We start from the raw sequence: 110,626 nt of genomic DNA on the forward strand, positions 1-110,626 counted from the left end.
CGTGCGCGTCCCCCGCGCCCTCGTCCGCGGCGGGGGCTGGGGGTGGGGGCCCCCGCCGGTGCCCCCCCCACCCCGCCGCACCCGACGTGAGGTCTGCCGATCGCATGCCCCGAAGTGCCACCGGCACCTGCACGGCCCCCGGTGCGGCCCACCGAGCCGCCGACCCGAACGGCGGCACGGGAGTCGTGGTGGGACGGGAGGAGACCCGGCGCCGGTAGGGCGGCGCCGGGCCCTCATCCGATCAACGGCGGAGCGAGAACCGCCTCGTGAGGAGCAGTCCCGCGCCGGCGATGAGCACCAGCACGGCGACGCCCGCGAGGTCGACGTTCGCACCCGTGGAGGCGAGCGTCGCGGCGGCCGGGATCACCCTCGTCCCGTGCGTCGACGCCACCGTCGACCCGTCCGAGCCGTCCGAGCCGTGTGAACCGGCTGGGCCCGTCGGGTTCGAGGGGTCGGTCGGATCCGTCGGGTTTACCGGGTCGACCGGGTCGACCGGGTCGACGGGGTCGACGGGCGGGTCGACGATGGTCGTCGCCCCGCCGGTCGTGCTGTCGCCGATGACCGAGATCGCGTTGCCGCCGATCGTGATGGGCAGGGACAGGTCCGGGATGAGCTGTGTTCCCCCGAGCAGCCCATCGGATCCGTCCGTCGTGGCGGAACCGCCCCCGGTTCCCGTCGTGACCACCGTCGTCGCATCGCGCGACGTGGAGTCGCCGATGACGGAGATGGCGTTGCCGGCGACCGTGATCGGGAGGTCGAGGTCCGCGAGCAGCTGGGTGCCGCCGAGGATCGAGTCCTCGCCGGACGTCCAGGCGCCGCCGTCGCCGTCGCCGTGGCCGGTGCCGCCGGTGGCGACCCAGGTCTCGGCGTCCTTCGACGTGGAGTCGCCGATGACGGAGATGGCGTTGCCGCTGACGGTGATCGGAGCCGACAGGTCGATGAGCGCCTGCGTGCCGCCGAGGATGGAGTCCTCGCCGCTCGTCGTCGCCGACCAGCCGTCGGATGCCGGCTCCGACGTCACGACCGCCGTCGAGGCATCGCTCGACGAGCTGTCGCCGATCACCGAGATCGCGTTGCCCGCGATCGTGACCGGCGCCGAGACGTCGATCAGGGCCTGCGTGCCCGAGCCGATGCCGTCGTCACCCGAGGTGACGGCGACGGGATCGGATCCGCCACCCGTGGCGACCGCGGTCGTGGCATCCGACGACTGCGAGTCGCCGATGACCGAGATCGCGTTGCCGCTCACGGTGACCGGGGCCTCGATCGAGATGCCGAGTTGGGTCCCCGAGAGGATGCCGTCGTCGCCGCCCGTTTCGGACGCGTGCGCCACGCCGGCTCCGAGGAGCGTGAGCCCCCCGGCGAAGAGGGTCGCGTACAGCGCCCTCAATGCCAATCGCTTCATTGTTCAGTCCTCCTGACTGGATTCGGATGTCGCTCCCGGGCAGGGAGCGATGTCGTTTCCACCCGCCGAACGGCAGGCGGAGCGGACCCCGATCAGTCAGGGGTGGTGTCGGTGTCGAACACCGGCGACGACGGGAGTTCGTCGTCGACCGAGTTCAGCACCAGCGACGCGAGCGCGTCGAGGCCGAACGCGGCGAAGGCCGCGTCGGAGGTTCCGGATGCCCCGCCGGCACCGCCGGCGCCGGCTGCGCCCGAACCTGCGCCGCTGCCTGCGGGCGCGGCGGGCGAGGCGGGGAGGTCGCGACCGCCGAGCGGGAGGCCACCAGAGGGCAGGGTGGTGCTGAGCTGTACGGCAGCAGCCTCGGAGGCGAGCGACGACCGCGCGGTGCGCGGCGGAAGGTCGGTTCCCGGCGGGCCGCCGACGGCGACGACCGCGCTGGACGACCCGTCACCTGGAAGCCCGGGAAGCCCCGGAGTGTTGGTCCCCGGCCCCGAAGCCTCGCCCGGGAACAGCGGGATCGCGGGAAGTTGCGGGAGGATGCCCGTGCCGTCGGTGGGCAGTTCGCCCGTCGAGCCGACGACGGCGCCGAGCGTGCCGTCGACGAGTCCGGCGACCGGAGCGACCACACGGCCGATCGCGTTGTCGCCGACCAGGCCGCCGACGACCGGGACGGAGCCGACCACGCCGTCGAGCAGCCCGGTGACGGGCGCCGTGACGGCGCCGACCGTGCCGCCGCCCGCCACGTCGGAGAGCGTGCCGGTGAGTCCGTTGACGACGGTGCCGACCGTCGTGTTCGCACCGGAGGCCGCGGAGTCCGCGGCATCCGTCGCTGTCTCGACGACCACGGGAGCCGTCTGCGCGACAGGTGCGGGAGCCTGCTCGACGACGGGCTGGAGCACCGGGGCCGCGACCGTGTCGACGACCCCGCCGAGTGTGTCGCCGGCCGCGCCGGTGACGTCGGTCACCCCGCCCACGACGGAGCCCATGGCGCCGAGGAGCCCGTTCGGCTCCTGCTCGTCGGCCGTGGCGCTCGTCGAGGACGCGAAGAGGCTGAGCGCGAGCCAGAGCCCGGCGCCGGCGACTGCGAGGAGGGCGTAGCGGACCCACGGCATCCGCCGCGCGGCATCCGCTGTCGTCATGGCCTCCCCCTCGCCTGTTCCCGACCGTACTTGCCCGGGCATGCGCAGGTCCAGCCATTCCCGCGGAAGGATTCCTCGTGTATCGTTCGCGGAATGCCACGCGCGGGCCGGCGCGGGCGGACGGGCGCGACTAGCCCCGCAGCGCCTCCGAGAACGGCACCCGGGAGCCCGTGCGCAGCAGCGAGTAGCGGTAGATGCGCTCGCCGACGAGCACCGCGACGACCGTCGTGGCGATGAGGATCACGAGCGACAGCAGGGGCTCCCACCACTCCGCCTGGCCGAGGAAGATCCGCACCGGCATCGCCACCGGGGCCGAGAACGGCACGTAGCTCATGATCGTGAGCACCGTCTCGTTGTCGTTGAAGAACACGACGAGGAAGTACGGGATCATCACGAGCATCGTCACGGGCGTGGTCACCGACCCGATGTCCTCGGCGCGCGAGACGGTCGCAGCCGTCGCGGCGAAGAGGGCCGCGAGCATCACGAAGCCGACGACGAAGAACACGACGAACCAGACGACGGATGCCCCGAGCCCCCCGAGCAGCACCCGCTGGCCGGTCACGGCGAGGCCGACGATCGCGAGCGCCCCGATCGCGATGATCTGCCCGAACGCCATGACGCTGTTGCCGAGCACCTTGCCGGTCAGCAGCGCGCGGGCCGACACGGTCGACAGCAGGATCTCGATGATGCGGGTCTGCTTCTCCTCGACGACCGACTGCGCGATCGTCTGCCCGAACGTGAGCGCCGAGAAGAAGAACACGATGCCGAAGCCGAAGGCGACGAGGTAGGCGAGGAGCGGATCCGCCGGGGCCGGGTCGAGCACCACCATCGGCGGGATGACGGCGAGCGTGCGGGCCACGTCGTCGGGGACCTGGTCGAGGCCGATGACGGTGACGTCGAGGCCGGCGGCCGCGGCATCCGTCGACGACGCCCCCGAGGTCGCCTCGAGGCCGGATGCCGCGACGAGCTCGGTCGGCGCCACGATGGCCGAGACCTCGTCGTCGCGGAGCATGGCCTCGGCGGCGTCGAGGTCGTCGGCCGGCACCGCCTCGAGCGCAGGTGCGTCGGCGACGGCGCCGGATGCCGCGCCGACGACGGCGACCTTGGTGGGCTCGCTGTTCGACGCGAACACCGACCCCAGGATCACCGAGGCGAGCACGGCGGCCATGAGCACGATCGTCGAGATCACGAACGCCTTGCTGCGCAGCCGCGACGAGACCTCTCGTGCGGCGATGAGCCACGCGGCCTCGGTGAAGCGCGGCTCGTGGCGCTCGTCCGCGGCATCCGTGGATCGACGCGGCGGCGCCGCCGTCAGGTTCCGGCTCATCGCACGACCTCCTTGAAGATCTGGGCGAGCGTGGTCTGCTCGCGACCGAAGCTCACGACATCGCCGCGCGAGACGGCCTCGGCGAGCACCGCATGGCGGGCCGACTCGGTCGACGCCTCGAACAGCGCCCAGCCGCCGTCGAAGCTCACGACCTCGACGCCGGGGATGCCGCGCACCCAGCCGGCGTCGCCCGTCGTGAGCAGCTCCCAGCGCTCGGAGCCGTGCTCCGCCCGCAGCGCCTCGCGCGAGCCGGCGGCCCGGATGCGTCCGTCGGCGATGATCACGAGGTCGTCGCAGAGGCGTTCGACCACGTCGAGCTGGTGCGACGAGAAGAGCACGGGCGCGCCCTGCGCGGCGGCATCCGCCAGCACCGACTGCACGGTCTCGACGGCCATCGGGTCGAGGCCGGAGAAGGGCTCGTCGAGCACGAGCACCTCTGGGCGGTGCACGAGGGCCGCCGCGATCTGCGCACGCTGCTGGTTGCCGAGCGAGAGGGACTCGACGGTGTCGTCGAGGCGCTCGCCGAGGCCCAGCCGCTCGAGCAGCTCGGTCGCGTTGCGCCGCGCGGCGGCCGGCGTCCAGCCGTGCAGTCGCGCGAGGTAGACCGTCTGCTCGAGCACGCGCATCTTCGGGTAGAGGCCGCGCTCCTCGGGCATGTAGCCGAAGCGACGGCGGTCGGTCGGAGTGACCGGCGCGCCGTCGACCGTCACCGTGCCGGAGTCGGCGGCGAGCACGCCGAGCACGATCCGCATGGCGGTGGTCTTGCCGGCGCCGTTGCCGCCGACGAATCCGGTGAGGCGGCCGTCGCCGACGGCGAAGCTCACGTCGTCGAGCGCGAGGCGGTCGCCGTAGCGCTTCGTGAGGTCGTGGAGTTCGAGCATGGCCTCACGCTACGGATGCCGCGACGGCGCGGCATCCGTCGGCCGGATGGTTCGGGGGCTCCGCCGCGCGGGGGAGGCGCCGCGATCGGGGCAAGGGGTTTCCGATGTCGGCGGGGCTGGTTACCCTCGCATGGTGACCGAGGGAACGGACGTGCCCGAGGCGGGGGCGACAGCAGCGACGGATGCGGCGGCGGAACCGGAGGCCGGAACGGCGACCGGGCGAGCGGCGGGTCCGCAGCCGCCGCCGAACGGCATGCGCACGTTCCTGCAGGTGCTGGTCAACACCGCGATCGCGAACGTCACCACCAGCTTCCTGTGGTTCGCGCTGACGTTCTGGGTCTACCTCGAGACGCGATCGGTGCTCGCCACCGGCATCATCGGCGGTGCCTACATGCTGCTCATCGCGTTCTTCGCGATGCTGTTCGGCACGATCGTCGACCGGCACCGCAAGCTCCAGGTCATGGTCTTCTCGAGCCTCGTGACGCTCGGGTCGTTCGTCATCGCGGGCGTGCTCTACCTGCTGCAGCCCGAGTCGGCGCTGCTCGATCTCGGCGGGCCGTGGTTCTGGGCCTTCTCGGGCATCATCCTGTTCGGCTCGGTGGTCGAGCACATGCGCAACATCGCGCTGTCGACGACCGTCACGCTGCTCGTTCCGGAGGACCGGCACGCCAACGCCAACGGCCTGGTCGGCACCGTGCAGGGCGTCGCGTTCATCGTGACGAGCGTGTTCAGCGGCCTCGCGATCGGGCTCCTCGGCATGGGGTGGACGCTGCTGATCGCGATCGCCCTCACGCTCGTGGCCCTCGTGCACCTGCTCTTCCTGAAGGTGCCCGAGGCGCGGCCCGAGCCGGCCGAGGGGGAGCGCGCGCCGACGATCGACTTCCGCGGGAGCGTCGCGGCGGTGCGGCGCGCGCCCGGCCTCTTCGCGCTCATCCTCTTCTCGACGTTGAACAACCTCATCGGCGGCGTCTACATGGCGCTCATGGATCCGTACGGGCTGACGATCTTCACCGTCGAGGTCTGGGGGATCGTGCTCGGCGTGACCGCGACCGGCTTCATCATCGGCGGGCTCGTGATCGCGAAGTTCGGACTGGGCAGGAATCCGATCCGCACGATGCTCCTCGTCGTGATCGGCATGGGGGTGCTCGGCGCGCTCTTCACGATCCGCGAGTGGTGGCTGCTCTACGCCCTCGGCATCTGGGCCTACATGTCGATCATCCCCGTGGTGGAGGCGTCCGAGCAGACCGTGATCCAGAAGGTCGTGCCGTTCCAGCGCCAGGGCCGGGTCTTCGGGTTCGCCGCGGCCGTCGAATCGGCGGCGGCGCCCGTCACGGCGTTCCTCATCGCGCCGATCGCGCAGTTCTGGATCATCCCGTACATGGAGTCCGACCAGGGGCAGGCGACCTGGGGCTGGCTGCTCGGCGACGGCGACGCCCGCGGGATCGCGCTCGTGTTCCTCTTCTCCGGCCTCGTCATGGTCGTGCTGGCGCTGCTCGCCTTCACGACGAAGTCGTATCGGATCCTGTCCGCGGAGTACGCGGGTACCGCCGAGTCGGTGCCCGCTGCAGAGGCCGGCGCCGAGGAGCAGGCGGCCGCCGACCCGCGGCGCTGAGCCGCTCTCCCGTGCTCGCCCGCCGTGTTGCGGGCGCATGAAATTGTGCAACATTCCTAGCGCCGGGCTCGGGGTCCCCTGTAAACATGTGACATGTCACCGCTTACTACGGTTCCTCCGCCCCCCGCGCGTCGCCGCGGGGCCGCCGGCCTCGTCGCCGGCCTCACCGCCGCGCTCGTCGGCGGACTCCTGTTCCCGGCTAGCGCCGCCGTCGCCGACGAGGCTCCGGCGCTCAGCATCGTCGACGGCGTCACCGCGCCCGTCTTCGACTACTCCCAGGCGATCCGCGAGCGGGTGTTCATCCCGGTCGCGGGCGTCGACCAGGATCGCGACGGTGTCGACGACATCACCGCGATCGAGATCATGCGCCCGGCCGAGAGCGACGCCGGCCTCAAGGTTCCCGCGATCATCGACACGAGCCCGTACTACACGACCCTCGGGCGCGGCAACGAGTCGCAGCTCATCCTGGACATCGACGGCGACGGCCTCAACGACAAGTGGCCGCTGTTCTACGACAACTACTTCGTCCCGCGCGGGTACGCGATGATCCTCGCCCAGATGGACGGCACCGCGAACTCCACCGGCTGCCCGATGCACGGTGGACCCGGCGACATCCAGAGCATGAAGGTCGTCATCGACTGGCTGAACGGCCGCGTCGCCGGCCACTACGCCGACGGCACCGCCGCCGTCGCGGGCTGGCACAACGGCAAGGCCGCGATGATGGGCAAGTCGTACGACGGCACCCTCGCCAACGGCGTCGCGGCGACGGGCGTCGAGGGCCTCAGCACGATCGTGCCGATCTCGGCGATCTCGGACTGGTACGGCTACTCGCGCACGGGCGGCATCCGGCACAACACCAACTACCCGTCGAGCCTGTCGAACACCGTCACCAACCCGGCCCGACGCGCCCTGTGCGCGCCCGTTCGCGCCACGCTGGACGCGATCGACGGCGACGAGACCGGTGACATCAACCAGTTCTGGTCGGACCGCGACTACCGCCTCACGATCGACGACGTGAAGGCCTCCGTGTTCCTCGTGCACGGCCTCAACGACGACAACGTGCGCATGGGTCAGGTCGGCGAGTACTGGAAGGCGCTCGGCGAGCGCGACGTGCCGCGCAAGATCTGGCTTGCGAAGGTCGGCCACACCGACCCGTTCGAGTTCGACCGCGCGGAGTGGGTCGACACCATCCACCGCTGGTACGACTACTGGCTGCAGGGCATCGACAACGGCATCATGGACGAGCAGATGGCCAAGGTCGAGACCGACCCGGGCGTCTTCGAGGACGTCGCGAGCTGGCCGGTCCCCGGCACGTCCGACGTCGACGTGCTGCTCGCCGGCACGACGGCCGGCGCCGCGGGCGACCTCCTCCTCCAGCCGGGCGACGGCGTCGCCTCGGCGACCTTCACCGGCCCGTCGGGCTCGATCACGGAGGCGACCGCGATGAACAGCCCGGAGGGCTCGCAGGCGAACCGCCTCGTGTTCCTCTCCGAGCCGCTCACCGCACCGCTGCGCATCTCGGGCACCACGCGCGTCGAGCTGACCGCCTCCCTCGGACAGGCGCAGGCGAACCTCAGCACGGTGCTCGTGGACTACGGTCCTTCGACCCGCACGTCGCGCACGGGTGAGGGCGTCATCAACACGACGACCCGCACCTGCTGGGGCGCCGAGAGCGTGAACGACAACGCGTGCTACCTCGAGGTCGCGCTCCGTTCGCAGACGACCGACGTCTGGCGGGCCTCGCGCGGCGCGCTCGACTCGTCGAACCGCTTCTCCCTCGCCGACGGCACGGCCGTGCCGGTGACCCCGGGCGAGGCGAACGCGTTCGACTTCCCGCTCGAGCCGTACGACACCACCTTCGCCGCCGGTCACCGCATCGGCATCGTCGTCACGACGAACCTCTCGGGCTACAACACCGGCGGCACGGCCAACGCGAACGTCACGGTTGACACGACCCTGAGCCGCGTGGTGCTGCCGGTCGTCGGCGGTCCCGCCGCCGCGGCCGCGTCGGGCGCGTTCGGCGTGGTCGACCCGGTGTCGCTCGCGTTCGACCTCGGCGGGCACGGCGACGCGATCGCGCCGCAGTCGGTCGCGTACGGTGCGGCGCCCACGGCGCCGACCGCTCCGAGCGAGCATGGCTGGGTGTTCCAGGGCTGGTACGCGGATGCCGCGCTCACGACGCCGTACGACTTCGGCACCGTGCTCGTGAACGACGCGACCGCGTACGCCAAGTGGGCGGACGTGGCATCCGTCGCGACCTCGCTCACGGTCACGCCGAGCGCGTCGACCGTGGACAAGGGCGGATCGGTCGACCTCACCGTCGCCGCGTTCGGTGCCGACGGCGCCGCCCTCGGCGACGTCACCGACCTCGTCACGGTGACGAGCTCGCGCGCGACCGACGTGGTCGACGGGGCATCCGTCACGCTCCCGGCCTACGCCGGCGAGCACGTGCTGACGGCGAAGCTCGGCGCGGCGACCGGGACCACGACGATCACGGTGCGCCCTGGCGCGCCGGTCGCCGTCGTGGCACCGACGATCGTCGGCACGCCGGTTCCCGGCGTCACGCTCGTGGCCGACCCCGGCGTCTGGGACGTCGACGGCGTCCGGTTCACCTACCAGTGGACCGCCGACGGCTGGGTCGTGCCGTGGGCGAAGGACGGCACGCTGAAGGTGAACCCGTCGATCTCGGGCACGGAGCTCGTGCTCACGGTCACCGCGCGCGCGACCGGCCTGCCGGCCGGCTCGGCGTCGACGGACGGCGTGACGGTGCTGCCCAACCCCCGCGGCTTCCAGCCGTGATCAACCCGGAGGCCGGGGAGCTGCTCGCTCCCCGGCCTCCGGCCTGCCCGGCTCCGCGGAGGCGGGCCGCACGACGCCGTGCTCGTACGCGTAGACCACCGCGTGCACGCGGTCGCGGAGGCCGAGCTTCTGCAGCACCTTCGAGACGTGCGTCTTCACGGTCGCCTCGCCGACCCACAGCCGGGACGCGATCTCCGCGTTCGAGCGTCCTTCGGCGAGGAGCTCGAGCACCTCGCGCTCCCGCTCGGTGAGCGACGCCAGCTCGGGCGGCACGGGCGGGGCGACCGCGGATGCCGCGGCGGGCCGCGGTGCGGACGACGCCGGGCTCGCAGCATCCGTCGGCTGCGGCTGCGTCTGCGGCTGCGGCTGCGGCGCCCGGCCGGCGTCGGCGCTCGCCCTCTGGCGCGCGGCGGCCGCCTCGATGACCTTGCGCGTGACGTCAGGGGAGAGCAGCGCGTCGCCGCGCGCGACGACCTGCACGGCGTCGATGAGCTGCTCGGGGCTGGAGTTCTTGAGCAGGAACCCGCTCGCACCCGCGTCGAGCGCCTGGAACAGGTAGTCCTCGCGGTTGAACGTCGTGAGCACGAGCACCGCGGGGCGGTCGCCGTGCTCGGCGACGATGCCGCGGGTCGCGGTGAGCCCGTCGACGCCGGGCATCTGCACGTCCATGCAGACCACGTCGGGGTCGAGCTCGGCGACGGCCGTGATCGCGGCCGCGCCGTCGGCGGCCTCGCCGACGACCTCGATGCCGGGCTCCGAGTCGAGGATCGTGCGGAAGCCGCCGCGCACGAGCGCCTGGTCGTCGACCACGAGCACGCGGATCGTCACGAGACCGCCCCGGCGCGACGCAGCGGCAGGGTCGCGCGCACGAGGTAGCCGCCGCGGTGGCGCGCACCGAGCTCGAGCTCGCCGCCGACCGCGGAGACCCGCTCGCGCATGCCGTCGTGGCCCAGTCCGCCGGGTCGCGTCGCCGCCGTCCGCGCGGTGCCGGTGTCGCTGACCTCGAGCTCGAGCGCGTCGTCGGCCCAGCGCACGCGCACGTCGGCCGTGGCGCCGGCGCCGGCGTGCTTGCGCACGTTCGTGAGCGCCTCCTGCACGAGCCGGTACGCCGTGATGCCGACGAGCCCGCTCGTCTCGCGGGGCGTCCCGATCACGCCCAGCGTCGTGGGCACGCCGCTCGCCGACGACTCGGCGACGAGCTCGGGGAGGTCGTCGAGTCCGTGCGGGGCCGCCTCGGCCGGGGCATCCGTGCCGCCGTCGACGGTGTCGCCATCGCCCTGTCGCAGGGTGCCGAGCAGGCCGTGGAGTTCGGCGACGGCCTCGCGCGCGCTGTGCTCGATCGCCGTGAGGGAGGCGGTGGCCGCCTCGGGGTCGCGTGCGAGGACGCGCCGGGCCGCACCCGCCTGCACGCCGATCACCGACACGTGGTGGGCGACCACGTCGTGCAGCTCGCGGGCGATGCGCAGCCGCTCGATCGCGACGGCCTGCTCGCGGGTGCGCTCGCGCTCGGCGGCGAGCTCCTCGGTGCGCTGCTCGAGCGCGACCCGCTCGCGCGCCGACCGGTGGGCGTTGTCGCCGAAGTACCAGGCACCGCCGAAGTAGAGGAGGTTCGTGACCACGTTGATGAGCGCGTACGCGACGTACGGCGAGACGAGGCCGCCCTCGCGGGACATCTCGGGCAGGTGATCAGGGGCGTTGGCCGCCACGACGAGCCCCCAGATGAGCCACACGAACATGCCGAGCACGATGCCGGCGCGCACGAGCAGCGCGACGCGGCGGTTGCGCCCCCACGCGCCGAGCGTGTAGATCGCGATGAACAGGGTGATGTTCGAGAACAGCAGCTCGCCGATCTCGGCCATCGCGCCGACGAAGAACGCGACCGAGGCCGTGATCGCGACGATCTCGGGGGCGACGCGGCGCCACGCGAGCGGCAGCGACATCGTCGCGGCCCAGATCGCCGAGTGCCAGTACGGCGCCCCGTCGGCGACGCCGGCGGCGCGGTACAGCGCGGTGCTCCCGAGCGTGCCGCCGAAGAGCACGAGCGCGAGCAGCACGTCGTTGCGCCGCTGCGCCGGTGTGGGTCCCGGCCGCCTCCACTCTGCGCCGTCGACGACGTCGACTGAGTCGACGGGCGAGGCTCCGGATGCTGCGGCGGTCACCCGTTCACGCTAGCCGCGGCGGCGGGGCGAGGCATCCGTCACGCGACGGATGTCTCGCGCGCCCGGTCGCTCCTGACCCCGCCGTCACCGCACCGCGTACTGCATCGTGACCAGGCCGCCCGGGTAGGCGACCACGTCGTCGAGCCGGAGCCGGCGTTCGCCCAGGCCGGCGGGCGTGAACGAGCGGCCCGTCCCGATGACCGCGGGGACCACGCGGAGCCGCAGCTCGTCGACGAGGCCGGCCGCGAACAGCGCATCGGTCAGCGTGAGGCTGCCCCAGACGATGATCGATCCCGCACGGTCCTTGAGCGCCGCCACCGACTCCGCCGCCTCACCGCGCAGCACCTCGATGGCGCCCTCACCCCACGGCGCGGTGTCGAGCGTGTTCGACGCCACGTACTTCGGCAGCCGGGCGATCGGCTCGGCCACGGGCTCGACGACCGGATCCGCCTTCGGCCAGTAGTCCGCGAACATCCCGTAGGTGCGCCGGCCGAGCAGGATGGCGTCGACGCGCTCGAGCAGCTCGACCTGTCCGGGCTCGTTCGGCGTGAGGTCGTCGCCCATCGCGCCGAAGAACGAGATCCCGCCGTCGGCGTCCTCGGCGTAGCCGTCGACCGTCACGACCTGCTCGACGATGAGGTGACCCATCAGCGCGCCCGCGCGGTGAGCTGCTCGGCCAGGAGGTCGAACGCCGAGTCCCAGCCGTCGTAGACGTCCTCGTCGCCCGGCTCGGCGTGGATCCCCTTCAGGTGGAAGAGCATCTCGGTGCGGTCGCCCTCGAGCTCGCGCAGGTCGACGGTGATGAGCGGCGCGGTGTCGTCGGGGTCGCCGGGCGACGCCCACGTGAAGACGAGCCGCCTCGGCGGGTCGACCTCGCGGTACACGCCCACGGTCGGGTACTCCTCCCCGTCGGCCGGGTTCACCATCGTGTAGGCGTACCGTCCGCCGGGGCGGACGTCGATCGCGACGCTCCCCTCCTTGATCTCGATGCCGCGCGGATGCCACCACTCCGCGGCATCCGCTGACTCGGTCCATGCGCGCCAGACGAGCTCGCGGGGCGCGTCGAAGACGCGGGTGATGGTGAACTGCGCTTCCTGCGTGCGCTCGGTCATGAGGTCTCCCCTTTCATGCGGCGGAGCTGCTGGTCGAGCAGGTCGAACCGTTCGTTCCACTCGCCGCGGTGACGTTCGACCCACTCGGATGCCTCGTCGAGCGGCTCGGTGCGCAGGGTGCAGGTGCGCCACTGCGCGTGCGCGGTGCGCTCGATGAGCCCGGCCCGCTCGAGCACGTTGAGGTGCTGCGAGATCGCGGGCCGGCTCATCGCGAACGGCTCGGCCAGTTCCCCGACGGTCGTCGGCCCGACGTGCAGGCGCGAGAGGATCGCGCGTCGCGTCGGATCGGCGAGCGCCTGGAACACGAGGCTGAGCTCGTCGTCCGCGGCTGCCATGTAAGCAACTCCTTATGTAATGATTTGCTTAACCATAGGTCGGCACGGATGCCGCGTCAACCCCGCTGGTGGGAATGCAGGAACTTGCGGCCGGCACGCCGTGTGGACGCGTGGGACTCATCGGCGGGTCGTCGATTCGTCCTGCACTCGGATGCCGCCGCCTCGCGGCATCCGCCATGATCGGGTCATGACCCAGCCCGTGCGCAACCTGCAGACCGCCCTCGACTCGTTCTCGGAGCCGTGGTCGCCCCGGCGTCTCGTGAGCGTCAATGACTACGACGTCAAGGTGTTCAAGGCGCAGGGCGAGTTCACCTGGCACTCGCACCCCGACACCGACGAGCTGTTCCTGGTGGTGTCGGGGCGCCTCGTGATCCAGCAGCGCGACGCCGACGGCGGCGACGTCGAGCTCGGCCCGGGCGACGTCTACGTCGTGCCCCGCGGCGTGGAGCACTGCCCTCGCGCCGACGGCGAGGTGTCGGCGCTGCTCATCGAGCCGCAGGGCACCGTGAACACGGGCGACACCCCGAGCGCCCGCACCGCGACGTTGCGCGAACTCGACGACTGAACGCGGTTCGGCGATCCGACGCGTCGGATCTCAGGGGAGCCAGACGCGGATCGCGAGGTAGACGAAGACCGCCTGCACGCCGAGCAGGAACACCATCGCGACCGGGTCGGACGCGACTCCCGTCGTGATGAGGGTCGCGATGACGACCGCGGCCAGGACTGCATTGAAGATCGAGCCTCTGGGAGTGAGCGGACCGTATCGCTCACGGAGCGCCTCCCGGGTCCACCACGGGTGCCCGTCCTCGCCCGCCGGCCGGATGTCGTCATCATCCCAGGCCTCGCCGTCCCACCAGCGCATGACTCCGGGCACCTCGGGATCCGGGTACCACCCTTCCTCGGCGGGGTTCCCGTCGAAATCGGTCGGCGTCGTGGGGTCGGGCATGCGAGGAGTCTGCCAGACGCGGCATCGGTCCCCTCACGGCACAGGTCGAATCCGCCTCACATGAGGCGGAACTGGAACGTGGCTGACGGAGACACCGGAGCGACGACGTGCGCGAAGGCCGCGTGGCGCCCGTGGCATCCGATCTCGCCGGACCATGTGGGCGAGCACTGTCCCGCGGGCGGATGACCCGCTACGCTCCATGCGCATGACCGCGCCGTCGACCGACGCCCACGCTCCGAACGTCACCCACGAACCGGGCGCGGGCGCCGACCCGTGCCGGCCGCCGAACCTGCCGCTGCGGCAGCGGCCGTTCGACTGGTTCTTCATCGTCGTGTTCACACTGTTCACGGTCACGAGCATGATCAGCGACATGCTGCCGACGCTCGGCATGGACTTCTCGCAGCCGTCGCCGAACTTCCTCGTGAACTCGAACTGGTGGTACGCGCACGACACCGATCCGCTGTTCATGGATCCGCCCGTGTGGATGCGCATCGTCACCGGGCTGTCGGCGTTCGTGTACCCGGTGTTCTACGTGCTGCTCGTGGTCTCGCTGTTCCGCGGCTGGAACTGGATCCAGTTGCCGAGCGTCATCTACGCGACCATGATCGCGACGATCACGGGCGTCATCGTGTTCGGCGTCGAGTTCTTCGGCGAGCCCGAGTGGATCACGCCGAACCCGGTGAAGTTCCTCGCGTTCAACCTGCCCTACGTGCTCATCCCGATCCTGCTGCTCGTGCGCATGCGCACGCCGCTGCCGTTCGCACGGCGGTTCTGACGCGAGCGGCCCGCGCCCGGAAACCGGGAGCGGGCCGCTCGGCGCAGGCGCGGCGTCAGCTCATCGCCTTCGCCTTCAGCGCCTGGAACTCGGTCTGGTCGATCGTCCCGGCGTCGAGCAGCGCCTTCGCCTTCGCGATCTCGTCGGTGGGGCTGGCGCTCGCGCCCGCGACGGAGCGGATGTAGTCGTCCTGCGCCGTCCGGACCTGCGCCGCCTCACGTCCCGAGCGCTCGGCCATGCCGCGCCCGCGAGCGATGAGGTAGACCAGCGCGGTGATGAACGGGAAGAAGAGCATGAAGATGATCCACACGGCCTTCCACCACCCGTTCAGGGTGTGATCGCGGAACAGGTCGGCGATGATGTAGAAGAGCACCATGAGGTAGGCGACGAACACCCACACCCACAGGAACCACCAGAACAGGTTCCAGAAGTTGTCCACGCTGCAGACCTCCGTCTCGTCGGTCCCGGCTCCGTTGGGCGGCGCACCGGCGGAGGCGGGACCTCGACCGGGCGACCCCCTCCTTCCCAGGGTGAGCGGCAGGCTAGCACCGGCGCGAGCGCTGGGGAAGAGCCATCGATGCGAGTTCACGGAGGCGCCCACCGGCGTGCCCTGCGCGGGGCTAGCCTGCTGCCATGACCGACGAGACGCCGGCGATCGACCCCGACGTGCCGCCCACGGGCGACGGGTGCGTCGAGTGCCTCGCGGACGACACGTGGTGGCTGCACCTGCGCCGCTGCGCCCAGTGCGGCCACGTCGGATGCTGCGACAGCTCGCCCGAGCAGCACGCCTCTCGGCATGCGCGCGAGCAGGGGCATCCGATCGCGCAGTCGTTCGAGCCGGGCGAGGACTGGTTCTGGGACTACGCCTCGTCGCAGGAGGTGCCCGGCCCGGTGCTCGCGCCGCCGACCAGTCGCCCGCTCGAGCAGGGCTCGCCCGCGCCGCGCGACCGCGTGCCGTCCGACTGGAAGACCCACCTGCACGACGTGCAGGTGCTGCCGCCCCACCGACGACGACACGCGCATCCGTAGTCGGCGGATGCCGGTTCCCGCAGAATGGGCTCACGGCCGTCGCCGGCCGCCGACGCGAGGAGCATCCGCATGAGCATCGACAGCGCCGTCGACCCGGGAGCCGCCGACCCCGAGGCCGTCCGCGACGACCTGCGGCGGATGCTGCGCGCCGACCAGGTGCTGACGGATGCTGCGTCCCTCGACGCCTACGCGCACGACGACGCCGAGTGGGCGCCGTTCGAGCCGCCCGTCGCCGTGGTGCTCGCCGAGCGCGAGGAGGACGTCTCCGCCGTCGTGCGGCTCGCCGCGGCATCCGGCCTGCGGATCGTGCCGCGCGGCGCAGGCACCGGGCTCTCGGGCGGAGCCAACGCGATGGCGCGCTCGATCGTGCTGTCGCTCGAGCGGATGACGCGCATCGTCGAGGTGAACGCCGCCGAGCGGTACGCCGTGGTCGAGGCCGGGGTGATCAACGACACGCTCAGGGACGCGGTCGCCGAGCAGGGACTCTGGTACCCGCCCGACCCGGCGAGCTACCGGATCTCGACGATCGGCGGCAACGTCGCGACGAACGCGGGCGGCATCTGCTGCGTGAAGTACGGCGTGACCCGCGACTACGTGCTCGGCCTGCGAATCGTGCTCGCCGACGGCGACGTCGTGTCGCTCGGCCGGCGCACGGCGAAGGGCGTGACCGGCTACGACCTCACCGCGCTCATGGTCGGGTCGGAGGGCACCCTCGGCATCGTGACGGAGGTCACGCTGCGGCTGCTGCCACTCGGCGGACGCGAGGACCGCGCGATCGTCGGCTCGTTCGGCTCGCTGACGGCGGCCGGCGTCGCCGTGGCCAAGATCACCGCGGCCGGCATCGTGCCGTCGGCGCTCGAGATCATCGACCGCACCTGCATCGAGGCCGTCGACGCGTGGCAGGGCCTCGGCCTCCCGCACGGCGCCGACACCATGCTGCTCGCCCGCGTCGACGAGGTCGGTGCGGCGGGCGATGCGCTCGCGGCATCCGTCGCCCGCATCATGACGGATGCCGGGGCGATGTCGGTCGAGCAGGCCGCGGATGCCGCGGAGGCCGACCGTCTCTTCCTCGCCCGGCGCCTCGCGTACCCGGCGCTCGAGCGGCTGGGGCCCGTGCTCACCGAGGACATCTGCGTGCCGCGCGGCCGCGTGCCGGAGATGCTCGCCCGCATCCAGGAAACCGCCGCCGCGAACGACGTCGTCATCGCCAACATCGCGCACGCCGGCGACGGCAACCTGCACCCGCTGATCATCGCGCCCGAGGGCGACGACGACGCGAAGGCGCGGGCGAAGCGCGCGTTCGACCGCATCGTCGACGACTGCCGCGAGCTCGGCGGCACGGTCACGGGCGAGCACGGCGTCGGCCTGCTGAAGCTGCCCGGCGCGCGTGCGGAGCTCGGCGAGCGCGTCATCGGGCTGCACGTCGCGATCAAGCAGGCGTTGGATCCGCTCGGGACGCTCAACCCGGGCAAGGCCTACCCGGCGTAGCCTCGGGGTCGGAGGGGAGCGCGATGGTGGGGGCGCCGGACGAGCCGGAGGGGGCGGCTGCCGAGCCGTCGTCGCCGTCGCCGCCCTCGACGCCTTCGCGCGAGTCGTGGGTCGCCGTCCGTTGGCGGGCGATCCGCAGCGTGTTCCGGCGCGAGACGCTCGGCAAGGACGCCGTGGCGGGCACCATCCTCGGCGTCGAGAGCGTGCCCGACGGGCTCGCGATCGGGCTGCTCGCGGGCGTCAACCCGGTGGCGGGCCTGTACGCGTTCCTGTTCGGCATGGCCGGGGCGGCGCTGTTCACGAGCAGCACGTTCATGGCCGTGAACGCGACGAGCGCGATGGCGCTCATCGTCGCCGACAGCGACGTCGCGGCGTCGCCCGACCCCGACCGCGCGCTGTACACGCTCGCCATGCTCACGGGCGCGATCATGATCCTCGCGGGGGTCCTCGGCGGCGGCCGGCTCCTGCGCTTCGTCCCCACCGCCGTGATGGTCGGCTTCGTAACGGCCGTGGGGATCAACATCGTGTTCGGACAGCTGGCGAACCTCACCGGCTACACCGGACGCGGGGCGAACCGCCTCGTGCGGGCGATGGACACGTTCCTGCACCTCGGGCAGTTCCACGTGCCGACGCTCGTCGTCGGCCTCGTCACGATCGCCCTCATCGTCGTGCTCACGCGCACCCCCCTCCGCGCGCTCGGGCTCGTCGTCGCGATCGCCCTCGGATCGGGGCTGGCGGCCCTCTTCACGTACGCGTTCGGCTGGGAGGTGCTCACCGTCGGCGACATCGCCGACGTGCCGAGCGCCCTCCCCGCTCCCGTCCTCCCGAGCCTGGCCGACGTGCCCGACCTGCTGCTGCCCGCGTTCGCACTCGCCTTCGTCGGCCTCGTGCAGGGCGCGGGCGTCGCGGGCAGCGTGCCGAACCCCGACGGCAGGCCGGCCGACGCCTCGCGCAACTTCGTCGGCCAGGGCGTGGGCGGCATCGTGTCCGGGGTGTTCCGCGGCATGCCGGTCGGCGGGTCGACGTCGGCCTCCGGCATCCTCGTCGCCGCCGGAGCGCGGACTCGCCTCGCACTGTTCATCGCGTCGACGGTCATGGCGATCGTCATCCTGGTGGCCTCGGGCGTGGTCGCGCTCGTCGCGATGCCCGCGCTCGCCGGCCTCCTCATCGTGGTCGGGATCCAGGCGATCAAGCCGCTGCGCATCCAGTCGGTCGTGAAGACGGGCGCGCTGCAGACGACGATCATGGCGGTCACGTTCGGCCTCACCCTCGTGGTGCCGCTGCAGTTCGCGGTCCTCATCGGCGTGGGCCTCGCGATCATCCTCTTCGTGGCGCAGCAGTCGAACCGGCTTCGGGTGCGACAGCTCGAGTTCCACGGGGAGGGGCGCATGCGCGAGACCGACCCGGTGGCCGTCGTCCCGCCGCACGACGTCGTGGTGCTGCAGCCCTACGGCAACCTCGCCTACGCGACGGCGCCGGTCTTCGACGAGCAGCTGCCGAAGGTCGTCGACGCGTCCCGCGGCTCGGTGGTCATCTTCCGGCTCCGCGGGATCGACGAGCTCGGGCTCTCGCTGGTCGCGGTGCTGGGACGCTACCTCGACGACCTCGAGCAGCGCGGCTCGACGTTGTGGCTCGTGGTGGCGGGCGACCGGATCCGGAACCAGCTCGCCGCCGGCGGCCTGCTCGATCGCCTCGGTCCCGATCGCGTCTACACGAGCTCGGAGTGGATCGGCGAGGCGGTGCACCTCGCGCACGCCGACGCCGAGGCGTGGGTGCGCGAGCACGGGTGACGAGTGGCCGTCAGGCCGCGCGTCCTCGCGACGTTCCGAGCACCCGGGCGAATACCGCCTGCACCGGTCCGGCCAGCAGCATGATGAAGAGGGCCCAATAGCCGATCGCGGGGACGGTCAACGCGACCACGAGGGCGATCGTGAACAGCGCGGCCGTCGAGACATCCGCGGCGATGCCCGCCGTGATGGTGGAGGCGGGAATGCGATGCAGGGTCGGGTGCCGCCGCAGGTACAGCCGGATCGCCAGCGACGTGAGGCAGGTGGCGATCATGCTGCCGATGTAGGCCGTCTTCGCAAGGGGGTCCTCACCGGGCATCTGTCCCGAGATGGCGGTCGCGACGGGGAGCCACACGATCGTGAGCAGCCACGCCATGAGCGTCCACAGGAGGCCCTGCGTCGCATGGTCGACCCGTACGAAGAGGCGATGATGGATCATCCAGAACATCGCGATGATGACGAAGCTGATGACGAAGCTGATGAGCTGTCCGTCGTGCCCCGCGAACCACTGCGCGGTGTCCTCGTCGGCGGCCGCGACCTCGCTGACGCTCTCCATGAGCGGGAGGATGAGGAGCGTCATCGCGATCGCGACGACCGCGTCGACGAACGCGACGACGCGCGCCACCTCGTAGGGCGCGCGCATCTCGCGGGCGTGATCGCTTCCGGTCACGCCCTCATGCTAGGACAGCCCGGTCATCGGTCGGGGGAGGCGGCCGGCTGCAGGAACCCGAGCAGCTCGGTGTTGAACCGCCCGGGCTGCTCGATGTTCGCGGCGTGTCCGTCGCGCTCGATCACGGTCGACGACGCGCGGGGGTTCAGGGCTGCGGATGCCGCGGCGTGCTCGGACGGCCAGAACTCGCTCTCGGCGCCGGCGATGAAGAGCACGGGCACGTCCGCCTCCGCGACCGTGCTGCGCCAGTCGCGCTTGGCGTGGTCGTCGAGCAGCTCGAGCTCGGCGGCCGTGAACGTGGGCTTGCCGCCCTTCGGCACGTCCATCGCCTTCAGCACGCGGGCGATGCGCACGAGCCCCTTCGACTTCGCCGGGTGCCGGCCGGGGTCGGGGATGCCGGACGAGAACAGGGTGTCGACGTTCGAGGCGTCGTAGTCGTAGAACCCGAACGGCCAGTCGGCCGTGTTGAGCATCTTCGGCGTCTGGTCGACGATGACGATGTCACGGATGCCGCCGGTGCCGAACTGTCGCACGCACGACCAGATCGCGTTGCCGCCCATCGACTGCCCGACGAGCGTGACGTCGTCGAGCTCGAGTTCACGCAGGAGGTCGTGGATGTCCGCGCCGTGCCGGTCCATGGTGTGGTCGTCGGGGCCGATCTCGGAGGCGCCGTGACCGCGCCGGTCGAACGCGATCACGCGGAGGCCGGCCCGGGCGAGCGGCTTCACCTGGTAGGACCAGGTCGTCGCGGCCGCCTTGAACCCGGCGATGAGTACCACCGGACGGGCCGCCGGGTCGCCCGTCTCGACGTAGTTCAGCCGGGTTCCGTCGGAGCTCGTGATGGTGGGCATCGTCGCCTCGTTCCTCGGGTGGGCGATCGGAGTGATCCGGGCTGCCCTCAGTCTGGGACCGCGCGGGTGGCCGGGCAAGCGCCAGCGGCTCGGGTCAGGCCTTCCGCTCGCTCCGGCGGCGATCGATGAGGAACTTCGCCGCGAGCCACCCGAGCAGCGCGGTCGTGAGCCAGACCACTACGGCGGCGAGGATCCACGCCGCGACCCCGTCGAAGCTGAGGCCGTCGGAGAGCAGCGTCGCGAGCCACAGCGCGAGGAACGTCGACGCCAGCCCGGCGATGCCGGCGACGGTGGGCGCCGACCGGTGGAAGATGCGCTCGATGAGCCACTCGATCAGGGCCTGCGCGGCGGCGAACACGAGGATCGCGACGATGAAGCCCGCCGCGTGCACGTGGAAGCCGGGGATGAGGAGGGCCGCGAGCAGCAGCCCGAGCGCGGCCGAGCCGAGGAAGACGGCAATGCGGATGAGGAAGCGCACCATGTGCGGAGGCTATCGAACGCGGCATCCGACCCCTTGGCGTGGCGCGCCGCCGCGGTGGAAGATGAACGGATGACGCCACGACGGGGAGCGGCATGACCCAGGCGGCCGGGACGAACCGGGCCGCCCGCCGCGTCCAGGGCGTGTACTACACGCTGATGCTCGGCAACACGCTTGCGGCCTCGTTCATCTGGGGCATCAACACGCTGTTCCTGCTCGACGCCGGACTGTCGAACCTCGAGGCGTTCGCCGCCAACGCGTTCTTCAGCGCGGGCATGTTCCTCTTCGAGATCCCGACCGGCGTGGTGGCCGACACGGTCGGGCGGCGTGCGTCGTACCTGCTCGGCACGCTGACCCTCGCGGTGACGACCGTGCTGTACTGGCTGCTCTGGGTCTGGCAGTCGCCGTTCTGGGCATGGGCGATCGTGTCGGTGCTGCTCGGCCTCGGGTTCACGTTCTTCTCCGGCGCGGTCGACGCGTGGCTCGTCGACGCCCTGCATGCGACCGACTACCGCGGCAGCCTGGAAACGGTGTTCGGGCGTGCCATCGTCGTCGGCAACGTCGCGATGCTCGGCGGTTCGGTGCTCGGCGGCATCGTGGCGCAGCTCACCAACCTCGGCGTCCCGTTCCTGCTGCGAGCCGGCATCCTCGTCGTCATGCTCGTCGTGGCTGCGTTGCTCATGCACGACCTCGGGTTCACGCCCGAGCGCGGCGCGGGGCCGATCAAGGCCACCAGGAACGTGTTCCGCGCCTCGGTGAAGTACGGCCTCGGCAACCCGCCCGTGCGCTGGCTCATGCTCGCGACGCCGTTCACGGCCGGCGTCGGCATCTACGCGTTCTACGCGCTGCAGCCCTACCTGCTCGAGTTGTGGGGCGACGAGAGCGCGTACACGATCGCCGGTCTCGCCGCCGCCCTCCTCTCGGGTGCCGGCATCGTCGGCGGCCTCCTCGCGCCCCGCGTTCGCCGGCTGTTCCGCAAGCGGACCTCGACGATCCTGCTCGCGACGCTCTCGAGCACCGCGGTGCTCATCGCGCTGGCGTTCACGACGAACTTCTGGGTCGCGGTCGTGCTCATCGCCCTCTGGGGTGTCGCCTCGTCGATCGACGATCCCGTGCACCGCGCCTACCTCAACGACATGATCCCGTCGAAGCAGCGTGCGACGGTGCTCTCGTTCGACTCGCTCCTCGGCAGCGCGGGCGGCGTGGTCTTCCAGCCGATCCTCGGGCGATCGGCCGACCTCGGCGGCTACGGTGCGTCGATGCTCTGGAGCGGTGTCATCACCGTGTTCGCCGCGCCGTTCGTGCTGCTGAGCCGTCGCCAGCACGCGCCGGCCGACACGGCACGAGACGTGACGTCGGATGCCGCGTCGGGCGACGAGCCGACGGCGGATGCCTCGGCGCCGCCCGCCGTGTGACGATCCGGTCTCGAAACGCCGTACCTCTTTCGGGGGTCAGTGGTCGCGGCTAGCATGTCCGGACACGGGCGCCGCCGCCGGCGCCTCGATGGCGGACGACGGCTGGGGGTGCGGCATGCGCAAGGCGTGGCTCGCGAGCCTCGGGGTCGCCGCAGCCGTCGGAGCCGCCCTCTTCGTCGGCGCCGCCGCGGCCACCACGGGCGCACCCGTCTTCTACGACGCGCGCTACCCGGCGCCCGCCTCGACCGACGCCGGCGAGTACGACGTGTCGGCGGGCGCCGACCCGGGCTCGCCGACGAACGGCGCCCTCGACGAGGCGGAGGCCGGTGGTGCGCCGGTCCCCTCGACCGGCCCGACCCCGCCCGACCGCGCACCGGCCACAGCGCCCGCCTCACCGGCCCCGTCGCCCACTCCCGCGCCGGTGCCGTCGCCGACGCCCGGCGCCGACGACCCCGGCCGGGGCAACGGGGTGCCCGACGTCGCCGTGCCGCCGACGCAGGCCGAGCGCGAGTCGTGGCTCGCGTTCCAGCAGGTGCTGCGCGAGTGCATGGCCGCCGCCGGCGAGGAGTACCTCTACTGGGAGTGGTGGAACCCGGGTCCCGACACGTCGAACCGGTTCCCGGCGATGCCGCTCGACCTCTCGCACGGCCAGGTCGGCCGGTGGCAGGCGGCGCTCGAGCACTGCAGCGACCAGACCTCGATGCGCTCGGGCACCGAGCCGCCGCCCGCCGACGGCATCGGCATCACGCCGGAGTCCTGAACCCGGGCTGCTCGCCCGGGCCCGATCCTCAGCCGCCCAGCGTGATGACGGCCCCATTGAGCTCGCTCGCCGAGCCGTCCCAAAGCTCGACGACGGATGCCGCGAGCTCCTCCTCGAGCCCCGAGAGCGAGCGCACGCGGTAGATGACCGCGGCCCCGCCGCCGGGCTCCACGGGCTGTCGCGCTCCGGCGGAGTCGACCGGCCGAGGGGCGAAGCCCTTCGCGAGCGAGCGCATCCACGACTCGCTGGCGGCCTTGACGGCCGCGTAGTTCGCGTTGCCGGTGGTCGGGTTCTCGACCGTCGTCGAGGAGACGATCGCGATCCTGCCGGCGGTCGAGGTGATCATGTCCTGCCAGAACGCACGGCTCACGTAGCGCAGCGCCGTGAACGACCGTTCGAGGACGCGATAGTCCTCCTCGGTCTGGCCCATGATGCCGCCCCCGCCGCGCCAACCGCCGATGAGGTGGATCACGCCGTCGATGTCGCCGGTGCGCGCGCGCACCCGCATCGACAGCTCGAGCACGTCGTCGCCGTCGGTCAGGTCGGCGTGCTCGCCGAGCACGCCGGGGAGCTCCTGCTCGAGCGCCCGGATGCGCTCCTCGTCGCTGCCGACGGCGACCACGCGGGCGCCCGCGTCGAGCAGGGCCCGCGCGACGGCCCGGCCGGACGTGCTCGTCGCCCCCGCGATGAGCACGGTCCGGCCGGCGACCGCCACGTCAGGCCTCCGAGGCGCCGGTGATGCCGACCGTCGACTCGATGACCGGCTTCATCTTCTTGTCGAGCGCCTCGTAGAACATCGAGAGCGGGAACTCGTCGTCCATCACGAGGTCGGTGTAGCCCTTGGGGGCGCCGGCGAGCACGTCGCGTGGCAGTCCCTCGGCCCACACCGACGCCGGGTTCGGCGTGAGCACGCCGCGCACCAGCTCGTAGGCGGCGAGCCAGTGCGCCGTCTTCGGACGGTCGATCGACTTCCAGTAGAGCTCGTCGATGGCGTCGCCGAGCTCCACGACCGCATCGGGCACGGCCGACCAGTCGAAGCTCAGCGAGACGTCGGTCCACTCGAGCACGTGCTTCTGGTGGAGCCAGGCGAACAGGAGCTGGCCGCCGAGCCCGTCGTAGTTGCGCACGCGCGAGCCGGTGATCGCGAACCGGAAGATCCGGTCGAAGATCACGGCGTACTGCACGAGCTTGGCGTGCTCGAGCAGCTGCTGCTCGACGTCGGAGAGCGGGGCCGCCCCTTCGACGAGCTCAGGGACCGCCGTGGTGCGCGCCTGCAGCTGCCGCTCGATCTTCACCGACTCGCGGAACGCGGTGAGGTCGCAGCGCAGCTCCTCGAGCGAGTACAGGAAGAACGGCATGCGCTGCTTGATCATGAACGGGTCGAACGGCAGGTCGCCGCGCATGTGCGTTCGGTCGTGGATGATGTCCCACATCACGAACGTGCGCTCGGCGAGCTTCTGGTCGTCGAGCAGCGACGCGGCGTCGGCGGGCAGCTCGAGCTTCGTGATCTCCGCGGCAGCGCGCACGACCCGACGGTACCGGGCGGCCTCGCGGTCCTGGAAGATCGCGCCCCACGTGAACGGCGGGATCTCCCGCATCGCCACGGTCTCGGGGAACAGCACCGCCGAGTTCGTGTCGTAACCGGGCGTGAAGTCCACCAGCCGGAGCGAGACGAACAGCTTGTTCGAGTAGTCGCCCGCCTCGAGGGCGGCGATGAACTCGGGCCAGATCGTCTCGACGACGAGCGCCTCGACGTGCCGGTCGGCCGAGCCGTTCTGCGTGTACATGGGGAACACCACGAGGTGGCGGATGCCGTCGATGCGGTGCCGCTGCGGCTGGAACTCGACGAGCGAGTCGAGGAAGTCGGGCACGCCGAAGCCCTCGCCCTGCCAGCGCCGGAAGTCCGCGACGGATGCCGCGAGGTACGCGCGCTCGTGCGGGAACCGCGGCGCGAGCGCCTCGATCGACTCCACGATGGCGTCGACGAGCACGGAAGCCTCGGCGACCGCATCGGTCCGCGAGCCCGTCGAATCGGTCCCTGAGCCCGTCGAATCGGTCCCCGAGCCCGTCGACGGGGGCACGGACCCGTCCTTCACCTGCAGAGCCTGCAGCTTCGTGGCCGACTCCTTGAGTCGGAGCCACGCCGGGTCGGACTCGACGCCGTGCGCGAGCGCGATGTCGGCGGCGGTGACCTCGTCCTCGAGGACCTCGGGTTCGCCGATGATGGCGTCGATCGTGATGTTCGACATGTGACCTCCGTTCCCCGTGGGTGCGTGGATGCGGTCGCGAGTGCGATCCCGTTGCGGCCGGATCGGCCGCTGTTCCAAGGCTAGACGCAGGCTTCCCGCGATGTGTTGCGGGCGGCTGCGGCTTTCTTGCGTGCACGTGCGATCCCGCGACGGACTCCGCCACCGCGCGCACGCCTCCGCCGCGAGGCTCTCAGGGCGTCCGCCCCCTCCGCTCGGAGCATACGCCCGTGGTCAGCACTGAGAAAAGCTCAGGATATTCGGTGGCGGTTCCGGGTGGCATCCCGGATCCGGCGTCGCCGCGGCATCCGTAACTTCACGACTACCCCACACCCCCGTGGAGCCCCAACCAGGAAGGAACGGAACCATGAATGCAAGGACGGCGGCACCGGTCATCGCGATCGCGTCGCTGGTGGTTCTGATGAGCGGCTGCGCCGGCGTGGCCGCACAGGGCGGACAGGTCCGCGACGACCTGCGCCCGGCGGCGAACGCCGCAAGCGTGATCGGCCTCGCCGAGGGCGCAGTCATCGTGCGCGACGACCTCTCACCCACGCAGGTGCACGACCGCGTCACCGAACGCCTGGCCGAACTGGCCGCCCAGGAGCCCCGTGGGTTCAGCGCGGACGTCCTCCGCGAGCTGCACGCGCAGGGCGCGGCCCCCCAGTCCGCCCGCAGCGTCAGCGCCGACGCTCGGCGCGAGCTGCACTCGCAGCCCGTCGCGGTCGAGCAGACGGCGTTCAGCGCCGACGCCATGCGCGAGCTGAAGGGCAGCACCGAGGTGCAGCGCAGCGCGCCGGTCGACGTGCGCGACGACCTGTCCCCCAGCCGTGGCGGTGACACCGCTCCGAGCAGCGACACCGTCGACGACGACCCGTCGCCGATCGGAGGCTCGTTCTGAAGCGCGCTTCCGAGCGATCCCTTCACGGGCGCGGCGAGTCGGTGACGACCGCCGCGCCCGTTCGCGATGCCTGCGGTCACGGCCGGTAGGGTGCCGCACATGGGTCGCATGAGCGGGGCTTCGGCGCGGGATGCCGCTGCCACCGCCGAGGACGTGCAGGCGGCGCTCGGCGAGCTCGCCTCCCCCGAGCGGGCCGCCGGCTCGGCTCGGTTCTTCAAGACGGGACCCGGGGAGTACGGCGAGGGCGACGTGTTCATCGGCGTGACCGTGCCCGCCACGCGCACCGTGGTCGCGCGCTTCGCCGACCTCCCGCAGCCGGAGGTGGAACGGCTCCTCGCGAGCGGCGTGCACGAGCACCGGCTCGCGGGCCTGCTCATCATGGTCCGCCGGTTCCAGGTCGCCGGCCGTGCCCGCACCCGCGACGACGCCGTGCGGCACGACCTGCACGTCGCGTACCTCGACGCGGTGCGGTCCGGTCACGTCGACAACTGGGACCTCGTGGACTGCTCGGCCGAGTGGCTCGTCGGGGAGGTGCTGGTGGACGCCGGGCGCGGTGACGATCCGCTGCTCGACCGGCTCGCGGCATCCGCTTCGCTCTGGGAACGCCGGGTGGCCGTGCTCGCGACGTTCGCGTTCATCAAGGCCGGCGACGCGGCCCCGACGCTGCGGCTCGCGGCCCGGCTCCTCGACGACCGCGAGGACCTCATGCACAAGGCGGTCGGCTGGATGCTGCGGGAGGTCGGCAAGCGCGTCGGCCGGGCCGAGCTCATCGCCTTCCTCGACGAGTACGCCCCGCGGATGCCCCGGACGATGCTGTCGTACGCGACCGAGCACCTGTCCCCCGAGGAGCGGCTGGCCTATCGCGCCATGCGGCGTGTCCGATGACGCCGGATCACGGTTGCGTCACCCGATGACGACTCGCCCGTCGTGGGTCGTTGACAGCCGTTCGGCACGCTGCCAGTATGCGGAACGGCCATTCGTCCACCAAGATCGCGAGGAACGCTCACATGACTGATTCAGTACCTCCCCCGGCAGCGCAGCCCGAGCCCACTCCGGCCGCGACGCCTGCGCCGGCTCCGGCCCCTCCCGCTCCTGCTCCCGCCGCCGCCGCGGCTCCCGCGCCGGCGACCGGTGAGAAGTGGAACATCCTGTCGATCGTCGCCTTCGTGATCGTGTTCTTCGGGTTCAGCCTGATCTCGATCATCCTGGGCTTCATCGCCCTCAACCAGATCAAGAAGACCGGCGAGCGCGGCCGGGGCCTGGCCATCTGGGCGATCGTCCTGGGCTTCGTCTCGATCATCATCGGCATCATCTTCTGGATCGTCTTCGCCACGGCCCTCATGGCGAACTCGACGGTGACCGTCAACTAAGTCGCTTCGCGTACGACGCGGGAGTCCCCGTCGCCGGCTCTGCTGAGTCGGTGGCGGGGACTCCGTCGTGTCGGCCCGGTGCCCCGATCTGGGCCGTTGACACCCCGGCGGCGCTGCTGCCACGATGCAGGCAGCGACCGTCATCCATCCGTAGTGGAGGGCCACATGTCCGACTCCGATCTGCCTGCCGAGTACGACCTTCCGCCGGCACCCGCCGCGACCGGGAAATGGAACGTGCTCTCGATCGTCGCGTTCGTGATCTCGCTCCTCGGCTTCAACATCATCGCGGTCATCCTCGGCTTCATCGCGCTCAACCAGGTGGGCAAGAGCGGCGATCGCGGCAAGGGCTTCGCCAACGCGGCGATCATCATCGGCCTGGTGACGATCATCCTCGGCATCATCTGGGGCTTCTTCGGGCTCGCCGGACTCATGGCCAACGCCTAGCGCGACACCGCCCGCGACGACCGAGACCCCGCCCGGCGCGATCGCGCGGACGGGGCCTCGAATGCGATGATCCTGCTCAGCCGACGGTGACGCCCGCGCCGACGGGTTCGCCCGCGGCCGACGGCTCGGCCGTCTCGGCCGTCTCGGTCGCACTCTCGTCCGTCGCCGCGGTCTTCACGGCCCGCCCTGCCGGCAGCAGCGTGGCGACGAGCGCGGATGCCACGAGCACGGCCGCTCCCACCAGCACGGCCGGCTGGGCGCCCACCGCGTAGTCGGCCGGCGTGAGCTGGCCGCCCGCGCCCGTGAACACGGCGGTGGACACGGCGATGCCGAGCGCGACGCCGACCTCGCGCAGCATCGAGTTCGTGCCGCTCGCCTTGGCGTGGTCGTCGGGCACCATGGTGGCCAGCACCGCGGTCGACGAGGGCGCGAACACCAGGCCCATGCCGACGCCGGCGATCACGAACGGCGCGATGTAGGCGGGGTACTCGACCGAGGCGTCGAGCAGGCCCGACAGCCAGAACAGGGCGCCGCCGAGCAGCAGCAGGCCCGACACGATCAGTGCGCGGGTGCCGACGCGCGGCGCGATGAAGCCCGCGAGCGGCGCGACCACCATCGGCGCGAGCGTCCACGGCGAGGTCTGCAGCGCCGCCTCGAGCGGCGTCGCGCCCTGCACCACCTGCAGGAACTGGATCAGGATGAAGATCGACCCGAACGCGCCGAAGCTGAACCCGAAGCCGGCGAGGTTCGCCACCGAGAAGCTGCGGTCGCGGAACAGCCGCAGCGGCAGGAGCGGTGCCGAAGCGCGGGACTCCCAGACGACGAACGCGACGAGCAGCAGGCCGCCTGCGATCATGCTGCCGAGCACCTCGGGGCTGTCCCAGCCGGCCTCGTTGCCACGGACGATGCCGTAGACGAGGGCGAGCAGGCCTGCGCCCGAGAGCACGAGCCCGAGCACGTCGGCCCGAAGGCGTGCGCCGAAGCTGTTCGGCAGGGCGAGCAGGGCCAGCGCGACCGAGACGACGCCGACGGGGACGTTGATCCAGAAGATCGCCTGCCAGGCCCAGCCCTCGAGCACCGCGCCGCCGATGAGCGGACCGGTCGCGACGCCGAGGCCGGCGACGCCGCCCCAGATGCCGATCGCGAGCGGGCGCTTGGCGACCGGCACGTTCCCGGCGAGGAGCGTGAGCGAGAGCGGCATGATGGCCGCAGCGCCGAAGCCCTGCAACGCGCGGGCGGCGATGAGCTGGCCCGGGTCGGCGGCGAGGGCGGCGAACGCCGAGCTCAGCGTGAAGACGACGATGCCGATGAGGAACAGTGTGCGGCGCCCGTAGCGGTCGCCGAGCGCCACGGCCATGAGGATCGAGCTCGCGAACGCGAGCGTGTAGGCGTTCATGAACCACTGCAGTTCCTCGACGGATGCCCCGAACTCCGCGTGCAGCACGGGCAGCGCGTTCGTCATCACGAGGTTGTCGAGGGTGGCCATGAACATCGGCAGCGCGGTCGCGACGAGCACGAGCCAGAGCGGGCTCGGCCGGCGGCCGGCGGTGGACCGCGAACGCGGCCCGGGTGCGGCATCGAGGACGGTGGACACGTCGGCTCCTTGAAGTTGTTATCGGATGATTACTTGAGACTGTAGTAATCGACTGATAACATGTCAAGCATGACGATCGAAGACGTCGCGCCGGCCGCTCGCATGAAGGCCGCCGACCGCCGCGAGCTGATCCTCGAGGCGGCCACGGCCGTGTTCGGCGCCAAGACCTACGTGGGCACCACTACCGACGAGGTCGCGCGCGCCGCGGGCGTGAGCCAGCCCTACGTCGTGCGGCTGTTCGGCACCAAGGAGAAGCTGTTCATCGCGGTCATCCAGCGGGCGTACGCACGACTCATCGACGAGTTCCGCGCGGCGCTCCCGGGCGACGCCGACGGCCGGGCCGAGCGCATGGGCACCGCCTACACGGGCCTGCTGGCCGAGCGCGGCATGCTGCCCGTCATCGCGAACTCCACCGCACTCGGCGGCGAGCCCGAGATCGGGCGGGTCGCCCGCGCCGGCTTCAGCGACATCTGGCGCTTCCTCCGCGACGAGGCGGGCTTCTCGGCCGACGAGACGCGCGAGTTCATGGCGACCGGCATGCTCATCAACGCCATCGTGGGCCTGCGGCTCACCGGCGACTACGGCAACGAGATCTCGGCCACCGAGGTGCTCGAGGCGTGCTTCCCCGATGCGGTCGGCAAGGTCCGCGCGTTCCTGCCCGAGGTCGGTGAGCCCTGGTGAGGCGTTCCGCTGGTTGAGGAGCGCCCGGCGGAGCCGGACGCGTCTCGAAACCGCATCCGCGAGCGGGTTTCGACACGCCTGCGGCGCGGGCTCCTCAACCCATGGCGTTGCGGGTTCGCAGGAGCGACACCCCGTAGGCGGTGATCCACGCGAACCCGAGCGCGACGCCCACGAACAGCCGCAAGCTCATCGCAGGCCCGAACGGCAGGCAGAGCAACAGGCACGCCACGCCGATCACGCGCGACCAGGCGGCCGCCGCGCGGTGCCCCTCCCACGCGAGTCGTCGCGCGACCACCCAGGTCACGGCGACGAGCGCGAGGAAGGCGAGCGGTGCGGCGAACGCGTGCACGGTGCCGTGGAACGTCCACTCGGTCGGGTAGCCGTCGGGCGTGCCGACCGGGAACCCGAGCGCCGGGTCGGCGGTGAAGGCGCCGCCGAGCACCAGTCCGACGCCGTAGAGCGCGAACAGCACGGGCGCCCAGGTCCGGCCGGGTCCGTCGCCGAGGCTCTGCCGGGTGCCGACGGCGAACGCGAGCATGAGCGCGCCCGCGACGATGAAGTTCGCGATCTGGATCCAGCCGAGGTCGCCGAGCGAGAGCAGGCTGAGCGGATGCCGCGTGAGGTCGAAGCCCTCGCGCGTGAGCACCTGCACGACGCCCACGGCGACGAAGAGCGGCCCCGCGATGACGCCCGCCGTGACGAGGGCGCGGGTCGTCGGATCGCCGGCGTGCGCCGGGCGTCGGCTCGCCGAGGTCGGTGCGACTCGAGTGGTCGCGGTGTCGGTGCGGATGTCCATGGCGTCGTTCCTTCCGGTCCTGACTCGGTCGGTCGATCGGGTCGTTCACCATGGCGTCGCCGCGCGGCATCCGTTCTCGACATCGAGTCGGAACTCTTCTCGGACGCATGTCGAGAACGGCGACGAGCCGCCGACGCTATCGTGAGGGCGAGCCGACGGAGCACGCCGCACCGAGGAGGGATCCCATGCGTTACATGTGCCTGATGAAGTCCAGCGAGTCGAACGGCGAGACGCCGCCGGCCGTCTACGAGGCGATGGCGGAGTACGACCGCTGGGGCCGCGCGAACGGCGTGCTGATCGACAGCCAAGGGCTGCTGCCGAGCGAGGCGGGGGCGATCGTCTCGCTCGTCGACGGGAACATCAAGGCCGTCGACGGCCCGTTCACCGAGGCGAAGGAGCTCGTCGGCGGCTACGCCGTCATCGAGGTGCGCTCGTACGACGAGGCGCTCGAGCTCGGCCGGCGGCTGATGCAGATCCACAAGGACAACTGGCCCGGCTTCGAGGGCAGCGTCGAGATCCGGCAGATCGCCGAGTTCTGACCGGCCCGGTGGTCGAGGAGCGCCCGGCGCAGCCGGACGCGTCGGCTCCGGTGGTTGAGGAGCGCCCGGCGCAGCCGGACGCGTCGGCTCCGGTGGTTGAGGAGCGCCCGGCGCAGCCGGACGCGTCTCGAAACCCCGCCCGCGAGCAGCGGGTCTCGAGACGCCCGCTGCGCGGGCTCCTCAACCCGGGGGAGCTTGCACGACCGCGGCGCGCGTGGTCTCATGCTCGCGTGGGCGACGAGACGACGCGCGCCGCGATCGAGGCCGTCTGGCGGCTCGAGTCGACGCGGCTCATCGCCGCGCTCGTGCGCATCGTGCGCGACGTCGGCCTCGCCGAGGATCTCGCCCAGGACGCGATCGTCGCGGCGCTCGCGCAGTGGCCGGCCTCCGGCATCCCCGACAACCCGGGAGCGTGGCTCATGACCACGGCGAAGCGTCGCGCGGTCGACGCGTTCCGCGCCCGCGCCAAGCACGACGCGGCCGCCGCAGCGCTCGCGCGCGAGCTCTCGGAGGCAGTCGACGAGGACCCCGGCGCCGGGATCGACCACGTCGAGGACGACGTGCTGCGCCTCATGTTCATCTGCTGCCACCCCGCGCTCACGCCGGAGGCGCAGACGACGCTGACGCTGAAGCTCGTCGCGGGCCTCTCGACGCGCGAGATCGCCCGGGCCTACCTCGCGCCCGAGGCGACCATCGCGCAGCGCGTCTCGCGGGCGAAGCGCACGCTCGCCGACGCCGGCGCGGCGATCGAGGAGCCGAGCGGGCCCGAGCGCGCCGCACGTCTCGAGACCGTGCTCGGCGTGGTCTACCTCCTCTTCAACGAGGGATACTCGGCAACCGAGGGCGACGACTGGATGCGCCCCGCGCTCTGCGACGAGGCCGTGCGCCTCGGCCGCATCCTGACGGCGCTCGTGCCCGACGACCCCGAGGTGCACGGGTTGGCTGCGCTCATGGAACTGCAGTCGTCGCGGCTCGCCGCGCGGGCCGGTCCCGACGGCGAGCCGATCCTGCTCGACGCCCAGGACCGCAGGCGGTGGGATGCCGCGCGCATCCGCCGGGGGCTCGACGCCCTCGCCCGCGCCGACGCACTGCTGGCGGCGGACGGCCCCGGCGCCGAAGCCGGCCCGTACGTGCTGCAGGCGGCGATCGCCGCGGAGCATGCGCGCGCGGCATCCGTCGACGACACCGACTGGGACCGCGTCGCCGAGCTCTACGAACGACTCGGGCGCCGCACCGGGTCGCCCGTGGCGGAGCTCAACCGGGCCGTCGCGCTCGGACGCGCGCACGGCCCTGCCGCCGGGCTCGCGCTGCTCGACCAGCTCGACGACGTGCCCGCGCTGCGCGGGTACCACCTCGTGCCGAGCGTGCGCGGCGACCTCTACGAGCGCCAGGGACGCCGTGCCGAGGCGGCCGCCGAGTTCGAGCGCGCGGCGGCGATGACCGCGAACGAGCGCGAGCGGCAGCTGCTGCTGCGCCGGGCGGATGCCGCGCGCGGGACCGCCTCCGGTGGTTGAGGAGCGCCCGGCGCAGCAGTCCGGGGGTTGAGGAGCGCCCGGCGCAGCCGGACGCGTCTCGAAACCCCGTGCGCAAGCGGGTTTCGAGACGCCCGCTGCGCGGGCTCCTCAACCCGCGGAGCTCGAGACGCCCGCAGCGCGGGCTCCTCAACCAGCGGAGCTCGAGACGCCCGCTGCGCGGGCTCCTCGACCCGCGGGCTCTAGAGCAGCTTCTGCTTGTGCATCGACGCGGTCTCGTAGCCGAGCTCGTCGTAGAGCCGGATCGCCGGCGTGTTGTAGGCGAACACGTTGAGCCGCATCGACGCGGCGCCCTGGGAGCGGGCGACGTCCTCGGCGAGCAGCATCGTCGCGCGTCCGATCCCGCGCCCGCGGAACGACTCGTGCACGGCGACGTCCCACACCCACCAGCTCGCCGCGTCGCCCGACGGCCCGATCCACAGCCACCCGGCGTCCTCGCCGTCGGCCTCGACCGTGAACACGAAGTGCCCGGCGACGAGACGTCCGCCCGGGAAGAACTGCTCCTCCGAGAGCTTCCGCGCTGCGGCCGCCTGCTCGGCCGTGTCGCCCGCGCGCATGCGCGCCGCCTCGTAGGCGGCCATCGCGATCGGGAGCCACTCGGCGGTCGCGTCGTCGGACTTCGGCACGAGGCGGATGTCGGGAGTCGTCATCCGCCCATGCTCGCACGTGTCGAGGCACCGCAACGGTGAACCGATCGGTTCGGTGTTGTACGCTGCTGGCATGGCGGCCGGACCGCAGACGGTGGACGAGTACCTCGCGACCTTCCCCGACGACGTGCGCGACGTACTCGAACGCGTGCGCGCGGCGATCCACGCGGCGGTGCCCGACGGCGAGGAGAAGATGCGCTACGGCATCGCCGCGGTCATGCTCGGCGGGCGCTACGCCATCCACTTCGCTGGGTGGAAGCACCACGTCGGCCTCTACCCCGTGCCCCGGTTCGACGGCGGGCTCGAGGCCGAGATCGCACCGTTCCGCGCCAAGACCGACTCTGTGAACTTCCCCTACGCGAAGCCCGTGCCATACGACCTCATCACGCGGGTGTCGGCCGAGATCGTGCGGCAGCGCCGCGAGGCCGGGGCATCCGCCGACTGACGACGGCGCGGAACTCGTCGGCATCCGCGTGCGCGAAGATGGAGCGATGACGAGAACGGTGCAGGGCGCGAAGGTGCTCATCACGGGTGCGGCCGGCGGCATGGGGCGCATGTACGCCGAGCGCGCCGTGGCCGAGCACGCGGCATCCGTCACCCTCTGGGACCGCGATGCGGCCGCGCTCGCCAGGGCCGCCGACGAGCTCGGCGCGATCTCGCGCGGACGCACCGCCGTGCGGTCGTACGTCGTCGACGTCGGCGATCTCGGCGCGATCGCCAAGACCGCCCAGCGCGTGCGCCGCGAGGTCGGCAACCCCGACGTGCTCATCAACAACGCCGGCATCGTGCGCGGCAACCGGTACTTCTGGGAGACCGACAATGGCGAGGACACCCGTCCGACCATGCAGGTCAACGCGCTCGCGCCCATGTACATCACGCGCGAGTTCATCCCTGGCATGATCGCGGACGCCTACCGTCCCTCGCGCATCGTCAACATCGCGTCGGCGGCCGGCACGCTCGCCAACCCGCGCATGGCCGTGTACGCCGCGTCGAAGGCGGCGCTCATCGGCTGGAGCGACTCGCTGCGGCTCGAGCTCGAGCAAACCGACCACGGGAACGTGAAGGTCACGACCGTGACGCCGAGCTACATCTCCACGGGCATGTTCGCGGGAGCGAAGGGGCCGCTGCTCGCGCCGGTCCTCGAGCCCGAGGTCGTGGTCGACCGGGTCTGGCGTGCGATGCTCGCGGGGTCGCCGCTCGTCGAGCTGCCCTGGAGCGTCGGACTCTCACGCGCGCTGCGCGGCATCCTGCCGACGCGGGTCTTCGATCGGCTCGTCGGCGACGGGTTCGGCGTCTACCGCTCGATGGAGCGGTTCACCGGGCGGCGCTGACCGTCCGAGGAACGGACGCGCACCGGCACGGGGCGCGAGCGCAGCCGCTGCGCGACGACGAGCAGCGTCGGCACGACGACGCCGGCGGCGCAGATGACGGTGAGGACTTCCGTGGTCATGCCGAGACCGTACGCGCGCAAGCTGGACGCCAGCCGCGAATCGCCGCGGCGACGACCGAGGGCGACGGATGCCGCGACTCGCGTCAGTCGTCGCCGCCTCCGCCGTCCTTGCCGCCGTTCCCGTTGCCGTTGTTGCCGTTGTTGTTGCCCGGGCCCTTGTTCGGGTTGTCCTCGCCGGGGTCGGGGTTGTCGTCGCCGTTCTGCGTGGGATCCGTCGTCGGCTCGGGCGCCGGCGCCGGCGCGGCGGGCGCATCGGCGGCCTCGAGGTCGGCGCGCACGACGTCCATGGCCGACTGGATCTCGGCCTCGCGTGTCGCGTCGATCGCGCCGTTGTCCGCGGCCGTGGCGACGTCGCGCTCGAGGAGGGCGAGCTCGGCCAGGGCGCCGGCGTAGTCGCCGGCCGCCGCGCGCTCGGAGATCTGCACGACGGAGTCGTGCATGGCGGCCGCCGTGTTCTCGCTCGATGCGGCGCACGCGGACAGGCCGAGGACGAGCCCCGCCCCGAGCATCGTCGCGGAGAGGGTCGTTCGGGACTTCGCGAATCGCATCATCCGCCTCCGGTGACGGCCTCGTCGAGCTGTTCGAGGTGCACTCCGAGCTCGCCGGGAACGGCGGGCAGCGGCGCGGGTTCGGGCGCGGTCGTGGGGGCGCTGAGCGCGCCGATCACGATCCACGCGGCGACGCCGAGGACCACGAGCAGGAGTCCGATCGCGATGAGCGGGCGCACCCAGCGTCGCTCGCCGTCGCGCTCGGCGCGGGCCTGTGCGCGCACCTCGGACCGCGTGGGCGTGGCGTCGGGCCTGGCCGCGGCAGGCGTGGCGAAGAAGGAGCGGTCGGCCGCGGGCAGCACACGCGTCGCGGCGGTGCTGTCCTCCTCGTCGACGGAGGGCGCGGCCGTGGCCGCCGGGGTCACTGCGACCGTGTCGGGTGCCGCGGCATCCGTGAACGCGATCGTCGGCGCCGTGACGCCCGGGTCCGTGGATGCCGCGGTGTCGAGCTGCGTGGCGGCGACCGCGACCTCGAGCGCGGTCGGCCGGTCGGCGGGCTCGCGCGCGGTCATCGTGCGCAGCAGGGTGACCCAGTCGGGGCCGAGCGACTCGGGGATGTCGGGGTCGCGTGCGAGCCGCGCGCTCGCGGCCTCGACGGCCGGGCCCGGGAACGCGGTCTCGCCCGTGCGCGCCTCGAGCAGGAGGAGGCCGAGCGAATAGACGTCGGCGGCGGGCGTCGGCGGGCGGCCGTTCACCTGCTCGGGGCTGAGGTAGCCGGGCGTGCCGACGAGCAGACCGGTGCGGGTCAGGCGCGCGTCGTCGATGAGCCGGGCGATGCCGAAGTCGGCGAGCTTGGCGTTCCACGTGCGCGTCGGCAGGTGCGCCGGCTCGAGCAGGACGTTCGCGGGCTTCACGTCGCGGTGCACGATGCCGCGGTCGTGGATCACGTGCAGGCCCTCGGCGAGGTCGGCGAGCAAGCCCGCGGCATCCGCTGCGTTCAAAGGGCCGAGCTTCAGGGTCTCGCGCAGGTCGCGGCCTTCGACGAGCTCCATCACGAGGAACTCGCGGCCGGTCGCCTCATCGCGCGCCGCGTCGTAGAGCCGCACGAGCGCGCGGTGCGAGAGGCTCGCGAGCAGCGCGGTCTCGCTGCGCCGGCGCTCGGTGTCGTCGATCCCCTCGGCGGCCTCGGCGAAGACCTTCACCGCCACCGGGCGCCCCAGCGAGAGGTCGACGCCGCGGTACACGGCCGCCATGCCGCCACGGCCGATGAGGCCGTCGAGGCGGTAGCGCTCGACGAGCGTCGTGCCGGCGAAGGAGTCGCCCTTCACGCTGCTGGGGGTCGTCGTCACGCTTCCGAGGGTAACGGGCGCGGCTGGGAGCCGCCCAGCCGCCGCCGGGGATTGGCACGCGGCATCCGTTCTGGTACCGGGCGCCGGGTCCGGATGCCGCGGGTGCGGCGTGCGGCTCAGCCGAAGATCATCGGCAGGTCGTCGTCGACGCGCGAGAGGGCGAGGTCGACGAGTACGGGGACGTGGTCGGAGGGCGCGGTGCCCTTGCGCTCGTTGCGGTGGATCGAGGCATCCGTCACCGCCTCGGCGAACGCCGACGACCCGAGGATGAAGTCGATGCGCATGCCCTCGTTGCGGGGGAAGCGCAGCTGCTTGTAGTCCCAGTACGTGAAGAGGCCCTCGGGCACGCGCGACCGCACGACGTCGCTGACGCCGGCGTTCTCGAGCGTGAAGAACGCCTCGCGCTCGGGCGGGGAGACGTGCGTGGTCTGGCCGACGATGACCGTGGGGTCGCCGTTGTCGACGTCGAACGGCGCGATGTTGAAGTCGCCGACGAGCGCGAACGGCACCTCGGGGAACGAGGCGGTCTGCTCGCGGGTGTACTCGGTCAGCGCGGCGAGCCAGTCGAGCTTGTACGCGTAGTGCGGATCGCCGAGCGACCGGCCGTTGGGGACGTAGAGGCTCCACACCCGGACGCCGTCGACCGTGGCGCCGATCGCGCGCGCCTCCTGCGGCTGGTCGGGACCCTCGACGCCCTTCGCGAAGCCCGGCATGCCGGGGAACGCCGTCTCGACGGACTCGATGGGCTTGCGGCTCGCGATGGCGACGCCGTTCCACTGGTCGAAGCCGTGCAGGGCGAGCTCGTAGCCCGCCTCTTCGAACTTCTCGGCCGGGAACTGCTCGGGCTTGCACTTGATCTCCTGCATGGCCAGGACGTCGACGTCTTCGCGCACCATCCAGTCGACGACGCGGTCGACGCGGGTGCGGATCGAGTTGACGTTCCAGGTGGCGAGGCGCATGCAGCAAGCCTATGCGGCGGCACCGACGCCGAACGGCGGCCCGGACGTCACGCCTCGACGTCGCCGTCGGCGTCCTCGGCGAGGGTGCGCCGGGCCCCGTCGTCCTCGCCGCGCACCGGCCGCAGCCGCGGCAGCACCACCCAGAAGCCGACGATGATGACGGCTCCCAGCGAGAAGGCGACGATGCCGGCCGCGCGCGAGAGCGCGAAGTCGAAGACGAGGGTCGTGACGCCCAGTACGAGCAGCGCGACGACGGCGAGGTGGGCGATCAGGAGCCGGTTGCCCATCCTGACGATGCGGCCCTTGACCCGGCGCCCGAAGAGCGTGCGATGCAGGGTCACCGGTGCGAGGCCGATGACGGTCGCGAGCCCGGCCAGCGCGACGAGCGTCAGGTAGAGCGCGAGCTGGTACGTGTCGAGCTCGGTGAACCGCTGCTGGAAGGCCACCGCGAGGAGGAAGCCTCCGATGAGCTGCGTGCCGGTCAGCGCGACGCGCAGCTCCTGCAGGATGTCGGTCCAGTGGCGGTCGCTGCGTTCGTTGGGCGTCTCGTCCCGCCCGTCGGAGGGGATGGCGTCGTCGTCGAGGGAGCCGGCGTGCCGCGCGTTCATGACCGATCGTAGGCACGGGGAGGGCCCCGCGCTCAACCCCTTGCGCCGCTCGGGCCCGGCATCACGGCGTGGCCCGGACCACTCCCGAGGCGGTGAGCGCGAAGCCGCCGATGAACACCCCGACGATGAGCAGGATGCCGAGGAGCGGGATCCAGAACGCGATCCGCCTCAGGACGAGCAGGATGATCGCGGCGATGAGGGCGAGCAGTCCGACGAGCAGCGGGCCGATCATCGCCACCATCATGCCGGTGGCCATGCGGTCGTAGTCGCACACCGAGCTCGCTCCGCAGGAGTCGCCGGCGAACGCGAGGAAGAAGGAGAGGAAGGACGCGAGGAGCGCCGCGCCGATCATCAGCACCAGGAGCACGATCGTGGTCACGAGGTCCCACATGATGATCGGTCGCTTCGCGGGTGCCGCGGTCGCGTACTGGTCGTACGGCTGGACCGGCGGCGGCTGGACCGGCGGCGGCTGGACCGGAGGCGGCTGGACCGGCTCCGGCTGGACGGCATCGCTCATGACGGCCTCCCCTCTCGCCCCAGGACGGGCGCCCCACCAGCCGAATTCTGGCAGCGGCGCGCCCGATGCTGCAAGGATCGGGGGCAGGAGCAAGGGAGGCGGTCACCCGTGGCATACAGCATCGAAGGCGTCGAGGGGCTGCCCGAGATCCGGCAGGGCGACGACCTCGCCCAGCTCATCGCCTCCGCCACCGAGCTCGAGGACGGCGACATCCTCGTCGTGACCTCGAAGGTCGTGTCGAAGTCCGAGGGCCGTATCGTGCAGGCGGACGACCGCGAGGCCGCGATCACCGCGGAGACCGTGCGCATCGTGGCGACGCGCGAGCACGAGGGCGGCGTCACCCGCATCGTCGAGAACCGGCAGGGCATCATCGGGGCCGCCGCCGGCGTCGACGCGTCGAACGCCCCGCACGGCACCGTGCTCCTGCTGCCGGTCGACCCCGACGCGTCGGCGCGCGCGCTCGCCACCGGGCTGCGCGCCCTCACGGGCCGGCACGTGGGCGTCATCCTCTCCGACACGCTCGGTCGGCCCTGGCGCGAGGGGCAGACCGACATCGCCATCGGCGCTGCGGGCGTGCACGTCTTCGACGACCTGCGCGGGTCGGCGGATGCCTCGGGCAAGCCGCTCGCGGTCACGATGCCGTGCGTGGCCGACCAGGTCGCCGGCGCGGCCGAGCTCGTGAAGGGCAAGTCGTCGGGCGTCCCGGTCGCCGTGGTGCGGGGACTCGGCCGCTACGTGGGCGACCTCGACCTCCCGGGCGCGCGCAGCATCCTCCGCCCGGCCGAGCGCGACCTGTTCCGGGTGGGCGCCGACGAGGCGTACAACGAGGGCTACCGCGACGGGTTCGACGAGTCGCAGGCCGAGGAGGGCGCGGACTCGGCGGGTTAGCCCGGGTGGCGGGTTTCGAGACGGCGCTTCGCGCCTCCTCAACCCACGGGTTTGCTCGGGTTCGCAATTCAGGTGCGCCCCCGGCGCGTCGGCCCGACACGCCGGGAACCGGCCCGGCGACACACCTCCGTACCTGAATTGCGTACGGGGAACGGGCAGGATGGAGGGGTGTCAGCGCACATCGGCTACGCCGCCATGCTCGAGCGGTTCCCGCCCGTCGAGGCGGTCGCGCTCGCCGCGCTCGCCGAGTCGCACGGCTTCCGCGGGGTCATGGCGACCGACCACTTCCAGCCGTGGGTCCCGGCGCAGGGCGAGTCGTCGTTCGTGTGGAGCGTGCTCGCGGCGATCGGCGAGCGCACCACGGGCGACCTCGGCCCCGGCGTGACGACCCCCACGTTCCGCATGCATCCGGCCGTCGTCGCGCAGGCGAGCGCGACGCTCGGCGCGCTCTACCCCGGGCGGCACTGGCTCGGCATCGGCTCGGGCGAGGCGCTCAACGAGCACGTCGTCGGGAAGTACTGGCCCGAGGCGCCCGAGCGCATCAACCGCATGTTCGAGGCGGTCGACGTGATCCGCAAGCTGTTCGCGGGGTCGCTCGCCGGCCGCGACGTGCGTCACTCGGGCCCGCACTTCCGCCTCGAGTCGACGCGGCTCTGGACGATGCCGCCCGCCGCCCCCGAGATCCTCGTCGCGGCATCCGGCCCCGTGACCGCACGCCGGGCGGGCCGCAGCGTCGACGGGTTCATCACGATCGGCGGGCCCACCGACCGGCTCGCGCCGCTGCTGCAGCGCTTCACCGAGGGCGCGCGAGAGGTCGGACGCGACGCGCGTACGATGCCGAAGGTCGTGCAGCTGCACCTCTCATGGGCGCCGACCGACGAGGAGGCCATGCGCAACGCGCTCGTCGAGTGGCCGAACGGCGGCATGCGGTTCCCGCGCAGCGACATCCGCTCGCCCTACGAGTTCGACCAGCTCGCCCGCACCGTGCGCCCCGAGGACTTCGCCGGCCGCATGGTCGTCTCGGCCGACGTCGACGTGCATCGCGCCGACATCCAGCGCCACCTCGACCTCGGCTTCACGCGCATCTACCTGCACAACGTCGGTCGCAACCAGGCGGAGTTCCTCGAGGCCTTCGGCCGCGATGTGCTGCCGGGGCTGCGGGCATGAGCGCTGCACCGGATGCCGAGGCCGGCCAGCGCTGGACCGTCGTCATCCCCGTGAAGGCGCCCGCCGCTGGCAAGACCCGGCTGACGCCGGCGGTGGCGGATGCCGCGCGCGCCGAGCTGGCGCGGGCGTTCGCGCTCGACACCATCGCGGCCGCCCGCGCCGCGGCCTCCGTCGACCGGGTGATCGTGGTCGGCGACGATTCCGACCTCGCGGACGGCGCGGAGTTCCTCGTCGAGCCGGGCGCCGACGGTGACGCGACGGCCGAGCGGGGCCTGCTTCCGGCGATCCGGCACGGCGTCGCGCACGCGCGGTCGGCGTCGCCCGTGGCGGTCGCGGTGCTGCTCGGCGACCTGCCCGGCCTGCGCCCGGAGGAGCTCGAGCGGGCGCTCGACGCGGCGTCGCGGCATCCGCTCGCCTTCGTGCGCGACGCCGACGGCACCGGCACCACGCTCGCCACCGCGGGCACCGGCGTCGCCTTCGACCCGCGGTTCGGGCCCGGATCCGCCGAGCGGCACGCGGCCGCAGGGTTCGTCGAGCTCGCGGCATCCGACGCACCGGGACTCACTCGCGACGTCGACACCGTCGACGGCCTCGAAACCGTGCTGCACCATGGAGTCGGCGACCACACCGCAGAAGTGGTGGCGCGCCTCGCCGATCGGAAGGGAACCACATGACGCTCACTCTCGGATACAAGGCCTCGGCCGAGCAGTTCGACCCCCGCGAGCTCGTCGAGATCGCGGTCGCGGCCGAGGGGCACGGCATGGAGTCGGTGTGGACGAGCGACCACTTCCAGCCGTGGCGGCACACGGGCGGGCACGCGCCGTTCTCGCTGACCTGGATGGCCGCGGTCGGCGAGCGCACGTCGACCGTGCGGATCGGCACGAGCGTGATGACGCCGACGTTCCGCTACAACCCGGCCGTGCTGGCGCAGGCGTTCGCGTCGCTCGGCGTGCTCTACCCGGGACGTATCATCGCGGGCTTCGGCACGGGCGAGGCGCTCAACGAGATCGCAACGGGCTTCCGCGGCGCCGGCGAGCAGGACTGGCCCGAGTTCCGCGAGCGGTTCGCCCGCCTGCGCGAGGCCGTGCGGCTCATGCGCGCGCTGTGGAAGGACGAGCGCGTGAACTTCGAGGGCGAGTACTACTCGACCCACGACGCGTCGATCTACGACCGGCCGGATGTGCCGGTGCCCGTCTACATCGCGGCCGGCGGGCCGACCGTGGCGAAGTACGCCGGGCGTGCGGGCGACGGCTTCATCTGCACGTCGGGGAAGGGCGCCGAGCTCTACGTCGACCAGCTCATCCCCGCGGTCAAGGAGGGCGCCGCCCTTCGACCGGCTCAGGGACCGGGCGCTTCGGGGTACGACGCCATCGACCGCATGATCGAGATCAAGCTCTCGTACGAGGAGACCGAGGAGGCCGCACTCGAGAACACCCGGTTCTGGTCGCCGCTGTCACTCTCCAAGCAGCAGAAGCACGACATCACGGACCCGGTCGAGATGGAGCGCGCCGCCGACGCCCTGCCGATCGAGGAGATCGCCGGGCGCTGGATCGTCGGGTCGGACCCCGACGCGGTGGTCGAGCAGATCGGCCAGTACATCGACTGGGGCTTCGACCACCTCGTGTTCCACGCCCCGGGGCACCACCAGCGGCGGTTCCTCGAGCTGTTCGAGCGCGACCTGGCGCCGCGCCTGCGCGCGCGGTAGCGGCAGAGGCCCCCGGACCGCGCCCAGTCACCCCGAATCGCGCCGGGATACGACGTCCGGAGCGAATCGGGGTGACTCGGGTGTGCATCGACCACGGGGGCGGGGGTGTCCCGGCCCCCGCCCCGGTCTCGGGGCGTCAGCCGGCGGGCTTCACCACCAGCGCCGTGCCGCCGCCGCGCCGCACCGGCTCGGCGACCGCGGTGAGCAGGCCGTCGGCGCCGACCTCGATCGCCGCAGCCGCGCCGATCTCCGCTGCCAACGGACTCGGGTTCGTGCCCTGTACCGGCACGAGCACCTGGCCGAACGGTGCGAGGTCGTCGGCGTAGGCCGCGATGAAGGCCGGTTCCGCCGGGGTGGTGGCGGCGTTCCGCTGCGAGGCGCGCGGCGCCGCGACCGCCTCGGGCAGGGTCATGCCGAGGTCCAAGCGGTTCAGCAGGATCTGCACGACCGTCGTGATGATCGTGGCGCCGCCGGGCGAGCCGAGCACGTACCGCACCTCGCCATCGTCGAGCACGATGGTCGGCGACATCGACGAGCGCGGGCGCTTGCCGGGCGCGGGCGTGTTCGGGTCGCCCACGAAGGTGGGCGTGAAGTTGAAGTCGGTCATCTCGTTGTTGAGCAGGAAGCCGCGCCCGGGAACGGTGATGCCCGATCCGCCGGTCTGCTCGATGGTGAGGGTGTAGGCCACCGCGTTGCCCCAGCGGTCCACGACCGAGAGGTGCGTGGTCGAGACGCCCTGGCCGTCGGACGCTGCGGCGGCGGCCGCCTCGCAGCCGGTGGCCGCGGGGTCGCCCGGTGCGACGGGCTTCGGGCGCGCCTGCGCCGGGTCGATGAGGCAGGCGCGGGAGTCGGCGAACTCCTGGCTGAGCAGCGTCTCGGTGGGCACGTCGACGAACGCGGGGTCGCCGACGTAGCGATTGCGGTCGGCGAACGCATGGGCGGTGGCCTCGAAGTAGAGGTGGAGCGCCTGGGCCTGGTCGTCGGCCGAGAGGTCGAAGTCCTCGAGGATGTTCAGGGACTCTCCCACCGTCGTGCCGCCCGACGACGACGGCGCCATGCCGTAGACGTCGAGGCCGTGGTACTCCACATGGGTGGGGGCCTGCTCGAGCACCTCGTAGGCGGCGATATCCTCCGCCGTGATCACGCCGGGAGGCGGGTTGATCGTCGCGTCGGATGCGAGCGGAGGCCGTTGCGCGACGTCGGCGATCTCCTCGGCGAGCGGGCCGTCGTAGAACACGTCGGTGCCGCGCTGCGCGATGAGCTTCAGCGTCTGCGCCAGGTCGTGGTTCTTGAACGTCGAGCCGACCTTCGGCGCATCGCCGCCCGGGAGGAAGAGCGCGGCCGTGTCGGGGAACTGCGCGAACCGGGCGGCGTTGTCGAGGGTCTGCTGCCGGAATGTCTGGTCGACCGTGAAGCCGCGGTTCGCCAACACGATCGCGGGCTGCAGCGCCTCACGCAGGGAGTCGGTGCCGAAGCGGTCGAGTGCGGTCTCCCAGGTCGCGAGCGTGCCGGGCACGCCGACCGAGAGGCCGGAGGAGACGGCGCGGGCGAAGGCGTACGGCTGGCCCGTGGCCGGGTCGATGAACGCGTTCGGGCCCATGCCGTCGGGCGCCGTCTCGCGTCCGTCGATCGTGGTCACCTCGCCCGACGCCGCGTCGAAGTACACGAAGTACCCGCCGCCGCCGATGCCCGAGCTGTAGGGCTCGGTGACGCCGAGCGCGGCCGCCGTCGCGACCGCGGCATCCGCGGCGTTGCCGCCGGCGCGCAGCACCTGGAGGCCGATGTTGCTCGCCTCGGCGTCGACCGACGAGACCGCGCCGCCGTAGCCCGTCGAGGTCGACGGCGCTGCGGGCGCGGGCCGCCCGGTCGCGACCGCGCCCGCTGGAGCGGCGGCCGGCGCGGCCGGCACGGCGGATGCCGGCGCGCCTGCGGCGAGGATGCCGAGCGAGGTGGCCGCCGCGAGGGCGATGCCCGCGTGGCGAAGTGAACGGCGACGATCGACGGTGACCATAAGCGTACCCCCCGAACTGGTGACACACGACAGTGCCCCTCACCGTAGACCCCGGGCACGCCGTGAGGCAATGGGTTGCCCCGGATGCGTCGTCGGCTCGGGCGCGATCGTCGATCCTGAGCGTTCGCCGCCGACCGGGTGCGGATGTCGCGGGAAGGCGTAGCCTGAGGGCATGCGCCCCCGCGACACCGGGGCGTCCCGCAGGTTCGCCCGCTGGATCCCAGCCATCGCCGCGCCGATCGTGATCGGCGCCGCCGTCGTGCTCGTGCCGTTGCAGGCGAACGCCGCCGTCGATCTCCCCGACCTGACGCCGAAGGAGCTGCTCGAGCTCGCCTCGTCGAGCGACGTCGAGGCGATGTCGGGCACGGTCGAGCAGACGTCCGAGCTGGGGCTCCCCGATCTCTCGGGCCTGACCGGCGGCATGGGCGGTCCCGCCTCGGCCACGCCCGGCGCCGAGGGCTCGGACGGCGGCGAGGACGGCGACGCGGCATCCGGTGCCGGCATCGACGAGCTGCTCTCCCTCATCACGGGGGACCACACCGCCAAGGTCTACGTCGACGGATCGCACGCGCGCCTGCAGGTGCTCGACCGCCTCGGCGAGCGCGACGTCTACGTCGCGAAGGGCGAGGGCGTGTGGCTCTGGGACTCGCGCGAGCAGTCGGCCACGCACGTGACGGTCGACCAGGCGGCGCTCGACGCGCTGAAAGCTGAGGCCGAGTCGCACGCCGACGAGGTGCGCGCGAAGCTCGAGGCGGAGGTCGGCACGCTGCCGACGCCCGAGGAAGTGCTCGACCAGGCCCTCGCGAGACTCGACGAGACGACCGACGTCTCGGTCGGCACCGACGGCCGCGTGGCCGGACGCGACGCGTACGAGCTGGTGCTCGTTCCGCGCGACGACGCCACGCTCGTCGGCGAGGTGTCGGTCGCGATCGACGCCGACACGGGCGTCGCGCTCGCGGCATCCGTCACCGCGGCGGGCGCCGAGAAGCCCGCATTCAGCGTGGCCTTCACCGACGTGTCGTTCGCGGCGCCCGATGCCTCGGTGTTCGCGTTCACCCCGCCCGACGGTGCGACGGTGACCGAGCACGAGGTGCCGGTGCCGACCGTCGCCGAGGTCGAGCAGTGGAAGGCCGACGCCGAGTCTGGCGCCGCTGGCGAGGCCGAGGGGATGCCGCGGCCGGTCGTGCACGGCTCGGGCTGGTCGACGGTCGTCGAGCTGCCCGCCGACGCTGCGGGTGCGTCGATGCTCGAGGGCAGCGCGTCCGGTGACGCCGCCGACTCCGGCACCGGGGCAGCCGAGGGCGCCGAGGGCGCCGAGGGCTTCGCCGACGCCTCGACACTGCTCGACTCGATCACCCAGCGCGTCGCGGGCGGACGCATCATCTCGACCTCGCTTGCGACCGTGCTGATCACCGACGACGGCCGCGTCTTCGGCGGAGCCGTGACCCCCGAGCACCTGCTCGCCGTCGCCTCGAGCGCCGGCTGACGGGCCGCAGCGTGGCCGCGCCGACGTCCGAGCTCGCCATCGAGACGCACGGCCTCACCAAGCGCTTCCGCTCGCAGGTGGCCGTCGACGGCATCGACCTGGCGGTGCCGCGCGGCTCGGTGTTCGGCTTCCTGGGTCCGAACGGCTCGGGCAAGACAACCACGATCCGGATGCTGCTCGGCCTCGTCGCGCCGAACGCGGGCGACGCGCGCGTGCTGGGCGCCGCCATGCCTCGCCACGTCGACTCGGTGCTGCCGCGGGTCGGGGCGCTGGTCGAGGGACCCGCGTTCTCGCCGTACCTGTCGGGGGCGGCGAACCTGCGCCGGTTCGACGCGGCCGACCGGCACGCACCGCGGCGCAGCCGGGACCACCGCGTGGCCGAGGCGCTCGACCGCGTCGGCCTCTCGCACGCCGCGCGCAAGCGGGTGCACGCGTACTCGCTCGGGATGAAGCAGCGCCTCGGCATCGCGAACGCGCTGCTCATGCGGCGCGAGCTGCTCGTGCTCGACGAGCCGACGAACGGACTCGACCCGCAGGGCACGCGCGAGGTGCGCGCGCTCATCCGCTCGTTCGCCGACGACGGCACGACGGTGTTCGTGTCGAGCCACCTGCTCGCCGAGGTCGAGCAGGTCTGCACGCACGTCGGCGTGATGAGCGCGGGCCGGCTCGTCGCGCAGGGGACGCTCGACGACTTCCGCGACGAGGGCGAGGCCCGGGTGCGGGTGCGCACGGCCGACGTGGCGGCGGCCCGCGAGGTCCTGGCACGGGTGTTGGGCGAGGGGGCGGTCGACGCCGAGGTCGACGGGCGGGCCGATACCGACGTCGCGGCCGACACCGGGGCCGCGGCCGGCGCCGTGACCGCGCGGCTCGGCGGCACCGCGCCCGAGGCGGTCGTCGCTGCGCTCGTGGGCGCCGGCGTGCGGGTGCGCGGCTTCGAGACCGTGCACGCGAGCCTCGAGCAGCGGTTCGTGGAGCTCACGGGGGAGGGGTTCGACGTTGTCCAGTGAGGCGGAGGCGGCGGCCGGCGCATCCGTCGAGCGGGCCGAGGAGCGCGTCGCCGCGGCATCCGCTCGACCGGCTCAGGACACCGCCGTCGACGCCGAAGTGCGCGCCCGGCGCCCGGGCGGCGGCACCGTCTGGCTGCTCGGCTCCGAGCTGCTCACGCTCTTCCGTCGGCTGCGCACCTGGGCGATGCTCGCGGCGCTCGCGGCCATCCCGGTGCTCATCGGCGTGGCGCTCATCCTCGCCGGCCCGGCGCCGAACGGTCGCGGCCCGGCGTTCCTCAGCGAGATCACGAACAACGGGCTGTTCGTCGGCATGACCTCCCTCATCGTGGCGATCCCCCTGTTCCTGCCGCTCACGATCGGCGTCGTGTCGGGCGACACGATCGCCGGCGAGGCGAGCCACGGCACCCTGCGGTACCTGCTCATCGCGCCGGCCGGGCGCGTGCGGCTGCTGCTCGTGAAGTACCTCGCCGCCGCCGCGTTCTGCGCGGCCGCGACCTTGACCGTGGTGGTCGTCGGGACGCTCGTCGGCTGGCTGCTGTTCCCGATCGGGCCCGTGACGCTGCTCTCGGGCGCGACGGTGACCGTCGGCGAGGCCCTGGTGCGCTTCCTCGCGATCGCCGCCTACGTCACGGTCTCGCTGCTCGGCATGTCCGCGATCGGGCTCTTCCTCTCCACCCTCACGACCGTGCCCGTCGGCGCCATGGCGGCCACGGCGATCCTCGCGGTGGTGTCGCAGATCCTCGACGTGCTGCCGCAGCTGGAGTGGCTGCATCCGTGGCTGTTCACGCACTACTGGCTGGGCTTCGCCGACCTGCTCCGCGAGCCCATGGTGTGGGATTCGTTCGTCGACAACGCCCTGCTCCAGGCGGGCTACCTCGTCGTGTTCGGGGCACTCGCCGTCGGGCGGTTCCTCACGAAGGACGTGCTGTCGTAGCCTCCCGGCGCTCGCCGAAGCTCGGCGGGAGCTTGCAGTAGTCGTAGAAGTACCGCATCGGCCGGGACTCGTCGGTGTCGTCGACGATGACGTTCGCGCCCGAGTGCGGAAGTTCCTCGCCGACGAGCGTCCAGATCGAGAAGTGCCAGATGCCGCGCACCGAGTCGTTCAGCAGGCGCATGCCGTCGACGACGAGCACGGTGTCGGCGCCCTCGGCACCCTCGAGCGTGCCTGCCCGGAAGGGCTCGATCGTCTCGCGCCGCAGCGTCGGCTCGTCGACCTCGCCCAGCGAGCGGCGCACCACCACCTGCCCGCGCGCCGAGAGCACGCCGGCCAGGTCGTCGGCGAAGCGTGCCGCCGGCCCCGTCGTCGCTCCCTCGACCGCGACGAGCCGTCGGCCCGCCCACGAGTTGTGGAGGAACTCGTCGGCGATCCAGTCGAGCAGCAGCTGCCGGTCGGTCACCTCGTTCATGGCGTCGGTGTCCATGCGGTCAAGGCTACGCCCGAGCGGATGCCCCGTGCCGGTCGGATGCCGCGGCCGCACTTCCGGCGACCTCCGAGTACGCGATGAGCGGGCGCCCGGTCGCCGGGTGCTGGAGCACGGTCGCCTCCACGCTCCAGACGTCGCGGATGAGAGCGGGCGTGAGCACCGCGCCAGGGGCGCCCGCCGCGCGCACGCGGCCCTCGGCCAGCACGACGACGTGGTCGGCGTAGCCCGCCGCGAGCGAGAGGTCGTGCAGGGCCGCGAGCACCGTGAGCCCGTCGCGCGCCAGCGAGCGCAGGAGCCCGAGCGTCGTGAGCTGCGCGTGCACGTCGAGGTGGTTCGTCGGCTCGTCGAGCAGCAGGAGCTCGGGCTCCTGCGCGATGGCGCGGGCCAGGTTCACGCGCTGGCGCTCGCCGCCCGAGAGCGTGGCGTAGTCGCGGTCGGCCAGTCCCACGAGTCCGAGGTCGTCGAGGGTCCGGCGCACGACGGCCCGGTCGCGGTCGTCGGGGCCGGCGAACGCGCCGAGGTAGGGGGTGCGGCCGAGCGCGACGACCTCCGCGACCCGGAGGCCCGGGGCATCCTGCACCTCCTGCTCGGCGAGGGCGACCAGCCGGGCACGATCGCGACGCCGCAGCGCGGCGAGGTCGCGGTCGCCGAGGCGCGCTGCGCCGGCATCCGCGTGCTCGACCCCCGCGATGAGGTGCAGCAGCGTGCTCTTGCCCGCGCCATTGGGGCCGAGCAGTGCGCCGACCGACCCGCCCGGCACGGTGCAGTCGACGTCGTCGATGATGAGCCGGCGTCCGCGCGTGAAGCGCACGCGGTCGGCGTGCAGCTCGCGGCGGTCCGCCGGATCGGTCATGCCGGCCTCCGGTCGCGACGGATCATGCGGGGCGATCATGCCAGCCTCCGGTTGCGGAGCATGAGCACGGCGAAGACCGGCCCGCCGATGAGGGCGGTGAGGATGCCGACCGGCAGCTCGCGCGGATCGAAGACCGTGCGAGCGCCCGTGTCCGCCCAGACGAGGAAGATCGCGCCGGCGAGCGCCGAGAGCGGGAGGAGCGCGCGATGCCGCGAGCCGACGAGGAACCGCACGGCGTGCGGGAGGATCAGCCCGACGAATCCGATCGCCCCGCTCACCGCGACGAGCGCGCCCGTGAGCAGTGCGGTGCCGCCGAGCAGCAGCGCCCTGCTGCGGCCGACGTGCACGCCGAGGGCGGCCGCCGCCGTGTCGCCGAACGCGAACGCGTCGAGCGTGCGGGCGCTCGCGATGAGCGGGAGGCCGACGAGGAGCATCGCACCGCCGGCGATCGCGACCGAGGTCCAGTCGGTGCCGGCGAGCGAGCCGAGCAGCCAGTTGAGGATCTCGCGATAGCTGTCGCCCGTGGCGCTCCAGAAGATGACGAGGCTTGTGACGGCGCCGAAGACGGCCGACACGGCGAGGCCCGCGAGCACGGTGCGCGTCGGGGTGAGGGAGCCGCCGCCGCTGCCAGCCCTGCCGCCTGCTCCTGCGCCCCAGCCCGCTCCCGCGAGTGCGAGGGTCGCGACGAGCGCGACGAGGGCGCCGCCGAAGGCCGCGAGCGGCAGCACGAGCCCGATGCCGAGCACGATGACGAGCACCGCGCCCACCGACGCGCCCGACGAGAGGCCGAGCAGGTACGGGTCGGCGAGCGGGTTGCGCGTCAGGGCCTGCATGACCGCGCCGCAGAGGGCGAGGCCGGCGCCGACCGCCGCGGCCGTGAGCACCCGCGGCATCCGCAGCTGCCACACGATGCCGTCGCGCAGCGGCGACAGCGTCGGCTCGCCGATGCCGAGGTGCGCGAGCACGCTCGCCCAGACGTCGGCGGGGCTGAGCCCGGCCGGCCCGATGGTGACGGCGACGACGACGGATGCCGCAAGCAGCACGCCGAGCGCCGCCGCCCACGCGCCCGTGCGGAGTCCGGTGCGGGTGCGGCGCGGGCCGCCCTCGCCGGGTCCCGGACGGTGGATCGAGGCCGAGGGCCGGGCGGGCCATGCGGCCGACCCGGATTCCGTGGGGGGAGCGGTCTCCGGGACGCGGAGCGCGTCCGCGGCCCGACCCTCGGCGGTCCGTGGCATCAGTAGCCCAGCTCTCCGAGCTGTTCGACGAGCGACGCGACCGCGCCGACGTTGCGCACGCCGGCCTCGGTCGACGGGAAGTCCACGACGAGGTACTTCCGCTGCTGCACGGCGGGCAGCGCGGCCGTGGCCGCGTTCGCCTCGAGCTTCGCGATCTTCGACGCGGCGGTGTTCCACGGGGCGTCCACGAGCACGATCACGTCGGGGTTCGCGGCGACGATCGCCTCCCAGCCCATCGACGTCCAGGAGTCGTGCACGTCGGCGGCCACGTTGGTGAGGCCCGCGGCATCCATGATCATCTGCGGCGCGCCGATGCCGGCGCCGACGTAGGGGATGTCGTCGCCCGAGCTGTACCAGAGCGCCCGGAGGTCGTCGTCGCTCGGCTCGATCGCGTCGAGCGCGGCCCGCTGGTCGGCCACGAGGTCGGCCGCGGCGTCCGGCGCGCCGAACACGGCGCCCGCCTGCTCGAAGTCGGCGAAGACGCCGTCGAAGCTCAGCGGGTCGGGCATGTAGCCCGCCTCCTTGCACGCGGCGGGCGCGACGTAGGTCGCGACGCCGAGCTGCTGCAGCGTCGCCCGGTCGCCGGCGCCCTCGGCGGTGAGGTTCGATTCCCAGCCTGCGAACACGAGGTCGGGCTCGGCGGCGAGCGTCACCTCCTGCGAGGGCACCTTGTCGGAGAGGACGTCGATGCCCGAGGCCGCGGCGGCGTACTCGTCGGGCACCGGCCCGTCGCTGAAGGCGGTGCCGACGATGCGGTCCTCGAGGCCGAGCGCGAGCAGCAGCTCCGCGGTCGACGACTTGATGGCGACGATGCGCTCAGGGGCCGACTGGAGGGTGACCTCGGTGCCGCAGTTGTCGATGGTGAGCGGGTAGCCGGATGCCGCGGCATCCGTGGCGGCGTCGCCCCCCTCACCGCCGGTGGAGGCGGCGCCGGCCGCGCAGCCGGCGAGCAGGACCGCCGCGAGGGGAACGAGGACGAGTGGCGCCGTGCGGGCGAACCGCCGCACGCGGGACGAGGATACGGGCATGGAGTCTCCGGGACGCAGGCAAGTGTGATTCCGACGAGGTCGGCGACTCGCGGCCCAATCCCGGGCTGCACGCATCGGTCAGATCCAGACCGAGGGGTCGTCGTCATTCTACTGCCGTCGTCGGACGTGGCGCACGCCCGTGCGATCAGGACTCGCGGATCCGCGTGGCGAGGTCGAGCGCGGCGCCGGCGAGGGCGGCCGAGGTGTCGAGGTCGCGCATCCAGAGGGGCACGGATGCCGCGACGAGCCCGGTGCCGGCGAGCGCGTCGACCGCGGCGGCATCCGACTCGTCGACGAGCCAGCCGTCGAGCAGGCCGCCCGCGCTGCGCGCGCCGTAGTGGCGGCCGACCGCCTCGGCCGTGGTGGCGACGCCGATCGCCGGCAGGCAGGCGTCGGCCATGCCGCGCACGACCTTGCCGCCGATGATCGGCGAGACGCCGACGACGGGCGCATGCGTCTCGGCGATCGCCTCGCGGATGCCCGGGATCGAGACGATCGTGCCGATGGACACGACCGGGTTCGACGGCGCGACGAGCACGAGGTCGGCACCGAGGATCGCCTCGACCACGCCGTGGGCCGGCCGCGCGACGTCGAGGTTCCGCTGGCGGAACGCGATGGCGGGCAGGCTCGCGCGGTACCGTGTCCACCACTCCTGGAAATGCAGCTCGCGCTCGCCGTCGATCTCGTCGGGGTCGGCCACGAGCACGTGCGTGTCGACCTCGGTGTCGGTCGCCGGCACCAGGTGCACGCCGAGGGGCCAGCGCAGTTGCAGGCGCTCGGTCACCTCGGACACCGTGCGTCCCTCGCGCAGCCACGCGGTGCGGGCCAGGTGCGTGCCGAGGTCGAGGTCGCCGAGCGTGAACCACGGCCAGCCGACGCCCCATTCGCGCAACTCGGCGGCGACGCGCTCGGTCTCCCCCGCGCGGCCCCATCCTCGTTCGGCGTCGTTCACGCCCGCGAGCGCGTAGAGCAGCGAGTCGAAGTCGGGCATGAGCCGAACGCCGGCGAGCCACAGGTCGTCGCCGGTGTTCACGACGACGTCGACGACGGCGTCGCTCCCGCCGCTCGCGTCGGGCCACCGCCGTCGGACCTCCTCGCGCACGCCGCGCACGTAGCGCGCGCCTCCGACCCCGCCCGCGAGCACCGTGATCCGCACGGATCCAGCCTAGGTGGGCCGACCACTGGAAATCCCGGGCCGACGGGTACACGATGGACGGACAGATCCGCACCGGCGCGGGAGGCCCCATGAACTCGGCATCGACCCCGACCCACCGGACCATCGCCCTCGTGGGCGGGGCAGGCTCGGGAAAGACCACACTGGCGGAAGCCCTGCTGTTCCGGGCGGGCGCCATCGGCAGAGCAGGCACGGTGGAGCAGGGGAACACCGTCTGCGACCACGAGCCCGAGGAGATCGCGCGAGGCACGACCCTCGGGCTCTCGCTTGCCCACTTCGACTGGACCGGCCCCGACGGCACGGCGCACGCGGTCACGCTCGCCGACACCCCGGGGCATCCCGACTTCGTCGGCGGCGTCGACACGGCGCTCGCGGTGGCGGATGTCGCGCTCATCGTCGTGAGCGCGGTCGACGGCGTCACGGCGGGAACGAGGTTCGCCTGGTCGGCGGCCGAGGCCGCGGGCGTGCCGCGCATCGTGGTCGTGACGCAGGAGGACAAGGCGCGGGCGGACTTCCGCCGCGTGCTCGGCGAGCTGCACGCGGCGTTCGGCGACCGGCTCTGGGCGCTCGAGCTGCCGCTGGGCGAGGAGCAGGCGTTCCGGGCGATCGCCGACGTGCTGAGCGAGCACGCCCTGGTCTACGACGACTCGGGCCGCCATCACGACGAGCCCATGCCGCCCGAGGCGGAGGCAGAGGAGCACCGGATGCACCTCGAGGTGACCGAGGAGATCGTCTCGCACGACGACGAGCAGCTCGAGGCCTACCTCGACGGCAAGGAGCCTCCGGTCGAGGACCTCGAGCGGACGCTCGCCACGGAGGTCGCGAGCGGCGAGGCGGTGCCCGTGGTCGTGGCATCCGGCGTCACCGGCACGGGCGTCGACCGACTGGCCGACCTGCTCTGCGCGCTCTCGCCGTCGGCGCTCGACCACGACGGCCGCATCACGATCGGCGGCTCGATGGCCGGCGACGACGCCGCCGCGGACGCGGGCACCGAGCACCGCGTGGCGACGAGCGCGGGCGGCGAGACGCTCGTGCACGTGTTCCGCACGGTCGCCGACCCGTTCGTCGGGCAGATCTCGATGCTCAAGGTCCTCTCGGGTGTGCTGCGCACGGGCGACAAGCTCCACAACGCCACGACCGGCGCCGACGAGCGCATCCACGGGCTGTTCCGCCTGCGGGGCGCCGAGCACCTGCCCGTCGGCGAGCTCCGTGCCGGCGAGGTCGGTGCGGTCGCGAAGCTCACGGGCTCGCCGTCGGGCTCGCTGCTCTGGGCTCGCTCGAGCGGCACCGCACGACCCGCGAAGCTGCCGCTGCGCGCCCCGGTGTTCGCGGTGAGCCTCACGCCCAACTCGCAGTCCGACGACGAGAAGCTGTCGACCGCACTCGGCCGGCTGCTCGCCGAGGACCCGACCCTCGTGGTCGACCGCGCCGGCGGCCAGACGATCCTGCGCGGGCTCGGCGACACGCACGTCGCGGTCGCGGTCGAGCGCCTCGCGCGCATCTTCGGCGTGAACGTCACCACCGGCCCGGCCCCGGTCGCCTACCGCGAGACGATCGCCGGATCGGCGGATGCCGAGGGCAAGCTCAAGAAGCAGTCGGGCGGGCACGGCCAGTTCGCGGTCGTGCAGTTGCGGGTCTCCCCGCTTCCTCCGGGCGACGGCTTCGAGTTCGTCGACAAGGTCGTCGGCGGCTCCGTGCCCCGCGCGTACATCCCGGCCGTGGAGAAGGGCGCCCGCGACGCCCTCGCGCAGGGCGGGCCGCAGGGGCATCCGGTCGTCGACGTCAGGGTCGAGCTGTACGACGGCAAGTCGCACTCGGTCGACTCGTCGGAGATGGCGTTCCGCACGGCCGCCGCGATGGGCGTGAAGGCGGCGCTCGCCGAGGCGGGCACCGTCGTGCTCGAGCCGGTGTCGCTCGTGACGGTCACGGTGCCGTCCGACCTGCAGGGCACGGTGCTCACCGACCTCTCCGGACGGCGCGGCCGCGTCAGTGCGACCGAGTCCGCCGAGGACGGACGCGCCCGCGTCGTGGCCACCGTGCCCGAGGCCGAGCTCGCACGCTACGTGCTCGACCTGCGGTCGATGACGGGCGGCCAGGCCGAGCTCACCATCACGCCCGACCGCTACGCGAAGGCGCCGAGCACCGCGAAGGCCTGACGAGCGCGAGCGGATGCCGCGCCCGGACGCACGACAGCGGGGCGGCGCATCGCGCGCCGCCCCGCTGCCGTCGTGTCAGAGCGCCGAGCAGTCGCCGCTCTTGGCACCCTTCACCGAGTTCGCCGCGCCGAAGTCCGACAGCGCCGCGCTGTTGCCCGTGCAGACGAGGTCGCCCGTCACGGAGTTGCCGACGAACACCGGACCGTACGCGCCCGCGAGCCGCGTGAAGCGCTCGTTCGCGCTCACCTGCGTGTTGCCCGTGAACGTGACGTCACCGGTGAACGACGTGCCGGCGATCGTGACGTCGGTCGTCGTGCCGGTGACCTTCGTCGCGCCGTGGACGGTCGTGCCGAAGAGCTGCACCGCCTTGGCGGCCGAGGCCGTGAGCCCGCCGTTGATCGTCGAGTCCGTGACGACGACCGTGCCGCCGTTGCGGACCGTGATCCCACCGCGCACCGTCGCGTCCGCGACGCAGGTGACGCCGCTCGTCACGGTGATCTTGTTCTGGGCGCCGGTGAGCGTCGTGTCGCACTCGGGCATGCCGCCCGGGAGCACCGTGGTGCGGTAGCTCTCGGACTCGCCGATGTTGCCGGCGGGGTCGATCGCCCGGTGGTCGACGACGTGCGTCCCGAAGCCGGGGATGAACCCGCCTGCGGGGTGCTCGTCGGGCAGCGTCTGCTCGAACGCGGCCTTGGAGAGCCCGCCCGTGCCGAGGTTGCCGTAGGTGAGCGCCTTCACGACGGTGCCCGAGTGACGGAACTCGAACGGACTCTCGGGCATCGGCTGCTCGGGGAACCCGAAGTAGTTGAACCAGCCGTCGTCGTCGAGGCGGAGCTGGCCCACCACAGCGCGCTCGCCCTCGTACCCGGTCGTGTCGTCCTGCGGCTCGAGCCACATGTCCCACCCGTTGAAGTACACGAGGTGCTCGAGGTCGCCACCCGTGAGCTTCACGAGCGGCTCGCTCAGCGTGCGGGGCGCGGTCGGCAGCACGTTGTCGACGGTCCACGTCTGCGAGTCCGACACCGACGGGTCGGCCGGGTCGGTCGCGGTCGCGGTCACCTCGTGCGTGCCGGCCGTGAGGCCGAGCGCGCCGAGGTCGAGCGTGCGCTTGTCGGCGGGGTTCGGCACGACGGTCCCGTCGACGCTCCACGCGACGTCGATCACCCGGTCGGCCGGGTGGTTCGTCTCGACGAAGAGCACCTCGTCGCCGGCGACCGGCTGCACGTCGATCGTCGCGTTGGTGATCTCGGCCTGCGGCGCCGATGCCTGCGCACCGTCGGGACCGACCGTCCACTCGCGCGTCTGCACGAAGCGCGGGCCGTTGAAGCCCGAGTTCGACGCGGTGTTGTTCGTCGACGGGTTGCGCACCCAGTCGATGCCGTCGGGGCCCACCGGGTCGCGCACCTCGAGGTGCACGACGGTGCCCGCGGGCAGGTCGAGCGGCTCGAGGTCGAGGTAGGGGTTGCCGTTCGTCGCGAGCACCTCACCGGATGCCCCGCCCGCGCGCCAGGTGTACTGGAGCTCGTGGAACCGGGGGTGACCCGACTCCGCCCAGAGCACGCTGTCGCCGGGCACGGTGCCCGTGGCGTTCGTGTCGACGTTCATCTGGCCGGCGTTCCGCATGCCGGTGATGCGCGCGACCATGTTCTCGCGGCCGATCTGGTCGAGGTCGAAGCCGATCCAGCGCATCATCGAGTGCTCGCTCGGACGACGCTGGCCGCACGGGTACGTGCCGCCGCCCTCGTGCAGGCCGATGGTGCCGCCCGAGATCGACTCCTCGCCGATCCAGCGGAACCACTTGTGCTGGTCGGCGATCATCTGGTCGGTCGACGTGTAGGTCGTGTGGTGGAAGCTGCTCGGCTCACCACCGGTGTAGCAGGGACGCACGACGTCGCGCGACGAGTACGGGTACTCGTCGGCGAGGGTGCCGAGCGAGTGGCCCAGCTCGTGCAGCGAGATCAGCGGCCCCTGCGGCGAGCCGCCGGAGGTCGTGGCCTGCGTGCCGCCGATGCCGCCGTACGTGAACGTGTTGAAGATCGCGAGCGTCTGCAGGTTCTGCGAGGTGCGCGGGATGCCCAGCACCGGGGCGACGTACGTGTCGAGGATGCGGTTGAGCGCCTGGTTGCCCGTCTCGCACGGGTTCACGCCTGCGGGGTAGTACGGCGCGGCGGCCTGGCAGTTCACGGGTGCGCCGCCGTAGACGGTGCCGCGGGAGAGCGGGTCCGCACAGCCGTTCTGGTAGATCATCCGCAGCGCGGTGTTCTTCTCGTTGATCGGGCCCTCGCGCACGCCGGTGTCGCGGATCGTCCCGTCGGCGTCCCGGATGCGGCCATCGGGGTCGCAGCGCACGCCGTAGTCGATCGACGCCAGCTCGACGGCGTAGACGTTGATGTAATCGCGGTACGTGCGGAACGGCTCCGTGGCCCACAGCACCGAGAGGTTCCGGTCGAGGTCGGCACGGAAGATCGACTGCTGGTCGGCCTGGTATCCGTCGCCCAGCACGATCAGGTTGAGTCGGTCCGTCGCCGGCCCGGTCACCTGGATCGGGACCACGTTCGGCGCGGGCAGCGGCGTCACCTCCTCCGCGTTCGCGGGTGAGGCGATGATCACCCCCGCGATGAGGGTCGCGGCGGCGGCGAACACCGCGGCGACCATGGTTGTCCTGCGTCTCATAGCACCCTTCTCCCGGGCGCCTCGGGCGGCGCCGCTCCGGCACCGCCACAAGCCTCGACGGTGCGACTGGGGGTCGACCGACCGGTCGACCCTTGGCTACATGCCTAGTGATATTTCACGCATTACTCAAGGTTGTGGAACGAAATCGGCGCAGAAACGCGCGGTTCTCGAGGTTTCGACGGCGTGTCGGGCGATGGTCGAGCGAACATGCCGCGCTCGGCATGCAACGCGCCGCGACCAGAGCCGAGCTCTGGTGAACCGTTGCGGGCGGGGCCCTCCGACCTGCGTCAGTACCCGCCGGCGACGAGGTGCTGCGCCGCATGCGCGAGCGCGTCGGCGACGGATGCCGCGTCCTCGCGCACGACGCCGACGGTGACCCGCACGAACTCGCGCTCGCTCGCCCGCCGCGTCGTCCCGCCGACCGACGACCCGTTCGCCGCCGCGAGGAACGGCGTCCCGCCGGCGACGCGGATCTCCGCCGCCGCCAGCTGCACGAGCGTCGACCGCTCGCTCAGGACCGGCATCCACAGGTTGATCCCGTCGGCGTGCGCGACCGGCACGCCTCGGGCGCGGAGCGCGTCGCCGAGCGCCCGCTGCCGCGTGTAGTACTGGCGCCGCGCCTCGGCGACCGCGTCGATCGAGGCGCCGTCGGTGAGCAGGTCGAGCAGGATCGTCTGCAGCATCCGCGACGTCCATCCGGGCCCGAGCATGCGGCGCGCCATGATCCGCTCGACGAGGGAGCGCGGCCCGCCGAGCGCGGCGATGCGCAGGTCGGGTCCGTGCGACTTCGAGAAGCTGCGCACGTGGATGACGCGGTCGGGCAGCCAGGTGCCGAGCGTCACGTCGCCCTCGGTCGAGATGAGGCCCGAGTGGTCGTCCTCGATGACCACGAGGTCGTCGGCGTCGTCACTCGAGCGGATGACTCGGGCGAGCTCCTCGGCGCGCTCGATCGTCATCGAGGCGCCGGTCGGGTTCTGCGCGCGCGGCTGCAGCAGGAGCGCGGCCGGGCGTCGGGCGAGCGCGGCCGCGAGCGCCTCGGGCAGCATCCCGTGCTCGTCGAGCCGCACGGGCACGGCCTCGGCGCCGAACGCGTCGAGCAGGTCGAGGAACGGCGGGAACCCAGGGTGCTCGACCACCACGCGGTCGCCGAACCGCACCACCTGGTCGAGCGTGCGCGAGATCGCGTCGAGCGCGCCGTCGACCACGACGATCGCCTCGGCTCGCGACGGCCACGACGTCGCGAGCACGCTCGCGAGCCCCGGGATCACCGGCTCGTCCTGGTAGCTGCCGGTCTCGGCGCGCACGGAGACGCGCGAGAGCGCCGGCCCCAGCGCGGGCAGCAGCAGCGGGTCGGGGGTGCCGCGCGAGAGGTCGAGGCGCACCGGGTCGTCGGGCGCCGCCATGCCGCGCATGCGCGGGGCGAGCCGAGCGGATGCCGCGCCGCGCACGAAGCTCCCGGCCCGGCCGCGCGACTCGATGAGGCCCGCGCGCGACAGCGCCTGCCACGCCTGGCTCACGGTCGCGGGGCTCACGCCGAGCGTGGCCGCCAGTTCCCGGACGGTCGGCAGGCGGTCCCCGACGTCGAGCTCGCCGGCGTTCACGAGCCGGGCGATCACCCCGGCGATGCCGCGGGGAGTCGTGTCCGGGAACTCCGCGAGCGCGACGAGCGCCGGGGCATCCACTCGCATCTCGGTCATCTGAGCACCACACGAATACCTGACACGACCATTGCCTCCTCACGGAGCAAGGGACATCATGATTAACCACAACGTCACAATGTGAAACATAAGAGAAATGTTCACACCGAACAATAACAGAACGGGTCGCACGGTCCGTTCGGCAGTCCCTCGCATCACCACCCCTCGGCGTCGACGCATCGCCCGGTGACCCCTGCGCACGAGTCCCATGCCAGGAGCACCGAGCGGACGGCAACGGCGCCGACCGACTCAGGAGGCAACATGACGATCGTCCGAGCGGCCATCACGCAGACGACCTGGACGGGCGACAAGGAGTCCATGCTCGACAAGCACGAGCAGTTCGCCCGCCAGGCGAAGGAGCAGGGAGCCCAGGTGATCTGCTTCCAGGAGCTCTTCTACGGCCCCTACTTCGGCATCACCGAGGACGTGAAGTACTACGACTACGCCGAGCCCGCCGACGGGCCGATCGTGCAGCGCTTCGCCGCGCTGGCGAAGGAGCTCGGCATGGTCATGGTGCTCCCCATCTACGAGGAGGAGCAGCACGGCGTCTACTACAACACCGCGGTCGTGGTCGACGCCGACGGCACCATCCTGGGGTCGTACCGCAAGCACCACATCCCGAACCTCGACAAGTTCTGGGAGAAGTTCTACTTCCGTCCCGGCAACCTCGGCTATCCGGTGTTCAACACGGCCGTCGGCCCGATCGGCGTCTACATCTGCTACGACCGGCACTTCCCCGAGGGCTGGCGCGAGCTCGGGCTCAACGGCGCGCACATCGTGTTCAACCCGAATGCGACGAAGCCCGGCCTCTCGAACCGCCTGTGGGAGATCGAGCAGCCGGCGGCCGCCGCGGCGAACGGCTACTTCATCGGCGCCGCCAACCGCGTCGGCCTCGAGGACAACGAGTACGGCGACCTCGCCGTGAACTTCTACGGCAAGAGCCAGTTCGTGGACCCGCAGGGCAACATCGTCGGCGACTACGGCTCGGAGACCGAGGAGGAGGTCGTGGTGCGCGACCTCGACATGGACATGATCCGCAACGTGCGCAACGCGTGGCAGTTCTATCGCGATCGCCGTCCCGACTCGTACACGTCCATCCCGAAGCCGTAGCCGACGAGCCACCCGAAGGAGCGAACCATGGCGACCACCCTCATCACCGGCGGCACCGTCGTGAGCGCCACCGGGCGCGCCGCCGCCGACGTGCTCGTCGACGGCGAGACGATCCGGGCCGTGCTCGAGCCCGGCAGCACCCTGCTGGGCACGGATGTCGCGGCATCCGTCGACCGTGTCATCGACGCCACGGGCAAGTACGTCATCCCCGGCGGCATCGACGCGCACACGCACATGCAGCTGCCGTTCGGCGGCACCGAGGCATCCGACACCTTCGAGAGCGGGACCCGGGCCGCCGCCCACGGCGGCACCACGTCGATCATCGACTTCGCGGTGCAGACCTACGGCCAGCGCATCGAGGACGGCCTCGCGGCGTGGCACGAGAAGGCCGCGGGCAATTGCGCGATCGACTACGGGTTCCACCAGATCGTCGGCGACGTGAACGAGGCGTCGCTCGAGGCCATGCGCCGGCTGCCCGACGAGGGCGTGTCGAGCTTCAAGCTCTTCATGGCCTACCCGGGCGTCTTCTACTCGGACGACGCGCAGGTCCTGAAGGCCATGCAGGTCTCGCGCGACACGGGCATGCTCACGATGATGCACGCCGAGAACGGCCCCGCGATCGACGTGCTCGCCGCCCAGCTCGTCGAGCAGGGCAAGACCGACCCGTACTACCACGGCATCGCCCGCGCCTGGGAGATGGAGGAGGAGGCCACCCACCGCGCGATCATGCTCGCGAAGCTCACGGGCGCCCCGCTCTACGTGGTGCACGTGTCGGCGAAGCAGGCCGTCGAGCAGCTCGCCTGGGCGCGTGACAAGGGCCAGAACGTCTACGGCGAGACCTGCCCGCAGTACCTCTACCTCTCGCTCGAGGAGCAGCTCGGCGCCGAGAGCGAGCAGTGGGGGCACTTCGAGGGTGCGAAGTGGGTGTGCTCCACGCCGCTGCGCTCGCGCGAGGAGCGCCACCAGGACGCGATGTGGCAGGCGCTGCGCACGAACGACCTGCAGATGGTCTCCACCGACCACTGCCCGTTCTGCATGAAGGACCAGAAGGAGCTCGGACTCGGCGACTTCCGCAAGATCCCGAACGGCATCGGCTCGATCGAGCACCGCATGGACCTCATGTACCAGGGCGTCGTCACGGGCGAGATCACGCTCGAGCGCTGGGTGGAGCTCACGAGCACCACGCCCGCGCGGATGTTCGGCCTCTACGGCACGAAGGGCGTCATCCAGCCCGGTGCCGACGCCGACATCGTGGTCTACGACCCGAACGGGCACACCTCGATCGGCCTCGAGAAGACCCACCACATGAACATGGACTACTCGGCCTGGGAGGGCTACGAGATCGACGGCCACGTCGACACCGTGCTCTCGCGGGGCAGGGTCGTCGTCGACGGCGACGCGTATCTCGGCGCCAAGGGCGACGGGAAGTTCCTGAAGCGCGGCCTCAGCCAGTACCTGATCTGACAGCGGGTCTCGAGACGCGTCGACTGCGACGGCGCTCCTCGACCACCGGAAGGGAACACCATGGAATTCGGAGCGGTCCTCCAGACCAACCCGCCGGCGTCGCGCACGATCCAGCTCGCCAAGCTCGCGGAGGTCCACGGCTTCTCGCACGTGTGGACGTTCGACTCGCACCTGCTCTGGCAGGAGCCGTACGTCATCTACAGCCAGATCCTCGCGCAGACGCAGCGCATCAAGGTCGGCCCGTTCGTGACCAACCCGGCGACGCGCGACTGGACGGTCACGGCGTCGGTGTTCGCGACCCTGAACGAGATGTTCGGCAACCGCACGGTGTGCGGCATCGGCCGCGGCGACTCGGCCGTGCGGGTCACGAACGGCCGGCCCACGACGATGGCGGAGCTGCGTGAGTCGATCCACGTCATCCGCGAGCTCGGCAACTCGCGCTCGGTCGAGTACAAGGGCTCGACGATCCAGTTCCCGTGGAGCCGGGGCTCCGAGCTCGAGGTGTGGGTCGCGGCCTACGGCCCGATGGCGCTGAAGCTCGCCGGCGAGGTGGGCGACGGGTTCATCCTGCAGCTCGCCGACGTCGACATCGCGGCCTGGATGATCAAGCACGTGCGGGATGCCGCGGAGGCCGCCGGCCGCGACCCGATGTCGGTGAAGTTCTGCGTGGCCGCGCCGTTCTACATCGGCGACGACTGGGCGCACATGCGCGACCAGTGCCGCTGGTTCGGCGGCATGGTCGGCAACCACGTGGCCGACATCGTCGCGAAGTACGGCATGCACGGCACGGTGCCCGACGCGCTCACCGAGTACATCAAGGGTCGCGAGGGCTACGACTACAACGAGCACGGCCGGGCCGGCAACGTGCACACCGAGTTCGTGCCCGACGAGATCATCGACCGGTTCTGCCTCCTCGGCACCGCCGACCAGCACCTCGACAAGCTCAAGCAGCTCGCGGAGCTCGGCGTCGACCAGTTCGCCGGGTACCTCCAGCACGACAACAAGGAGGAGACGCTGCGCGTGTACGGCGAGACGGTGATCCCCGCCATGACCGAGCACATCACGGCGAAGGCATGACGACGACGACCCCGGCGACCAGGCGCGCACGCCGATGGCGCGCCGTCCTCTGGGGCGCGCTCGGCATCCTCGCGCTCGCCGCGCTCTGGGAGCTGTACAAGCTCGTCGGACCGGCCGACGGCTGGCTGGTCGGCGCGCAGGAGGGCGTGACCGGCAGCGGCATCCGGCTGCTGCCCCGCACGAGCGACCAGGCCATGCCGCACACCTGGGACATGCTGGCGCGCGCGGTCGAACCCGTGACGCGTGCGTCGGGCGCGCTGCCGCTCGGGGTCGTCGTGCTCCTCGCGGCGCTCGTCAGCCTGGGCGTCGCGGCGCTCGGCTGGCTCGTCGGGGTCGTGGTCGGCTTCGCGCTCGCGCTGCTCATGCTCGGGTTCCGCATCGCGGAGCGGGCGGTGCTGCCGTTCGTCATCCTCAGCCAGACGGTGCCGCTCATCGCGCTCGCGCCGCTCATCCGCAACTGGGGGTCGCGCCTGTCGTTCGGCGACTTCTCGTGGCAGAGCTGGATGTCGGTTGTCATCATCGCGAGCTACCTCGCCTTCTTCCCGGTCGCCGTCGGTGCGCTGCGCGGCCTGCAGAGTCCGGATGCCGCGCACCTCGACCTCATGCGCAGCTACGCGGCGGGCTGGTGGACCACGCTGTTCCGCCTCCGCCTGCCGGCGAGCGTGCCCTTCCTCATCCCCGCCCTGCGGCTCGCCGCCGCCAACGCCGTGGTCGGCACGGTCGTCGCCGAGATCTCGGTCGGGTTCTCGGGCGGCATCGGCCGGCTCATCCTCGAGACCGCCGTGGCCGCGTCGAGCGACCCCGCCAAGCCGTGGGCGCCGATCCTCGGCGCGGTGCTGCTCGGCCTCGTCGCCGCCGGCTTCGTCGCCCTCCTCGCCGCCTTCCTCACCCCGTTCCGCCGACAGGAGACCGTCGCATGAGCTCGCCCGCGCCCCAGCCGACCGCCGGCCCGACGCCCGCCGCCACCCCGACGACGACGCCCGCCGACGCGGCCGAGGCCGTCGTCGTCCGCGGCGTCGAGCGCATCTTCGTTGGCGCGAAGGGCGCAACGGTCACGGCGCTCACGGGCATCGACCTCACGGTGCACGCGAGCGAGTTCGTATCGCTCATCGGACCCTCGGGCTGCGGCAAGTCGACCCTGCTCCGGCTCATCGCCGACCTCGACGAGCCGACCGAGGGCGATGTCCGCGTCTTCGGCAAGACGGCTCGGCAGGCCCGCGTCGACCAGGCGTACGGCATCGCGTTCCAGCAGGCGGGCCTCCTGCCGTGGCGCTCGGTCGCGGCGAACATCGAACTGCCGCTGCAGCTGCACGGAGTCTCCTCGGCCGACCGCAAGGCCCGCGTCGCGGAGCTCGTCGAGCTCGTGGGCCTGACCGACTTCGCACGGCACTACCCCGACCAGCTCTCGGGTGGCATGCAGCAGCGCGTCGCGATCGCCCGGTCGCTCGCCGAGCGACCCCGACTGCTCCTCATGGACGAGCCGTTCGGCGCGCTCGACGAGATGACCCGCGAGCGCATGCAGACCGAGCTCCTCCGCATCCGCGCCGAGACCGGTGCGGCCGTCGTGTTCGTGACGCACTCGATCCCCGAGGCGGTGTACCTCTCCGACCGCGTGGTCGTCATGTCGCCACGGCCCGGCCGCATCACCGACGAGATCGACGTGCGGCTCGGTGAGGCGGCCGAGCGCGGCGAGGACCTGCGCGAGGACGCGGCGTTCTTCGCCGGCGTGACCGCCGTGCGCGAGGCGCTCCACGGTCCCCAGGCGGCCGCGGCCGGGGCCGCGCGAGGGGTGGACGTGCGATGACCGGGCTGCCCGACGCCGCCATCGCGACGCAGCTCACGCCGCCCTCCTCGGCCGCGGCGAAGCGCCGTCGCGGCCGGGACGGGCCGTGGCGACGGTTCGCCCGCCTGGTGCTGCCGCCGGTCGCGCTGTTCATCGTGCTGGTGCTGCTCGTCGAGCTCGTCGTGGTCTCGCTCGGGATCCCGCCGTTCGTGCTCGCCAGCCCGTCGGCGATCTGGGCGCAGCTCGTGCAGTACGCTCCGCAGGTGCTCCAGGCGACGCTCGCCACGGGGCTCAACGCCCTCATCGGTCTGGTCATCGGCGCGGTCATCGGCGTCGTGCTCGCGATCGTCGCCTCGCTGATCCGAGCGATCGACGGCATGCTCGCGCCCGTCGTCGCGGCCGTCGCGGTCGTGCCGATCGTGGCCGTCGCCCCGGTGCTGTACACGATGTTCGGGTCGACGTCCGAGGTCTCGCGCATCATCATCGCGTCCATCGCCGCGTTCGTGCCGGTCTTCCTCAACACCCTGCGCGGGCTCCGGCAGGTGCGGCCGGTGCATCGCGACCTCATGCGCTCCTACTCCGCGAGCAGCTGGCAGGAGACCCGGTCGGTGACCATCCCGTCCGCCCTCCCGCACTTCTTCACGGGCCTGCGGATCGCCTCGTCGCTCGCCGTGATCTCGGCCCTCGTCGCCGAGTACTTCGGCGGTCCGCGCCAGGGCCTCGGCTCGGCGATCACGACCGCCGCGGCATCCAGCGCCTATGCACGCGCCTGGGCGTTCGTCATCGGCGCGATCCTGCTCGGCCTGGTCTTCTTCGCCCTCACCAGCCTGATCGAGAGGCTCGCCTCCCGACACCGATGACCCCGACCCCGCCGGGCGAAGGCGCCCGGCCCACGCCACCGGCACCCCTGCCGGTCGGATCCGCACCACAGCACCACCACCAAGAGAGGAACGCAGATGAAGCGCAACAGGATCGTCGCGGGCGCGGCAGCAGCCGCCGCGACGGCGCTCGTGCTCGCCGGATGCTCCAGCGGGGGCACCGACGACGGCGGGGCCACGGATGGCGGGAACGGCGACCTCACGCCGGTCACCCTCCAGCTCCAGTGGCTGACGCAGGCCCAGTTCGGCGGGTACTACCTCGCGAAGGCCAACGGGTACTGGGAGGACCTCGGCCTCGACGTCGAGATCATCCCCGGCGCCGTCGACATCGTGCCGCAGGACGTGCTGGCCGCCGGCGACGTCGACTTCGCCATCGCGTGGGTGCCGAAGGCGCTCGCGTCGATCGAAGCGGGGGCGAACATCACCGACATCGCCCAGATCTTCGAACGCAGCGCCACGCTGCAGGTCTCCTGGGCCGACAGCGGCATCTCGGGACCCGAGGACCTCTCGGGCAAGCAGGTCGGCAGCTGGGGCTTCGGCAACGAGTGGGAGCTCTTCGCGGGCCTCACCGAGGCCGACGCGTCGGGCTACACGATCGTGCAGCAGAACTTCGACATGAACGCGCTGCTGAACCACGAGATCGACGCCGCCCAGGCCATGACCTACAACGAGTACGCGCAGCTGCTCGAGGCGACGAACCCCGAGACCGGCGAGCTCTACCAGCCCGAGGACTTCTCGGTCATCGACTGGAACAAGGTCGGCACGGCGATGCTCCAGGACGCCATCTGGGCGAACACCGAGCGCCTCCAGAACGACGAGGAGTATCAGGACACCGCGGTGAAGCTCATCCAGGGCGCGATCCTCGGCTGGATCGACCAGCGCGACGACCCGCAGGCCGCCGCCGATGCGGTGACCGAGGCCGGATCGACGCTCGGCACGAGCCACCAGCTCTGGATGGCCAACGAGATCAACAAGCTGATCTGGCCGTCCACGTCGGGCATCGGCCACATCAACGAGGACCAGTGGAACGCGACCGTCGAGATGGCCCTCGCCACCAAGAACCAGGACGGCGCCCAGGTCATCACGACCGACCCGCCGGACACGGCGTTCACGAATGAGTACGTCGACGAGGCGCTGAAGAACCTCGAAGCCGACGGCGTCGACATCCGCGGCGAGGACTACAAGGCGATCGAGGTCGGCCTCAAGGAGGGCGGCAACTAGATCCACCGGTGATCGAGTAGCGCCGCCGCCAGGCGACGCGTATCGAGATCCACCAGGGTCTCGATACGCGTCGGGCTCCGCTCGGCGCTACTCGACCAGCGGCTACGCACCACCACCGAACGAAAGGCACCGAAGCCATGACCGAGAACCTCGCCGAGGACCTCGACGAGCTCGCCCGCACCCTCGACCGCGACCACGTCTTCCACTCGTGGTCCGCGCAGTCCCAGCTCTCGTCGCTCGTGGTCGCGAGCGGTCGCGGATGCCGCGTCTGGGACCACGCCGGACGCGAGTACCTCGACTTCTCCAGCCAGCTCGTGAACGTCAACATCGGCCACCAGCATCCGGCCGTCGTACAGGCGATCACCGAGCAGGCGGAGCTCCTCACCACCGTCGCGCCGTCGACCGTGAACCTCGCCCGCGGCGAGGCGGCCAAGCGCATCATCGGGCACGCGCCGTCGGGCTTCCACAAGGTGTTCTTCACGAACGGCGGCGCCGACGCGAACGAGAACGCGATCCGGATGGCGCGGCTGCACACCGGCCGCGACAAGATCCTCTCCACCTACCGCTCGTACCACGGCAACACCGGCGCCGCGATCGTGTCGACGGGGGACTGGCGCCGCATCCCGAACGAGTTCGCCCGCGGCCACGTGCACTTCTTCGGCCCGTACCTCTACCGTTCCGAGTTCTGGGCGACGACGCCCGAGGAGGAGTCGGAGCGCGCGCTGCACCACCTGCGCCGCGTGATCGAGGCCGAGGGTCCGTCGTCGATCGCGGCGGTGCTGCTCGAGACCATCCCCGGCACGGCCGGCATCATGCTGCCGCCGCCCGGATACCTCGCGGGCGTGCGCGAGCTGTGCGACCGGCACGGCATCCTGCTCATCCTCGACGAGGTGATGTGCGGGTTCGGGCGCAGCGGCCGCTGGTTCGCGTTCGACGGCTACGACGTGCGACCCGACCTCATCACCTTCGCGAAGGGCGTGAACTCGGGTTACGTGCCGGTCGGCGGCGTGATCATCTCCGACCCGATCGCGGCGACGTTCGACGATCGCGTCTTCCCGGGCGGGCTCACGTACTCGGGGCATCCGCTGGCGATGGCCTCGATCGTCGCCGCGCTCGACGCCATGGAGTCCGAGGGGATCGTCGAGCACGCGCGCGCGATCGGCGAGACCGAGATCGGCCCGGCGCTCGCCGAGCTCGCCGAGCGCCACGAGGTCATCGGCGAGGTCCGCGGCGAGGGCGTGTTCTGGGCCGTCGAGCTCGTGGCCGACCGCGAGACCCGCGAGCCGCTGCCGGCGGCCGCGATGGGCCGCATCAAGTCCGGACTGGTGGCGCGCGGGCTGCTGCCGTTCATCCAGGACAACCGCATCCACGTGGTGCCGCCGTGCGTCGTCACGGTCGAGGACGTCGCGCAGGCGATGCCGATCTACGATGAAGTACTGAGCACCGCACTCGAAGGAGAGGGCTGACTCATGAGCCAGACACTGACCGAGAACCAGGCGTCGGCCGCCACCACGACGACCGTCGAGCACTGGATCGACGGGGCACCCGCGTCGGGTGCCTCCGACCGCACGGGGCCCGTCTACAACCCCGCACGGGGCGTCGAGACGAAGCGCGTGCGCTTCGCCTCCGCGGAGGACGTGGACCTCGCCGTGCAGGCCGCAGCCCGGGCGTTCCCCGGGTGGCGCGACACCTCGATCGCCAAGCGCCAGCAGGTGATGTTCAAGTTCCGCGAGCTGCTGAACGCGCGCTCGGGCGAGCTCGCCGACATCCTCACGAGCGAGCACGGCAAGGTGACGTCGGATGCCGCGGGCGAGATCGCGCGCGGACTCGAGGTCGTCGAGCTCGCCTGCGCGATGCCCGGCTACACGAAGGGCGAGTACTCCGAGAACGTCTCGACGGGGATCGACGTCTACACGACGCGCCAGCCCGTCGGCGTGGTCGGCATCATCAGCCCGTTCAACTTCCCGGCCATGGTGCCGCTGTGGTTCTTCCCGCTCGCAATTGCGACCGGCAACACCGTGGTGCTGAAGCCGTCGGAGAAGGACCCGAGCGCATCGGTGTGGCTGGCGAAGCTGATGCAGGAGGCCGGGCTGCCCGACGGCGTGCTCAACGTCGTCCACGGCGACAAGGTCGCGGTCGACGCGCTGCTGCACCACCCCACGGTGCGCTCGATCTCGTTCGTCGGCTCGACGCCCATCGCGCAGTACATCTACTCGACGGCCACGGCCAACGGCAAGCGCGTGCAGGCGCTCGGCGGCGCGAAGAACCACATGCTCGTGCTGCCCGACGCCGACCTCGACCTGGCCGCCGACGCCGCCGTGAACGCGGGCTTCGGCTCGGCCGGCGAGCGCTGCATGGCCATCTCGGCCGTGGTCGCGGTCGACTCCGTCGCCGACGAGCTGGTCGACAAGATCGCCGAGCGGATGGCGCGCCTCACCACCGGCGACGGCACCCGCGGCTGCGACATGGGCCCGCTCATCACGCGCGAGCACCGCGACAAGGTCGCCGGGTACCTCGACGTCGCGGCATCCGACGGCGCCACCGTGGTGGTCGACGGACGCGACCCCGAGGTCGACGGCGAGCCCGACGGCTTCTGGCTCGGGCCGACCCTCGTCGACAAGGTGCCCACGTCATCGGCGGTGTACCGCGACGAGATCTTCGGGCCCGTGCTGTCGATCGTGCGCGTCGACGGCTACGAGGACGGCCTCGACCTCATCAACTCGAGCCGGTACGGCAACGGCACCGCGATCTTCACGAACGACGGGGGCGCCGCGCGGCGCTTCCAGCGCGAGGTGACGGTCGGCATGGTCGGCATCAACGTGCCGATCCCGGTGCCCGTTGCCTATCACTCGTTCGGCGGCTGGAAGGACTCGCTCTTCGGCGACGCCAAGGCCTACGGCCCACGCGGCTTCGACTTCTTCACGCAGGAGAAGGCGATCACGTCGCGCTGGCTCGACCCGAGCCACGGCGGCCTGAACCTCGGGTTCCCGCAGCACGACTGATCCACTGCGACGCGGCCGGCTCCCACGCGGGGTCGGCCGCGTGCGATGATCTCGGCAAGGAAAGGACTTCCGTGAACGTGACCCTGCCGAGGACGAGGAGCCTGGTCGGCTCAGCGGCGATCGCGCTGCTGGCCGTCGTGCTCGTCGGGTGTGCCGCGTCGAGCCCCGAGCGGAGCTCCACGCCCTCGCCGAGCGCCTCCGCGACCGAGTCGACCGAACCGGCGGATGGCGCGACGCCGCCCGGCGGCGACGAGTCGCCGCCGGCGGACGAGGCGCCGCCCCCGGCCGGCGACGGCAGCGTCCTGATCACCTGCTTCTATCCCGATGGCTCCGAGGTCGGCACGTTCAGCCGGCTCGAGGAGGCGTGGGCATCCACGAACTACGTCCGGATCGACAGCTGCGAGGCGACCGCGTCCGGCGGCTTCGAGCTCTCGGAGGGGGAGCAGGCCGTCGCCGACGTCGCGGTCGCCGACCTCCCCGACTCGGATCCGACGGAGGCGTACCTGGAGACGCTGGCCGCCTGCGTGCGGCTGAGTCCCGACGGGCTGGCCGCCGCGCCGACCTCCGTCCTCGACGCCACCACCCTGCTGTGCCCGGAGGCGCCGCACGCCGGCCTCATCCAGAACGAGCTCTCCGCACGCGGATCCGGCTGATCCTCGCGCCCGCGCGCGACCGAGGTGCTCAGCCGAGCTGCTCGGTCAGCGCGTCGATGATCGCCGCCTCCATCCCCGCTGCGCCCGCCTGGAAATGGGCGATCTGCGGGTAGATCGTCATGCTGCCCCCCGCGATGCCGGGCGAGTCGGGATCCCATCCGCCCTCGTAGCTGCCCCATGAGGGCGCGAGCGGCAGCAGGAACTCGTTCGAGGGGATGTAGGAGTTCGTCTCGTTGGCGTACCCCCCGATCAAGAGCTCCTCGGCGCCGCCGTAGCGGAAACGGAAGTACGCGCCGTACCCGCTCACGAGCTCTCCGCCCACGAAGGCGAGCTGCAGGGCCGGATCGCCCTCGATGCGCCACACCTGCGACGGGTTCTGCACGCTCGTCGCGTAGGTCCCGGCGTCGATGCGTGCGATCATCGCGTCGGCGTGGCGCTGGTACCACGCGGGCAGGCCCGCGGGGTTCTGCGTCCGGACCACGAAGGCGTCCCGGACTGCGGCGAGGTTGGCCGGCGTCTCCTCGATGTCGAGCGGCAGGGTCGCCTCGCGGAGGTCGGAGCTGATGGGACCCGTCAGCTCGCGGCCGGGCGACTCGGCGGCGTCGAGCACGGTGTAGCCGAGCGTGTTGCCGTGGTCGTCGCGCAGGGCCCAGCTCGCCACGCTCGCCACGCCCACCGGGTTCTGGTCGCCGGCGGGGCCGGGGATGAAGAGCGCGAACGCGCCCGACTCGTCCTCGACGACGTCGCACGCCTCGGCCGGCCAGTCGCCGTCCCAGAGCTCCTGATACCCGGCGCTGACCGGATGGCATCCGTAGCTGAAGAGCACGGCCCGGAGCGTGCCGTCGGGGTGGCGCGCAGTGAGCACCGGCACCTCGGTCTCCACGGTCGGCAGGCCGACCCGGTTCATGGCGAAGCCCGCCGACGAGACCCGGTACTCGAGCGTCACGTCCGTGCGCGGCGCCGCCAGCGCCGCTGCCACGACGTCGACGATGCGGTCCTGCAGCGACGCCGTGTAGGCGTCGACGAACGCCAGCTCGGCCGGACCCATGTCGTACGTGATGACCGGGTCGAGCGTGCGCCCGATCACGGGGCCGTTGTGCGTGTGGCTCGCGAGCAGCACGACGTCAGACGAGTCCCAGGCGGCGAGCTGCAGGAGCCGCGACCGCACCGCGAGATGGACGGCGCGCGGGATCCCCAGGATGTCGAGCGAGACGATGCCGAACGGCCGACTGTCGTCCCAGATGACCGCGCATCTGGCGAGGAGCGGCTGCGAGTACGGATCGTCGCTCGACACCTCCCGTGGTCCGCTCTGCACGCCGTACCCGCCCATGTACGGATTGACGCCGGGCAGTGGAGTGATGTCGGCCTTCGCCGTCGAGATCTTGAAGCCCATCGCGATCGCCCCCCAAGCTGAGCGCAAACCGGTTCGTCCCTCAGGGGGAAAGATAGTCCTCTCGGACCGCCGCGGCACCTGTCAGTCGGACGTGGCGTGATCGGCTCGTCGGCTGCTCCGTTGCGCGAACGCGGCGATCGCGGCCTGCGCGTCGGGAGTCGCGAACGCCGCCCCGATCGTGCCGGCCTCGTCGTCGAGCGCCTCCTGGAAGGTGCGGGCGAGCCCCGATCGCACGAGGCGCTTGGCCTGGCCGAAGGCGCCGGTCGCGCCGCGCAGCCACGCCTCGGCGATGCCGCGCGCCCGGTCGGCGACGGCGTCGGGCGCGACGACCTCGGTCACGAGCCCCCAGTCCAGCGCCTCGGCCGCGTCGAGGGTGCGCGACGTGAGCGTGAGCTCGAGCGCGCGCCGCGTGCCGACGGCCTCGGGCAGCAGCGTGCTGACGCCGCAGTCGGGCGTGAGGCCGACGTCCGAGTAGCGACTGGCGAAGGTCGCGCGATCGGATGCCACGACGAGGTCGGCCACGAGCATGAAGCCGAGCCCGCCGCCCGCGACGGGTCCCTGCACGGCCGCGACGATCGGCTTCGTGCTCTCGCGGAGGGTGCGGTGGCCGTCGTGGATGCGGTCGGCGAGCGCCCGGATCGTCGCGCTCGCGTCCGACTGGGCCCCGGCGAGCCGCGACATCGCGAGCACGTCACCGCCGGCGCAGAACGCGCGTCCCACCGCGTCGAAGAGCACCGCGCCGACATCGCCGCGGTCGGCGACCTCGTGCGCGATCCACTGCCAGCGCTCGATCGCGGCGGGGTCGACGGCGTTGAGGCGCTCCGGGCGGTTGAGCGTGATGCGGGCGAGCCCGTCGGACACGTGGAACAGGATCGGGTCGGGCTCGGCTGCGCTGCTCATGTCCGAGGAGTCTAGCCACGACGGGGGATCGCGGCGGGTCGGCCCCGACTCGCCGCCGACCCGGGTCCGGCTCAGCCTCCCCAGTTGGGGGAGGGTGCATGGAGGTCCGTGATGCCGAGGCCACCCTATTCGTAGATGGTGCCGGGCGCGGACTCGCCGCCGCCCGGATGCGGGCTGCTGACCGGTGCACCGAGAAAGACGCTCAGGCCCGCCACCACATCGGCCGACGGCGTGAAGTAGTCGTACCTCGCGAGCGTCGTGCCGCCCTCGTCGAGCACCGCGATCGCCTCGGCGGAGATCGTGACCGAGGCGGCCACCTCCTCGGGCGTGTGCGTCGGGGTCGGATCGGGCGCCGACGTCTCCGACGCGCTGGGGGTGGGCGACGCGCCGGCCGCGGCTCCGGGAACGCATGCCGACAGGGTCATGGTCGCCGCCACGGCGGCCAGCGCGAAGAGCGCTCTGCGTAGGGTCATGTCGAGGGCGTAACGGCGGGGCGGACCTCGGGGGCTCGGGGGCGGCCCTGATGCGCGGGCGCTCAGGCCTCCGCCATGCTCCCGCCACCTCGCGACGGATGCCCATAGGCCTGCTCGAGCCGGGCGGCCCGCGCCACGAGCACGTCGAGCACGGTGCGAACGGCGAGTCGCTCCGCGACATCCGGCCGCACCAGGGCGACGATCTGGCGCGCCGACGCGACGCCCCGGATCGGCTTCAGCACCATGCCGGGCGCGACCGGCCCCGACGTGAAGCGCGGCACGAACGCGATGCCGAGGCCGGCCACGATGAACGCCTCCATGATGCGCATGTCGCTGAAGCGCTGGCTCACGTGCACCCGCTTGCCGCCCTCCTGCTCGATGGCGTGCAGGATGCGCTCGAAGGGGAAGCCGGGAGGCACGCCGAGCCACGTCTCGTCGACCAGGTCGGCGGGCGTCACGTACGCCCGATCGGCCAGGCGGTGATCGGCGGGCAGCCCGATGTCGAGCGGCTCGGTGAGCAGGGGCACGGCCCGGAGCCCGCGACCGCCCCAGGGCAGGACGCCGGGCATGGTGTGGGCGAGCACGATGTCGTAGTCGGCGGTGAGGTCGGGGAACTCGGCGAGCTCGGGGTCGAGGTCGGTGCAGCGCACGACCAGGCCCGCGACCTGCGCGAGGTCCTTGAGCACGCTCGGCAGGAGGGTCGCGCCGACGGTGGGGAAGGTGAGGAGCGTCACCTCGCCGCTCGGGTGGTTGCGGAACTCGTCCCAGAGCGACGAGGCGCGCTCGAGCGCGATCGCGACGTCGGTGGCACTGCGGGCCAGCGCGTGCCCGGCGCTGGTGAGCACGAGCCCGCGTCCGCTGCGCTCCGTCAGCGGCATCCCGGCCTCGCGCTGGAGCACCTTGAGCTGCTGCGACACGGCCGACGGCGTGCGACCGGTGGCCTCGGCGACGGCCGTGACGCTGCCCCGTTCGGCGAGTTCCCTGAGCAGGTCGAGGCGGCGAACGTCCATGTAGCCAGACTACATCGTCGTTGAAGTATTGTGCGCTTGTGCTGCAAGGTTTCGAGCGTCAGAATTGAGGAGTCGAACACGTGCAACGGCGCATCCGTCGCTCGACGAAGCCACCTTCTCTTGAAAGGAACCATCGTGTTCACGCTCCTCGCCCTCCTCGGAATCGTCTCCGTCGCCGGCATCGTCGGCTCGATCGTCACCTCGGCCCGCGACGGCTACCGTCGCCAGCCCAAGGCGACCATCGCGCGCACCGCCTAGGTCGCGCGACACCCCTGGGCTCGCGCCCGGGAGCAGGGCCGCTGCGCGGGGGAGGGACACCCCGCGGGGCGGCCCTTCGTCGTCCTCGGCGAGACGCGAGGGCCGCGGAGGCCGCGCGGACCGGTGCCGTCGGGGCATCCGAACCTTCCTCACAGGCGGCGGAGTCGTAGAGTATTCGGGTGACCCTCGCCTCTCAGGACGCCAGTACCGACGCCCGCCGCCAGCTCATCGAGTACATCTCGGCCGACGCGGTGTTCCACGGCGACTTCACCCTGACCAGCGGCAAGAAGGCGTCGTACTACGTCGACCTCCGCAAGGTGAGCCTCGACCACCGCGTGGCCCCGCTGATCGGGCAGGTCATGCTCGACCTCATCGCCGATGTGCCCGACGTGGCCGCCGTCGGAGGGATGACCATGGGCGCCGACCCGATCGCGACCGCCGTGCTGCACCAGGGCGCGGCCCGCGGACTCGCGTACGACGCGTTCGTCGTGCGCAAGGAGCCGAAGGACCACGGTCGCGGCAAGCAGGTCGAGGGTCCCGACGTCGCGGGCAAGCGCGTCATCGTGCTCGAGGACACGTCGACCACCGGCGGCTCGCCGCTCAAGGCGATCGAGGCCCTGCGCGCTGCCGGGGCCGAGGTCGTCGCCGTGGCCGTGGTCGTCGACCGCGCCACGGGAGCTCGTGAGGTGATCGAGGGCGCGGGCGTCCCCTACCTGGCCGCGATCGGCCTCGAAGACCTGGGATTGGCCTGATGGAACGCGACGGACGCAACTCCGACGACGCCGCCGACTGGCTGCTCGCACAACTCGCGGCGGGCCCGGCGGCGCGTGACGAGCCGTCCGTCGCTCCGCCGCCCGCAGCCGCCGTGCCGGCCGCGCCCGAGCCGGTGATCCCGCCGCGCTCCATCGAGCCGGGTCCGCGCCGCGAGGAGGTGCTCGACTGGTTCTCGGTCGCCGAGCCAACTTCGGCGACGGATGCCGCGACGCGGGTGCTGCCGGTCATCGGCACCCCGCCCCAGGCTCCGTCGGCCCCCGCCGCCGTCGAGCCGCCCGCGTCGCCGCCGCCGCCCGCTACCTTCCCGCCTGCTGCTGCCCCGCTGCCGCCCGCCGGTTCCTCGCTGCCGCCCGCCACTGCGTTCCCGCCGGTCGCGCCTGCGCCGGTCGCCGAGCCGTCGTCGGGGCCTCCCGCGTGGAGCCCGCCGTTCACGGTCGGCCGTCCGGACGCGAGCGCTCCGATCGTTCCCGACTCGTCGGCTGTCCCGATGCCGCCGGCCGCAGACCCTGCTGATCCGCCGCCCGGCCCCGTGACGCCGACGGGCCCGTTCGCCCTCACCTGGGGGAACGGCGACCTCGACTCCGAGGACGCCATCCGCGCCGCCTTCCGCAACCTCTCCGAGCCGTCGCCGAGCGTTCCCGGCACCGCAGCGTTCGAGCCGTCGACGCCGGTGTCCGAGTCGCCCGTGCCGCAGCCGCCTACTGCTCAGCCGACCGCTCCTGAGCCGGCCGCGTTCGAGGCGCCGACGTTCGAGTCGACTGCGGGCGATGCACCGACATTCGGTCCGGCGGCCCCCGAGCCCGCCGGATCCGAGTCCGCCGCCTCCGAGTCGCCGTTCGCCGGATTCCCGTCGCCGCCCGTGGCGCGGCAGTCGTTCACGCCCGCCCCGGGGCTGACGCCGACGGCCGAGGAGCCGCCCGCACCGCCGGTCGTGACGCCGCGGCATCCGATCGCACCGTCGACCGCGCCCGCCGGCTGGGACGAGCTCGCCGCCCGCCCGGCACCGCAGGCCGAGCCGCCGGCCGTTGCGCCACCGCAGCCCGAGCCCGACCCCTTCGCGCCCGCCGCGCCGTTCGCGGCGCGGTCCGAGCCCGAGCCGTTCGCGCCACCGGCACCGACGAGTGGGCGCTTCGGCGCGTTCGCGACCGACACGTTCGGAGCCGAGGCCGCAGACCCGTTCCGCGCACTCATCGAGGCGTCGACGCCCCGTGATCCCGCGGCCCCGTCGGCGTCGCCGGTCGCCTCGCCCGAGCCGGCACCGGCGGCGTTCACGCCGTCGATCCCGAGCGAGAACACGACGCCGCGCGGCTTCCCCTTCATCGAGGTGCGCGGCGAGGCCGACGAGCCCGTCGTCGAGTCCGTGGCCCAGCCGGTGGCGATGCAGGCCGAGTCGGCCGCGAACCGCCGCACGCCGTTCCCCGCATTCGCGGCCGCGGCCGGCGACCGCACCGGCGGCGAGCCCGATCCCGGCGAGCCCGTCGACGACCTGCTCGCGGCGCTCGGCTCCGGCACGGCGCGACCGTCGCGCGACGACTCCTCCGGCCCGGCCGGCGGTGCCGATGACAGTGGTTCCGGAACGCCGCCCGAGCGCGGTGGTCCGCCCACGGGCGGCGGCTTCGACGCCCTCGGACTCTCGTTCGGCGACGACGAGGAGGACGAGGAGCCGGTCGACGAGGACGACAAGCCCCCCGCCCGACCGAGCATCCGCGAGCGCCTCTTCGGTCGCGGACGGAACGTGGACGCCCACGACGACGTTACCGACGAGGCGGCCCACGACGAGGCGGCCCACGACGAGGCGGCGCACGACGATGACCTGACCGGGGCCTTCGCGCCGCCGCCACCGGCCGCGGCTGCGCCGCCCGTCGCCCCGGCCGTGCCCCCGGTCGCTTCGCCGTCGGCGCCCACTCCGGCCCCGGCCGCTCCTGCTGCAGCCGAGCCGCCGCGGCCCGAGTCGCCGATCGCGCGCGAGATCGCCGAGACCGGCTACTTCTGGAACCTCACGCCCGACCCATCGGCAGGCGACCCGAACGCCGACGGGCCCGCGGTGGCCGACCGTACGAGCGCGTTCGAGGACGAATGGGCCGCGTCCGAGTCCGAGCAGCCGCACGACGCCGAGCCGTTTGCCGCCGAGCCCGTGCAGCCCGAGCAGCCCCAGCCCGAGCAGCCCGAGCCCCAGCAGCCCGAGCCCTTCCTGCGTGCCCCCCAGCTCTTCCCCGAGGAGCCCGAGCCGACCGCGGCCGAGCCCGTCGTTCCCGAGCCGATCGCGGCCGAGCCGATCGCGCCCGAGCCCGAGCCGATCACGCCCGAGCCGATCGCGCCCGAGCCCGAGCGTCCGACGTTCACCGCGTCGCTCTTCGTGACCCCGCCGGCATCGCAGCCCGAGCCCGAGCTGGACGCGGAGCCGAGCTGGTCGTTCGGCGACGACGTGCCCGACGAGTCGGCCGGCCACCGCGAGGACGCGCCGACCGCGATGTTCCCGTCGACACCGGCCGCGGGTCCGAACGCGACGGGCGGCCACGACGACGACCCGCTCGCCGCGCTCTTCGGTGCACGCCCCACCCCGCAGGACCGGCAGCCCATCGAGGACCCGTGGAACACGGGCTCCCCGTTCGGCGCGTCGGCCGGCACGTCCGCGCCCGCCGACCGGTTCGCCGCCGACGCCGGCCCGTTCGCCGCCTACGCGGCATCCGGAGCAGCACCGTCGCAGGCGCCCGCGCCGGCCGTGACCCCGCGCCCGGCCTCCGCGCCGCGCACCGGCGGCGGCTCGGGCGGCGGCTCCGGCACCGGCACGGGATCCGGCGGTTCGGGATCCGGCGGCGGCAACCGCACCGTGCGCACCCTCGCCTGGGTGGCCGGCGGCCTCGTCGCGGCGCTCGTGCTCGTCGGCCTGTTCTTCCTCGGCACGCAGCTGTCGGGCGGTGGCGGCGGCGAGGCATCCGCGCCCTCGGAGACGCCGACCCCGACGGAGACCCCGGTCGCGGCGCCCACGGCCCCGCAGCCCGCGGGCGTGCACCCGTGGAACGCGCTGTTCGGCGGCGAGTGCCTCGACCCGTTCGAGTCGGCCTGGGCCGAGGAGTTCACGGTCGTCGACTGCGCCGCCCCGCACGCGGCCCAGCTCGTGTACCGCGGCCAGCTGCAGGGCGACGAGGCGGCGCCCTTCCCGGGCGAGGCCGAGCTCGCCTCGCAGATGAACCTCCTCTGCACGGCGCCCGGCGTGATCGACGTCGCGGCGGTCGGGGGCGTCGAGGACCTGCAGGTCCAGGCCGCGTTCCCGGTGACCGAGGAGCAGTGGACCTCGGGCGAGCGCTCGTACTACTGCTTCGCGAACCGCGCCGGCGGCGAGCCGCTCACAGCCAGCATCGCCGGACCCGGACCCGCGGCGTAGCGTGGCGGCATCCGCTCGGGTCGTCGTCGTCGGCTCGCTCAACGTCGACTCGACGAGCTACGTCGAGGAGTTCCCCGAGCCGGGCGAGACGATCCGCTCGCACGGGTTCCAGGTCGCGCTCGGTGGCAAGGGATCGAACCAGGTGGTCGCCGCGCACGCGGTCGGGGCGTCCGTCGACCTCGTCGCGCGCATCGGCGCGGACGCCGCGGGCGACTTCGCCGTCGCGACGCTCGAGCGGTTCGGCCTCCCCACCGGCGGCATCGGTCGAGCGGCGGATGCCCCGACCGGCGTCGCCCAGATCACGGTCGCGGAATCCGGCGAGAACACCATCGTCATCACGAGCGGCGCCAACCTCGAGGTGACTCCCGACGTCGTCGACGCCGAGCGGGACCGGATCGCCGCGGCCGCGCTCGTGCTGACGCAGGGCGAGCTCCCCGTGGCGACGATCGATCGGGTCGCCGAGGTCGCCGGCGCGGCGGGCGTGCGCTTCGTGCTCAACCTCGCGCCGCCGGCGCCCGTCGCCGCCGCGACGCTCGCGGTCGCCGATCCACTCGTGCTCAACGAGCACGAGGCACGGGCGGTCGGCATCGGCACGGATGCCGTGGACGCCTCGCCCGACGCCTGGCGCGCCGCCGCGGCATCCGCCGTGGGACGCGTCGCGCGCTCGATCGTCGTGACGCTGGGCTCGGCCGGTGCCGTCGCGGCATCCGCCGACGGCTCGTGGACCGTCCCCGCGCCGCACGTCGACGCCGTCGACACGACCGGCGCAGGCGACGGGTTCACGGGCACCCTGGCGGCGTTCCTCGCCGAGGAGCGTTCGCTCGAGGAGGCGCTGCGGATCGCGGTCGCGGCGGGCGCCCTCGCGGTGCAGGCCCGCGGCACGGTCGACTCCTACGCGTCACGGGACGCCGTGCTGCGCGCCGCCGGGCTCGCCGACGACGACGGCAGCGACGGCGGGGCGACCCGATGACGATCCCCGTCATCATCGACTGCGATCCCGGGCACGACGACGTCTTCGGGATCTGGCTGGCGGCGGGGCATCCGTCGCTCGAGCTGCTCGCGATCACGACGGTCGGCGGCAACGTGCCGCTCGAGCACACGAGCCGCAACGCGCGCATCGCGCTCACGGTGGCGGGCGTGACCGACGTACCCGTCGCCGCCGGCGCGGCAGGACCGATCGCGCGGCGGCTCGAGACGGCGGAGTGGATCCACGGCGAGAACGGGCTCGGCGGCCCCGAGCTGCCCGAGCCCGCGATCGACCTCCATCCCCGCGGCGCGGTCGAGCTCATGACCGAGGTGCTGCTCGCCGCCGACGAGCCCGTCGCGATCGTGGCGACCGGTCCGATCACGAACGTCGGGATCCTGCTGCGCGAGCGACCGGAGCTCGCCGGCCGGATCCGTGAGATCGTCTGGATGGGCGGCTCGACGGGACGCGGCAACGTCACGCCGTACGCGGAGTTCAACGCGTGGGTGGACCCCGAGGCTCTCGCGATCGTCGTCGCGAGCGGCGTGCGCTTCACGATGGTGGGCCTCAACGTCACGCACTCGGCGCTCGTCACGGCGGCGGTGCGCGAGCGGCTCGCGGCGGTCGGCACGGCCACGGCGGCGTTCGGCGACGAGCTGCTCGAGTTCTTCTGCCGCACGAACGCCGAGGTGTTCGGCATGCCCGACGGCCCGCTGCACGACCCGGTCGCCGTCGCCGTGCTCGTCGACCCCGAGGTCGTGACGAGCGTGCACACCCGGCTCGACGTCGAGCTCGTCGGCACCGAGACGGCCGGCGCCACGAGCGTCGACCTCGACGGGATGCTGCGGCGCGAGCCGAACGCGTGGGTCGCGACGTCCCTCGACGTCGACCGGTTCTGGGACCTGCTCGACGAGGCGCTCGGCCGCCTCGCCTAGCGAAGCGTCGTCCCGGCGACCGAGCCCCACCCGCCGAGCCGCTAGGGTGTGCTCGGAGGTGCGTGTGGACTGGACGTTCTGGGTCGGTGCGGGTGTGCTGGTGGCGTTGTGGCTGCTGTTCCAGTGGCTGTTCTCCGAGCGGCGGTTCGCGCGCAAGGTGCGCACGCTCGACCGCGAGCAGGCCGAGGCCATCATGGAGGCCGAGGAGTACCGCCGCGAGATGAAGTTCTGGTTCCGCTGAGCGCGCTCGAGCCCTACAGCTCGGTCTCGGCCGGCTCGGTGACGAGCTCGTGCACGCCCGCGAGGATCTCCTCGGGCCGGAACGGGTAGCGCTCGATCTCGGCCTGGTCGCTGATGCCGGTGAGCACGAGCACCGTGTGCAGGCCGGCCTCGATGCCCGCCACGATGTCGGTGTCCATGCGGTCGCCGATCATCGCGGTGTTCTCGGAGTGCGCGCCGATCTTGTTGAGCGCCGACCGGAACATCATCGGGTTCGGCTTGCCGACGACGTACGGCTCCTTGCCGGTCGCCTTGGTGATGAGCGCGGCGATCGCCCCGGTCGCGGGCAGCGGGCCCTCGGCCGACGGGCCCGTGGCGTCGGGGTTCGTGACGATGAAGCGCGATCCGTTCCCGATGAGGCGGATCGCCTTGGTGATCGCCTCGAACGAGTAGTTGCGCGTCTCGCCGACGACCACGAAGTCGGGGTTCGTCTCGGTCATCACGAAGCCCGCCTCGTGCAGCGCCGTGAGGATGCCGGCCTCGCCGATGACGAACGCGGTGCCGCCGGGCAGCTGCTGCTTGAGGAAGTCGGCCGTCGCGAGCGCCGAGGTCCAGATGCGGTCCTCGGGCACGTTGAGCCCGCTCGCGCGGAGCCGCGCCGAGAGGTCGCGGGCGGTGAAGATCGAGTTGTTCGTGAGCACGAGGTAGGGCGTGCCCGAGTCCTCCCACTGCTGCAGGAGCTCGGCCGCACCGGGCAGGGCGTGGTTCTCGTGCACGAGCACGCCGTCCATGTCGGTCAGCCAGGCCTCGACCTCTTCACGTCGTCCCATGCGTCAAGCCTAGGGCGCGCACGTCACAGCCCGATGAACGGCGGATGCCGCGGGCGCTTCGCCTCCCGCACCGCCACGTCGAGCCCGGGACGTGCCGGCTCAGTGCAGTAGCGACTCCCAGTCCTCGGGAACCCGTCCCTCGGGCCCCGGCGCGGGTTGCTCCTCGGGTCGTGACAGCGGGGGGCTCAGCGGCACGCGCGGCGCCGACGACTCCGTGACGTAGTTCCAGAACCAGTGCTCGCCGGGCTCGAACGAGGTGGCCACCGGATGCCCCGTCTGCTCCGAGTGCCGGCGTGCGTGCTGCGCGGGGGAGGCGTCGCAGCATCCGACGTGCCCGCACTCGACGCAGCGGCGCAGGTGGAACCACCAGCCGCCGCCCTCGTCGCAGTCGCCGCAGCCGGTGCCCGACGGCGGCGGGGCGAGGTCGCTCACACGAACACCTCGGCCGCGGCGAGAGCCCGGTGCACGGGGGCGACGGCGCTCGACCCCTCGCCGACGGCGGCGGCGACCCGCTTCATCGAGCCGCGTCGCACGTCGCCGGCCGCGAACACGCGCGGCACCGAGGTCTCGAACGGCAGCGGCATGCGTCCGAGGTCGCGCCATGCGTCGTCGAGGGCGATGACGTCGGCACCGGTGTGCACGAATCCGGCCTCGTCGCGCTCGACGTCGGCGAGCCATTCGGTGGCGGGCTCGGCGCCGATGAAGCAGAACAGGCCTCGGCAGTCCACGGTGTCCTCGACCGCGCCGCTCAGCGTCACGCGCTCGAGGTTCTCGTCGCCGTGCAGGCCGACCACCTGCGTGCTCGTGTGCACGTCGATGCGGGCGTCGTCGACGATGCGGTCGACGAGGTAGCTCGACATCTGGCTGCCGAGCTCGCTCGCGCGCACGACGAGGCGCACGTGGCATCCGTTCGCGGCGAGCGCGAGCGCCGCCTGGCCGGCCGAGTTCGCGCCGCCGACCACCACGACCTCGGAGCCCGCCACCTGGCGGAGCTCCATCGTGGAAGCTGCGTAGTGGATGCCGGCGCCCTCGAACTCCTTCCAGCGGTCGAGTCCGAGCGAGCGGTAGGCGACCCCGGTGGTCACGATGACCGCGCGCGCGTTCACGACCGCGCCGTCGGTGAGCGTGAGGCGCAGGGCGCCGGTGTCGGACTCGAGTCGCACCGCCTCGCACGGGGCGACGACGCGGACCCCGAACTTGATCGCCTGCAGGGAGGCCTGCGCCGTGAGGTCGTCGCCGGACACGCCGAACGGGAAGCCGAGGTAGTTCTCGATGCGCGAGGTGGCCGACGACTGCCCGCCGGGTGCGACGGCGTCGAGCAGCACGGTGTCGAGGCCCTCGGATGCCCCGTAGATCGCCGCGGCCAGGCCGGCGGGCCCTGCGCCGACGACCGCGAGGTCGACGGTGGCGTCGTCCTCGGCGGCGTACGCGAGGCCGAGCAGCTCGGCGAGCTGGCCGGGGGTCGCGTGCGGGAGGTTCTCGCCCTGCACGATCGCGACCGGTAGGTCGTCGCGGGTGAAGCCGTGGCCAGCGAACGCCGCCGCCCGCTCTGGGTCGTCGGCGTCGACCCACGTGTGCACGAGGTCGAGGCGCTCGGCGTACCGCCGCAGCGCGACCGCCTCGCGCGACCGCTCGGATCCGATGATCTTCAGCGTCCATGCTGCGGGCCCGCGGCGCAGCTCCTCGCGGCGCGCCCAGAGGGTGCGGAGCATGAGGTCGCACAGCTCGTCGTCCTCGGCCATCATGCGCTGGAGGGCGTCGTGGTCGATGCGGAGCATCCGCCCGGGCTCGGCGACCCGGGCGGTGAGGAAGGCGCGCTGCCCGTTGAGGAGCCCGAGCTCGCCCACGAAGGTGCGCGGGCCGAGGTTCGCGATCAGGGTCTCGTCGATCCACTTCAGGGGATCGCGGACGACGTCGACGGAGCCGGACTCGACGAGGATGAGGTCGTACCATCGGTCGCCGGACGTGAAGAGGACATCGCCCGCTTCGGCGGGGATGGACACGCCGTAGCGCAGCATCCGCTCCCACTGCGCGTCGGTGAGTTCAGGGGTGATCTTGGGTGCCTTGTGTCCCATCACACCATCGTGCACGACGGAGGCGCGGAAGGGGAGGGCGTTCGTCAGGGGCGGACAACGGGCTCGATCGAGGCGGTGTCGGGTGCCGTCCGTTCAGGCGGTGACCCAGATGGCCGCGGCCGCGTCGCGGGCGATGGCGCGCGTGTACCCGGCGACGGCGACGGCGACGGATGCCGCGTCGGCCGCGTCGACGGCGAGCTCGCTGCCCGGGCCGACGCCGGCCTCCTCGAGCTCGCGTAGCACGGCGGGGTCGCGGTCGCTGATCCGGATGACGCGTCCGGTGTGCCCGACCGGCGCCTCGTCGAGGCGCACCGCGGGCTCGGTGACCAGCGTGCCGTCGGCGCCCGGGATCGCGTCCCCGTGCGGGTCGCGCACCGGTCGCCCGAGTCGGGCGTCGATCGCCTCGAGGAGCCGGTCGGAGATCGCGTGCTCGAGCACTTCGGCCTCGTCGTGCACCTCGTCCCAGCCGTACCCCATCTCCTGCACGAGCCAGGTCTCGATGAGGCGGTGGCGGCGCACGACCGCGAGCGCACGTGCCAGCCCGGCATCCGTCAGCCGCACCGCGCCGTAGGGCACGTGCGAGACGAGCCCGGCCGCGGCCATCTTCTTCACCATCTCGGTGACCGACGACGGCGCGACCCCGAGTCGGTCGGCGAGCACCTTCGGCGTGATGGGGTCGGGCTGCCACTCGGTGTGGGCGTACACCGTCTTGAGGTAGTCCTCGATCGCGGGGCTCGTGGCTGGCATCGGCCTCAGGATAGCGGGCGGCGCATCCTCCGGTCGTCGAGTAGCGCCCGGCGCAGCCGGACGCGTATCGAGACGCATGGCCCGCACCGCCCGATTCGTGTCACTCGTCCGACTGGGACTTGACCGTCCCTCGTCAGGGGGATAGTTTCGATCCCGCACGGAAAGCGCTATCCCACACCGGGTCACCAGCCCAGAGAAGGATTCGACGATGAATCTCGGACACCATCCGTTCCGCGCAGCGCTGGCGGTCGCCGCCGCCGGCTGCCTGATCGCCGGCGTCGCGCAGCCCGCGACCGCCGCACCGCCCGACTCCGTGCCCACGGGCGTCCCGCAGCTCGAGGCCCTCGACCGAGGCCTCGTCGCGGTGTCGACCGCTCAGGGCGTGTTCCTCAGCTGGCGCCTCCTCGCCTCCGAGGCGACCGGCGCCACCGACACCGGCCTGGCCGGTCCCGACTTCGCCGTCTACCGCGACGGCGTGAAGGTCGCGACCGTCACCGACAGCACGAACTACGCGGATGCCGCCGGCACCGCGACCGCGCAGTACACCGTCGCGCCCGTGGTGAACGGCATCGAGCTCGCGGCATCCGACCCCGTGACCGCCTGGGCGCAGGGCTCCCACGACCTGCCCCTGCATAAGCCCGCCGACGGCGTCACCCCCAAGGGCGAGGCCTACACCTACTCGGCCAACGACGTGTCGGTCGGCGACGTCGACGGCGACGGGCAGTACGAGTTCGTCGTGAAGTGGGACCCCTCGAACTCGAAGGACGTCTCGCAGCGCGGCTACACCGGCCCCGTCTACCTCGACACGTACGAGCTCGACGGCACGCTGCTCAACCGCCTCGACCTCGGCGTGAACATCCGCGCCGGTGCCCACTACACGCAGTTCCTCGTGTACGACTTCGACGGCGACGGCCGCTCGGAGACCATGCTGAAGACCGCGCCGGGCACGAAGTCGATCCGCTACGCGGCCGACGGCTCGGTCGCGGGCGAGGCCTTCGTCACGATGCCCGAGGAGGACGTCGAGGCGGGCTACGCGCACACCGACGACTACCGGTTGAGCGCCGCCGGCTACCAGGACCACCTCGTCGAGATGTTCCAGGGCTGGAGCGAGCGCCCCGAGGTCGTGTCCGGCCAGTGGCCGGCGACGCTCGAGCAGGCATGGGGCGTGCCGGTGACGCACGAGTACCCGCTGACGCGCGAGAGCGCCGAGGAGCTCGCGGACTACTTCATCGACGTCTACGCGCCGAGCCGCAGCGCCAACAACCGCCTGCGCGAGTTCGAGGGGTTCATCGTCGACGGGCCCGAGTACCTCACGGTCTTCGACAGCGCGACGGGCGAGGAACTGCAGACGATCCCCTACAAGCCCGGCCGCGGCGACGACGGCCTGCTCTGGGGCGACTACGCCATGACCCGCATCGAGCCCGGCAACCGGGTCGACCGGTTCCTCTCGGGCGTGGGCTACTTCGACGGCCAGCACCCGACCGCCGTGTTCGCGCGCGGCTACTACACGCGCACGACCGTCACGACCTACGACTGGGACGGCACGCACCTGAAGGAGCACTGGTTCGTCGACAGCGGCCACGTGCCCATGACGAACCCGTTCAACGACTCGCCCCACGGACGAGACGGCACGAACCCCGAGTACGCGACGATCACCACGCAGGGCGACCACTCGCTGAGCCTGGCCGACGTCGACGGCGACGGGAAGCACGAGCTCGTCTACGGCTCGGCCACCATCGACGACGACGGCAGCCTGCTCTACAGCTCGTTCGGCGTGCTTCCTGCGGGCAGCGCGGCGCCCGGCCAGAACGCCCGCCTCGGGCACGGCGACGCCATGCACGTCGCGGACATCGACCCGGCGCGTCCGGGCCTCGAGGTCTGGACGGTGCACGAGGGTGCGACCTCCGCGCCGTACGGCTCCGCGATGCGGGATGCCGCGACGGGCGAGGTGCTCTTCGGCGAGTACTCCGGTCGCGACACCGGCCGCGGCATGATCGGCGACATCCTGCCCGAGGTGCCCGGCATCGAGAACTGGGGCATGCGCCTGCGCGCGGCCGACGGCACCGTGATCCCGGGCGGTTCGCCGGGTACGAACATGTCGATCCGCTGGTCGCCCGACCTCACCACGCAGGTCGTGAACGGCAGCGGCAACCAGACGACGACCATCGACGACTGGAAGCGCGGTCGCGTGCTCACCGCCACGAACACGCGCACGAACAACGGCACGAAGGGCAACCCGTCGCTCGTCGCCGACGTGTTCGGCGACTGGCGCGAAGAACTGCTCGTGCGCACGGCGGACTCGAGCGCGCTGCGGATCTTCACCCCGACCGAGATCACGACGCACAAGCTGACGACGCTCATGCACGACGTGCAGTACCGCGCGGAGACCGCGCGCCAGCAGACCACCTACAACCAGCCGGCGTACACCTCGTACTACTTCGCGAGCGACCTCGACTGGTCGAAGGTGCCGGTGCTCACCACCCCGGCCACGCCGGGCGAGCCGACGTTCAAGGATCGCCCCGGCACGGCCCACGACGAGGTGCAGGTGCCGAAGAACATCGCCGGCATCACGTACTACGTGAACGGCGAGGAGGTCACGTCGGCGAACGGCAAGGTGCGCGTCACCGGCGAGGCCACCGTGGTGGCCGTCCCCGCCGCCTGGTACTCCATCGCCGAGGGTTCGACCTCGCAATGGAGCGCCGACTTCGACGACTGACGTCGTCGCAGCATCCGGGTGACGGATGCGCCGGTTCCCCCTCCGGCCGCATCCGTCATCCGGCTCGAGACGACCGCCCCGGGTTCCGCAATTCCGTGCCGGCACCCGGGGCGGTCCCCCATGTCGCGGCGGTTGTGGGCCGTTGCCGCGACGACCGCGGCGCTAGGCGCCGGTGAACACCAGCCAGAGCAGCACGGCGTTGAGCGTGATGAGGAACACGGATGCCGCGATGCCGGCCGCCGTCGTCGCCCAGTGGTTGCGCCACCGGCCGAGCACGCCCGCCTTCGCGGTGAGCGCGACGAGCGGCACGAGCGCGAACGGGATGCCGAACGACAGCACGACCTGGCTGAGCACGAGGGAGAGCGTCGGGTCGAACCCGAGCCAGAGGATCGCGAGCGCCGGCACGAGCGTGACGAGCCGGCGGAGGATGAGCGGCACGCGAACGCGGAGCAGGCCGTACATGATCTCGGCGCCCGCGTAGGCGCCCACCGAGGTCGACGCCAGGCCCGAGGCGAGGAGGCCGACCGCGAACAGCGTCGCGATGACCGGGCCGAGCGCGACGCCGAGGGCGTCGTACGCCCCCTCGAGCGTGTCGGTCCCCTCGACGCCCGAGAGGTTCACGGCGGCGAGCAGCAGGATGCAGAGGTTCACGGTCCCCGCGATCGCCATCGCGATGGACACGTCCCAGCGCGTCGCCCGGAGGAGCCGGTTCGTCGGCACGGCGGTCGCCGTGCCGGGCAGGAGCTCGGGCGAGGCATCCGTGCCGCGGCGGATGCCGAAGCCGTGCCACGGGCCGTCGACGCGTGCGCCCGCCTGCTCGCCGCGGTGGGTGGCGAAGCGGTCGCGGCTGAGCGCCGAGTGGGCGTAGATGGCGTGCGGCATGATCGTGGCGCCCAGGATCGAGGCGGCGAGCAGCACCGAGGTGGCGCCGTCGAACCGCGGCACGAGGCCCGAGAGGATGCCGGCCGGGCTCGGCGGCGCGATGAAGACGCCGACCGTGAAGCCGATGGCGATGATCACGAGCAGGCCCATGATCACGAACTCGAAGGTGCGCGGACCGCGCCGCGACTGCAGCACGAGCAGCACGATCGAGACCCCGCCCGTGATGAGCCCGCCCCAGATGAGCGGGACGCCGAACAGCAGGTTGAGGGCGACCGCGCCGCCGATGACCTCGGCGAGGTCGGTGGCCATGGCGACCAGCTCGGCCTGGAGCCAGTACGCCCGTCGTCCCCACGGATTGCGGATACGGCCACCGAGCACCTCGGGGAGGCTGCGTCCGGTGACGATGCCGAGTTTCGCCGAGAGGTACTGGATCAGCCACGCCATGACGTTGCCGAGCACCACGACCCACACGAGCAGGTAGCCGTACTGGGCGCCCGCCGTCATGTTGCTCGCGACGTTGCCGGGATCGAGGTAGGCCACGCCCGCCACGAGCGCGGGGCCGATCAGCCACGCGAGGCGCGGGATCGTGGGACGCCCAGGGGTTCGGAGCGTGCGCGGCGGGGTGGCCTCGTCGGCGCCGGCGGCGACCTCGCTGCGCGGCTCGGCGTCGAGCCCGGCGGGCGCCGGGTCGGTGTCGATCGGGGGCCGCGTCGCTGCGGCATCCGGAGATTTCGGCATACCGAAAGATTACACGGATTTCGGTCTGCCGAAACCCTGCCACCGCGTGTCGCTCGGCCTCGCGATGTCACCCGGACGCGGGTAACCGGCTGAGGTGGTTGAGGAGTAGGTTCCGATGCATCGGGCGATCTCCCGGGGGCCGCACGCCCCTGCCGAACAGGGACGGGCCGATGATCGCTCGTGGCTCCACAGAGAGGTGAGAACCATGAAACGAGCTGTGATCGGATGCATCGTCGCACTCGGCCTCGTCGTCGGCGGTGGCGCCGGCGCCGCCTTCGCGGGCGAGAACAACGGCAAGGGCGGCCCGGTCCCGGGCGCAGACCGGGCGAACTCCGCCTGCGCCTTCTCGGGGAGGGACCTGCCCGACGCCATCGAAGGCAACCCGCCCGGCTTCGACGACGACGCCGTCACGGGCGGACACGTGCAGAGCTACGGCATGTACGTGCGCGCCGGGCTCAAGGGCGAGGTCCCGAGCCCGGGTGACGCCTGCCGCGGTGGCGTGCCGTTCCCCGGATAGACGCGATCCGTCCGATCCACCCGACGACCCCGGCATCGCGCCGGGGTCGTCGCCCGGTCGGCGCGGGTAGCGTTGCAGCGTGACCCACGAGACCGACGCGCCCGCGGCCGGCGCCGACGAGGCGCACGACGAGCCCACCGTGCCGCAGGGCGTCGGGCCGTGGCCCGGGGGTCGCGACGCGTGGCCCGACGACCCGCGGTTCGATCCCGAGCTGCTCGAGCACGGCGACCGGCGCAACGTCGTGGACCGCTACCGCTACTGGCGCCTCGATGCGATCGTCGCCGACCTCGACACGCGGCGGCATCCGTTCCACGTCGCGATCGAGAACTGGCAGCACGACCTGAACATCGGCTCGATCGTGCGCACCGCCAACGCGTTCGCCGCCGAGACCGTGCACATCATCGGCCGCCGCCGCTGGAACAAGCGCGGCGCCATGGTCACCGACCGCTACCAACACCTGGCGTACCACCCCGATGTCGCCGACTTCGTCGTGTGGGCCCGCGAGCAGGGGCTGCCGGTCATCGCCGTCGACAACGTCGAGGGCTCGGTGCCGGTCGACGACGTCGAGCTGCCCGAGCGCTGCGTGCTGCTCTTCGGCCAGGAGGGCCCCGGGCTCAGCGCCGAGGCGCTCGCCGCCGCCCACCTCGTCGTCGAGATCACGCAGTACGGATCGACCCGTTCGATCAACGCGAGCGCGGCCGCGGCGATCGTCATGCACGAGTGGGTGCGCCGGCACGCTCGTCGCTGACCGCGCCTCCGCTGTCAACCCCATCGCCGTCCGGGGCGCCCACGTCGCGCGCGTCATACCGTGGGAGGGCCCGGCCCGTTCGAGGCCGGCCGGCAGGAGGGAAGTCCGATGGCGGCATCCGAGACGCTGCTCATCCTGGGCGCCGACGGCGACCTGACGAAGCGCCTGCTGCTGCCTGGCCTCGGCACGCTCCTGGCGGCGCACGACGAGGACCTCGAGGTCATCGGCTCGGGCCTGCACGACCTCGGCGAGGCGGAGTGGCGCGACCTCGTCCGTGCCGCGTTCGAGGCCGTGCTCGAGCCGCGTCGTTCCGAACTCGTGTCCTCATCGCGGTACGTCCGCGCTGATGCGACCGACCCCGACGCGCTCGCCCGGCTGCTCGCCGAGTGCACCGGCGTGCCGGTCGTCTTCTTCGCGCTGCCGCCCGCGGTCACGGCGGAGGTGTGCGCGGTGCTCGAGCACGTGCCGGTGCCCGAGGGCACGCGGCTCGCCCTCGAGAAGCCGTTCGGCGTCGACCGCGACAGCGCCCGGCGGCTCAACGAGCTCCTCGCGCGCATCGTCCCGGAGCGGCAGGTGTACCGGATCGACCACTTCCTCGGACGCGCGACCGTGTTGAACATCCTCGGCACCCGCTTCGCGAACCGCATGATCGAGCCGATCTGGCACGGCGGCGTGATCGACCGGTTCGAGATCGTCTACGACGAGACCCTCGCGCTCGAGGGCCGCGCCGGCTACTACGACGGCGCGGGAGCGCTCGTCGACATGATCCAGAGCCACCTGCTCGTCGTGCTCGCGCTCCTGGCCATGGATCCGATCGACCGCGTGGACGAGGTGGTGCTGCGCGACGCCATGGCCCGCGTGCTGCGGGACACGGCCGTGTGGGGCGGAGACGCGGCCGCCGCGAGTCGCCGGGCCCGCTACACCGCGGGCTCGATCGACGGTCGCCGGCTGCCCGCGTACGCCGACGAGGAGGGCGTCGATCCGGCCCGACGCACCGAGACGCTCGCCCAGGTGGTGGTCGCCATCGACACCGAGCGTTGGCGCGGCGTCCCGTTCCTGCTCCGTTCGGGCAAGGCGCTCGGACGCGGCCGGAAGGTCGCACGCGCGGTGTTCCGCCCCGCAGAGCCCATCGAGGGCCTCGCGGGCCGGCCCGGCGCCGACTGGATGGAGCTCGACCTCAGCTCGGGAGAGGTGGAGATCGGGCTGACGATGAACGGCGGCGGCGATCCGTTCGAGCTCGAGCAGACGACCCTCGTCGCGCACCAGGTCCCCGGTGCGCTCCTGCCCTACGGCGAGGTGCTGAGGGGCATCCTGGGCGACGACCCGACGCTGTCCATCCGCGGCGACGTCGCCGAGGAGTGCTGGCGCATCGTCGAGCCCGTCCTCGCCGCCTGGAGGAAGGATCAGGTGCCGCTCGAGGAGTACGAGGCGGGATCCGACGGCCCGGCAGGCTGGTCGGCGACGCCGGGCTAGGGCACCGCCGGGCAGGCGATCGTCTCGTCGCTGGCCGGGGCCGGCACCCGGTCGTCGAGGGATGCCGCGATGCCGGCCGTGTCGACCTCGCTCGCCGCCACGGATGCCGCGGCATCCGCCCGCGCCCGCCGCCGCGCCGACCGGATCACGAGCAGCCCTGCGGCCGCGATCACGACGACGACGATCGCCGTGCCGCCGAACAGGACGAGCGGCCCGCCCGACTCGTAGGCGATGCCCGAGAGGGCGGCCGCGATCGTGGCCGTGAGCAGACCGAACGCACGCATGAGCCCCTGCGACGCGCCGGCACGGGCGGCCGGCACGGCCTGCGCCATCGCGGCCGCGGCGCCGATGAACGCGAGCGCCTGACCGCTCGACTCGACGAAGCCGACGCCGGTGGCGACCCACGGATTGCCGATGACGCCGTACAGCGCGACGATCGGCACGAGCACGACGGCTCCGCGCACGTAGGCCGAGACGCCGCCGCGACGGTCGGCGAGCCGACCCGCCCAGCCCGCGACGAGCGCGAACGGCACGGCGAACAGCGTGTAGCTCAGCGCCGTGAGCCACTCGCTCGCGCCGATGTCGGCCATGAACCGCGGCCAGATTCCGTCGTACGCGCCGGTCGGCACCATGACCGCGCCGTAGAGCAGCAGCACGCCGACCACCATCGGCGACCGCAGCAGGTCGAAGCTCACCCGCGGCGGTCGAGCTGCAGGGTCCACGGATGCCGCGGCGGAACCGCCCCCGGCTGCACGCGCCTCGGCGGCTCCCGCCGCCTGGCCCGCCGCCGCGGCATCCGGGTCGGTGCGCTCGCGGAACGCGAGCAGGACCGGGGCGACGCCGATCAGCACCACCGCGCCCGACCAGGCGAGGATCGCCGCGGGCGACGCGAACGCGATCGCGAGGCCCGACGCGAGCGGGCCGAGCGCGATGCCGGCCAGCTCGGCGGCGCCGAGGCGCCCGAGCGCCTCGCCGGCGCGCGCCGGATCGGCGCGCACGAGCAGCGCGCTCGCCGCGGCCATGAAGACGCCGAGGCCGAGGCCGCCGAGTGCACGACCGGCGATGAGGTGCCAGCTCTCGGTCGCCATGGCCGAACCGAGGAGTGCGGCGGTCATGAGCACGACCCCGGCGACGCCCATGGTGCGGGCGCGACCGCGGTCGGCGAACGGTGCGACGAGGAGCTCGGCGGCGAGGGACGCCGCGAAGCCCGCCGCGGCGACGAAGCCGATGTCGGCCGTGGAGATGTCGAGCTGCGACTGGAGCGTGGGCAGCAGGGGGAAGATGACCATGGCGCCCGACGACATGAGCACGGTGGCGGCCACGACGCCGGCCGTGAGACGACGGCGGTGACGATCGATCGCGTCGAGCGCTGGACCCCTTCTTGTCCACATGGATAACACGCTAGCAGTCATTGTCCGCATGGACAAGAGGGGTAGCATGGAGGCATGGCGAATCGGCTCGATCCGGCGGAGCGGCGGGAGCAGATCCTCGCCGCGACGCTCCGCCTGGTGGCGCGCGACGGCTTCGCACGCGTCACGCTGCGCGACGTCGCCGCGGAGGTCGGCGTGGTCCACGGCCTCATCCGGCACTACTTCGCCACTCGTGAGCAGCTCGTCGCGGCGGCCTTCGACGCCGCGGTCCTCGCCGAGCTCGAGGGGGACGAGGAGGTCGCCGAGCGCGTGGAGCCCGTGGAGGCGCTGGCCGACTGGCTCACCTCGACGCCCCGCGAGCACTACTTCGTCTGGATCGACGCGTGGAGCGAGGCTCCCCGCAACCCCGAGCTGCACGCCTCGCTCACGCGCCACCACCGCGACTGCGAGCGACGGCTCGCGCGCATCATCGAGCGGCTCGACGAGGCGGGGCTGGGCCGCAGCGACGATCCGGCCGGCGACGCGCGCATGCTCACCGCCCTCGTCGACGGCATGGCCGTGCAGCACCACGCCATCGGCCTGGTCACGCGCGCCGAGGCCGACCACGTCGTCTACACCGCGGCCGAAGGACGGCTCGGGCTCGCCCCGGGCACGCTCGAGCGCTCGCGCCCCACGGCCGTGCGCGGCCAGTGGGCCGCGAGCGACAGCGCCTGAGCCGGCGCCCGGCCCCATCCGCACTGCCGCGACCCCCTGCCGTTGCCCACGACCGGCGGCCGGCGGCCGCGACCCCGCCGCGTGTCGGATGCCGCGGCGCGCCGCCGCGCACGAGACTTGAGCCGATGCCCGTCGTCGACAACGCGATCTACCGGGGCGGCCGCCGGGTCGCCACGCCGGCGTCCCTCGAGGAGACCTTCGAGACCCGCGAGGCCCACGGCGGATTCGCCTGGATCGGCCTCTACCGGCCGACCGACGGCGAGATCGACGCGCTCGCGAGCGAGTTCGGGCTGCACCCGCTCTCGGTCGAGGACGCGAAGAAGGGCCACCAGCGCGCGAAGCTCGAGCGCTACGGCGACACCCTCTTCGTCGTGCTCCGTCCGGCGCGCTACCTCGACGACGTCGAGCAGGTCGAGTTCGGCGAGCTGCACGTGTTCATCGGACCCGACTTCGCCATCACGATCCGCCATGCCGAGTCCCCCGACCTCGCGCGCGTGCGCCGCCGGCTCGAGGGCAACCCCGAGCTGCTCGCGAAGGGGCCCGAGTCCGTGCTCTACGCCGTGCTCGACGAGGTCGTCGACGAGTACGTGCCGGTCGACCTGGGGCTCGAGAACGACATCGACGAGATCGAGGAGCAGCTCTTCTCGGGCGACCCCGAGGTGACCCGGCGCATCTACGACCTCGCGAGCGAGGTCATGGAGTTCCAGCGCGCGACGCGCCCGCTCGTGGGCATGTTCGACGCGCTCGAGCGCGGCTTCGAGAAGTACGGCGTCGAGCTCGAGCTGCAGCGGTACCTCCGCGACGTGAAGGACCACGTCATCCGCATCGTCGAGCACGGCGACGGGTTCCGGCAGCTCCTCCAGAACGCGCTGCAGGTGCACTCGACGCTCGTCGCGCAGCGGCAGAACGAGGAGATCCGCGTGCTCTCCGAGACGGCCCTCGCGCAGAGCGAGCAGACGAAGAAGATCTCGAGCTGGGCGGCCATCATCTTCGCGCCGAGCCTCATCGCGGCGGTCTACGGCATGAACTTCGTCTACATGCCCGAGCTCGACTGGCCCTGGGGCTACCCGTTCGCGGTCGCGCTCATGCTCGGATTCGCCGCCGGCCTGTACGGCGTCTTCAAGCGCCGCGGCTGGCTCTGAGCGCAGCGCACGAGCCGAGCGGATGCCGCGAGGCGGCGCCGCGGCATCCGTCATCGCCGTGCCCCTTCTCCCTGTTCCAACTTCCCGAGTGGGCGATCTTGGCGGCATCCGCCGGGATTCGCAGCCAAGATCGCCCACTCGTGGAGGAGAAGCCCGGGGTGGTGTGCGCAATTCAGGTCTGCGCGCGGCGTGTCGGCGCGACACGCCGCGCGGACCGCGAGCGACACACCTCCGCACCTGAATTGCGCACGCGCGGCGAGTAGCGTTGGGGCATGACCGAGATCACCGACGATCTGCCCGCCCGCCTCCTGCACGAGGAGCACGCCGGATGGAAGGCCATCCTCGAGGGGCATGGCGGCGAGCACTACCAGCGCGCGATGACGCGCGACGGACTCATGGTGGTGGAAGGGGCGGTGCTCGGTCGCGACGAGGTTCGCGCGGCGTTCCGCAGTGCCCCGCCGTGGGACTCGTACGAGCTGCACGAGCCCGCCGTCATCCGCCTCGGGGAGCACGCCGGCGTGCTCGTGTACCGGGCGGTCGCGCGCCGCGGCGAGGAGACGGCCGACCTGCGCATGTCGACGACCTACCTCTACGACGACGGCGCCTGGCGCGTGGCGGCGCACCAGCAGACTCCCGCCTGAGCACCCTCGCGGGTCGAGGAGCGCCCGGCGGAGCCGGACGCGTCTCGAAATCCTCCGGTGCGCAGGCGGGTTTCGAGACGCGCGCTGCGCGCGTTCCTCAACCTGCGGAGCTCGAGACGCGCGCTCCTCAACCCGCGAGCGCGTCAGCCGATCAGGCTCGGCTGCAGGTCGCGCAGCGTGCGGTAGTGGGTCATCCGCGTCACGCCGAGCGCCGCGAACACGAGCCCGCCCGCGAGCCACGCGAGCAGCGCGAGCGCATCGGTGCCGGCGCGTGAGAGGTCGCCGCCGTACATGAACTGCCGCATCGCGTCGACGACGTAGCCCATCGGCAGCACGTGGTGCAGGGCTGCGAGCGGCGCCGGCAGGGTCTGCCACGGGAACGTGCCGCCCGCGGTCACGAGCTGCAGCACCATGAGCACGAGCCCGAGGAACTGCCCGACCGATCCGAGCCAGACGTTGAGCGCGAGGATGATCGCCGCGTACGTCGCCGAGGCGAGCACCATGACGCCGAGCGTCCCGAACGGGTTCGCCATGTGGAACCCGAGCGTCACCGCGAGCACGACGAACAGCCCGATCATCTGCACGGCCCCGAGGATCCCGGGCGTCAGCCACCCGGCGAGCGTCACGCGGATCGGCGAGTGCAGCGCCGTGACCGCGCGTCGCGAGATCGGCTTCACGATGAGGAACAGCGCGTAGATGCCGATCCAGCCCGCGAGCGCGGCGAAGAAGGGCGCGAGGCCGGCGCCGTAGCTGCCCGCCTGGGTCACGGCGCTCGTCTCGAGGTCGATCGGGTGGGCGATCGTCGAGGCCTGGGCATCGCGCGTGGCCTGGTCGGAGTCGGGGATCGCGTCGACGCCGTCGGCGAGGCCGTCGCGCAGCGTGCCCGCGCCCTCGCCGAGTTCACCGAGTCCGTCGCCGAGCGTGCCGATGCCGTCGCGCAGCGCGCTCGAGCCCGACGCCACCTCGGCCGCGCCGTCGGCGGCGGTGCGTGCCCCGGCGGCCAGGTCGGACGAGCCGGAAGCGACCTGTGCGCTGCCCGCGGCGAGCTGGTCGATCTGCCCGACGACCTCCTGCACGCGGTCGTTGCCGGCGGCGAGGTCGTCGCCGAGGGGGTCGAGCCGCGCGAGCACGTCGTCGATGGTGGCCTGGTCGACGCCCGCCGCGGCGAGACGCGCCGCGACGTCGTCGCGCACCTGCGGGAGCGCAGTGGTCGCCTCGTCCACGGCGGCGCCCACGCGATCGGCGGATGCCGCGAGCTGCGCGTTCCCGTCGGCGACCTGCTGCGCGCCAGCCGCCAGCTGCGCCGACCCGTCCGCGAGCTGCGCGGTGCCGTCGGCGAGCTGCGTGCTCCCGTCGGCGAGGCGGGATGCCCCATCGGAGAGCCGGCCCGCGCCATCGACGGCCTGCGCGGCGCCGTCGGCCAGGCGTGCGGAGCCGTCGGCGGCGTCGGACAGGTTCGTGCGGATGGTCGAGATCGAGTCGAGCAGCGTCGACGCGGCCTCGCGTCCCACCTGCTCGGCGATCACGGCGCGAATCTGCTCCACGGCCTGCTTGCCGATCGTGCCGGCCAGGTAGCTGTTGGCGTCGTTCGTCGACAGCACGATCTCGGCCTGCCGCGGGGCATCCGTGCCGACTGAGGCGAGCGCGTCGGAGAAGTCGGCCGGGATGGTGATGGCGAAGTCGTAGGCGGACTCGTCGAGCCCGGTCGCGGCCTGCTCGGCGGAGACGCGGTGCCAGTCGAACGCGCCATCGGCGAGCAGCTCGTCGGCGACCTCGTCGCCCACGTTGCGCGCGGGCGCGTCGTCGGTGGCCGGCGTGCCCTCGTCCTCGACGACGAGGGCCACGGGCACGTCGGGGAACTTCGCGTACGGGTCCTGGTTCGCCCAGAGGTACAGGCCGCCGTAGAGCACGGGCACGGCGACGAGTGCGAGCAGCGCGATGACCGACATGCGCGTCGACGTGAGCCGCCGGAGCTCGGCGGCGATCATCTGGGGGACCTTCACGCGAGCCCCCCTTCGGCGATGGCCGCGTGCTCCGCGAGCTCGTCGACCTCGTCGGCCTGCATGCGCTCGATCATCGCGGCGGCGCCGATGGCGGCGGCCGACGCGTCGCCCGCGATGACGAGCACCGCGAACCCGCGATCGGCGAGGCGCTTGGCGAGGTCCCACCACTCGAGCGGGTCGCCGCCGTGGCGGTCGGGGGAGACGAGGACGAGTCCCTCGACGTCGTCGCGGAGGATCGCGAGCTCGGTGAGCAGGCGCAGCCGCACGACCGGCTCGACGTTCGCGATCGGGATCCGCGCGACGTCGCGCAGGCCGAGGTCGTCGAGCCAGCGGGCGACGGAGACGGGGTTCGAGGGAACGCCCGCGAACATGAGCTCCTCGGCGGCGACGCCGGCGACGGTCACGTTCGGCGCGGGATCGGAGACGTCGGGCGCGTCGACGAGGGCGACCGTGCGGCGGATCGCGGCGGCATCCGCTCGGCCGTCGATGGTCACGGTGCCGGTGTCGGGTCGCATGCGGCCCGAGGCGAGGAGGCCCAGGACGGTGGGGCGCTGCTCGGTCTCGGCACGCGCGAGCGTGGCCCGGCCGGACTCGAAGCCGACGGTGGTCGTGGGCAGCGCCTCGGAGCGGCGTCCCTTGCCGACGCCGCGCAGTTCGATCCTCATGCCGCGGGCTCTCCTGACGCGATCGGTGCCGCGAGCGCGGGCGCGGTATCGATGAGCTCGGTGCTGTCCTGCCACGAGAGCCCGGCCGTGCCGAGCACGGCGAGCATCACGAGGCGGCGCCCCTCGGCGTCGGCGATGCCGGTCACGGCCGCTTCGAGCAGCACGGCGATGGCGGCCGATTCGATGAGTCGGGCCAGCACGTCGGCGCGGATGTCGGGGCGCACCGTGCTCTCGGCGACGCCGCGCTCGACGAGGGCGCGCAGGCGCTCGCGCACGGGTGCCAGCGCTTCGGCGGCGTGCGCGGCGTACGGCTCGCGCACGGCCATGCCGGCGAGGACGCGCACGTGCTCGACGGCACCCCAGAGCCGCGCGCCGAGCAGCGCGATCGCCGTGGGGGCGTGCGGGTCGTCGGTCTCGGCGGCGATCGCGTTCAGGCGCGCGGCGCCCACGTCGATGACGGCGACCACGAGCTCGTCGCGGTTCGCGAAGTGCCCGTAGAAGGCGCGACGGGTGAGGCCGGCCGCACTCGTGATGCGCTCGAGCGGGGCATCGGATGCCTCGCCGAGGGCGTCGGCGGCGGCGGCCAGGAGGGCTTCGCGGTTGGCCGTGGCGTCTCGACGAGGGCGACGGCCCGCGTCGATGTCGGACGGCATGCGTCCATGCTACGAACTTGCACACCGATGTGCAAGTTTGCGCAGCGGACTCACAGCCGCGCGATGCCGGTGCCGATGATCACCACGCCGATGAGCAGGAGAATGGCCGCGCCGATCGTGCCGCTGTTCCGACCGAGCCACTCGCGGGCGCTCAGCAGCCGGGGTTCCATCCGGCGATGGTCGACCAGCGTCGCGACGATCGGCACCGCCACCGTCGACGCGGAGATCACCGTGTAGATCCCGATGACGATGAGCGACTGCGTCGTCGACACCCCGTCGCCGCGCAGGGCGAGGCCGGCGGCGATCGCGAGCAGCAGGGCCTTCGGGCGCACGTTGAGCAGGAGCGCGAGGCCGAACGACGACCAGGGGCCGAGCCGGGCCACTCCGTCGAGCCACTTGGGCATCGCCGTGGACGGGTTCCGCCTGGCTCGCACCCACGCGACGACTGCGATCACGACGAGCGCCAGCCCGACCAGGATCTCGCTGTAGCCGACGGCGGTGTCGGGGCGCCGACTCGATCGCGGCGACGGGATCGCCTGCGCGAAGAGCGTGCACAGCGTGACGACGAGCGCGAGTCCCAGGACGAAGCCGATGAGGAAGGGCAGCGCCGACCGCGACCGGTTCTCCGAGAGCAGGATCAGGATCGTCGCCATGATCGGCACCGAACTGACGGCGACCGCGATCGATATCGGGAGGATGTGGCCGATCGCCTGGAGCATCCGTGGTCCGCCTCGAGCCGGGTCCTACTGCAGCGCCGACGTGAGGCGCGCGACGCCGTCGAGGAACGTCGCCGTCGCAGGTTCGCGCTCCCACTCATCGAGCGTGAGCTCGCGGCCCAGGGTCCGGTACTCGGCCTCGACCTGGCGCATGTCGGCCACGAACGAGCGCCCGCGCACGAGCAGCGAGATCTCGAAGTTGAGGTTGAACGAGCGGATGTCCATGTTGCTCGAGCCGATCACCGCGACGTCGTCGTCGATCGAGAGGTGCTTGGCGTGCAGGATGTACGGCCCCGGGTAGAGGAAGATCCGAACGCCCGCGCGCAGCAGCGCCCCGTAGTAGGAGCGCTGCGCGTGCCACACCGAGCCCTGGTCGCCGATCTCCGACACGAACAGCTGCACCTCGAGCCCGCGCAGCCGCGCCGAGGTGATCGCGTACATCATCGCCTCGTCGGGCACGAAGTACGGGCTGGTGATGATCACCTGCTCCTGCGCAGCGTTGACCAGGCCGAGGAACAGGCGCAGGTTGTTCTCCAGCTCGTAGGCGGGTCCGCTCGGCACGACTTGGCAGACGAGCGCGTCGGGCGCGGGGTCGTCGGGCACGTCGGCCGCGGGAACGTGCTCGTCGGCGAGGAGGATCTCGTCGGTCTCGGCGTACCAGTCCGACAGGAAGACCGCATTGATCGCGGTCACGGAGCTGCCGGTGACGCGGGTCACGAGCTCCTGCCACTTGAGTCCGCGCTTCTGGTTCTTCGGGGAGTCGTAGCTGCGGTCGATGAGGTTCTGCGAGCCGGTGTAGGCGATGCGGCCGTCGACCACGACGAGCTTGCGGTGGTTGCGCAGGTCGGGCCGCTGGTAGTGGCCCTTGAACGGCTGCACCGGCAGCAGGTACCGCCAGATCACGCCGATCCGGTCGAGCTCGGCGACCGTCTCCTTGTGGATCGGGACCTTCGCCGAGGCGATGTGGTCCATCAGGAGCCGCACGGTCACGCCGCGCTGCACCGCCCGCTCCATCGCGGCGAAGAACCCGCGCGTGGTGTCGTCGAAGGCGACGATGAAGAACTCGACGTGCACGAACCGCTCGGCGAGGTCCAGGTCGGCGGCCATCCGATCGATCGACGCCTGGTAGTCGCCGATGAGCTCGGCGCGATTGCCGCCGGTCGCGGGCAGCGCTCCGAGTCGGCGGTTCTGCTCCGTGATCGTGCGGAACCACGAGGGCCATGATGCGGGGTCGGTGTCGAGGTCGACGCCCTCGGCGCGCTGCTCGATGATCGCGTTGATCTCCTTCTGCCGCTCCATCCGCTTCTTCGGCAGCTTCACGTTGCCGATGATGAGGAACAGGATGATGCCGACGAACGGGATCAGGAAGATCGCGAGCAGCCACGCCATGGCCGCGGTGGGCTTGCGATCGCGCGGGATGATGATGAGCGCGGCGATGCGGATGGCGAGGTCGGCGAGGATCAGGATGCCGCCGATGAGGTTCGCCAGCTCGGCGCTCAACGCCCGGCTCCCGACACGAAGGGTCCACCAGCAGTCATCGCGTCCTCCCCAGTACGGTCGCGGAGCAGTTGACTGAGTATGGCACGGGGCCTCCGCGCTGGGGAGGCCCACGTCCGCGGGTTGAGGAGGCCCGCAGGGCCGTCGCGAAACCCGCCCGCGAAGACGGTTTCGAGACGCCCGCTGCGCGGACTCCTCACCCAGCGGAACAGGTCATTCGTACCGGAGCGCGTCGATCGGGTTCAACCGTGCCGCGCGAGCGGCGGGCAGCGAGCCGGCGACGAACGCGATGCCCATCACGAGCAGCACGATCGTCAGGATCGACATGGGGTCGAACGCGATGAGCGTGAGTCCGGGCAGGTCGGCGAGCAGCGTCGACGACAGCGCGCCGCCCACGACGGTGCCCGCGAGCATCCCGACGCCGATGCCGACGAGGCTGCCGAGCAGGCCGATGTACGTCGCCTCCGAGCTGAACAGCCCGAACACGCGTCCGCTGCCCATGCCCATCGCCTTCATGAGGCCGATCTCGCGCGTGCGCTCCTGCACCGACATGAAGAGCGTGTTCACGATGCCGAAGCTGGCCGCGAGCAGCGCGATGATCGCGAACGCGTTCAGCACGAGCACGATGCCGTCGATGACCGTCTTGAACGCGCCGAGCGTGTCGTCGACGGTCGTCGCCTGGAACCCGGCATCCGTGAGGTCGGCGCGGAGCGCCTCGACCTGCTCGGGCGTCGAGGCGGGGTCGAACCGCACGGTGGCCGACCCGTACGACTCCGCCTGCCCGGCCGGCGCACCGGTCTCCTGGGCGGCGTAGAGGGCGTCGGTCAGCGCCGTGTTGGGCGAGGCGCTGCCGCCCGCACCGCCGAGGCCCGCCTCGGACACGCCGACGATCGTCGCCGTCACGGTCTGCTCGGCGCCGTCGCCATCGGTCAGTCCGAAGACGACCTCCTGGCCGATCGCGGCCGCGTCGTCGTCGAACCCGAGCGGCTCGACGTAGTCCACCGGCACGACCACCTGCAGGGCATCGGATGCCGCGTCGGGCTGCTCCCCGGCCGCGAGCTGCACCTCCATGCCCGGGATGAAGGAGCCCACGTCGATGCGGTACGCCGTGCCGTCGCCGTGCCGGATCCAGTCCACGTCGATCGCCTTCACGGGCTCGACCGAGACGACGCCGTCGATCGCGGCGAGCTCGTCGAGGTCGGACGCGGTGATCGGGTCGATGGACTGGCCCGACGGCGGGCCCGGAGCCGTGCGCTGCTGGGCCACCTGGTCGGCGACGTACTCCTGCGGCCCGTCGCCGGCGTCCTCGTCGGGTGCGTGCGTCACGGTCATGACGTCGCCCGCGCCGATCTCGGCGACCGTCTGGTCGATGTACCGGTTGATGCCGGTGCCGAGCCCGGTGGTGATGGTGAGGGTGAACGCGCCGATGAAGATCGCGAGGATCGTCAGGATCGTGCGGGTCTTCGAGCGGAACGTGTTGGAGATCGCGCTCGCGATCACGTCGGTCGTCTTCACGCGGCGAACACCTCCTCAGCGTCGACGGATGCCTCGACGAGAAGGCCGTCGCGCATGTGGATCCGCCGGTCGCAGCGTGCGGCGAGCTCCTCGTCGTGCGTGACGATGATGAGCGTGATGGCCTGCTCGCGATTGAGGTCGAACAGGATGTCCTCGACGACCGCGCCGGTCGCCGAGTCGAGGTTGCCCGTCGGCTCGTCGGCGAAGATCACCTGCGGCGAGTTCACGAGCGCCCGGGCGATGACGACGCGCTGCTTCTGCCCGCCCGAGAGGTCGGAGGCGCGGTTGCGGGCCTTGTCCTCGAGCTCGAGCTGTGCCAGGGCGGCAAGACCCCGGCGGCGGCGCTCGGCACGGCCGACGCCGGCGATCTTGAGCGGCAGGATGACGTTCTCGAGCACGGTCGCGTTCGGCGTGAGGAAGAACTGCTGGAACACGAAGCCGAACGTGCGGTTGCGGGCGCGATTGAGCTCCCGGCCATGGAGCGTGCCCGCATCACGCCCGGCGAGGCGGACCGTGCCCGACGTCGGCTGGTCGAGGAGCGCGAGCAGGTGCATCAGCGTCGACTTGCCGGATCCCGACTTGCCGACGATCGCGAGGGACTCGCCCTCGCGCACCTCGAAGCTCACCCCCTTGAGCGCGTCGAAGCGCGTCGCGCCTCGCCCGTACGTCTTGTGCAGGCCGTCGACCTGCAGGATGGGGGTCGCCATGTCGAGTCCTCTCGGGTTCGGCGCGCGCGTCGCGCACCGTCATCGAGTCTCGTCGGCGCCGACGCGCAGCGCGTCCACCCGGAGAGGTAACTCCGCCTACCGCCGTCGCAGTACGCGGGCGACGGTCAGTCGGTACCGAGGTCGAACGCCGCGGCCTCGTTCGCGGCATCCGTCGCGGCCTCGAGCTCGGTCTCGGCCTCGCCCGCGGCGATCTGCGCGGCCTGGCCCGAGGCGATCTCGCCCACCAGTTGCGCGGTCGCGCCGCCCACGACGCCGAGCTGCGCGTACTGCTCGAGGCGTGCGCGCGAGTCGGCGATGTCGAGGTTGCGCATGGTGAGCTGGCCGATGCGGTCCTCGGGGCCGAACGCCTGGTCGCCGACGCGCTCCATGGAGAGCTTGTCGGGGTGGTAGCTCAGCGCCGGACCCTCGGTGTTCAGGATCGTGTAGTCGTCGCCGCGACGCAGGCGCAGCGTGACCTCGCCGGTCACGGCCGAGCCCACCCAGCGCTGGATCGACTCGCGCAGCATGAGCGACTGCGGGTCGAGCCACCGGCCCTCGTACATCAGGCGGCCGAGGCGGCGGCCCTCCTGGTGGTAGTTCGCGATCGTGTCCTCGTTGTGGATCGCGTTGAGCAGGCGCTCGTAGGTGATGTGCAGCAGCGCCATGCCCGGCGCCTCGTAGATGCCGCGCGACTTCGCCTCGATGATGCGGTTCTCGATCTGGTCGCTCATGCCGAGGCCGTGCCGGCCGCCGATGCGGTTCGCCTCGAGCACGAGCTCCACCGGGTCGTCGAACTCGACGCCGTTGAGCGCGACCGGGCGGCCCTGCTCGTAGCGAACGGTGACGTCCTCGGCGTCGACCACGAGCGCGTCGTCCCAGAAGCGGACGCCCATGATCGGCTCGACGATGGTGATGCCGGCGTCGAGGTCCTCGAGCTTCTTCGCCTCGTGCGTCGCGCCCCAGATGTTCGCGTCGGTGGAGTACGCCTTCTCGCCGGAGGTGCGGTAGGGCAGGTCGCGCTGCTGCATCCACTCGCTCATCTCGGCACGGCCGCCGAGCTCGGTGACGAACGTCTGGTCGAGCCACGGCTTGTAGATGCGCAGTCGCGGGTTGGCCATGAGGCCGTAGCGGTAGAACCGCTCGATGTCGTTGCCCTTGTAGGTCGAGCCGTCGCCCCAGATGTCGACGCCGTCCTCCATCATGGCGCGCACGAGCAGCGTGCCGGTGACCGCACGGCCGAGCGGCGTGGTGTTGAAGTACGTCTTGCCGCCCGAGCGGATGTGGAACGCGCCGCACTGCAGCGCGACCAGGCCCTCCTCGACGAGCGCGGTCTTCACGTCGACGAGACGGCTGATCTCGGCCCCGTACTCGAGCGCGCGACCGGGCACGGCCTCGACGTCGGGCTCGTCGGGCTGGCCGAGGTCGGCGGTGTAGGTGCAGGGGATCGCACCCTTCTCGCGCATCCAGGCGACCGCCACGGAGGTGTCGAGGCCTCCCGAGAACGCGATGCCGACGCGCTCGCCGGCGGGGAGGCTCGTGAGGACTTTGGACATGGCCTCCAGCCTACTTGCGCGGATCATCGCACGACGACGCGGGCCGGTGTCAATGGCCCCCGCCCGGGGGTCGGTATCCCCTAGACTCGCGCCACCGGTCGCGCGGCTCCAAAGATGCCGTCGCGCGTCGCATCCACTGGACGAGCCGGGCCGTCGCCCAACAGGGCGGCGGCGCTTTTCGCATTGAACGGAGAACTGGATGAAGAACCGCAAGGTGATCGGCGTGGCATGTGCCGCCGCCCTCGCCGTCGGGCTCATCGGCACCGCGGCCGTCCCGGCCGCCGCAGCCGGACCCGACACCACGTACCTCGTGCTCGCGCCGCAGGGCAAGAGCACGGCCAAGGCCGCGGCGCGCGTCGCCGCGGCGGGCGGCACCGTTGTCGCCGCCTACGACCAGATCGGCGTGCTCGTGGCGCGCTCGACCAACGCGTCGTTCCAGACCTCGGTCGCGGGTGCCGGCGTCGACGCCGTCGCCTCGACGAACGGGCTCGGCACGACGCTGATCGACGACGACATCGTCGAGGCGTCCGGCACCGCGGCCGTCGACGCGTCGGGCGATCCGACCGCCGAGCCGCTGTGGGGCTCGCAGTGGGACATGGCGCAGATCGACGTGCCGGCCGCGCACGCGATCACGACGGGTGACCCCTCGGTCGTCGTCGGCGTGCTCGACTCGGGCATCGACGCCACCCACCCCGACCTCGCGACCCAGGTCGCGAAGGACCAGAGCGCCTCGTGCATCGGCGGCGTCGTCGACACGAGCCAGGCCGCGTGGAGCCCGACGACCTCGTCGCACGGCACCCACGTGGCGGGCACCATCGCCGCCGCGATCAACGGCATCGGCATCGCCGGTGTCGCGCCCGGCGTGAAGGTGGCGTCGGTGAAGGTCGTCAACGACGACGGCTTCATCTACCCCGAGGCCGCGATCTGCGGGTACCTCTGGGCCGCCGACCACGGCATGCCGATCACGAACAACAGCTACTTCATCGACCCGTGGGAGTTCAACTGCGTGAACGACCCGCGCCAGCGTCCGGTGTGGCAGGCCGTGCAGCGCGCGCTGCGCTACTCGTCGGCGCAGGGCACCCTGACGGTCGCCTCGGCGGGCAACAGCAACGTCGACCTGCAGCACAAGTTCACCGACTCGAGCAGCCCGAACGACGGCAGCTACCCCGTCGAGGACCGCACCATCAACGGCGCGTGCCGCGACCTCCCGGCCGAGGCGCCCGGCGTCGTGACCGTGTCGGCCGTCGGCCCGAACGAGCAGAAGAGCTACTACTCGTCGTACGGCCAGGGCGTCGTCGACGTGACGGCTCCCGGCGGTGACACGCGCTTCCGCACTGGCGGCGCATCGTCCACCATCACCGACGCCGTCCTCTCGACCATCCCCGGCGGCGGCTACGGCTGGTCGCAGGGCACGTCGATGGCCGGACCGCACGCGGCCGGCGTCGCGGCGCTCGCGCTGTCGGCGCACCCGGGCATGAACCCCGGTCAGTTGGCCTCGTTCCTCGAGCGCACGGCGACGCCGATCGCCTGCCCGCCCGGTGTGTTCGAGCCCCGTCCCGGCTACCCCGCCACGTGCACGGGCGGCCAGCGCAACGGGTTCTACGGCGCGGGCAACGTCAACGCGCTCAACGCGGTGCAGTGATCCGCTGAGCCGCAGCGCGAGGGGTCGGACCGCACGGTCCGGCCCCTCGTCGCGTGTGTCGGGGCGTGTCCGCGCGCCCCCGGGCCGCGAAAAGGCCCCGCGATACACTCGAGTGTGACCCCAGACGAATCAGCACCCGAGGGCGAGGCGTCGCTCGCCGACGAGCCCGAGGTGCGGCAGGCGCTCGCCGAGGCCGATCGTGCTTCCGTCGCGTCCGTCGTGGCGGGGCATCCGTCGTCACCGCTCGCTTGGGCCGAACTGGCCGACCTGGCCGACTCGGAAGGCCACTCCATCGAGGCGTTCGCCTACGCGGCCGTCGCCGTCGACCTCGCGCGCGAGCAGCTCGCGGCATCCGGCTGGCGGCCCGGGAACGCCGTGCCGTGGCGCATCGAGCCGAACCGCGCCTACCTCCGAGCGCTCGACGCGCAGCGCCGGGCCGCGCTCGCGCTCGGGCTCGACGACCACGCCGGGCGCCTCGCCGACGAGCTCGCCTCGGCCGACGCCGAGGCGCCGGCGCGCATCGCGTCGGAGTTCACGCCCACCCAGCTCATGCCGATCGTGGCATCCGCGGCGGTCATCACGCCTGCGACCGAGTTCGAAGCACGCACCGGCGAGCCGCTCGCCGAACCCACCGCCGCCGTCGACGCGGCAGGAGAGGACTGACATGCCCGCAGCCGTACTCATCGGAGCGCAATGGGGCGACGAGGGCAAGGGCAAGGCGACGGACCTGCTTGGTTCGCGCCTCGACTACGTCGTGAAGTTCAACGGCGGCAACAACGCCGGGCACACCGTGGTCGTGGGCGAGGAGAAGTACGCCCTCCACCTGCTGCCGTCGGGCATCCTCACGCCGGGCGTCACGCCGGTCATCGCCAACGGCGTCGTCGTCGACATCGAGGTGCTCTTCGAGGAGCTCGAGGGGCTCGCGAGCCGCGGCGTGGATGTCTCGAAGCTCCGCATCTCGGCGAACGCGCACCTCATCACGCAGTACCACCGCACCCTCGACAAGGTCACCGAGCGCTTCCTCGGCAAGCGCCAGATCGGCACCACGGGTCGCGGCATCGGCCCGGCGTACGCCGACAAGATCAACCGCGTGGGCCTGCGCCTGCAGGACCTGTTCGACGAGAACATCCTGCGGCAGAAGGTCGAAGGGGCGCTCGACCAGAAGAACCACCTGCTCGTGAAGGTCTACAACCGCCGCGCGATCGGCGTCGACGAGGTCGTCGACGAGCTGCTCGGCTACGTCGACCGCCTGCGGCCCATGGTCACCGACACGTCGCTGCTGCTGCACCAGGCGCTCGAGCGCGGTGAGACCGTGCTCTTCGAGGGCGGCCAGGCCACGATGCTCGACGTCGACCACGGCACCTACCCGTTCGTCACGTCGTCGAACGCGACGAGCGGGGGCGCCGTCACCGGTTCGGGCATCGCGCCGAACCGCATCGACCGCGTGATCGCCGTCGTGAAGGCGTACACGACGCGCGTCGGCGCCGGCCCGTTCCCCACCGAGCTGTTCGACGAGTGGGGCGAGTTCCTCAGCGAGCGCGGCTTCGAGTTCGGCACCACCACCGGGCGCCGCCGGCGCACGGGCTGGTACGACGCGCCCATCGCCCGGTACGCGTCGCGCATCAACGGCGTCACCGACTTCGTGCTCACGAAGCTCGACGTGCTCACCGGCCTCGAGAAGATCCCCGTTGCGGTCGCCTACGAGGTCGACGGGCAGCGCGTCGACGAGGTGCCCGTGTCGCAGTCCGACTTCCACCACGCCGTGCCGGTCTACGAGGAGTTCCCCGGCTGGCAGGAGGACATCTCGGGCGCCCGCGAGTTCTCGGAGCTCCCCGCGAACGCGCAGGCGTACGTGCGCGAGCTCGAGGCGATGAGCGGATCGCGCATCTCCGCGATCGGCGTCGGCCCCGGCCGCGAGGAGATCGTCCAGCTGCACGACCTGCTCGACTAGCTGTACTACTCGCCCTCGACCCACGCCTTCAGGCGGGTGAGCTGCACGCCGTCCTCGCGGGCGATCGCGCCGCGGATCATGGGCGCGAACAGCGAGACGAGGCCGCGGGTGCCCACGGCGGCGTCGAGCCGCACGCGGCTGCCCGCGGCATCCGTCGCGCCGGGCTCGATCGAGTACGCGTAGTCGGCGGTCACGCCGCCCACGGCACTGCGCATGGTGAGCCCGCGACCGGGCTCGATCGCCGTGATCGTCGACGTGCGCTCCTTGCCGCGCGCGACGAAGTGCAGCACGGTGCCGACCGCGAGCGGGCCGTCGGCGCGCATCGAGTCGACGCCGGGCATCCAGTTGGGCGCGCCCGACCAGTCGGTGAGCCGCGTCCAGACCGCGTCGACCGGAGCCGCGATCGACTGCTCGTCGGTGAATGCGGTCTTCATGGTGCTCCCGTCGTCGCCGTCATGCGGCGAGGCTAGACCGCCGCACGGGGCATCCGATTGGATGGATTTCACGGAGGTGGCGCGTGGAGGTCGCTGGTCGCCCGGCGCGGGGCCCGCTCGCCGAGGCGGTGCGCGAGCTCTGGTTCTTGCGCGGGCCGGCGCCGACCCGCTACGAGCGCATCTTCCCGATGACCGACGTGCACCTCGTCGTGAACCTCTCGCCCCAGCCCTACCGGGTGCTCGAGTCGGCGGATGCCGCGTGGCGCACGCTCGGGCCGGCGTTCTGCTCGGGTATGCGCTCCCGGTTCGTCGTGAGCGAGGCGCCCGACGCCATCGTGAACGCGGGAGCGGTCGTGCGCGCCGACGGGCTCCGCGTGCTGGGGCTCGACCCCGAACGGCTCGCCGGCGCGGTGACGTCGCAGCCGTGGCTCGAGGGGCCGGCGGCGCTCGGTCCGGATGCCGCGGCCGACGACGTGCTCGACGCGATCGAGGCGCTGCTGAGCGACCGCCTTGCCGTGGGTCGCGCGGCCGACCCGATCGTGCGCGACGCGATCGGGCGGCTCGAGGCGGACCCCGCACACCGGATCGGCGCGCTCGCAACCGAGCACGGCCTGCGGCATCCGGCGTTCGTCGCCCGATTCCGCCGGGCGACCGGCTCGACGCCCAAGCGCTACGCCGAGCTCGTGCGGTTCCACCGGCTCATCGACGCGACGCCCGTGGCCGGCGCCGCCCCCTGGAGTTCGCTCGCCGCCGACGGCGGCTACTACGACCAGTCGCACGTGATCCGCGACTTCAAGCGGTTCACCGGGTACACGCCCGCCGACTACCACCGGCGGGTCAGTGCCGCCGGGCCCGACGCCGTGCGGTTCGTGCCCGATCCCGAGGCGGCGTTCCGCTAGCCGGACATGACGAGGGCGGATGCCGCGACTGCGCGGCATCCGCCCTCGAAGACCTGGAGGTCGGCTCGGCTCAGGGCTCGGTGCCGATGGCCTTGTCGATGTTGTCGCGGACGGAGTCGACCTTCTCGTCGTGCTCGTCGGGCGTGACCTTCTTCGCGGCGTCGGAGACGGCGTCGAGGACCTTGTCGCTGATGTCCTCGGCCTGCTGGCTGTTCAGCGCCTCGTTGATGGTGTCCTTGTTCTCCTCCACGAAGTCCTGGGCCTTCTTGGTCAGGTCGTCCAGCGCTCCCATGTCCCCCACCTTTCATCGTCGGACGGTGCACTCGCCATCGTAGGGTCCGGGCCCGGGAACCGGAACCCTCGGCGCCTCCGGCGGCGCCCCTGGGCGTTCCCGTCGTGTGCGCAATTCAGGTGCGCGCTCGGCGTGTCATCCGGACGCGCCGAGGATCGCGCCCGCGACACACCTCCGCACCTGAATTGCGCACGGGGTCGAGCCGATCGCGCGGGGCTCTTCGGGCGGTCGGGCCGCCTGGGCGCGGCGTGCCAGACTCGACGAGTGACCGCCTCCCGCCCCGCCGACCGGCCGCTCGTCGGCCGGTTCATCAGCCTCACGCCGTACTCCGACGCCGACATTCCTGAGCTCGAGCGCGCCCTGCGCCGGCCCGAGGTGTTCGCGGGCGGGTACGGCGGCGGACCTGCGGGCCTGCCGGCC

107 protein-coding genes (1 of these 107 only partly in view) are annotated in these 110,626 nt (G+C 72.3%); 54 read left to right on the forward strand and 53 right to left on the reverse strand.

The window, feature by feature from the left end:
* Window positions 1-241 precede the first annotated feature (241 nt).
* The 4 genes from ACFVN5_RS02820 to ACFVN5_RS02835 all read right to left on the reverse strand — a co-directional run bounded on the left by ACFVN5_RS02820 (window position 242) and on the right by ACFVN5_RS02835 (window position 4,749).
* Complete coding sequence (locus ACFVN5_RS02820) at window positions 242-1,402, reverse strand: chaplin family protein (protein WP_376953107.1); 1,161 nt, start codon at window positions 1,400-1,402, stop codon at window positions 242-244.
* 92 nt (window positions 1,403-1,494) lie between these two features.
* A complete protein-coding gene (locus ACFVN5_RS02825) occupies window positions 1,495-2,541 on the reverse strand; it encodes a hypothetical protein (RefSeq protein WP_376953108.1) in 1,047 nt (348 codons plus the stop codon).
* A 130-nt stretch (window positions 2,542-2,671) separates the two neighbouring features.
* Window positions 2,672-3,868 carry an ABC transporter permease gene (locus ACFVN5_RS02830; RefSeq protein ID WP_376953109.1) on the reverse strand — a complete coding sequence of 399 codons (1,197 nt, stop codon included), beginning with the start codon at window positions 3,866-3,868 and terminating at the stop codon, window positions 2,672-2,674.
* On the reverse strand, window positions 3,865-4,749 hold the full coding sequence (locus tag ACFVN5_RS02835) for an ABC transporter ATP-binding protein (protein WP_376953110.1): 885 nt from the start codon (window positions 4,747-4,749) through the stop codon (window positions 3,865-3,867). The genes ACFVN5_RS02830 and ACFVN5_RS02835 overlap by 4 nt, the downstream gene beginning before the upstream one ends.
* Window positions 4,750-5,002: 253 nt before the next feature.
* Between ACFVN5_RS02835 and ACFVN5_RS02840 the strand changes: the two genes are divergently transcribed.
* Window positions 5,003-6,361 carry an MFS transporter gene (locus ACFVN5_RS02840; protein WP_376954298.1) on the forward strand — a complete coding sequence of 453 codons (1,359 nt, stop codon included), beginning with the start codon at window positions 5,003-5,005 and terminating at the stop codon, window positions 6,359-6,361.
* Window positions 6,362-6,454: 93 nt separating this feature from the next.
* The gene (locus ACFVN5_RS02845) at window positions 6,455-9,160 is read left to right on the forward strand and encodes a CocE/NonD family hydrolase (RefSeq protein ID WP_376953111.1); all 2,706 of its coding nucleotides are present in this window, start codon (window positions 6,455-6,457) and stop codon (window positions 9,158-9,160) included.
* Here ACFVN5_RS02845 and ACFVN5_RS02850 read toward each other — a convergent pair whose 3' ends face one another.
* The 5 genes from ACFVN5_RS02850 to ACFVN5_RS02870 all read right to left on the reverse strand — a co-directional run bounded on the left by ACFVN5_RS02850 (window position 9,161) and on the right by ACFVN5_RS02870 (window position 12,766).
* Window positions 9,161-9,988, reverse strand: a complete 828-nt coding sequence (locus tag ACFVN5_RS02850; RefSeq protein WP_376953112.1) for a response regulator — start codon at window positions 9,986-9,988, stop codon at window positions 9,161-9,163. It abuts the gene before it with no gap.
* Window positions 9,985-11,319: a sensor histidine kinase gene (locus ACFVN5_RS02855; protein ID WP_376953113.1), complete on the reverse strand. Its 1,335-nt coding sequence runs from the start codon at window positions 11,317-11,319 to the stop codon at window positions 9,985-9,987. Before ACFVN5_RS02855 ends, ACFVN5_RS02850 begins: the two co-directional genes overlap by 4 nt.
* An 84-nt stretch (window positions 11,320-11,403) precedes the next feature.
* The gene (locus ACFVN5_RS02860) at window positions 11,404-11,967 is read right to left on the reverse strand and encodes a dihydrofolate reductase family protein (RefSeq protein WP_376953114.1); all 564 of its coding nucleotides are present in this window, start codon (window positions 11,965-11,967) and stop codon (window positions 11,404-11,406) included.
* Complete coding sequence (locus tag ACFVN5_RS02865; protein WP_376953115.1) at window positions 11,967-12,431, reverse strand: SRPBCC domain-containing protein; 465 nt, start codon at window positions 12,429-12,431, stop codon at window positions 11,967-11,969. Before ACFVN5_RS02865 ends, ACFVN5_RS02860 begins: the two co-directional genes overlap by 1 nt.
* A complete protein-coding gene (locus tag ACFVN5_RS02870; protein ID WP_376953116.1) occupies window positions 12,428-12,766 on the reverse strand; it encodes an ArsR/SmtB family transcription factor in 339 nt (112 codons plus the stop codon). The genes ACFVN5_RS02865 and ACFVN5_RS02870 overlap by 4 nt, the downstream gene beginning before the upstream one ends.
* 187 nt (window positions 12,767-12,953) lie before the next feature.
* Here ACFVN5_RS02870 and ACFVN5_RS02875 point away from each other — a divergent pair, with 187 nt between their 5' ends.
* Window positions 12,954-13,331, forward strand: a complete 378-nt coding sequence (locus ACFVN5_RS02875; protein WP_376953117.1) for a cupin domain-containing protein — start codon at window positions 12,954-12,956, stop codon at window positions 13,329-13,331.
* A gap of 30 nt (window positions 13,332-13,361) precedes the next feature.
* On the opposite strand, the gene ACFVN5_RS02880 is transcribed toward ACFVN5_RS02875, so the two are convergent.
* The gene (locus tag ACFVN5_RS02880; RefSeq protein ID WP_376953118.1) at window positions 13,362-13,712 is read right to left on the reverse strand and encodes a DUF2510 domain-containing protein; all 351 of its coding nucleotides are present in this window, start codon (window positions 13,710-13,712) and stop codon (window positions 13,362-13,364) included.
* Window positions 13,713-13,917: 205 nt separating this feature from the next.
* On the opposite strand from ACFVN5_RS02880, the gene ACFVN5_RS02885 reads away from it, so the two are divergent.
* Window positions 13,918-14,487, forward strand: a complete 570-nt coding sequence (locus ACFVN5_RS02885; RefSeq protein WP_376953119.1) for an EXPERA domain-containing protein — start codon at window positions 13,918-13,920, stop codon at window positions 14,485-14,487.
* A 55-nt stretch (window positions 14,488-14,542) separates the two neighbouring features.
* Here the strand turns inward: ACFVN5_RS02885 and ACFVN5_RS02890 are convergent, their stop codons facing one another.
* Window positions 14,543-14,863: an SHOCT domain-containing protein gene (locus ACFVN5_RS02890; RefSeq protein ID WP_376954299.1), complete on the reverse strand. Its 321-nt coding sequence runs from the start codon at window positions 14,861-14,863 to the stop codon at window positions 14,543-14,545.
* A gap of 257 nt (window positions 14,864-15,120) precedes the next feature.
* Here ACFVN5_RS02890 and ACFVN5_RS02895 point away from each other — a divergent pair, with 257 nt between their 5' ends.
* The 3 genes from ACFVN5_RS02895 to ACFVN5_RS02905 all read left to right on the forward strand — a co-directional run bounded on the left by ACFVN5_RS02895 (window position 15,121) and on the right by ACFVN5_RS02905 (window position 18,794).
* On the forward strand, window positions 15,121-15,516 hold the full coding sequence (locus ACFVN5_RS02895; RefSeq protein WP_376953120.1) for a UBP-type zinc finger domain-containing protein: 396 nt from the start codon (window positions 15,121-15,123) through the stop codon (window positions 15,514-15,516).
* A 69-nt stretch (window positions 15,517-15,585) separates the two neighbouring features.
* Window positions 15,586-17,004, forward strand: coding sequence for an FAD-binding oxidoreductase (locus tag ACFVN5_RS02900; RefSeq protein ID WP_376953121.1), 1,419 nt, complete (start codon window positions 15,586-15,588; stop codon window positions 17,002-17,004).
* Window positions 17,005-17,027: 23 nt separating this feature from the next.
* Window positions 17,028-18,794 carry a SulP family inorganic anion transporter gene (locus ACFVN5_RS02905; RefSeq protein ID WP_376953122.1) on the forward strand — a complete coding sequence of 589 codons (1,767 nt, stop codon included), beginning with the start codon at window positions 17,028-17,030 and terminating at the stop codon, window positions 18,792-18,794.
* A 10-nt stretch (window positions 18,795-18,804) separates the two neighbouring features.
* Here the strand turns inward: ACFVN5_RS02905 and ACFVN5_RS02910 are convergent, their stop codons facing one another.
* The 3 genes from ACFVN5_RS02910 to ACFVN5_RS02920 all read right to left on the reverse strand — a co-directional run bounded on the left by ACFVN5_RS02910 (window position 18,805) and on the right by ACFVN5_RS02920 (window position 20,793).
* Window positions 18,805-19,461 (reverse strand): TMEM175 family protein, encoded by a 657-nt coding sequence (locus ACFVN5_RS02910; protein ID WP_376953123.1) that lies wholly within the window; start codon window positions 19,459-19,461, stop codon window positions 18,805-18,807.
* 23 nt (window positions 19,462-19,484) lie between these two features.
* The gene (locus ACFVN5_RS02915; protein ID WP_376953124.1) at window positions 19,485-20,312 is read right to left on the reverse strand and encodes an alpha/beta fold hydrolase; all 828 of its coding nucleotides are present in this window, start codon (window positions 20,310-20,312) and stop codon (window positions 19,485-19,487) included.
* Window positions 20,313-20,406: 94 nt separating this feature from the next.
* Window positions 20,407-20,793: a hypothetical protein gene (locus ACFVN5_RS02920; RefSeq protein WP_376953125.1), complete on the reverse strand. Its 387-nt coding sequence runs from the start codon at window positions 20,791-20,793 to the stop codon at window positions 20,407-20,409.
* A gap of 92 nt (window positions 20,794-20,885) precedes the next feature.
* On the opposite strand from ACFVN5_RS02920, the gene ACFVN5_RS02925 reads away from it, so the two are divergent.
* Window positions 20,886-22,205 carry an MFS transporter gene (locus tag ACFVN5_RS02925; protein WP_376953126.1) on the forward strand — a complete coding sequence of 440 codons (1,320 nt, stop codon included), beginning with the start codon at window positions 20,886-20,888 and terminating at the stop codon, window positions 22,203-22,205.
* Between the two features lie 115 nt (window positions 22,206-22,320).
* Window positions 22,321-22,965, forward strand: a complete 645-nt coding sequence (locus ACFVN5_RS02930; protein WP_376953127.1) for a hypothetical protein — start codon at window positions 22,321-22,323, stop codon at window positions 22,963-22,965.
* A gap of 28 nt (window positions 22,966-22,993) precedes the next feature.
* On the opposite strand, the gene ACFVN5_RS02935 is transcribed toward ACFVN5_RS02930, so the two are convergent.
* Together ACFVN5_RS02935 and ACFVN5_RS02940 are read right to left on the reverse strand one after the other, a co-directional pair.
* Window positions 22,994-23,680 carry an SDR family NAD(P)-dependent oxidoreductase gene (locus tag ACFVN5_RS02935; protein WP_376953128.1) on the reverse strand — a complete coding sequence of 229 codons (687 nt, stop codon included), beginning with the start codon at window positions 23,678-23,680 and terminating at the stop codon, window positions 22,994-22,996.
* 1 nt (window position 23,681) lies between these two features.
* Window positions 23,682-25,214 (reverse strand): DUF6421 family protein, encoded by a 1,533-nt coding sequence (locus ACFVN5_RS02940; RefSeq protein ID WP_376953129.1) that lies wholly within the window; start codon window positions 25,212-25,214, stop codon window positions 23,682-23,684.
* A 364-nt stretch (window positions 25,215-25,578) separates the two neighbouring features.
* Between ACFVN5_RS02940 and ACFVN5_RS02945 the strand changes: the two genes are divergently transcribed.
* The 4 genes from ACFVN5_RS02945 (at window position 25,579) to ACFVN5_RS02960 (ending at window position 27,923) form a co-directional block, all read left to right on the forward strand.
* Window positions 25,579-26,109: a hypothetical protein gene (locus ACFVN5_RS02945; RefSeq protein WP_376953130.1), complete on the forward strand. Its 531-nt coding sequence runs from the start codon at window positions 25,579-25,581 to the stop codon at window positions 26,107-26,109.
* Between the two features lie 99 nt (window positions 26,110-26,208).
* On the forward strand, window positions 26,209-26,994 hold the full coding sequence (locus tag ACFVN5_RS02950; protein ID WP_376953131.1) for a DNA alkylation repair protein: 786 nt from the start codon (window positions 26,209-26,211) through the stop codon (window positions 26,992-26,994).
* 122 nt (window positions 26,995-27,116) lie between these two features.
* Window positions 27,117-27,479: a DUF4190 domain-containing protein gene (locus tag ACFVN5_RS02955; RefSeq protein WP_376953132.1), complete on the forward strand. Its 363-nt coding sequence runs from the start codon at window positions 27,117-27,119 to the stop codon at window positions 27,477-27,479.
* Window positions 27,480-27,644: 165 nt separating this feature from the next.
* Window positions 27,645-27,923, forward strand: coding sequence for a DUF4190 domain-containing protein (locus tag ACFVN5_RS02960; RefSeq protein ID WP_376953133.1), 279 nt, complete (start codon window positions 27,645-27,647; stop codon window positions 27,921-27,923).
* A gap of 76 nt (window positions 27,924-27,999) precedes the next feature.
* Here the strand turns inward: ACFVN5_RS02960 and ACFVN5_RS02965 are convergent, their stop codons facing one another.
* Window positions 28,000-29,517, reverse strand: a complete 1,518-nt coding sequence (locus tag ACFVN5_RS02965) for a DHA2 family efflux MFS transporter permease subunit (protein WP_376953134.1) — start codon at window positions 29,515-29,517, stop codon at window positions 28,000-28,002.
* Window positions 29,518-29,586: 69 nt separating this feature from the next.
* On the opposite strand from ACFVN5_RS02965, the gene ACFVN5_RS02970 reads away from it, so the two are divergent.
* Complete coding sequence (locus ACFVN5_RS02970; RefSeq protein ID WP_376953135.1) at window positions 29,587-30,198, forward strand: TetR/AcrR family transcriptional regulator; 612 nt, start codon at window positions 29,587-29,589, stop codon at window positions 30,196-30,198.
* A 94-nt stretch (window positions 30,199-30,292) separates the two neighbouring features.
* On the opposite strand, the gene ACFVN5_RS02975 is transcribed toward ACFVN5_RS02970, so the two are convergent.
* The gene (locus ACFVN5_RS02975) at window positions 30,293-30,994 is read right to left on the reverse strand and encodes a DUF998 domain-containing protein (protein ID WP_376953136.1); all 702 of its coding nucleotides are present in this window, start codon (window positions 30,992-30,994) and stop codon (window positions 30,293-30,295) included.
* Between the two features lie 185 nt (window positions 30,995-31,179).
* Between ACFVN5_RS02975 and ACFVN5_RS02980 the strand changes: the two genes are divergently transcribed.
* Both ACFVN5_RS02980 and ACFVN5_RS02985 read left to right on the forward strand, forming a co-directional pair.
* On the forward strand, window positions 31,180-31,533 hold the full coding sequence (locus ACFVN5_RS02980) for a YciI family protein (protein ID WP_376953137.1): 354 nt from the start codon (window positions 31,180-31,182) through the stop codon (window positions 31,531-31,533).
* Between the two features lie 230 nt (window positions 31,534-31,763).
* Window positions 31,764-33,047: an RNA polymerase sigma factor gene (locus ACFVN5_RS02985; protein WP_376953138.1), complete on the forward strand. Its 1,284-nt coding sequence runs from the start codon at window positions 31,764-31,766 to the stop codon at window positions 33,045-33,047.
* A 200-nt stretch (window positions 33,048-33,247) separates the two neighbouring features.
* Here ACFVN5_RS02985 and ACFVN5_RS02990 read toward each other — a convergent pair whose 3' ends face one another.
* Window positions 33,248-33,715 carry a GNAT family N-acetyltransferase gene (locus ACFVN5_RS02990; protein ID WP_376953139.1) on the reverse strand — a complete coding sequence of 156 codons (468 nt, stop codon included), beginning with the start codon at window positions 33,713-33,715 and terminating at the stop codon, window positions 33,248-33,250.
* 70 nt (window positions 33,716-33,785) lie between these two features.
* Here ACFVN5_RS02990 and ACFVN5_RS02995 point away from each other — a divergent pair, with 70 nt between their 5' ends.
* Both ACFVN5_RS02995 and ACFVN5_RS03000 read left to right on the forward strand, forming a co-directional pair.
* A complete protein-coding gene (locus ACFVN5_RS02995; protein WP_376953140.1) occupies window positions 33,786-34,157 on the forward strand; it encodes an iron chaperone in 372 nt (123 codons plus the stop codon).
* Window positions 34,158-34,203: 46 nt separating this feature from the next.
* On the forward strand, window positions 34,204-35,043 hold the full coding sequence (locus tag ACFVN5_RS03000) for an SDR family NAD(P)-dependent oxidoreductase (RefSeq protein WP_376953141.1): 840 nt from the start codon (window positions 34,204-34,206) through the stop codon (window positions 35,041-35,043).
* Here the strand turns inward: ACFVN5_RS03000 and ACFVN5_RS03005 are convergent.
* From ACFVN5_RS03005 to ACFVN5_RS03030, 6 genes are all read right to left on the reverse strand, one after another.
* Window positions 35,007-35,162 (reverse strand): hypothetical protein, encoded by a 156-nt coding sequence (locus ACFVN5_RS03005; RefSeq protein ID WP_376953142.1) that lies wholly within the window; start codon window positions 35,160-35,162, stop codon window positions 35,007-35,009. The two genes, ACFVN5_RS03000 and ACFVN5_RS03005, sit on opposite strands and share 37 nt — an antisense overlap.
* Before the next feature lie 83 nt (window positions 35,163-35,245).
* Window positions 35,246-35,710: a hypothetical protein gene (locus ACFVN5_RS03010; RefSeq protein ID WP_376953143.1), complete on the reverse strand. Its 465-nt coding sequence runs from the start codon at window positions 35,708-35,710 to the stop codon at window positions 35,246-35,248.
* Window positions 35,710-36,999: a serine/threonine-protein kinase gene (locus ACFVN5_RS03015; protein ID WP_376953144.1), complete on the reverse strand. Its 1,290-nt coding sequence runs from the start codon at window positions 36,997-36,999 to the stop codon at window positions 35,710-35,712. The genes ACFVN5_RS03010 and ACFVN5_RS03015 overlap by 1 nt, the downstream gene beginning before the upstream one ends.
* 116 nt (window positions 37,000-37,115) lie before the next feature.
* Window positions 37,116-37,958, reverse strand: a complete 843-nt coding sequence (locus ACFVN5_RS03020; RefSeq protein WP_376953145.1) for an exodeoxyribonuclease III — start codon at window positions 37,956-37,958, stop codon at window positions 37,116-37,118.
* 47 nt (window positions 37,959-38,005) lie between these two features.
* Window positions 38,006-38,566, reverse strand: coding sequence for a DUF6328 family protein (locus ACFVN5_RS03025; protein WP_376953146.1), 561 nt, complete (start codon window positions 38,564-38,566; stop codon window positions 38,006-38,008).
* A 61-nt stretch (window positions 38,567-38,627) separates the two neighbouring features.
* Window positions 38,628-39,083 carry a DUF6264 family protein gene (locus ACFVN5_RS03030; RefSeq protein WP_376953147.1) on the reverse strand — a complete coding sequence of 152 codons (456 nt, stop codon included), beginning with the start codon at window positions 39,081-39,083 and terminating at the stop codon, window positions 38,628-38,630.
* 108 nt (window positions 39,084-39,191) lie between these two features.
* On the opposite strand from ACFVN5_RS03030, the gene ACFVN5_RS03035 reads away from it, so the two are divergent.
* The 4 genes from ACFVN5_RS03035 to fgd all read left to right on the forward strand — a co-directional run bounded on the left by ACFVN5_RS03035 (window position 39,192) and on the right by fgd (window position 42,843).
* Window positions 39,192-39,971: a coenzyme F420-0:L-glutamate ligase gene (locus ACFVN5_RS03035; protein WP_376953148.1), complete on the forward strand. Its 780-nt coding sequence runs from the start codon at window positions 39,192-39,194 to the stop codon at window positions 39,969-39,971.
* Window positions 39,972-40,139: 168 nt separating this feature from the next.
* Complete coding sequence (locus ACFVN5_RS03040) at window positions 40,140-41,138, forward strand: TIGR03557 family F420-dependent LLM class oxidoreductase (protein WP_376953149.1); 999 nt, start codon at window positions 40,140-40,142, stop codon at window positions 41,136-41,138.
* A complete protein-coding gene (gene cofC, locus ACFVN5_RS03045) occupies window positions 41,135-41,812 on the forward strand; it encodes a 2-phospho-L-lactate guanylyltransferase (protein WP_376953150.1) in 678 nt (225 codons plus the stop codon). The genes ACFVN5_RS03040 and cofC overlap by 4 nt, the downstream gene beginning before the upstream one ends.
* Window positions 41,809-42,843 (forward strand): glucose-6-phosphate dehydrogenase (coenzyme-F420), encoded by a 1,035-nt coding sequence (gene fgd / locus ACFVN5_RS03050; protein ID WP_376953151.1) that lies wholly within the window; start codon window positions 41,809-41,811, stop codon window positions 42,841-42,843. The genes cofC and fgd overlap by 4 nt, the downstream gene beginning before the upstream one ends.
* A 136-nt stretch (window positions 42,844-42,979) precedes the next feature.
* Here the strand turns inward: fgd and ggt are convergent, their stop codons facing one another.
* Window positions 42,980-44,854, reverse strand: a complete 1,875-nt coding sequence (ggt, locus tag ACFVN5_RS03055; RefSeq protein ID WP_376953152.1) for a gamma-glutamyltransferase — start codon at window positions 44,852-44,854, stop codon at window positions 42,980-42,982.
* Window positions 44,855-45,026: 172 nt separating this feature from the next.
* On the opposite strand from ggt, the gene ACFVN5_RS03060 reads away from it, so the two are divergent.
* The 3 genes from ACFVN5_RS03060 to ACFVN5_RS03070 all read left to right on the forward strand — a co-directional run bounded on the left by ACFVN5_RS03060 (window position 45,027) and on the right by ACFVN5_RS03070 (window position 48,281).
* On the forward strand, window positions 45,027-46,340 hold the full coding sequence (locus ACFVN5_RS03060; protein ID WP_376953153.1) for an outer membrane lipoprotein carrier protein LolA: 1,314 nt from the start codon (window positions 45,027-45,029) through the stop codon (window positions 46,338-46,340).
* Window positions 46,341-46,351: 11 nt separating this feature from the next.
* The gene (locus tag ACFVN5_RS03065) at window positions 46,352-47,347 is read left to right on the forward strand and encodes an ABC transporter ATP-binding protein (protein ID WP_376953154.1); all 996 of its coding nucleotides are present in this window, start codon (window positions 46,352-46,354) and stop codon (window positions 47,345-47,347) included.
* A 97-nt stretch (window positions 47,348-47,444) separates the two neighbouring features.
* Window positions 47,445-48,281 carry an ABC transporter permease gene (locus tag ACFVN5_RS03070; protein ID WP_376954300.1) on the forward strand — a complete coding sequence of 279 codons (837 nt, stop codon included), beginning with the start codon at window positions 47,445-47,447 and terminating at the stop codon, window positions 48,279-48,281.
* Here ACFVN5_RS03070 and ACFVN5_RS03075 read toward each other — a convergent pair.
* The 5 genes from ACFVN5_RS03075 to cofD all read right to left on the reverse strand — a co-directional run bounded on the left by ACFVN5_RS03075 (window position 48,259) and on the right by cofD (window position 53,043).
* Window positions 48,259-48,768 (reverse strand): hypothetical protein, encoded by a 510-nt coding sequence (locus ACFVN5_RS03075; protein WP_376953155.1) that lies wholly within the window; start codon window positions 48,766-48,768, stop codon window positions 48,259-48,261. The two genes, ACFVN5_RS03070 and ACFVN5_RS03075, sit on opposite strands and share 23 nt — an antisense overlap.
* A gap of 10 nt (window positions 48,769-48,778) precedes the next feature.
* Entirely contained in the window at window positions 48,779-49,624 is an 846-nt protein-coding gene (locus tag ACFVN5_RS03080; RefSeq protein ID WP_376953156.1) for an ABC transporter ATP-binding protein, read from the reverse strand.
* Window positions 49,625-49,659: 35 nt separating this feature from the next.
* Window positions 49,660-50,859, reverse strand: a complete 1,200-nt coding sequence (locus ACFVN5_RS03085) for a putative F420-0 ABC transporter permease subunit (protein WP_376953157.1) — start codon at window positions 50,857-50,859, stop codon at window positions 49,660-49,662.
* Entirely contained in the window at window positions 50,859-51,887 is a 1,029-nt protein-coding gene (locus tag ACFVN5_RS03090) for a putative F420-0 ABC transporter substrate-binding protein (RefSeq protein WP_376953158.1), read from the reverse strand. Before ACFVN5_RS03090 ends, ACFVN5_RS03085 begins: the two co-directional genes overlap by 1 nt.
* A 145-nt stretch (window positions 51,888-52,032) precedes the next feature.
* Window positions 52,033-53,043 (reverse strand): 2-phospho-L-lactate transferase, encoded by a 1,011-nt coding sequence (cofD, locus tag ACFVN5_RS03095; RefSeq protein WP_376953159.1) that lies wholly within the window; start codon window positions 53,041-53,043, stop codon window positions 52,033-52,035.
* 89 nt (window positions 53,044-53,132) lie between these two features.
* Here cofD and ACFVN5_RS03100 point away from each other — a divergent pair, with 89 nt between their 5' ends.
* Window positions 53,133-55,217: an elongation factor G gene (locus ACFVN5_RS03100; RefSeq protein ID WP_376954301.1), complete on the forward strand. Its 2,085-nt coding sequence runs from the start codon at window positions 53,133-53,135 to the stop codon at window positions 55,215-55,217.
* A gap of 75 nt (window positions 55,218-55,292) precedes the next feature.
* Here the strand turns inward: ACFVN5_RS03100 and ACFVN5_RS03105 are convergent, their stop codons facing one another.
* Both ACFVN5_RS03105 and ACFVN5_RS03110 read right to left on the reverse strand, forming a co-directional pair.
* A complete protein-coding gene (locus ACFVN5_RS03105; protein ID WP_376953160.1) occupies window positions 55,293-57,890 on the reverse strand; it encodes a M64 family metallopeptidase in 2,598 nt (865 codons plus the stop codon).
* 287 nt (window positions 57,891-58,177) lie between these two features.
* Entirely contained in the window at window positions 58,178-59,587 is a 1,410-nt protein-coding gene (locus tag ACFVN5_RS03110; RefSeq protein WP_376953161.1) for a PLP-dependent aminotransferase family protein, read from the reverse strand.
* Between the two features lie 261 nt (window positions 59,588-59,848).
* On the opposite strand from ACFVN5_RS03110, the gene ACFVN5_RS03115 reads away from it, so the two are divergent.
* The 10 genes from ACFVN5_RS03115 (at window position 59,849) to ACFVN5_RS03160 (ending at window position 70,775) form a co-directional block, all read left to right on the forward strand.
* Window positions 59,849-60,697, forward strand: a complete 849-nt coding sequence (locus tag ACFVN5_RS03115; protein ID WP_376953162.1) for a nitrilase-related carbon-nitrogen hydrolase — start codon at window positions 59,849-59,851, stop codon at window positions 60,695-60,697.
* A gap of 27 nt (window positions 60,698-60,724) precedes the next feature.
* Window positions 60,725-62,161 (forward strand): dihydropyrimidinase, encoded by a 1,437-nt coding sequence (gene hydA, locus ACFVN5_RS03120; RefSeq protein ID WP_376953163.1) that lies wholly within the window; start codon window positions 60,725-60,727, stop codon window positions 62,159-62,161.
* Window positions 62,162-62,221: 60 nt separating this feature from the next.
* A complete protein-coding gene (locus tag ACFVN5_RS03125) occupies window positions 62,222-63,238 on the forward strand; it encodes a TIGR03842 family LLM class F420-dependent oxidoreductase (RefSeq protein ID WP_376953164.1) in 1,017 nt (338 codons plus the stop codon).
* Entirely contained in the window at window positions 63,235-64,158 is a 924-nt protein-coding gene (locus ACFVN5_RS03130) for an ABC transporter permease (protein ID WP_376953165.1), read from the forward strand. The genes ACFVN5_RS03125 and ACFVN5_RS03130 overlap by 4 nt, the downstream gene beginning before the upstream one ends.
* Complete coding sequence (locus ACFVN5_RS03135; RefSeq protein WP_376953166.1) at window positions 64,155-65,042, forward strand: ABC transporter ATP-binding protein; 888 nt, start codon at window positions 64,155-64,157, stop codon at window positions 65,040-65,042. The genes ACFVN5_RS03130 and ACFVN5_RS03135 overlap by 4 nt, the downstream gene beginning before the upstream one ends.
* Window positions 65,039-65,881 (forward strand): ABC transporter permease, encoded by an 843-nt coding sequence (locus tag ACFVN5_RS03140; protein WP_376953167.1) that lies wholly within the window; start codon window positions 65,039-65,041, stop codon window positions 65,879-65,881. Before ACFVN5_RS03135 ends, ACFVN5_RS03140 begins: the two co-directional genes overlap by 4 nt.
* A 96-nt stretch (window positions 65,882-65,977) precedes the next feature.
* The gene (locus ACFVN5_RS03145; RefSeq protein WP_376953168.1) at window positions 65,978-67,120 is read left to right on the forward strand and encodes an ABC transporter substrate-binding protein; all 1,143 of its coding nucleotides are present in this window, start codon (window positions 65,978-65,980) and stop codon (window positions 67,118-67,120) included.
* Between the two features lie 137 nt (window positions 67,121-67,257).
* On the forward strand, window positions 67,258-68,586 hold the full coding sequence (locus tag ACFVN5_RS03150) for an aspartate aminotransferase family protein (RefSeq protein ID WP_376953169.1): 1,329 nt from the start codon (window positions 67,258-67,260) through the stop codon (window positions 68,584-68,586).
* A gap of 3 nt (window positions 68,587-68,589) precedes the next feature.
* The gene (locus tag ACFVN5_RS03155) at window positions 68,590-70,122 is read left to right on the forward strand and encodes a CoA-acylating methylmalonate-semialdehyde dehydrogenase (protein WP_376953170.1); all 1,533 of its coding nucleotides are present in this window, start codon (window positions 68,590-68,592) and stop codon (window positions 70,120-70,122) included.
* A 77-nt stretch (window positions 70,123-70,199) separates the two neighbouring features.
* On the forward strand, window positions 70,200-70,775 hold the full coding sequence (locus ACFVN5_RS03160; protein ID WP_376953171.1) for a hypothetical protein: 576 nt from the start codon (window positions 70,200-70,202) through the stop codon (window positions 70,773-70,775).
* A gap of 28 nt (window positions 70,776-70,803) precedes the next feature.
* On the opposite strand, the gene ACFVN5_RS03165 is transcribed toward ACFVN5_RS03160, so the two are convergent.
* From ACFVN5_RS03165 to ACFVN5_RS03180, 4 genes are all read right to left on the reverse strand, one after another.
* Complete coding sequence (locus ACFVN5_RS03165) at window positions 70,804-72,168, reverse strand: hypothetical protein (RefSeq protein WP_376953172.1); 1,365 nt, start codon at window positions 72,166-72,168, stop codon at window positions 70,804-70,806.
* Between the two features lie 81 nt (window positions 72,169-72,249).
* Window positions 72,250-73,068 (reverse strand): enoyl-CoA hydratase/isomerase family protein, encoded by an 819-nt coding sequence (locus ACFVN5_RS03170; protein ID WP_376953173.1) that lies wholly within the window; start codon window positions 73,066-73,068, stop codon window positions 72,250-72,252.
* A 125-nt stretch (window positions 73,069-73,193) separates the two neighbouring features.
* Entirely contained in the window at window positions 73,194-73,541 is a 348-nt protein-coding gene (locus ACFVN5_RS03175) for a hypothetical protein (RefSeq protein WP_376953174.1), read from the reverse strand.
* Window positions 73,542-73,603: 62 nt separating this feature from the next.
* Window positions 73,604-74,551, reverse strand: a complete 948-nt coding sequence (locus tag ACFVN5_RS03180) for a LysR family transcriptional regulator (protein ID WP_376953175.1) — start codon at window positions 74,549-74,551, stop codon at window positions 73,604-73,606.
* A 135-nt stretch (window positions 74,552-74,686) separates the two neighbouring features.
* Between ACFVN5_RS03180 and ACFVN5_RS03185 the strand changes: the two genes are divergently transcribed.
* The 6 genes from ACFVN5_RS03185 (at window position 74,687) to ACFVN5_RS03210 (ending at window position 81,108) form a co-directional block, all read left to right on the forward strand.
* Window positions 74,687-74,809: a hypothetical protein gene (locus ACFVN5_RS03185; protein WP_376953176.1), complete on the forward strand. Its 123-nt coding sequence runs from the start codon at window positions 74,687-74,689 to the stop codon at window positions 74,807-74,809.
* Window positions 74,810-74,988: 179 nt separating this feature from the next.
* A complete protein-coding gene (gene pyrE, locus ACFVN5_RS03190) occupies window positions 74,989-75,561 on the forward strand; it encodes an orotate phosphoribosyltransferase (protein WP_376953177.1) in 573 nt (190 codons plus the stop codon).
* Window positions 75,561-78,968, forward strand: a complete 3,408-nt coding sequence (locus tag ACFVN5_RS03195; protein ID WP_376953178.1) for a hypothetical protein — start codon at window positions 75,561-75,563, stop codon at window positions 78,966-78,968. The genes pyrE and ACFVN5_RS03195 overlap by 1 nt, the downstream gene beginning before the upstream one ends.
* A 1-nt stretch (window position 78,969) precedes the next feature.
* Complete coding sequence (locus ACFVN5_RS03200; protein ID WP_376953179.1) at window positions 78,970-79,938, forward strand: ribokinase; 969 nt, start codon at window positions 78,970-78,972, stop codon at window positions 79,936-79,938.
* Window positions 79,935-80,867, forward strand: a complete 933-nt coding sequence (locus tag ACFVN5_RS03205; protein WP_376953180.1) for a nucleoside hydrolase — start codon at window positions 79,935-79,937, stop codon at window positions 80,865-80,867. Before ACFVN5_RS03200 ends, ACFVN5_RS03205 begins: the two co-directional genes overlap by 4 nt.
* Window positions 80,868-80,931: 64 nt before the next feature.
* The gene (locus ACFVN5_RS03210) at window positions 80,932-81,108 is read left to right on the forward strand and encodes a hypothetical protein (protein ID WP_376953181.1); all 177 of its coding nucleotides are present in this window, start codon (window positions 80,932-80,934) and stop codon (window positions 81,106-81,108) included.
* A gap of 13 nt (window positions 81,109-81,121) precedes the next feature.
* On the opposite strand, the gene ACFVN5_RS03215 is transcribed toward ACFVN5_RS03210, so the two are convergent.
* The 4 genes from ACFVN5_RS03215 to ACFVN5_RS03230 form a co-directional block, all read right to left on the reverse strand.
* Window positions 81,122-81,916, reverse strand: a complete 795-nt coding sequence (locus ACFVN5_RS03215; RefSeq protein WP_376953182.1) for an HAD-IIA family hydrolase — start codon at window positions 81,914-81,916, stop codon at window positions 81,122-81,124.
* Window positions 81,917-82,015: 99 nt separating this feature from the next.
* Window positions 82,016-82,348 carry a UBP-type zinc finger domain-containing protein gene (locus ACFVN5_RS03220; protein ID WP_376953183.1) on the reverse strand — a complete coding sequence of 111 codons (333 nt, stop codon included), beginning with the start codon at window positions 82,346-82,348 and terminating at the stop codon, window positions 82,016-82,018.
* A complete protein-coding gene (locus ACFVN5_RS03225; RefSeq protein WP_376953184.1) occupies window positions 82,345-83,991 on the reverse strand; it encodes an FAD-dependent oxidoreductase in 1,647 nt (548 codons plus the stop codon). The genes ACFVN5_RS03220 and ACFVN5_RS03225 overlap by 4 nt, the downstream gene beginning before the upstream one ends.
* A 93-nt stretch (window positions 83,992-84,084) precedes the next feature.
* Window positions 84,085-84,738, reverse strand: a complete 654-nt coding sequence (locus tag ACFVN5_RS03230) for a metal-dependent transcriptional regulator (RefSeq protein ID WP_376953185.1) — start codon at window positions 84,736-84,738, stop codon at window positions 84,085-84,087.
* A gap of 208 nt (window positions 84,739-84,946) precedes the next feature.
* On the opposite strand from ACFVN5_RS03230, the gene ACFVN5_RS03235 reads away from it, so the two are divergent.
* Complete coding sequence (locus ACFVN5_RS03235; RefSeq protein ID WP_376953186.1) at window positions 84,947-87,454, forward strand: rhamnogalacturonan lyase; 2,508 nt, start codon at window positions 84,947-84,949, stop codon at window positions 87,452-87,454.
* Between the two features lie 162 nt (window positions 87,455-87,616).
* Here the strand turns inward: ACFVN5_RS03235 and ACFVN5_RS03240 are convergent, their stop codons facing one another.
* A complete protein-coding gene (locus tag ACFVN5_RS03240; RefSeq protein ID WP_376953187.1) occupies window positions 87,617-89,074 on the reverse strand; it encodes an Nramp family divalent metal transporter in 1,458 nt (485 codons plus the stop codon).
* 205 nt (window positions 89,075-89,279) lie between these two features.
* Between ACFVN5_RS03240 and ACFVN5_RS03245 the strand changes: the two genes are divergently transcribed.
* From ACFVN5_RS03245 to ACFVN5_RS03255, 3 genes are all read left to right on the forward strand, one after another.
* Window positions 89,280-89,591 (forward strand): hypothetical protein, encoded by a 312-nt coding sequence (locus ACFVN5_RS03245; RefSeq protein WP_376953188.1) that lies wholly within the window; start codon window positions 89,280-89,282, stop codon window positions 89,589-89,591.
* A gap of 79 nt (window positions 89,592-89,670) precedes the next feature.
* Window positions 89,671-90,339 (forward strand): TrmH family RNA methyltransferase, encoded by a 669-nt coding sequence (locus ACFVN5_RS03250; protein ID WP_376953189.1) that lies wholly within the window; start codon window positions 89,671-89,673, stop codon window positions 90,337-90,339.
* A 108-nt stretch (window positions 90,340-90,447) separates the two neighbouring features.
* Entirely contained in the window at window positions 90,448-91,812 is a 1,365-nt protein-coding gene (locus tag ACFVN5_RS03255; RefSeq protein ID WP_376953190.1) for a glucose-6-phosphate dehydrogenase, read from the forward strand.
* On the opposite strand, the gene ACFVN5_RS03260 is transcribed toward ACFVN5_RS03255, so the two are convergent.
* Window positions 91,809-93,203, reverse strand: coding sequence for an MFS transporter (locus ACFVN5_RS03260; RefSeq protein WP_376953191.1), 1,395 nt, complete (start codon window positions 93,201-93,203; stop codon window positions 91,809-91,811). The two genes, ACFVN5_RS03255 and ACFVN5_RS03260, sit on opposite strands and share 4 nt — an antisense overlap.
* 54 nt (window positions 93,204-93,257) lie before the next feature.
* Between ACFVN5_RS03260 and ACFVN5_RS03265 the strand changes: the two genes are divergently transcribed.
* The 3 genes from ACFVN5_RS03265 to ACFVN5_RS03275 all read left to right on the forward strand — a co-directional run bounded on the left by ACFVN5_RS03265 (window position 93,258) and on the right by ACFVN5_RS03275 (window position 95,679).
* The gene (locus ACFVN5_RS03265; RefSeq protein ID WP_376953192.1) at window positions 93,258-93,896 is read left to right on the forward strand and encodes a TetR/AcrR family transcriptional regulator; all 639 of its coding nucleotides are present in this window, start codon (window positions 93,258-93,260) and stop codon (window positions 93,894-93,896) included.
* A gap of 125 nt (window positions 93,897-94,021) precedes the next feature.
* Window positions 94,022-95,038, forward strand: a complete 1,017-nt coding sequence (locus ACFVN5_RS03270) for a magnesium and cobalt transport protein CorA (RefSeq protein ID WP_376953194.1) — start codon at window positions 94,022-94,024, stop codon at window positions 95,036-95,038.
* A gap of 272 nt (window positions 95,039-95,310) precedes the next feature.
* Window positions 95,311-95,679: a nuclear transport factor 2 family protein gene (locus tag ACFVN5_RS03275; protein ID WP_376953195.1), complete on the forward strand. Its 369-nt coding sequence runs from the start codon at window positions 95,311-95,313 to the stop codon at window positions 95,677-95,679.
* A gap of 143 nt (window positions 95,680-95,822) precedes the next feature.
* Here the strand turns inward: ACFVN5_RS03275 and ACFVN5_RS03280 are convergent, their stop codons facing one another.
* From ACFVN5_RS03280 to argG, 8 genes are all read right to left on the reverse strand, one after another.
* Entirely contained in the window at window positions 95,823-97,682 is a 1,860-nt protein-coding gene (locus ACFVN5_RS03280; protein ID WP_376953196.1) for a YhgE/Pip family protein, read from the reverse strand.
* On the reverse strand, window positions 97,679-98,347 hold the full coding sequence (locus ACFVN5_RS03285) for a hypothetical protein (protein ID WP_376953198.1): 669 nt from the start codon (window positions 98,345-98,347) through the stop codon (window positions 97,679-97,681). The genes ACFVN5_RS03280 and ACFVN5_RS03285 overlap by 4 nt, the downstream gene beginning before the upstream one ends.
* The gene (locus ACFVN5_RS03290; protein ID WP_376953199.1) at window positions 98,344-99,000 is read right to left on the reverse strand and encodes a TetR/AcrR family transcriptional regulator; all 657 of its coding nucleotides are present in this window, start codon (window positions 98,998-99,000) and stop codon (window positions 98,344-98,346) included. Before ACFVN5_RS03290 ends, ACFVN5_RS03285 begins: the two co-directional genes overlap by 4 nt.
* Window positions 99,001-99,050: 50 nt before the next feature.
* On the reverse strand, window positions 99,051-99,719 hold the full coding sequence (locus ACFVN5_RS03295; protein WP_376953200.1) for a GAP family protein: 669 nt from the start codon (window positions 99,717-99,719) through the stop codon (window positions 99,051-99,053).
* A gap of 24 nt (window positions 99,720-99,743) precedes the next feature.
* Window positions 99,744-101,216: a cardiolipin synthase gene (gene cls, locus ACFVN5_RS03300; RefSeq protein ID WP_376953201.1), complete on the reverse strand. Its 1,473-nt coding sequence runs from the start codon at window positions 101,214-101,216 to the stop codon at window positions 99,744-99,746.
* A 210-nt stretch (window positions 101,217-101,426) separates the two neighbouring features.
* Complete coding sequence (locus ACFVN5_RS03305) at window positions 101,427-102,728, reverse strand: ABC transporter permease (protein WP_376953202.1); 1,302 nt, start codon at window positions 102,726-102,728, stop codon at window positions 101,427-101,429.
* Window positions 102,725-103,435, reverse strand: coding sequence for an ABC transporter ATP-binding protein (locus tag ACFVN5_RS03310; RefSeq protein ID WP_376953203.1), 711 nt, complete (start codon window positions 103,433-103,435; stop codon window positions 102,725-102,727). Before ACFVN5_RS03310 ends, ACFVN5_RS03305 begins: the two co-directional genes overlap by 4 nt.
* A gap of 125 nt (window positions 103,436-103,560) precedes the next feature.
* Window positions 103,561-104,988: an argininosuccinate synthase gene (gene argG, locus ACFVN5_RS03315; RefSeq protein WP_376953204.1), complete on the reverse strand. Its 1,428-nt coding sequence runs from the start codon at window positions 104,986-104,988 to the stop codon at window positions 103,561-103,563.
* Between the two features lie 199 nt (window positions 104,989-105,187).
* Between argG and ACFVN5_RS03320 the strand changes: the two genes are divergently transcribed.
* From ACFVN5_RS03320 to ACFVN5_RS03330, 3 genes are all read left to right on the forward strand, one after another.
* Complete coding sequence (locus ACFVN5_RS03320) at window positions 105,188-106,630, forward strand: S8 family serine peptidase (RefSeq protein ID WP_376953205.1); 1,443 nt, start codon at window positions 105,188-105,190, stop codon at window positions 106,628-106,630.
* A gap of 114 nt (window positions 106,631-106,744) precedes the next feature.
* Complete coding sequence (locus ACFVN5_RS03325) at window positions 106,745-107,293, forward strand: DUF3151 family protein (protein WP_376953207.1); 549 nt, start codon at window positions 106,745-106,747, stop codon at window positions 107,291-107,293.
* Window position 107,294: 1 nt separating this feature from the next.
* Window positions 107,295-108,581, forward strand: coding sequence for an adenylosuccinate synthase (locus ACFVN5_RS03330; RefSeq protein ID WP_376953209.1), 1,287 nt, complete (start codon window positions 107,295-107,297; stop codon window positions 108,579-108,581).
* 5 nt (window positions 108,582-108,586) lie between these two features.
* Here the strand turns inward: ACFVN5_RS03330 and ACFVN5_RS03335 are convergent, their stop codons facing one another.
* On the reverse strand, window positions 108,587-109,015 hold the full coding sequence (locus ACFVN5_RS03335; protein WP_376953210.1) for an SRPBCC family protein: 429 nt from the start codon (window positions 109,013-109,015) through the stop codon (window positions 108,587-108,589).
* A gap of 83 nt (window positions 109,016-109,098) precedes the next feature.
* Between ACFVN5_RS03335 and ACFVN5_RS03340 the strand changes: the two genes are divergently transcribed.
* Window positions 109,099-109,914, forward strand: a complete 816-nt coding sequence (locus ACFVN5_RS03340; protein WP_376953211.1) for a helix-turn-helix domain-containing protein — start codon at window positions 109,099-109,101, stop codon at window positions 109,912-109,914.
* Window positions 109,915-109,984: 70 nt separating this feature from the next.
* Here the strand turns inward: ACFVN5_RS03340 and ACFVN5_RS03345 are convergent, their stop codons facing one another.
* The gene (locus tag ACFVN5_RS03345) at window positions 109,985-110,206 is read right to left on the reverse strand and encodes an Rv0909 family putative TA system antitoxin (protein ID WP_376953213.1); all 222 of its coding nucleotides are present in this window, start codon (window positions 110,204-110,206) and stop codon (window positions 109,985-109,987) included.
* Between the two features lie 264 nt (window positions 110,207-110,470).
* Between ACFVN5_RS03345 and ACFVN5_RS03350 the strand changes: the two genes are divergently transcribed.
* Window positions 110,471-110,626, forward strand: the 5' portion of a protein-coding gene (locus tag ACFVN5_RS03350; protein WP_376953214.1) for a GNAT family N-acetyltransferase. It continues 483 nt past the right edge of the window; 156 of the gene's 639 nt are visible here — the first part of the coding sequence; it begins with the start codon at window positions 110,471-110,473; its stop codon lies beyond the right edge, outside the window.

The organism is Agromyces sp. NPDC057865 (genome assembly GCF_042796995.1).
Taxonomy (GTDB): domain Bacteria; phylum Actinomycetota; class Actinomycetes; order Actinomycetales; family Microbacteriaceae; genus Agromyces.

Excerpts from the sequence above, each read along its gene's own strand:
- ACFVN5_RS02890 (WP_376954299.1), bottom strand. The coding sequence starts at position 14,863 with ATGGTGCTCTTCTACATCATCGCCGACCTGTTCCGCGATCACACCCTG.
- ACFVN5_RS02975 (WP_376953136.1), bottom strand. The coding sequence starts at position 30,994 with ATGGACATCCGCACCGACACCGCGACCACTCGAGTCGCACCGACCTCG.
- ACFVN5_RS03135 (WP_376953166.1), top strand. The coding sequence starts at position 64,155 with ATGAGCTCGCCCGCGCCCCAGCCGACCGCCGGCCCGACGCCCGCCGCC.
- ACFVN5_RS02880 (WP_376953118.1), bottom strand. The coding sequence starts at position 13,712 with ATGCCCGACCCCACGACGCCGACCGATTTCGACGGGAACCCCGCCGAG.
- ACFVN5_RS02895 (WP_376953120.1), top strand. The coding sequence starts at position 15,121 with ATGACCGACGAGACGCCGGCGATCGACCCCGACGTGCCGCCCACGGGC.
- ACFVN5_RS03130 (WP_376953165.1), top strand. The coding sequence starts at position 63,235 with ATGACGACGACGACCCCGGCGACCAGGCGCGCACGCCGATGGCGCGCC.
- ACFVN5_RS03225 (WP_376953184.1), bottom strand. The coding sequence starts at position 83,991 with ATGGGACACAAGGCACCCAAGATCACCCCTGAACTCACCGACGCGCAG.
- ACFVN5_RS03275 (WP_376953195.1), top strand. The coding sequence starts at position 95,311 with ATGACCGAGATCACCGACGATCTGCCCGCCCGCCTCCTGCACGAGGAG.
- ACFVN5_RS03320 (WP_376953205.1), top strand. The coding sequence starts at position 105,188 with ATGAAGAACCGCAAGGTGATCGGCGTGGCATGTGCCGCCGCCCTCGCC.
- ACFVN5_RS02990 (WP_376953139.1), bottom strand. The coding sequence starts at position 33,715 with ATGACGACTCCCGACATCCGCCTCGTGCCGAAGTCCGACGACGCGACC.
- argG (WP_376953204.1), bottom strand. The coding sequence starts at position 104,988 with ATGTCCAAAGTCCTCACGAGCCTCCCCGCCGGCGAGCGCGTCGGCATC.
- ACFVN5_RS02830 (WP_376953109.1), bottom strand. The coding sequence starts at position 3,868 with ATGAGCCGGAACCTGACGGCGGCGCCGCCGCGTCGATCCACGGATGCC.
- ACFVN5_RS03245 (WP_376953188.1), top strand. The coding sequence starts at position 89,280 with ATGAAACGAGCTGTGATCGGATGCATCGTCGCACTCGGCCTCGTCGTC.
- ACFVN5_RS03330 (WP_376953209.1), top strand. The coding sequence starts at position 107,295 with ATGCCCGCAGCCGTACTCATCGGAGCGCAATGGGGCGACGAGGGCAAG.
- ACFVN5_RS03085 (WP_376953157.1), bottom strand. The coding sequence starts at position 50,859 with ATGCCACGGACCGCCGAGGGTCGGGCCGCGGACGCGCTCCGCGTCCCG.
- ACFVN5_RS03265 (WP_376953192.1), top strand. The coding sequence starts at position 93,258 with ATGGCGAATCGGCTCGATCCGGCGGAGCGGCGGGAGCAGATCCTCGCC.
- ACFVN5_RS03100 (WP_376954301.1), top strand. The coding sequence starts at position 53,133 with ATGAACTCGGCATCGACCCCGACCCACCGGACCATCGCCCTCGTGGGC.
- ACFVN5_RS03110 (WP_376953161.1), bottom strand. The coding sequence starts at position 59,587 with ATGACCGAGATGCGAGTGGATGCCCCGGCGCTCGTCGCGCTCGCGGAG.
- ACFVN5_RS03115 (WP_376953162.1), top strand. The coding sequence starts at position 59,849 with ATGACGATCGTCCGAGCGGCCATCACGCAGACGACCTGGACGGGCGAC.
- ACFVN5_RS02920 (WP_376953125.1), bottom strand. The coding sequence starts at position 20,793 with ATGGTGCGCTTCCTCATCCGCATTGCCGTCTTCCTCGGCTCGGCCGCG.
- ACFVN5_RS03150 (WP_376953169.1), top strand. The coding sequence starts at position 67,258 with ATGACCGAGAACCTCGCCGAGGACCTCGACGAGCTCGCCCGCACCCTC.
- ACFVN5_RS02980 (WP_376953137.1), top strand. The coding sequence starts at position 31,180 with ATGCGTTACATGTGCCTGATGAAGTCCAGCGAGTCGAACGGCGAGACG.
- ACFVN5_RS03270 (WP_376953194.1), top strand. The coding sequence starts at position 94,022 with ATGCCCGTCGTCGACAACGCGATCTACCGGGGCGGCCGCCGGGTCGCC.
- ACFVN5_RS03090 (WP_376953158.1), bottom strand. The coding sequence starts at position 51,887 with ATGCCCGTATCCTCGTCCCGCGTGCGGCGGTTCGCCCGCACGGCGCCA.
- ACFVN5_RS02835 (WP_376953110.1), bottom strand. The coding sequence starts at position 4,749 with ATGCTCGAACTCCACGACCTCACGAAGCGCTACGGCGACCGCCTCGCG.
- ACFVN5_RS02995 (WP_376953140.1), top strand. The coding sequence starts at position 33,786 with ATGGCGGCCGGACCGCAGACGGTGGACGAGTACCTCGCGACCTTCCCC.
- ACFVN5_RS03140 (WP_376953167.1), top strand. The coding sequence starts at position 65,039 with ATGACCGGGCTGCCCGACGCCGCCATCGCGACGCAGCTCACGCCGCCC.
- ACFVN5_RS02945 (WP_376953130.1), top strand. The coding sequence starts at position 25,579 with ATGAATGCAAGGACGGCGGCACCGGTCATCGCGATCGCGTCGCTGGTG.
- ACFVN5_RS03000 (WP_376953141.1), top strand. The coding sequence starts at position 34,204 with ATGACGAGAACGGTGCAGGGCGCGAAGGTGCTCATCACGGGTGCGGCC.
- ACFVN5_RS02820 (WP_376953107.1), bottom strand. The coding sequence starts at position 1,402 with ATGAAGCGATTGGCATTGAGGGCGCTGTACGCGACCCTCTTCGCCGGG.
- ACFVN5_RS03025 (WP_376953146.1), bottom strand. The coding sequence starts at position 38,566 with ATGAACGCGCGGCACGCCGGCTCCCTCGACGACGACGCCATCCCCTCC.
- ACFVN5_RS03020 (WP_376953145.1), bottom strand. The coding sequence starts at position 37,958 with ATGCGCCTCGCCACCTGGAACGTCAACTCGATCCGCACCCGCGTCGAC.
- ACFVN5_RS03060 (WP_376953153.1), top strand. The coding sequence starts at position 45,027 with ATGCGCCCCCGCGACACCGGGGCGTCCCGCAGGTTCGCCCGCTGGATC.
- ACFVN5_RS03235 (WP_376953186.1), top strand. The coding sequence starts at position 84,947 with ATGAATCTCGGACACCATCCGTTCCGCGCAGCGCTGGCGGTCGCCGCC.
- ACFVN5_RS02840 (WP_376954298.1), top strand. The coding sequence starts at position 5,003 with ATGCGCACGTTCCTGCAGGTGCTGGTCAACACCGCGATCGCGAACGTC.
- ACFVN5_RS02950 (WP_376953131.1), top strand. The coding sequence starts at position 26,209 with ATGGGTCGCATGAGCGGGGCTTCGGCGCGGGATGCCGCTGCCACCGCC.
- ACFVN5_RS02870 (WP_376953116.1), bottom strand. The coding sequence starts at position 12,766 with ATGGCAGCCGCGGACGACGAGCTCAGCCTCGTGTTCCAGGCGCTCGCC.
- ACFVN5_RS03195 (WP_376953178.1), top strand. The coding sequence starts at position 75,561 with ATGGAACGCGACGGACGCAACTCCGACGACGCCGCCGACTGGCTGCTC.
- ACFVN5_RS03010 (WP_376953143.1), bottom strand. The coding sequence starts at position 35,710 with ATGCGATTCGCGAAGTCCCGAACGACCCTCTCCGCGACGATGCTCGGG.
- ACFVN5_RS03030 (WP_376953147.1), bottom strand. The coding sequence starts at position 39,083 with ATGAGCGATGCCGTCCAGCCGGAGCCGGTCCAGCCGCCTCCGGTCCAG.
- ACFVN5_RS02930 (WP_376953127.1), top strand. The coding sequence starts at position 22,321 with ATGCGCAAGGCGTGGCTCGCGAGCCTCGGGGTCGCCGCAGCCGTCGGA.
- ACFVN5_RS03170 (WP_376953173.1), bottom strand. The coding sequence starts at position 73,068 with ATGAGCAGCGCAGCCGAGCCCGACCCGATCCTGTTCCACGTGTCCGAC.
- ACFVN5_RS02970 (WP_376953135.1), top strand. The coding sequence starts at position 29,587 with ATGACGATCGAAGACGTCGCGCCGGCCGCTCGCATGAAGGCCGCCGAC.
- ACFVN5_RS03005 (WP_376953142.1), bottom strand. The coding sequence starts at position 35,162 with ATGACCACGGAAGTCCTCACCGTCATCTGCGCCGCCGGCGTCGTCGTG.
- ACFVN5_RS03310 (WP_376953203.1), bottom strand. The coding sequence starts at position 103,435 with ATGGCGACCCCCATCCTGCAGGTCGACGGCCTGCACAAGACGTACGGG.
- ACFVN5_RS02900 (WP_376953121.1), top strand. The coding sequence starts at position 15,586 with ATGAGCATCGACAGCGCCGTCGACCCGGGAGCCGCCGACCCCGAGGCC.
- ACFVN5_RS02875 (WP_376953117.1), top strand. The coding sequence starts at position 12,954 with ATGACCCAGCCCGTGCGCAACCTGCAGACCGCCCTCGACTCGTTCTCG.
- fgd (WP_376953151.1), top strand. The coding sequence starts at position 41,809 with ATGACGCTCACTCTCGGATACAAGGCCTCGGCCGAGCAGTTCGACCCC.
- ACFVN5_RS03345 (WP_376953213.1), bottom strand. The coding sequence starts at position 110,206 with ATGGGAGCGCTGGACGACCTGACCAAGAAGGCCCAGGACTTCGTGGAG.
- ACFVN5_RS03205 (WP_376953180.1), top strand. The coding sequence starts at position 79,935 with ATGACGATCCCCGTCATCATCGACTGCGATCCCGGGCACGACGACGTC.
- ACFVN5_RS02905 (WP_376953122.1), top strand. The coding sequence starts at position 17,028 with ATGGTGGGGGCGCCGGACGAGCCGGAGGGGGCGGCTGCCGAGCCGTCG.
- ACFVN5_RS02955 (WP_376953132.1), top strand. The coding sequence starts at position 27,117 with ATGACTGATTCAGTACCTCCCCCGGCAGCGCAGCCCGAGCCCACTCCG.
- ACFVN5_RS03105 (WP_376953160.1), bottom strand. The coding sequence starts at position 57,890 with ATGAGACGCAGGACAACCATGGTCGCCGCGGTGTTCGCCGCCGCCGCG.
- ACFVN5_RS03260 (WP_376953191.1), bottom strand. The coding sequence starts at position 93,203 with ATGTGGACAAGAAGGGGTCCAGCGCTCGACGCGATCGATCGTCACCGC.
- ACFVN5_RS03075 (WP_376953155.1), bottom strand. The coding sequence starts at position 48,768 with ATGGACACCGACGCCATGAACGAGGTGACCGACCGGCAGCTGCTGCTC.
- ACFVN5_RS03155 (WP_376953170.1), top strand. The coding sequence starts at position 68,590 with ATGAGCCAGACACTGACCGAGAACCAGGCGTCGGCCGCCACCACGACG.
- ACFVN5_RS03285 (WP_376953198.1), bottom strand. The coding sequence starts at position 98,347 with ATGAGGATCGAACTGCGCGGCGTCGGCAAGGGACGCCGCTCCGAGGCG.
- ACFVN5_RS02865 (WP_376953115.1), bottom strand. The coding sequence starts at position 12,431 with ATGACCGAGCGCACGCAGGAAGCGCAGTTCACCATCACCCGCGTCTTC.
- ACFVN5_RS03255 (WP_376953190.1), top strand. The coding sequence starts at position 90,448 with ATGGCGGCATCCGAGACGCTGCTCATCCTGGGCGCCGACGGCGACCTG.
- ACFVN5_RS03215 (WP_376953182.1), bottom strand. The coding sequence starts at position 81,916 with ATGGGACGACGTGAAGAGGTCGAGGCCTGGCTGACCGACATGGACGGC.
- ACFVN5_RS03080 (WP_376953156.1), bottom strand. The coding sequence starts at position 49,624 with ATGACCGATCCGGCGGACCGCCGCGAGCTGCACGCCGACCGCGTGCGC.
- cofC (WP_376953150.1), top strand. The coding sequence starts at position 41,135 with ATGAGCGCTGCACCGGATGCCGAGGCCGGCCAGCGCTGGACCGTCGTC.
- ACFVN5_RS02915 (WP_376953124.1), bottom strand. The coding sequence starts at position 20,312 with ATGCCCACCATCACGAGCTCCGACGGAACCCGGCTGAACTACGTCGAG.
- ACFVN5_RS03295 (WP_376953200.1), bottom strand. The coding sequence starts at position 99,719 with ATGCTCCAGGCGATCGGCCACATCCTCCCGATATCGATCGCGGTCGCC.
- ggt (WP_376953152.1), bottom strand. The coding sequence starts at position 44,854 with ATGGTCACCGTCGATCGTCGCCGTTCACTTCGCCACGCGGGCATCGCC.
- ACFVN5_RS03230 (WP_376953185.1), bottom strand. The coding sequence starts at position 84,738 with ATGCCAGCCACGAGCCCCGCGATCGAGGACTACCTCAAGACGGTGTAC.
- ACFVN5_RS02860 (WP_376953114.1), bottom strand. The coding sequence starts at position 11,967 with ATGGGTCACCTCATCGTCGAGCAGGTCGTGACGGTCGACGGCTACGCC.
- ACFVN5_RS03175 (WP_376953174.1), bottom strand. The coding sequence starts at position 73,541 with ATGACCCTACGCAGAGCGCTCTTCGCGCTGGCCGCCGTGGCGGCGACC.
- ACFVN5_RS03145 (WP_376953168.1), top strand. The coding sequence starts at position 65,978 with ATGAAGCGCAACAGGATCGTCGCGGGCGCGGCAGCAGCCGCCGCGACG.
- hydA (WP_376953163.1), top strand. The coding sequence starts at position 60,725 with ATGGCGACCACCCTCATCACCGGCGGCACCGTCGTGAGCGCCACCGGG.
- ACFVN5_RS03125 (WP_376953164.1), top strand. The coding sequence starts at position 62,222 with ATGGAATTCGGAGCGGTCCTCCAGACCAACCCGCCGGCGTCGCGCACG.
- ACFVN5_RS02825 (WP_376953108.1), bottom strand. The coding sequence starts at position 2,541 with ATGACGACAGCGGATGCCGCGCGGCGGATGCCGTGGGTCCGCTACGCC.
- ACFVN5_RS03290 (WP_376953199.1), bottom strand. The coding sequence starts at position 99,000 with ATGCCGTCCGACATCGACGCGGGCCGTCGCCCTCGTCGAGACGCCACG.
- ACFVN5_RS02845 (WP_376953111.1), top strand. The coding sequence starts at position 6,455 with ATGTCACCGCTTACTACGGTTCCTCCGCCCCCCGCGCGTCGCCGCGGG.
- ACFVN5_RS03335 (WP_376953210.1), bottom strand. The coding sequence starts at position 109,015 with ATGAAGACCGCATTCACCGACGAGCAGTCGATCGCGGCTCCGGTCGAC.
- ACFVN5_RS02940 (WP_376953129.1), bottom strand. The coding sequence starts at position 25,214 with ATGTCGAACATCACGATCGACGCCATCATCGGCGAACCCGAGGTCCTC.
- ACFVN5_RS02885 (WP_376953119.1), top strand. The coding sequence starts at position 13,918 with ATGACCGCGCCGTCGACCGACGCCCACGCTCCGAACGTCACCCACGAA.
- ACFVN5_RS02960 (WP_376953133.1), top strand. The coding sequence starts at position 27,645 with ATGTCCGACTCCGATCTGCCTGCCGAGTACGACCTTCCGCCGGCACCC.
- ACFVN5_RS03180 (WP_376953175.1), bottom strand. The coding sequence starts at position 74,551 with ATGGACGTTCGCCGCCTCGACCTGCTCAGGGAACTCGCCGAACGGGGC.
- ACFVN5_RS03240 (WP_376953187.1), bottom strand. The coding sequence starts at position 89,074 with ATGCCGAAATCTCCGGATGCCGCAGCGACGCGGCCCCCGATCGACACC.
- ACFVN5_RS02925 (WP_376953126.1), top strand. The coding sequence starts at position 20,886 with ATGACCCAGGCGGCCGGGACGAACCGGGCCGCCCGCCGCGTCCAGGGC.
- ACFVN5_RS03165 (WP_376953172.1), bottom strand. The coding sequence starts at position 72,168 with ATGGGCTTCAAGATCTCGACGGCGAAGGCCGACATCACTCCACTGCCC.